Raw genomic sequence first — 113,038 nt, 5'->3', positions numbered from 1 at the left:
CTCGGGCGCCGCCGGGGCCGACGGGGACGCCGGGGCCGAGGGCGCGTCGAGGTCGAGCGCGGACGGCGTGGGCGGGGCGAGCGGGCTCGGCGGGGTGATCGGCCGCGGCATCGAGCCGGTCGTGAAGTCGTAGCCGCAGGCCTCGCAGAAGAGCGCGTTCGGCGGGTTAGCCGCCTGGCAGTTCGGGCACGCGGCCGTCGTCGGCTCGGCGGGCGCCGCCGGCGCCGCGGGAGCCTCCGGGGCCGCCGGGGCCGCGGCCGGCGCGGCGGAGCCCCCGCCGGCCGGGATCGGCAGGCCGCAGACGTCGCAGTAGTCGTCGGCGGCCGACTCGTGCCCGGACGGGCAGGTGCTCATGAGGTGGGCTCCTTGCGGATCCTCGTGGTCTTGGTGGAGGCGGTGTCGAGCGCCATCTCGTCGGCCTTGTCGACGGCACGCTTGAGCCGGACGGTGCCGGTCTCCTCGCTGTCGACGTCGACGACCTTGCGCAGCTTGGACGTCGCCTCGTCGTTGCCGGTCTCGGCCGCGAGCTGGACGGCACGGCCGAGCTTGGTGGTCGCCGTCGCCTCGTCGCCGGCGGCCTTGGCGGCCAGGCCCTCCTGGATCATCTGGGCGAGCTCGGCCTGGCCGGTGTAGTGGGCGACCTGCTGGTCGATCCGGGTGGTGAGCTCGGAGTTGCCCGACCAGGTCGCCTTGACCAGCGCCTGGGTGACGACGTCGCTGCCGAGGGCGAGCTGGACGCGCGCGGCGAGCTGCTCCTGGCCGATCGCCTTGGCCGGCACCCGGATCGCGACGTGGTAGTCGCGCGACTCGTCGGACCACGCCCCCGTGGGGTAGTCGCCGGTGAGCGGGTTGACCGGCGTCCGCCGGTTGGTGAGGTCCTCGACCGTGGGCGAGACCTGGCGCACGAAGAGCACCTCGGCGCCCTGCGGCGTCCACACCCGCAGCGAGGCGTCGGCGACGCCGCGGGACATGGCGTTGCGCATGATCTCCTCGAACTGCGCCTTCATCTCCGCGGGGCGCGGGATGATGTCGACGGTGCCGAGCAGGGCCTGGGCGATCCGGCGGATCTCGGCGACCTGCCAGTCGGTGCCGGCGCCGCGGCAGTCGGCCTGGAAGTAGCCGGTGGCGCGGTTGATCGCGTCGTCGAGGCGGCCCGGACGCTCCCGGTTCTCGCCGTCGGTGAGCAGCAGCACGTGCCGCTGGGTGACCTCGGCGACGGAGCCGAAGAGCTGGCCGGCCAGGTCGAGCCAGGTGCTGATCGCGGTGCCGCCGCTGCCGACGAAGCGGCCGATGGCGGCCGCGGCCTCCTGCCGGGTGCGGGCGTCCATCCGGACCATGCCCGGGCCGCTGGAGACCTGGGGGTAGGCCAGCATGGCGCGGTCGGCGCCGGCGATCACGGCGAAGTAGGTGCCGTCGACGATCTCGGCCAGGGCGGCCTGGGCGGCCTCCTTGGCGGCGGCCATCGTCGACGGGCCCATCGAGCCGGACGTGTCGACGATGATGATCTCGCCCGCGCTGCCCGCCCCGGACTGGCCGGCGGTGCCGGCGCCCTGGCAGGTGATCGTGACGATCGCGTTGACGTCGGTTCCGCCGTCGGGCAGGAACTCGTTCTGGTAGACGGCGGCGCTGAACTCAGCCATCGCTCGGCTCTCCTCCTGAGGTGCCCGCGGGCGCGGGCGTCGGGGTCTGGTCATTCTGCCCGAGATCGACCCGGGCGACGGCGGCGGTGATGTTGTCGTGGCCGCCGGCAGCATTGGCGAAGGCGACGAGGGCCAGCGCGAGCGCGGCCGGGTCGGCCGGGCCGGCCGGGTCCGCCGTCGCCGCGGCGCGGACCTGAGCGTGCATCTCCTCGGGCGTGGACGCGTAGTTCCACAGCCCGTCAGAGCAGGCGAGCAGCCAGCCGGGCTCGGTGACCTCGAGGCTGCCGACGGTCGGCGTGAGGTCCTCGGCGTCGCGGCCCAGCCACTTGGTGATGGCGTGCGCCTGCGGCCCGGACTCGGCCACCTCGCGGGCGATGCCGTCGGCGATCTGGGCCTGGGCGAGCGAGTCGTCGGTGGTCAGCTGGACCGGCCGGCCGGCGTCGGGCAGCCAGTACGAGCGGGAGTCGCCCACGTTGGCCCAGGTGATCCGGCGGCCCTCGAGAACGGCGGCGGTGAAGGTCGCCGACGCCGGGTTGGGCGAGTCGGGGTCGGTGACGGCGACGATCGCGGTGTTGGCCGCGGCCACGGCCGCCGTCAGCACCTTGCGGACGGCGGCGTCGCGGCTCTCGGGCGTCCCCATCCCCGACGGCAGCGGTACCCGCAGCACCTCGCGCGCCGCGCGGGCACCGGCCAGCGAGGCGACGTCGGAGTCGATGGAGTTCGAGACGCCGTCCATCACGATGAGGACCGCGCGCGAGCCCGGCTCGGCGCCCGCGAGGAGCGCCATGGCGTCCTCGTTGCGGTTCTTCCGGACCGCCTTGTCGCACACGCCGGCCACCCAGGACGCGGGGTGCTCCTCGAAGTGGTCGCGCTCGCTCGGTGCCTTGGTGCCGCACTCGAGGCAGTAGAGGTCGGCGCCGACCTCTCCCCCGCACTCGGTGCAGGGACGGCGGCCCGCGGGCGCCGGCGGGTCGGGCAGCGTGCCGGCCGGCTTGCGGGTCGGCGCACTGATCGGCGCGTCGCCGAGCGGGTGGTCCCCGGACGTCGCCGCGACCGGGGCCGGCCCGGGCGCCGTCGTCCCGACGGGGGCACCGCAGCTCTCGCAGAAGCGCGCGCCCGGCGCGAGCGCCGCTCCGCAGGAGGGACAGGTCACGTGAGGCTCCAGTTCCGGACGGCGTTGGCCTGGTTGACCAGGCTCACCCGCTCCTTGAGGTCGACGGCGTCGCGGGCGAGCAGCCGCAGGGCGTTCTCGAGCCCGTCGCGGACGCCGGCCTCGGTCGCGGTGACCGCGCCGATCGTCGTCCCGGCGGGGACGGGGGCGCCGGGCTGGCTGACCACGGGCAGCGCCTCGGTGAGGATCCGCACGGTGAACCGCTGCCGGGTCTGCTGGTCGACGCTCGACGCCTCGATGGTCCGCATCGCCTGGTCGAGCACGGTGATGTCGTGCGCGCCGCCGGTGAGCAGCACCTCGGCCCTCTGCTGCCGGCTCTCGGTGTAGCCGCGGCTCGTGGTCGGGACCAGGTCGAGCGCGGCGACCGCGCCCACCGTGTCCTGGCGCGCGGCGCGGACCCGGGCCATGCCGAAGGCCGCGGGCGGGACGTAGGCCGCGTCGGTCGAGGCGCACACCTGGTAGAGCCCCTCGGCGACCTCGGGCAGGCCGCCGCGCTCGCAGGCGAACGCCAGCGCCAGCTTGGGCGCGAGCTCGCCGGGGACCTGCTGGTAGACCGCGTTGAACGAGGCCTTCGCGGTCTCCCAGTCGTCGGCCTGGACGGCGGCGAGCCCCTCGACCCACAGCGCCCGCCACTCCCACGGGTCGTCGGTGAGCAGCCGCTGCGCGTGGCCCTTGGCGAGCACCGGGTCACCGAGGTCGAGCGCCGCGCGGGCCCGGGCCAGCCAGACCTCGGCGGTGTCCTCGGGCGCGGACTCGAGGTCGGCGAGGCGGCGCTTCGGGTCGTCGTCCCCGATGGTGCTCAGCCAGCTGTACTGCGCGTCGGTGGTGTCCTCGCGCAGGGCGGGCAGCTGGCTCCAGCCGGTGATCGGGCGCGCGGTGGCGGGCGACTCGAAGAGCACCGAGGCCGCCGACGTGCTCGCCGTCCCCTGGCGGCGGCGGGCGACGACCTCGCGCAGCACGCCCAGCACCTGGGTGCGCATCTCGTCGACGGACGCGAACCGGTCGGCCGGGTCGGGCGCGCAGCACTTGGCGATGAGCTGGTAGAGCGAGTCGTTCTGCTGGAACAGCGGCGTGCTGTCGACCGGCGGGAGGCTGTGCAGGTAGGTGCCCTGGTAGCCGCGGAACTCCATGCACAGCACGAGCAGCGTGCGGCCGATCGTGTAGATGTCGGAGGCGACCGACGGGCCGACCTCGGCGACCTCGGGCGCCTGGTAGCCGACGGTGCCGTAGATCGCCGACTCCTCGTCGTCGATGCGGCGCACGCCGCCGAGGTCGATCAGCTTCATCGCGTCGCCGACCTGGATCATGTTGTCGGGCTTGAAGTCGCAGTAGACCAGGCCGAGGTCGTGCAGGTACTGGAAGGCCGGCAGCAGCTCGAGGATGTAGGCGAGCGCCTGGTCGACCGGCAGCGGGTCGTAGGCGCCGCCGTTGGCGGTCATCCGCTCCTTGAGGATCTGCTTGAGCGACTTGCCGCCGACGTACTCCATGACGATGTAGCCGGCGCCGTCGTGGGTGACGAAGTTGTAGATCTCGACGATGAGCGGGTGCTCGACCTGGGCGAGGAACTGCTGCTCGGCGATCGCCGCCGCCAGCGCGTCGGGGTCACCGGAGTTGAGCAGGCCCTTGAGGACCACCCAGCGGTTGGAGACGTTGCGGTCGCGGCCGAGGTAGATCCAGCCGAGGCCGCCGTGCGCGAGCGCGCCCGCCACCTCGTACTGGCCGGCGACGAGGTCGCCCTGCTTCAGCTTGGGCGTGAACGAGAACGGCTGGCCGCAGTTGGGGCAGAAGCCCTCGCTGCGCCCGGGCGTCCCGTCGATGCCGCGGCCCACCGCGTTGCCGCACTTGGCGCAGCTGCGCTTCTCCTCGGGGACCTCGGGGTTCGCCATGATCGCCCGGGCCGCGTCGACCGGCGGGGCGGGCGGGACGACGGTCAGGCCGGCGCCCAGCCGCGCGGAGCGCATCCGCTGGGAGCCGGTGCGGGTGCGCCGCGTGGACGACGTCCCGCTCGCGCCGGCGCGCTTGGAGCCGATCGCCGCGGACTGGACCCGGCTGGCCGCCGTCGCCGACGTGCCCTCGCGGCCCGAGAGCGGCTGGGACTCGGCGATCGCCGCGGCCTCGGCGACCCGGGCGCCCGGCACGGCCGGCGTCCCGCACACGTCGCAGTAGCCGTCGAGGATCTTGCCGGTGCAGCCGGGCTGCTGGCAGGGGCTGCCGTTGGGCGCGGGGACCGCGCGCGGCGAGGTGCTCGCCGTGACGCCGGTCAGCGCGCTCGCGGGCGTGCTGGCGGGAGCGGCAGGAGTGGCGGCGGCGGCCGGGCTGGTCGTGCCGCCGGTGCCGGGCATGCCGCAGACGTCGCAGTAGCCGTCGACGATGCTGCCCGTGCAGCCGGGCTGGGTGCAGGCACCTGTGCTCATGGGGTGGTCTCCTTGATCAACCAGGTCTGGTACGTCGTGACGAGCTGCTGGGCGACGCTCATCGGTGCGGGCGAGCGGGCCAGGACCGCGCGGGCGGCCTGCTCGCTCGCGGCGAGGTCGGGGTGGTCGGCCACGCCCGCGGCGCGCGCCTTGGCGACGTACGCCTCGAGCAGGCCGACGAGCTGCTGGTGCTCCTCGAGCGCCGCGGCATAGGCGTGCTGGGCGATCTCGAGCGCCTGCGAGACCCGGTCGAGCCGCTGCAGGTAGGGGCCGATCGCGTCGGGCGTCACCGGCACCGGGCCGAGCGCGCCGACGTCCGGGACGGCGTAGCGCGGCGCCGGGTCGACGGTCGCCACGCAGGTCTCGGCGAGCTTCTGCAGCGCCGCCTCCCGCGCTTCGAGGTCGGCCCGCAGCTCGCGCGCCGAGATCACCTGGTCGCGCGCGTCGCGGCGGCGGGCGTTGCCGACGATGAGGTCGCGCTCGAACGTCGTCGCCTCGGTCTCGATCGGCCCGAGCATTCCCCCGACGTCGCCGCCGCGCTCGGCCTTGGCCGTGATCCCCTCGAGCCGCGACATCAGCTCGGCCAGCCGCTGGATCGCGCCGTCGCGGCTGATCGCCGGCTCGAGCCCGACCTGGTCGCGGATCCGCTCCAGCTGCGCCCGCAGCTCCCGGATCCGCGCCGCCTGGGCGTCGGCACCCGGCACCAGCGACAGCCGGCTCCGCAGCTGCCCGGTCAGCGCGTCGCACAGCCGCCCCGCCTCCGGCAGCGACACCGCCAGCCCACCCGGCAGCTCGGTCGCCCCGTCGAGCCGGCCCCAGATCAGCGCCGAGATCCGCTCCCGCTCCTGCTGCAGCACCCGGCCGCCGTCCCAGGTCGCGAAGACCAGCTGGTAGCGGTCCGAGATCGCCTTCCACAGCGCCAGCGCCAGCGACATGTCCCCCGCCAGCTCACCCCCGCGACCGGCCGCCAGCGCGGCCTGGTCGAGCTCGTCGAGCTCGGAGCGTCGTACCCGGAGCCAGGTGTCGAGCTCGCCGAGGTAGGCCTGGATCGCCGCAGGGTCCAGCGCGTCCCCGAGCTTGCCGGGAGCGGTGGGTGCGGTGGTGGTCATGGTGGCCAGGTCCACGGTCACCGGCCGTACGCGGGGGCAGGTGGCGCGGTGTCGACCTTGAGGTAGGGCTTCAGCCAGGTCGCGTAGGCGTCCTGCCACTCGCCGTCGGTGCGCATCTGCTGCAGCACCGAGTTGGCGAACCGGACCAGGTCGACGGCGTCCTCGTTGAAGGCCAGGCCGTAGGGCTCGTCGGAGAGCTTGGTCTGCTGGGGAGGCACGACCGCGTAGGGGTCCTGCGCGGCGAGACCGGCCAGCACGGTGTCGTCGCCGGTGATCGCGTCGACGTCGCCCTTCTGGAACAGGATCAGGCAGCCGGTGTGGTTGCTGGCACCGACCGGCTCGGCGCCTGGTGCGACCTCGGTGATGCGGGCGAGGCTGGTCGTGGCCGTGGGTGCACAGACCTTCTTGCCGGAGAGGCTCTCCGGGCCCTGGTAGCTCGCGGCCTGGTCCCTGCGGACCAGGACCTTCTGGGTCGCGTTGTAGTAGACCGACGAGAAGGCGACCTGCTCCCAGCGCTCGCAGTTGACTGTCATGTTGCGCGCCACCATGTCGATGGTGCCGTTCTTGAGGAGCTCCGTGCGATCGGCGGCCGAGATGACGCGCAGGTCGAGGGTCACCCCCAGCGCCTTGGCGATGGCCTTCGCGAACTCGATGTCGAAGCCCTTGAGCTCACCGTCGACCGGGTCGCTGAAGCCCATCTGGAACGTGTCGCCCGAGACGCCGACGACCAGCCGCCCCTTGTTCTTCAGCTCGGCGACAGCCTTGGCCCGGTCGTTGCTCGGTGCGTAGGACTGCGTGGGGTTGTCGCACTGGACCGGCTCCGAGGAGGACGCCGCCTTCGGCTCGGCGGGCTGGGCCTTCGGCACCGGCGTCGCGTCGTACCCGCAGGCGGCGAGCAGGACGGCTGCGGCAGCCAGGGTCGCGGCCAGGGTCCGGGACCGGCTCATGAGAACTCCCTCCGTCGCTCACCGATTCCTCGGGAGAGAAACACCGATGCGGCGATGCCGAGCAGGATCGTGAGCCCGCTCAGGATGAGCGCGAGCGACCGCCCGCTGCGCAGGTCCTCGGCCGCCGAGTCGCCGTTCTTCGTCGCGGCCGCCTTGGCTGCCTCGTCGAACTTGCCGAAGTCGGTGACGCTCTGCCCGAGGGCGAGCTTGCGCGCCTGCTCCCAGTTGCCGTCGTCGTCGAGCTTCTTGATGTCCGCGTGCGTCGCGGCGTAGGCCTTCCAGTCGCTGAGCGAGCTGGTTCCGGACGCGGCCACCTTGTCGGCGGAGGCCTGCCAGTTGTCCTCGTAGGTCGTGCCGGAGCCCCGCTTGATCAGCCGGAGGCTCTCGTTGGCCTTGGCGTCGTTGCCCTCGGTGCGCGCGTCGGCCTCGGCCACCGCCTTGGCGAACTCTCCCTCGCGCAGGCTGTCGTTGGAGCTGTCCCGGATCCAGGCGCCGACCACCGTCACCAGCGTCACGCCGAGGACGATGAGCGCGGCGATCGCGATGCCCTTGTTGATCCGCCGCCGGAACCGCTGGGCCAGCTCGCGGTTGAGCCAGAAGAGCACGCCGAGCGCGACGACGCCGAGGAGCAGCAGCCAGAACGGGTGCTGGCCTCCCATCGCGTCCTCCGCGCGCTGCTGGTTGGACTTCACCAGCGCATCGAGGATCGGGATCGCGTTGCCGTCGGCACGGAGCGCGACGCTGGCGCCGCTGAGGTACTCGGCACCGATCGGGAAGCCCTGCCGGTTGTTGTCGCGGGCCTGGGCGACGGCGGTGGTGTAGTCGGTGACCTTGACGTTGAGCTGTTCCAGCGCGGCGCGGTCGGCCGGCTGGGCGTCGGCCGCAGTGGCGATGCCTTTCAGCACGGACTCGATCGCCTCGTCGTACTTCGTGCGCTGCGCGGCGTCCTCGAGCCCGCCGCGGAGGAACGCGTTGGTCGCGGTGGCGTCGGCGCTGAGCAGGGAGGTCTTGATGCCCTGGACCCGCAGCAGCTGCTCGGTGTCGGCCGCCGCCCGCCCGTCGGCCTGCCAGCCCACGAACTGCACGAGCGCGCTGACCAGCCCGAAGACGATGGCGACGCTCATCCCGATGAGCTGCCAGCGGTTGAGCAGCGCCGGCGTGTCGACGTACGACGGCTCGGCCTGCGCGACCGCTGTGGTGGCCGGCACCGGGGCCGGTGCCGCGACGGCGGCGGACGGCGGTGGGGGCGGCGGGGCCGCCTGGGGGGTGGCGGTCTGGCTCACGACTCCTCCTCAGGGGCGGGGAACGGGTCGACCGGCTCGGTCGGGGGGACCTCGGCGGGCGGCTCGAGGTCGGTGTCGGAGGCGAGGTCCTCGGGCAGCAGGGTGCGCAGCTCGTCGAGGGTGGGCTCGGCGATGTCGCGCAGGCGCCAGGCGTGGTGGCCGATGGCGGCCTCCATGAGGTTGCGGACGAACCGCGCGTTGCCGAACGAGGGGCCGCGCTCGGTACCGGCGAGGATCTCGCGGAGCCGGGCCAGGACCGGCTCGCCGGCGTCGTAGTCGGCGGCGCCGACCATGGAGGCGAAGATGGCGGCGAGCTCGTCGTCGGTGTAGTCGGCGAAGTCGATGGTGGTGCGGAAGCGGCTCTCGAGGCCGGGGTTCTCGGATATGAAGATCGCCATCGGCAGCGGGTAGCCGGCGACGATGACGACGAGGTCGTCGCGCTTGTCCTCCATCTCCTTGACGAGGGTGTCGATCGCCTCCTTGCCGTACTGGTCGCCGGAGAGCGAGTAGGCCTCGTCGATGAAGAGGACGCCGCCCTCGGCGGACTTGACGACCTCGACGGTCTTCGCGGCGGTCTGGCCGAGGTAGCCGGCGACGAGCTCGGAGCGGTCGACCTCGACGAGCTGTCCCTTGGAGAGCAGCCCGAGGGCGCGGTAGATGCCGGCGACCAGGCGCGCGACCGTGGTCTTGCCGGTGCCGGGGTTGCCGTTGAAGACGAGGTGCCGGGTGATGGTCGGCGACTCGAGGCCGGCCTTCTTGCGCAGCCCCTCGATCCGCAGGACGGCGGCCTGGCGGTGGATCTCGGCCTTCACGTCGGCCAGGCCGATCAGCGCGTCGAGCTCGGCGAGGAGCTCCTCGACCGTCTTGACCGGCTCGTCGGGCTTCGCCTCCTCGGCGGGCGGGGTGGCCGGTTCGGCCGCCTGGGTCTGGACGCCGTCGGCGGCGGGCGGTGCGTCGCCCGCGCCCGCGGGCTCGTCGGTCACCGGCGACGAGCCGGGCGCGGCGCCGTTGAGGGCACCGAGCTGGCGGCGGACCTGGTCTCCGACCCGGCGCACCTGGTCGAGCACCTGGTCGCCGAGCCCCGGCACCGGCTGGCGCGGGGGCAGGTCGAACGCGCCCGGCGCGGCGGACGACGGCGTCAGCGAGGCGGACGCCGGCGAGCCCCCGAGCTGGGCGGTGGTCACCGTGGTGGCGGCGCCGACGGCGTCCGGGCCGGGCTCGCCGAGCGCCGAGCCGGCCAGCGCGACGTCGGCGAGTGCGCCGGCGTAGTCGGCGGACTCGGCCGACTTGGCGAGCAGCAGCGAGGCCATCAGCGGGGTCGGGCCGGCGCGGAACCGGTTGCCGCGCTTGGCGGCGAGCATGTGCTCCTCGGCCGAGCGCTCGCGCCCGGTCTGGGCGCACCAGTCGACGAAGGCGCCGCGGGAGCGCTCGGAGACGGTGGCCGCGACGGCCTCTCCCTCGGCACGCGCGGCGGCCTCGTCCAGCCCGGCCTTGCGGGCCGCGGCGACGAGCGCGTCGAGGGCGTCGGCGAGGGAGGTCATGGGGTTCCTAGCGTGAGGTCGGGGCCGCCCGAGGAGGAGTGGCCGAACTTGGCGTCGAGGAAGCGGGTGTGGGCGATGAGCGCCTGGGCGTCGGCACGGTTGGCCGCGTCGAGGATCTGGTCCATCGTCACGCCGAGCAGCTCGAGCGCCTCGATCAGGATGAGCAGTGCCGTCTTGGGGCCGTCGATCGGCCGGGTGTCGGCCCAGTCGCGCGGCAGCCGGAGGTAGGACTGCAGCGCCTCGGGGAGGTAGTCGGTCGCGGTCGCCACGACCGAGTAGCCCTCTTCGCTGCCGAGCCCGAGCTGGCTGATCCGCGGCAGGGTCTGGTTGATGGTGCGCGCGATGCGCTCCACCCGCGAGACGACCACCGGCGGCGCATTGGCCTCACGCAGCATCGCGTAGACCTGGTTGAGCGCAGCCCGGATGTCCTGCTCGGTCGGCGGCGCGGGTACGACGTACGCCGCCTCGTCCGGAGCGCCGCCCCCAGCGCGGCGGCGCCACCACGTCTTCAACCCCACCCGATGCCTCTGGTCAGCCGATGTCGAGCGTGCCGGCGGCGTTGCGGGCGTCGTGCTGCTGGACGCGCTCGAGGTAGGCCTTCGACTTCTGCACCTCGGTCTCGAGGACGCCGATGGTGGTCGACATGTTGTCGAGCGCCTTGAGCTTGAACTCGTCGATGGAGTCCATGGTCGCGTAGATGTTGGCGAACGCGGCCTGCAGCTGCTCCATGCCGATCGTGGACGACGCCGCCTGCTCCTGGATCGCCGCCGAGTTCTCCTTGAGCATCTCGGAGGTGCGCTGGATCATCGCCGACGTCGTGGTGTTGAGGGCGGTGATCTGGTCGAGCACGAGCTTCTGGTTGTTGAGCGCCTGGGCGACGATGACCGCGGTCCGCAGCGCGGAGATGGTGGTCGTGGTGGCCCGGTCGACGCCCTTGATGAGCTCGATGTTGTTCTTGATGATGATGTCGATCGCCAGGTAGGCCTGGATCGACACCGCGAGCTGGGTGAGCAGGTCCTGGTGCTTCTGGCGGACGTAGAAGAGCACGTCCTGCGAGAGCGTCTTGGCCGTCTCGGGGTCGCTCAGCTCGAGCTCGGCGATCTTGGCGGAGAGCTTGGCGTCGAGCTTCTCGGCGACGTAGATGTACTGGTTGAGCCGGCCCATCACGGACCAGAGGTTGGTCTTCTCGAGGTTGAGGGCGACGTTGTCGCGGGTCAGCTCGTCCTGGCCGCTGCGCAGCGAGTGCAGGATGCCGTTGAGCTGGCTCTGCGAGGACTGGTACTTGCGGAAGTAGTCCTCGACCTTGTCGTTGAAGGGCAGCTTGTCCCACCACTTCTTGACGCCGGTGGCCTGGCCCGGGTCGAGGTCCTCGACGGTGCGGCGCAGCGCGAGCAGCGTCTTGCCGACGTCGGAGCCCTGCGCGATGCCGCCCTGCTTGAGCGCCGAGACGGGCTTGTCGAGCATCCGGTTGGACGTCTCGGCGGCCTTGCGGATGTCGGCGGAGCCCATCGTGCGGACGTTCTCGGCCTGCGCGGCGAACTCCGGGCTGCCCGCCTTGGTCGAGGTGAGCGAGGTCAGGAAGCTGTCGACCTTCGCGTCGAGCTCGGGCACCATCGTCGCCTCGACCTGGGGCGCCATCTTGGGCGCCTGGGTCTCCACGACCGGGGCCGGAGCCTCGGGCGCGGTCAGCGTGATGACGGGCTCGGGGGGTGCGAGCGGGGTGGGCTCGGGGGCGGCAGCCTGGGAACCGTCGGTGGTCATGAGAGCGAGCCTATCCAGCCGACCCGACGTTCATGCAGGGTCAGCGAGGAAGTTCAGGGTCCGGCTCAGGGATCCCACCGACCCGCGCGGTACCCGGAAGCGTGACGAGGAACCACGGCATCATCCACTGGGCGATGGGTCCGATGGTGAGCGCGTACGCCACCGTGCCCAGTCCGAGCGTGCCGCCGAGCAGCAGGCCGAGCACCACGACGGTCACCTCGATGCCGGTCCGGACCAGCCGGATCGAGAGCCCGGTACGTCGGGCGAGGCCGGTCATCAGCCCGTCGCGCGGGCCGCGTCCGAGCTGGGCGCCGATGTAGAGGGCGGTGGCCAGCCCGCACAGCACGATGCCGCCCACCATGAGCGCGATCCGGGCCGCCATCGCGTCGGGTGCGTCGAACATCCCGAGCGTCACGTCGGCGGCGACGCCGACGACGAGCGCGTTGGAGATGGTGCCGAGGCCGGGCTTCTCGCGCAGCGGGATCCACAGCAGGAGCACGATGAAGCTGAACACCACGACCGCCTGGCCGAGCGTGATCGGGACGTGCCGGATCACGCCGGAGTGCAGCACGTCCCACGGCGCGAGGCCGATGTCGCCGAGCACCATGAGGGCCAGGCTGACGCCGTAGAGCCACAGGCCGACGTACAGCTGCACGAGGCGACGGGGCAGCTTCCCCGCGCGCAGCTGGGTGAGCGGTCCGAGGTCGACGAGCTGGACGGTGGTCATGAGATCCAGGGTGCGGCCGATTGGACTGTCGCAAAAGAGCCAATTCTGATTCACTGGCCTGCATGACGCAGGCCACTTCGCTCTCCGCCGCCCGGCTCGCTGGCCTGGTCGACGGCTTCGACCGCTCCCCCGCGTACGTCGGCCTGGCCGACGCGCTGCGCGAGCTGATCGGCGACGGGCGGATCGGCTACGGCACCCGGCTGCCCAGCGAGCGGGACCTGACCGAGGCGCTCGGCGTCTCGCGCACCACCGTCACCCGCGCCTACGCCGTGCTGCGCGACTCGGCCTACGCCGAGGCCCGGCAGGGGGCCGGCACGTTCACCCGGCTGCCCGGCGGCCGGACCCGGGCGCTCGACCGCGCGCTGTGGCCCAGCGACGTCGGCAACGGCGTCATCGACCTGGTCTGCGCCGCCGCGACCGCGCCCCCGGGCATCGCCGCCGTCTACGCCGAGGCCGCGGCCGACCTGCCGGCCCACCTCGGCGGGCACGGCTACTTCCCTGCCGGGATGCCGGACCTGCAGGCCGCCATCGCCGCGGCGTACGACGCCCGCGGGCTGCCCACCGCGCCCGAGCAGGTCATCGTCACCCCGGGCGCGCTCGCGGCCACCGCCGTGGTCGGCACGGCCCTGGCCGGGCCCCGCGACAAGGTGCTCGTCGAGTCGCCGACCTACCCCAACGCGGTGCGGGCACTGCGGGCCGGCGGCGGGCGGATCGCCGCGATCCCCCTCGACCCGTCCGGCTGGGACCTCGACGCGGTCGACGCCGCGCTGGCCCGGCACGCGCCCCGGCTCGTGCACGTGATGCCGGACTTCCACAACCCGACCGGGCTGGTGCTCAGCGAGCGCGAGCGGGCGTCGTACGGGCGGATGCTGGCGCGGCACGGCGCGACCGCCGTCGTCGACGAGGCGCACCACCTGCTGGGGCTCGACGACCTCGACAGCACCGCGGCGCCGACCCCGTTCGCGGCGCACGCCAAGGACGCGATCTGCGTCGGCAGCGCCAGCAAGTCGGTGTGGGGCGGCCTGCGGATGGGCTGGATCCGGGCCCCGCACGCCCTCGTCGACCGGCTCACCCGCGCTCGGGTCGGGCTCGACCTCGGCGTCCCGGTGCTGGAGCAGCTGGTGCTGACCCGGCTCCTCCAGGGCGACCTCGACGGCGTCGTGCGCGCCCAGCGCGAACGGCTGCGCGAGCAGCGCGACGCCCTGGCCGGCGCGCTCACCGAGCGGCTGCCCGACTGGACCTTCCGGATGCCGGCCGGCGGCATGGCGCTGTGGTGCCGGCTGCCCGTCGCCGCCGCGACGGCGCTCTCGGTCGAGGCGGAGCGGCACGGCGTCCTCCTGGCGCCCGGCCCGTCGTTCGCGCCCGAGGGCGGGCTCGACCGCTACGTCCGGCTCCCCTATGCCGTCGCCGCGCCGCTGCTCGTCGAGGCCGTCGACCGGATCGCCGACGCATGGGCCGTGGTCGGTGCGGGCGGCGCCCGCGCCACGGGAGGCACGGCGCCGGTGCTCGTCGCCTGAGCGCACGATTACGACGAATCCCCATCGCGGAGCCGGTCTCCGCCCGCCCACGATCGGGTCGTGGACCTCCTCCGTCGCGCCCTGGCGCTCCTGCTCCTCGTCGGCCTGACCGCGATCGCCGCGCCCGCGCACGCCGCGCCGCCGGGCAACGACGCCCGCGCGTCCGCGACGACCATGCAGTACGGCAACAGCTACGGGGTGACCACCACCGAGGCGACCACCGAGGCCGGGGAGGCGCAGCCGTGCGGCGTCACGTCGGGGCACTCGGTCTGGTACCGCTTCTCCCCTTCGGTGTCGGCGACCTACGTCCTCGACACCGTCGGCAGTCCGCTCGACACGGTGGTCTCCGTCGAGAGCTCCGCCGGCACGACCCTGGGCTGCAACGACGACGCGGAGCGCGGCGTCTCCGGGTCACGGCTCGCGATCGCGCTGACGAGCGGGGCGACCTACTACGTGCGGGTGGCCGGCTACGGCGGCGCCTCGGGCAGCTTCCTGATGTACCTGCTCGCCGAGGCACCGGCCAACGACGACCGTGCCGCGGCGGCGAACCTCTTCTTCAACGGCAGCCGCGAGGTCGGCCTGCTCCAGGCGAGCACCGAGCCGGACGAGCCGTCCGCGGACTGCGAGGCCGGCCTGCACCACACCGTCTGGTACCGCTACGTGCCCACCCAGGCGGGCCGGCTGACCATCGCCAACGGCAACGCCTGGGCCGCGCGGATGCGCCTGTACGACGCCACCGCGAGCACACCCCAGGCACTCGTGTGCGACAGCTACCACGACGGCGACACCGGTCAGTTCGGCAAGATCGACCAGTACGTCCGGCCCGGCCGGACCTACCTGCTCCAGATCGGCGCGCCACCCGGCGTCACCGCCGAGCGGACCACCATCGCGGCCGGGTTCACCCCGGGCGCCCAGCCGGCCAACGACTCCTTCGCGACCCCCGCCCGGCTCGGCGGGCTCCGCGGCTCCTTCACGGTTCCCGCGGGGCAGCTGACCACGGAGGCCTTCGAGTGGCCGCTCTACGGAGGCGCCCGGATCGGCCTCCACTCCGCCTGGTACCGCTGGACCGCGCCGGCGAGCGGCACGCTGCGCCTGACCGTGCCGGACTCACTCCAGACCATCAAGGTCTGGAAGGACGTCGCCAACCCCGGCCTGCTCGACCCGACCGGCCTCGGCACGCCGAGCAGCCCCGCCGGCGGCGGCAGCCTGCTGACCGTGCCGATCACCCGCGGGACGACGTACCGGGTCCTCGCCGACTGGCGCAGCCCGGCGACGTTCCCCGTGTCCTACGCCCTCGACACGACGGCGACCGCGCCCGCGGCCCCCACCCGGCCCGCGGTCAAGGTGCGCCCCCGGACGGCCGTCGTGACCTGGCGCGCGCCCGCCGACGGCGGAGCCTCGATCACCGGCTACACGGTGACGGTCCGCGGCACCGTCGCCGGGCGGAAGCGCACGATCGTGCGCCAGGCCGGGCCCGCGGCTCGTCGTACGGTGCTGCGCGGGCTGAAGCCCGGGCGCTACCGGGTCGTCGTCACCGCGACGAACGCGATCGGGACGTCGCCCGCGAGTCCGCGAGCCCGGTTCGGGATCCGCTGAGCCGGCGCTAGACGAGGTCGACCGCGCGGATCGACGTCGCCTCGATGGCGACCGCGATCTGGGCGAGCGAGTCGGCCGGGATCGCCGAGTCGACCGACAGCGCGACGAGCGCCTCGCCGCCCTTGGTCTCGCGGGAGACCTGCATGCCGGCGATGTTGACGTCGGCCTCGCCGAGGATCTGGCCGACGGTGCCGACCATGCCCGGGCGGTCGACGTAGGTGAAGAACGCGAGGTGCTCGGTCAGCTCGATGTCGACGCTGAAGCCGTTGACCTCGACCAGCCGCTCGTGCTGGGCGATGCCGACGAGCGTGCCGCTGACCGAGACCTGGCTGCCGTCGGCGAGCGTGCCGCGCAGGGTGATCAGGTTGCGGTGGTCGGCGCTGTCGCTGTCGGTGACGAGTCGGACCGCGATGCCGCGCTCGGCCGCCAGCAGCGGAGCGTTGACGTAGGAGACCTGGTCCTCGACGACGCCGCCGAAGACACCCTTGAGGGCGGCCAGCTCGAGCACCTTGACGTCGTGGTCGGCGATCTCGCCGCGCACCTCGACGTCGAGCTGCTGCGCGACCTCGCCGGCGACGGCGGTGAAGACCTGGCCGAGCTTCTCGGTGAGCGGGATGCCGGGCCGGACGTCCTCGGCGATCACCCCGCCCTGGACGTTGACCGCGTCGGGCACCAGCTCGCCGGAGAGCGCGAGCCGGACGGACTTGGCGACGGCGATGCCGGCCTTCTCCTGGGCCTCGTCGGTGGACGCACCGAGGTGCGGCGTCGCGACGACGTTCTCGAGCTCGAAGAGCGGGCTGTCGGTGCACGGCTCCTTGGCGAAGACGTCGAGGCCGGCAGCGGCGATCCGGCCGGTCTTGAGCGCGTCGTAGAGCGCGCCCTCATCGACGATCCCGCCGCGGGCGGCGTTGACCAGCACCAGCGACGGCTTCGCCTTGGCGAGCGCGTCGGCGTCGATGAGGCCGATCGTCTCGGGCGTCTTGGGCAGGTGGACGGACATGAAGTCCGCCTCGGCCATCAGGGTGTCGAGGTCGACCAGGCGGACACCGACCTGGGCCGCGCGGCCGGCCTGCACGTAGGGGTCGTAGGCGATCACGTTCATGCCGAACGCCGCGAGGCGCTGGGCGACGAGGACGCCGATCCGGCCGAGGCCGACGATGCCGACCGTCTTCTCGAACAGCTCGATGCCGGTGTAGCGCGAGCGCTTCCACTCGCCGTTGCGCAGCGCCGCGTGGGCGGGCGAGACGTGGCGGGCGGCAGCGAGCATCAGCGCCACGGCGAGCTCGGCGGCCGAGACGATGTTGGACGTCGGCGCGTTGACGACCATGACGCCGGACTGGGTCGCGGCCTTCACGTCGACGTTGTCGAGGCCCACGCCGGCCCGGGCGACGACCTTGAGCCGCTTGGCGACCGCGAGCGCCTCGGCGTCGACCTTCGTGGCGGAGCGGACGAGGACCGCGTCGACGTCCACGATGGCGGGGAGCAGCTCGGCCCGGTCGGCGCCATTGCAGTGGCGGATCTCGAAGTCCGGGCCCAGCGCCTCGACGGTCGCGGGGCTCAGCTCTTCGGCGATCAGGACGACGGGGCGATCGGTCACAGCGATGTCCTTGCAGGATCGTGCGGGTAAGGGTGCGGCACGGCGCTGTGCGTGCCCGCCACGATACTCGATCCCGCCCTCCGGGAGCAGGTTCCCGGCCCCCGGAGCCGCTTCGTACGGTCGCCGCCATGGCCGACGACCCCACCGCCCTCGCCGCCCGCCTCGCCCACCTGGAGGCCGTGGCCGCCATCGAGGCGGTCAAGCACCGCTACTTCCGCGCCTGCGACGCCAAGGACCCGGCCGCCTTCCGGTCGTGCTTCGTCGCCACCGGCTCGGTCCTCGACTACGGCGAGCTCGGCAGCACCGACGCCGACGGCATGGCCGCCGTCTTCGAGAGGATCGCGCTGGAGCGCGACCCCGGCGACGGTCGCCACGTCGTCCTCGACATGCACCACGGCGTGCACCCCGACATCCAGGTCGTCGACGACGACCACGCCACGGGCGCGTGGACCCTGCGCTTCCGGCAGGTCGACCTGGCCCAGGGCACCGAGCGGGTCCTCAGCGGCGAGTACGCCGACGAGTACCGCCGCGAGGACGGCGCCTGGAAGATCGCCTCCTGCGTCTTCCGCGCGCAGTGGTCGATCACCCGGCCGCTCGGCGCGGACGTCGTCGTGCACGAGGTGGCGGACGCTCAGCCGAAGAGCGCCTGACCGACGTACTCCCCCTTGCCGACCCCCGGCGGGACGGCGAACAGCGCCGAGCTGGTGAACCGCAGGTACTCCATGAGTGCGTCCGACTTCGCCATCGCCCTCTGCAGCGGGATGAAGTGGGTGCGCGGGTCGCGGACGTAGGCGATGAAGAACAGCCCGGCGTCGAGGCCGCCGACGTCGTTGCTGCCGTCGACGAAGTTGTAGCCGCGGCGCAGCATCCGGACGCCGTCGAACTGGTCGGGGTGCACGACCCGGACGTGCGCGTCGACCGGGATGAGCGGGCCGGCGCTGCCCTCGATCCCGAAGTCCGGGTCGGAGAACTCCTTACCGCCCGAGAGCGGCGCTCCGCTGCCCTTGGTGCGCCCCACGAACTGCTCCTGGGCGTCGAGCGACTGGCGGTCCCAGATCTCGATGTTCATGTTGATCCGGCGGGCGACCAGGTACGAGCCGCCGCTCAGCCAGACCGCCGCCGGGTCGTCGTCCCCGCCGACCCAGACGTGCTCGTCGAGGGCCGCGCCCTCCTCGGCCTTGATGTTGGCGGTGCCGTCCTTGAAGCCGAACAGGTTGCGCGGTGTGGACTGGCTCGTCGACGTGGTGGACGTGCGGCCGAAGCCGAGCTGGGACCAGCGCACCGCCGTCGTCCCGAAGCCCATGCGGACCAGGTTGCGGATCGCGTGGACGGCGACCTGCGGGTCGTCGGCGCAGGCCTGGATGCAGAGGTCGCCGCCGCTGCGGCCGGGATCGATCACGTCGGCCGAGAACAGCGGCAGCGGCTCGAGCGCGGCCGGACGCCGGTCGGCGATGCCGAAGCGGTCGTTGCCGTCGGCGTCGCGGAAGAGCGTGGGGCCGAAGCCGAAGGTGATCGTCAGGCCGCTGGGCGGCAGGCCGATCGCCTCGCCGGTGTCGTCGGGCGGCGCGTCGGCGGCGCCCTCGACGGGGCCGACCGGGCCGGCGGAGCCGCCCTGGGTCATCCGCTCGGCGGCCTCGGTCCAGGCCTGCAGCAGGCGGACCAGCTCGTCGCGGTCGTCGGTGGTGACGTCGAGGGCGACGAAGTGGAGCCGGTCCTGCGCGGGCGTGACGATGCCGGCCTGCCGCTCCCCCCGGAACGGGTACGACGTGGCGCCCGGCGCCGCGGCCGCCGTCCCCTCGCCGGGGGCGCTGGCCCGGCCCACCGCGAACGCGCCGGCGGCCCCGGCGGCGGCCACGCCGCCGCCGAGGAGACCGCGTCGGCTGACGCGGGACCCGCCGGTCAGGAAGTCACCGCCGCGGTCAGCCGCGAGAGCGGCTCGGAGAGGGCGTTGACGGCGTCGGACAGCTCGCGCACCTGCGGCTGGGTCAGCTCGGTGTAGAGCACGAAGCCGTCGCCGGCGCGGTGCTGGTCGAGCAGCTTCTGGAGCGCGGCGAACTTGGTGGTGAGCTCCTTCGCCAGCGCGGCGTCCTTGTTCTCCAGCAGCGGCTGGACGCCCTCGTAGGCGACGCGGGCGCCGTCGATGTTGGCCTGGAAGTCCCACAGGTCGGTGTGCGACCAGGCCTCCTCCTCACCGGTGATCTTGCCCTTCGCGACCTCCTCGAGCAGGCCGATCGAGCCGTTGGCGATCGCGTCGATCGGGTAGCTCAGCGCGTCGGCGCCGGTGGCCTGGATGCGGCGGTCGAGCTCGGTGACGTTCTTGAGCAGGTCGTCGCCGTAGGTCTTGCGCGCGGCGGGCTTCAGGGCCTGGTAGCCCTTGGCCGGCGGCCACAGGTCCTTCTCGATCCGGTGCCAGCCGGTCCACTTCTCGCCGGCGGCGAAGTCGACGTCGGCCTCGCGGGCGTCGGTCAGCGGGTCGAGGTCGCCGAACGACTCGGCGACCGTCTCGATCCGCTCCCAGTGCTCGCGCGCGACCGGGTAGAGCGCCCGCGCCTCGTCGTCCTTGCCGCCCTCGTAGAGCTCGACGAACTGCTTCGTCTTCTCGAGCAGCTGGCCGGACTGGTCCTGCACGTAGGCGCGGTAGTTGGCCTGCGCCTGGTCGATGAGCTCCTGGTCGGAGGCGCTCGTCTCCTGCTCGTCGTCGGACGGGCTGACCGTGAACGCCGCCCGGATGCCCTCGCCGACCATGCCCGGCTTGCACGCCGTGAAGTAGTCGCCGGCCGGCGCGTTCACGGTGAGCTTCTTGGTCAGGCTCGGCCCGATGTTCTCGACCTCACCGACGATCCGCAGCCCGTCGCTGCCCAGCAGGTAGAACTCCGTGACGTCGGAGCCGGTGTTGGTCACGTCGAACGTCAGCGTGCCGGCCGGCGCCTTCCCGGCCGAGAGCTCACAGCCGTCGGCACTGGACGTGACGGTGAGCGCGCGGGCGTCACCGCCCTTGCCGCCGTTCTTGTCCGAAGCGTTCTCGGTGCAGGCGGCGAGGGCCGGGACGACGGCGAGGGCCGCCACCGAGGCGAGCAGGGTCTTGCGCATGGATCAGTGCTCCTGAGGCTGAGGGGTGGGTCGAGGCGCCCGGGTGCGGGCCCGGGTGCGGAAGAGGAAGATCGCGCCGACCGGGACGACGTACAGCGTCCAGACGAGGGCCTCGAGCTTGGTCGTGGCCGGCGAGAAGTTGAAGATGCCCTTGAGCAGGGTGCCGTACCAGGAGGACGGCGGGATCGCCGACGACACGTCGAAGGCGAGGTCGTGCAGGCCGGGCAGGATCCCGGCCTCCTGGAGGTCGTGGACGCCGTACGCGAGGACGCCGCCGGCCACGATGATGAGGAAGGCGCCGGTCCAGGTGAAGAAGACGCTCAGGTTGAGCCGGATCGCCCCCCGGTAGATCAGGTAGCCCAGCGCGACCGCCACCAGCAGCCCCAGCAGTGCTCCCACCAGGGGCTCCCACGTCGGCGTCACCGTGCCCACGCTCTCGCGCGTGCCCGCCTTGGTCGCCGCCCACAGGAACAGCGCCGTCTCGAGCCCCTCGCGGCCCACCGCCAGCATCGCGACGAACGCCAGCGACCAGCGCCCGGCGTCGGCCGCCCGGTCGATCTGGCCCCGCAGCTCGGCACCGAGCCCGCGGGCCGCCGTCGCCATCCAGAAGATCATCCACGTCACGAAGACCACCGCGAGGATCGACAGTCCCCCGCCGATCGCCTCCTGCGCCTCGAACGTCAGCCCGCGCGGCCCGAACGTCAGCGTCGCGCCGAACGCGAGCGAGATCGCCACCGCCAGGCCCACCCCCGCCCAGATCCGGGGCAGCAGCTCGCGCCGGCCGGACTTGACCAGGTAGGCCACGAGGATGCTGACCACCAGCGCGGCCTCGAGGCCTTCGCGCAGTCCGATCAGGAAGTTGGCGAGCACAAACGGCGAGCGTACTCCGCATGGTTAGCCTTGCCTAATGCGGTCCGTCGCGGTGGGACGCGCTCGCCCCCAGTGAGCCCCCAGTCCCCTCCCAACCCCGACGACGAAGGTGGCGCGAAACACTCCCCCGAGAGAGGAACCTCCGTGCCCCTCCCCCTTCGACGACGAGCAGCCGGCCTGATCGCCGCGCTCGGTCTCACCGCGTCCGCCCTCGCCCTGACCCCGGGAGCCGTGCCGGCCGCGCACGCGGCGCCGACCGGCGGCGGGTCGATCGTCTACATCAAGGACTACAACGTCTGGATCACCGACGGCGACGGCAGCGTCCACCGTCAGGTGACGCGCGGAGGCACGGCCGCCGCGCCGTGGCGCTCGCCCACCCAGTCGGACGCCGGGGTGGTGGTCGCGCACCGCGCGGGCGCCATCTACCGGATGAACCAGCGCGGCGAGGTCTTCAACGCGTTCTACCCGCCGGCGCTGTTCGACGCGATCGGGACGACGCTGTCGGGGCGCGACCTGACCGAGACGGCGATCTCGCCGGACGGCTCCAAGATCGCCTACACGTACTACAAGTACTCGCTGTCGAAGAAGCGGTGGGCCACCGGCTTCACGGCCTCCGACCGGGCCACCGACCCCACGAAGTACGACATCGCGTTCTTCGACAAGCCCTCGTGGGTGACCAACAGCCGGGTGGTGCTCAGCCACTGGTACCGCAACAAGGCGCACCTGTTCGACCTCGGCGGGCGCGACATCCCGTGGTTCAACGAGAGCTACTACACGCCGAACGCCAAGGAGCTCACCGACCTCGAGGTGTCCCGGGACGGCGAGTGGACGGTCGGCGTGCGCGGCGACGTGGGTGACCAGTCGGTGGTCGTGATCCACAACGAGGGCGATGTGCGGACGAGCGCCGCACCGTGGACGCCGGTGTTCGGCGTGACCAACCCGTGCGGCATCGGACTGGCCGACGGGAACCTCACCTCGCCCACGATCGCGCCCGACGGTTCGGTGCTCGCGTGGGCCGAGCCGGCGGGGATCGTCCGGTCGAGCGGGATGACCTGCGACCCCGGGACCCGGGTCGACATCATGGTGGCGCCCGGTGGGTCGAGCCCGTCGTGGTCGCGCGCGGCTGTGGGGCAGACGCCCAGCGTGCGGCACTTCGTGGCGAAGAAGCGGCCGAAGGTCGTCGGTCCCGCACGGGCACGCAAGACGCTCCGCGCGTACGCCGGCGCGTGGTCGCCCGCGCCCGCCTCGGTGAGCTACCAGTGGCTGCGCGACGGGAAGCGGATCACGGGCGCGACGAAGGCGGCGTACAAGGTGAGGAAGAAGGACCGGCGGCACCGGATCGCCGTGTCCGTCACGGTCCGCGGCACCGGCTATTACGTGCCGGCCACCGTCACGAGCACCGCCGTGCGCGTGCGCTGAGCCGGAGGCGTGGGGCGCCCGACCCGGCTAAGGTCGAAGGCAAAGGCCGCCGCCGACGAAGGAGTCACTGCCATGCGGGTGTTCACGACGTTCGAGGAGGTCGCCGAGGCGGCCGGGACCGACCTGGGAGCCAGTGACTGGGTCACGATCGACCAGCGCCGGGTCAACCAGTTCGCCGATGCGACGGGCGACCACCAGTGGATCCACGTCGACCTCGAGCGGGCCAAGGAAGGTCCGTTCGGGGGGACGATCGCGCACGGCTACCTGACGCTGTCGCTGGTGCCGTGGCTCGGCAGCCAGGTCTTCACCCTGCGGACGCCGGGCGCCAAGCTCAACTACGGCGTCAACAAGGTCCGCTTCCCGAACCCCCTGCTGGTCGGGAAGCGGGTCCGGCTCCACGTCCAGATGGGCGAGGTCGTCGACATCCCGAGCGGCAAGCAGCTCACGGTGCGGCACACGGTCGAGATCGAGGGCGAGGACAAGCCCGCCTGCGTCGCCGAGACCGTGGTGCTGCTGCTGCCGTGAGGGCTCAGGCGTCGGCGCGGCTCTCCCAGGCCTGCTGCAGGGCCTGCGCGAACAGCTCGGTGGGCTGGGCGCCGGAGATGCCGTAGCGGCCGTCGACCACGAAGAACGGGACGCCGGTCGAGCCGTACGCCTGGGCCTGCGCGACGTCGGCCATGACGTCGTCGCGGTACTCGGTGCTGCTCAGCACCTCGTCCACCCGGGCCGCGTCGAGGCCGGCGGCCGCGCCCGCACGGCGCAGGACGTCGTGGTCGCCGAGCGACTCGGCCCGCGTGAAGTACGCCGCGAGGAGCTCCTCGAGCAGCGCCTCCTGCCGCCCGGCCGACTTCGCGAGGTGCAGGAGGCGGTGCGCGGTGAGGGTGCGGGCGTGGAGCGCGTCGGCGTGGGAGAAGTGGAGGCCCTCGGCCGCGGCGACCTCGTCGGCACGCGCCATCATCGCGCGGGTGCCGGCCTCGTCGGCGCCGAACTTGCGGCCGAGCACGGTCACGGTGGACTCGGTGCCGACCTCGGGGGCGAAGGGGTCCAGCTCGTAGGAGCGGTAGACGAGCTCGACGTCGTCGCGGTGCTCGAAGTCCGCCAGGGCGTTCTCCAGCCGGCGCTTGCCGATGTAGCACCACGGACACACGACGTCGGCCCAGATCTCGATACGCACGAGGGGTTCAACCCGCGCCTCCCCCGAATGCTTCCCGGAGCCGCCCCCTAGGGGACCCCACCCCCACCTCAGGGGCAGGTCAAGGGATCTGCCCGAAGCGGTGGCACCGGCGCCGCGGACAGGCTGAGGCCCATGATCACCGTCGAGTCCCTCTCCAAGTCCTACGGCAGCTTCGTCGCCGTCGACGACGTGTCGTTCACCGCACGGCCCGGCCGGGTCACCGGCTTCCTCGGGCCCAACGGTGCCGGCAAGTCCACCACCATGCGGGTCATGGTCGGCCTGACCGGTCCGGGCAGCGGCGAGGTCCGCGTGCTCGGCCGCCGGTTCGCCGACCTGCCCGACCCGGGCCGCGAGGTCGGCGTCCTGCTCGACGCCTCGGCGCAGCACGCGGGGCGCACCGGCCGGGAGATCCTGACCATCGCGGCGCTCACCATGGGTCTCCCCCGGACCCGGGTCGACGAGATGCTCGAGCGGGTCAGCCTGACGCCGGACGAGGCGAGCCGCCGGGTGCGCAACTACTCGCTCGGCATGCGCCAGCGGCTGGGCATCGGGACCGCGCTGATGGGTGACCCGGAGGTGCTCGTCCTCGACGAGCCGGCCAACGGCCTCGACCCGGCGGGCATCCGCTGGATGCGCGACCTGCTGCGCGACTTCGCCGACCAGGGCGGCACCGTGCTGCTCTCGTCGCACCTGCTCCACGAGATCGAGGTCATCGCCGACGACCTGGTCGTCATCGGCAACGGCCGGATCGTCGCGCAGGGCACCAAGGAGGAGCTCCTCGCCGGCGCCGGCACCCTCGTCCGGGCCGCGGACGGCGCCGGACTCGCCGCCGCGCTCACCACCGCGGGCATCACCGCCCGCCCCACGTCCGGCGGCGCCGTGCTCGCCGAGGCCGACCTCACCCGCGTCGGCCAGGCCGCCTTCGCCGCGGGCATCGCCGTCACCGAGCTGCGCGCCGCCGACGGCGCCGGCCTGGAGGAGATGTTCCTGGCGCTCACCGCCGAGAGCCAGCGCGACGTCGTCACCCACACCTCGAACCCCGAAGGAGCAGCGGCATGACCGCCACCACCGTCGACGCCGCCACCGACGTCGTCCCCGCCCGCACCGCCCGGAACCGCCCGGTGCCCGCCCCCACGCCGTACCGCCGGGTGCTGCGCGTCGAGCTGCGCAAGATGTTCGACACCCGCTCCGGCTACTGGCTGATGGCGAGCATCGTCATCACGTCGGTCATCGCCACCGCGCTCACCGTCATCCTCGGTGACCGCGGCACCCTCGACTTCGAGGACTTCGCCGCGGCGATCGGCTCGCCGATGTCGATCGTGCTGCCGATCATCGGCGTGCTCGCGGTGACCAGCGAGTGGAGCCAGCGGACCGCGCTGACGACGTTCACGCTCGTCCCCCACCGCAGCCGGGTGCTCAGCGCCAAGCTGGTCAACACGCTCGTCATCGGCCTGGTCTCGATGGTCGTCGCCCTCGGGGTCGGCGCGCTCGGCAACCTGCTGACCTCGGTCATCACCGGCAACGACGCGATCTGGAACGTCTCGGCCGGTGCCTTCGCCCAGATCGTCCTCGCCAACGAGCTCGGGATGCTGCTCGGCTTCGCGCTGGGCCTGCTGTTCCGCAACTCCCCCGCCGCGGTGGTCGGCTACTTCGTGGTGACGATGGTCCTCCCCGGGCTGTCCGGCGCCCTCGCCTCGGCCCAGCAGTGGTGGGCCGACAACGCCGCCTGGTTCGACCTCAACGAGAGCCGCTTCCTGCTCTTCGACGGCAGCCTGACCGGCCAGGAGTGGGCCCAGCTGGGCCTCACCTCCGTGCTCTGGATCGCGCTGCCGCTCCTCCTCGGCCTGCGGCTCGTGCTCCGCTCCGAGGTCAAGTAGCCCGAAGGCCGCACGCCCCCCACCGGCCGGCCGTCGGCGCACTTGCCCGAAATGGGTGAGTCGCCGGCGGCCGGTTCGGTGCCACCGTCGTTCCACCGGACCGACATCACCTGGGGGCACCATGCGCCGTGGACAGCGTCACGCTCGCATCGTCGTACTCGTCGCGGCCATGGTCGCCGCGATCCTGGCGACCGGAGCCTCGAGCCCGCCGGCCGACGCCCAGCCCGCGCACCACCGCCTGATCCCGTCGGCCGTGCCCGCGACGACGCCGAACATCCTCGACGGCAAGACGCTCGCCATCGCCGAGGTGGGACGCAAGGTGTTCGTGGGCGGCACGTTCACCACGACGCAGAACGCGGGGACGAGCGCACAGCTCGCGACGCCGTACCTCTTCGAGTACGACCGGGTGACCGGCGTCATCGACCAGACCTTCAAGCCCGCCCTGGACGGCAGCGTCGTCGCGCTCGCGCCGACCGCCGACGGCAGCGCGATCTACGTGGCCGGCACGTTCAAGCTGGCCGGGACCACGAAGGTCCGCAACATCATCAAGATCGACACGAGCACCGGTGCGCTCGTCAGCGCGTTCAAGAACCCCAGCCCCAACGGGAGCATCCTCGACATCGCCCTGGTCGGGAACCGGCTGCTGCTGGCCGGCAGCTTCACCACCGTCGCCACCCTGCCGCGCGCCGGCCTGGCCTCGCTCGACGCGACGACGGGCGCGGTCGACGAGTACCTCAAGGTCGCGGTCGACACGAACCACAACTGGCCCTCCGGGACGGCGAAGGCCCCGGTCGGCGTCGCCAAGCTGGCCGCCAGCCCGGACGGCACCCGGCTGGTCGCGATCGGCAACTTCAAGCACGCCGACGGCCTCGACCGCGACCAGGTCGCGATGATCCGCCTCGGCCCCGACAACGCGTACGTCGACCCGGCCTGGGCCACCCAGCGCTACACGCCGGCGTGCAGCAAGAACGCCTTCGACTCCTACGTCCGCGACGTCGACTTCTCCCCCGACAGCACCTACTTCGTGATCGCGGCGAGCGGCGCCGGCTACAACGGCACGCTGTGCGACTCCGCGGCGCGCTTCGACGTGGCCGCCACCGGGACGGCGGTGGAGCCCGCCTGGCAGGCCGCGACCGGCCAGGACTCGCTGCTCTCGGTGGCGGTCGCCGACAACGCCGTCTACGTCGGTGGCCACCAGAAGTGGATGAACGCCATCCAGAGCGGCGCCGACCAGCAGGCCGGCCAGGTGCCGCGGCCCGGCCTGGCCGCGCTCGACCCGGCGAACGGCATGCCGCTGACCTGGAACCCCGGCCGGCACCCGCGCGGCGACGGCGCCGAGGAGCTGCTCGCCACCGACAACGGCCTGTACGTCGGCAGCGACACCGAGTACGTCGGCAACCGGCAGTACTACCGCCCGCGGATCGCCTTCTTCCCCGAGGAGGGCGGCACCGCGCCCGTGGTCCAGGCCGACCCGCTGCTGCCGCGCAGCCTCTACCGGCTCTCCGGGAACACGGTCACCGCGCGCCAATTCACCGGCACCACGGCGACCGTGCCGAGCACGGTCGCGACCACGGGCGGGGTCAACTGGAACAGCGTCCGCGGAGCGTTCATGATCGGCACCAAGCTGGTCTACGGCGCCACCGACAACAAGCTGCACTACCGGACGTTCGACGGCACCGCGTTCGGCCCCGACAACGTCATCGACCCCTACAACGACCCCACGTGGAGCGACGTGGTCAGCAGCGGCGGGACGGCGACCTACCGCGGCCGGGTCCCCACGCTGTACCCGCAGATCTCGGGCGTGACCGGCATGGCGTACGCCAACCACCGGCTCTACTACACGCGCTCGGGCAACAGCAAGGTGTTCTGGCGGTGGTTCTCGCCCGACAGCCTGATCGTCGGCGCCGCGGAGTTCAGCGTCCCGTCGTCGGGCTTTCCCCTCCTGCGCGACGCCCGCAACCTCTTCTACGCCGACGGCAAGCTGTGGGCCGGCATGACCACGAACGACCTGTGGAGCATGCCCGTCACCGACGGCGTCGCCGGCGGCGGCTGGACCAAGATCACCGGCGGCGGCGTCGACACCAACCCGCAGTGGTCGAGCGGCACCGTCTTCCTCGGGCCGCTCGCCAACCAGGCGCCCAGCGCCGCGTTCTCGTCGGGCTGCACCGGGCAGACCTGCTCGTTCGACGGCCGCGCCTCGGCCGACGCGGACGGCACGGTCACCTCGTGGGCCTGGGCCTTCGGGGACGGCGGCACCGGCACGGGCAGCCAGCCCGACCACGTGTACGCCGGTCCCGGCACCTACCAGGTGACGCTCACCGTGACCGACGACGACGGTGCCACCTCCGCGCTGACCCAGCCGGTGACGATCGCCGCACCGGCCAGCACGATCGGCTTCCGCGACGCCACCGGCAAGGTCACCAACGCGACGAGCGTCGTCACGCCGGTGCCGGCCAGCACCCAGGCCGGGGACGGGCTGATCGCGGTCGTCTCGGCGAGCACGACCGTCGTCCCGGCCGCTCCGGCGGGCTGGACCCAGGTCGGCGCTCCCGCCACGACGGACGCGATGACCACGGTGGTCTGGCAGCGGGTCGCCGCCGCGGACGACGCGGGGCGCAATGTCACCGTCTCCTTCGGGGCGACGGCGGTCAAGGCGACGCTCACCGTCCTCGCCTACTCCGGCACCGATCCCGGCGGACCGGTCGCGGCCGCCGCGGCCGGCGGCGAGACGACCGCCACGACCGCGCACCACAGCCCGTCGGTGGTCTCCCCCGGCAACTGGGTGGTGACCGTGTGGGCCGACCGCTCCTCGGCGACGACCACCTTCACCGAGCCGGCCGGCGCGGTCGTGCGCCAGCGCCTGATCGGCACCGGCGGCGCGCACGCCGACCAGCTCGTGGCCGACACCGGCGGACCGGTCGCGTCCGGGCCGTACGGCGACCAGGTCGCCACCACCGACGCCGCCGCGAAGGGGACCGCCGTCACGTTGGCCCTGCACTGAGCGGATCGGGAGTAGGTTCGCCCCGACCCCTACGGAGCGGAGCGAGCATGGACCTGACGTCGGCCTGGTGGTTCTGGGCGCTGCTGTCGGCCGCCTTCGCCGCGCTGACCGCGATCTTCGCGAAGGTCGGGGTCAAGGACATCGACTCCGACGTGGCGACCTTCGTCCGCACCGTGGTGATCCTGGTGACGCTCGGCCTGATCCTGCTCGCGCTCGGCAAGCTGCACGCCGGCGGGCTCGGCGAGATCGGCGTGCGGACCTGGGTCTTCCTCGTGCTCTCCGGGCTGGCCACCGGCGCGTCCTGGATCTGCTACTTCCGCGCGCTCAAGCTCGGGGACGCCGCCCTGGTCGCGCCGGTCGACAAGCTCAGCGTCGTCCTGGTCGCGATCTTCGGCGTGACCCTGCTCGGCGAGCGCCTCTCGGGGCTGCAGTGGGTCGGGGTCGCGCTGGTCGGCGGCGGGGCGGTGCTGCTCGCCGTCAGCGGCTAGCCCCCGGCCGCACCTCCCGCCACGGCTGGGCGCCGGCTAGGCGCCGGCGCGCAGGTCCGGGCAGTCGGGCGGGAGCAGGTCCTCGAGCGACACCTCCAGCACCTGGCAGAGCGCGAGCAGCGCCCGCAGCTGCGGGTTCATCGGGGTGTCCGGGCGCGAGCGCCCCCGCTCGTACTTGTAGTAGGTGTAGCCGGAGATGCCGGCCTGGCGGGCGACCTCCTCCTGGCTCAGCCCCCGCTCGGCCCGGGCCCGCTGGAGGTTGATCCCGAGGGCGCGGGCATAGGGCCCCCAGACGAGGTCGACACGAGGATCCGGATCCGCCACGCCCACCATCATTCCCGGATGACCACCCACAGAGGACCATACTGATGTGGCCTTTCGGGAGCCGGACCGGCCGGCTGTGGACGACCGACGGGCTGCAAGGGGGTTCTGTCCGTGGTTCGTCGTAGGGTCCCAGCATGTGACGGCAATGGATGTGGGGGGCGGTGACGATGGCAGAAGGACGACCGAGCTGGCTCGACGAGAGCTGCCCGGCCTGGTGCACGCGCGAGCACCGGGAGGAGGACCATCCCGACGACCACTACCACCAGAGCGAGGCCACGGTCGTGCCCGCGGTCGCCGGCCCGGGCGACACGATCCCCCTCACCGCCTCGCTGACGGCCACGACGCTCGGGGTCCGGGTGGGACGCCACGTCGGCGACGACCTGACCTGGCTGGTCGTCGAGGCCCTCGAGGCGCCGCGCCCGCGCCTGGTGCTCACGGCCGAGTCGGCCGGCGCACTGCACCGGGCGCTCGAGGCACAGCTGGCGGCCGTGCACTGAGCCCGGCCCACCGACGCCGAGAACGCCGAACGGGCGGCCCGGTCGCGGTGCGACCGGGTCCGCCCGTCCGGGTGGATGTCTCCGAGACGACGTCAGGTCAGCGCGCGGCCGTGCCCTCGGTGTAGTCGTCGTCGACCTGCTTCCAGGAGAAGTGCGCCCGCAGCGCCTTGCCGGTCGCCTCGATCGAGTGACCCGCCTCCTCCTCGCGGAGCTTGAGGAACTCGGCGCCGCCGTTGTCCTGGTCGGCGATGAACCGCTCGGCGAAGGCGCCGTTCTGGATCTCGGCCAGGATGGTCTGCATCGACTCCTTGACGGCCGGGGTGACCACGCGGGGGCCCGAGACGTAGTCGCCGTACTCGGCGGTGTCGGAGACCGACCAGCGCTGCTTGGCGATGCCGCCCTCCCACATGAGGTCGACGATCAGCTTGAGCTCGTGGAGCACCTCGAAGTAGGCGATCTCGGGCTGGTAGCCCGCCTCGGTGAGGGTCTCGAAGCCGGCCTGGACCAGGTGCGAGACGCCACCGCAGAGGACGGCCTGCTCACCGAACAGGTCGGTCTCGGTCTCCTCGGTGAAGGTGGTCTTGATGACGCCGGCGCGGGTGCCGCCGATCGCCTTCGCGTACGACTTGGTGAGGTCCCAGGCCTGGCCCGAGGCGTCCTGCTCGACCGCGATGATGTCCGGGATGCCGCGGCCGGCGACGTACTCGCGGCGCACGGTGTGGCCCGGGGCCTTCGGGGCGACGAGGACGACGTCCACGCCGGCCGGGGGCTTGATGTAGCCGAAGCGGATGTTGAAGCCGTGGCCGAAGACCAGGGTGTCGCCCTCGGTGAGCGCGGGGGCGATGTCGTCGGCGTACAGGTGCCGCTGGACCTGGTCGGGGGCGAGGATGACGATGACGTCGGCCTCCTCCGCCGCCTCGCGCGGGGTGAGGACGCGCAGGCCCTCCTCCTCGGCCTTGGGACGGCTCTTGGAGCCCTCGGGCAGGCCGACGCGGACGTCGACGCCCGAGTCGCGGAGGTTGAGCGCGTGGGCGTGGCCCTGGCTGCCGTAACCGATGACCGCGACGTGCTTGCCCTGGATCAGGGACAGGTCAGCGTCGTCGTCGTAGTAGATCTCAGCCACTGGTGGCTACTCCTTGCTGGTTGGGGTGGTGGGGATTCAGTCGTTGGCGGCCGGCGGCACCGGGACGGCGACGGGCTTGCTGCGCTCGGAGATGGAGCGCGACCCGCGGCCGATGGCCACCATGCCGGACTGCACGAGCTCGCGGATCCCGAAGGGCTCGAGCACGCGCAGGAAGTCGGCGATCTTGCCGTCGTTGCCGACGATCTGCATGGTCACGGCGTCGGCGGCGACGTCGATGACCTTGGCCTTGAACAGCTGGACGACGTCGAGCACCTCACCGCGGTTCTCGGCGGTGGCGCCGACCTTGACCAGGACGAGCTCGCGCGCGACCGAGGCGGTCGGGTCGAGCTCGACGATCTTGATGACCTCGACCAGCTTGTTGAGCTGCTTGGTCACCTGCTCGAGGGGCGAGGAGTCCACGTTGACCACGATGGTCATCCGGGAGATCTCGTCGTGCTCGGTCGGGCCGACCGCGAGCGACTCGATGTTGAAGCCGCGGCGGCTGAACAGCGCCGAGATCCGGGCGAGGACGCCGGGCTTGTCCTCGACGAGGACGGAGAGGGTGTGCTGGGCCATCAGAGATCGTCCTCGTCGAACTGGGGGGCAAGGTCGCGCGCGTACTTGATGTCGTCGTTGCTGGTGCCGGCGGCGACCATCGGCCAGACCATGGCGTCGCGGTGCACGCGGAAGTCGACGACGACGGGGACGTCGTTGATCTCCATCGCCTTCTGGATGGTCGCGTCGACGTCGGCGGGCGAGTCGCACGCGAGGCCCACGCAGCCGTAGGCATCGGCGAGCTTGACGAAGTCCGGGATCCGCTTGGAGTGCAGGTCGGTGTTGGAGTACCGGCTGTCGTAGAACAGCGTCTGCCACTGCCGGACCATGCCGAGCGATTCGTTGTTGATGATCGCGACCTTGATCGGGATGTCGTTGATCGCGCAGGTCGCGAGCTCCTGGTTGGTCATCTGGAAGCAGCCGTCGCCGTCGACCGACCACACGGTGTGGTCGGGCATGGCGACCTTCGCGCCCATCGCGGCCGGGACCGAGAAGCCCATCGTGCCCAGGCCACCGGAGTTGATCCAGGTGTTGGGGGTCTCGTAGTCGACGTAGTGCGCGGCCCACATCTGGTGCTGGCCGACGCCGGCGGTGTAGATCGTGCCGGGCCCCGAGATCGCGCTGAGCCGCTCGAGGACGTACTGCGGCGCGAGGCCGCCGTCGGCGGGCGCGTCGTAGCCGACGGGGTACTTCTTCTTCACCCCGGCGCAGAACGCCACCCAGCCCTCGTAGTCGCCGGTCCGGCCGGCCTCCTGCTCGGTGCGCAGCGTGGTGATGAGGTCGACGAGGACCTCGCGGACGTCGCCCACGATCGGGACGTCGGCGTGGCGGTTCTTGCCGATCTCGGCCGGGTCGATGTCGGCGTGGATCACCTTGGCGCCGGGCGCGAAGGAGTCGAGGTTGCCGGTGACCCGGTCGTCGAAGCGGGCGCCGAGGCTGATGATCAGGTCGCTCTTCTGCAGCGCCGCGACGGCCGCGACGGTGCCGTGCATGCCCGGCATGCCGAGGTGCTGCGGGTGGCTGTCGGGGAACGCGCCGCGCGCCATCAGCGTGGTGACCACCGGGATGCCGGTGAGCTCGGCGAGGCTCGCCAGCTCCTTGGCCGCGCCGGAGCGGATGGTGCCGCCGCCGACGTACAGGACGGGCTTTCGCGACTCGAGGATGAGCCGGGCCGCCTCGCGGATCTGCTTGGCGTGGGGGCGGGTCACCGGCCGGTAGCCGGGCAGGTTGAGCTCGGTGGGCCACCGGAACGACGTCCCGGACTGCAGTGCCGACTTGGTGACGTCGACCAGGACCGGGCCGGGCCGGCCGGTGGAGGCGATGTGGAACGCCTCGGCGATCTTGGTCGGGATCTCCGCGGGGTCGGTGACCAGGAAGCTGTGCTTGGTGATCGGCATCGTGATGCCGCGGATGTCGGCCTCCTGGAAGGCGTCGGTGCCGATCAGCGAGGCGCCGACCTGACCGGTGATCGCGACCATCGGGAGCGAGTCCATGTGGGCGTCCGCGAGCGGGGTGACCAGGTTGGTCGCGCCCGGGCCCGAGGTCGCCATGCAGACGCCGACCCGGCCGGACGCCGCGGCGTAGCCCTGGGCAGCGTGCCCGGCGCCCTGCTCGTGGCGGACGAGGATGTGCCGGATGCTGCTGTCCATCAGCGGGTCGTAGGCCGGGAGGATCGCGCCGCCGGGGATGCCGAAGATGTCGGTCACCCCGGCCGCCTCCAGCGACCGGACCAGGCTCTGTGCTCCGGTGATGGTCTCGCCCGAGCCCTGCTGCTCACTCATCCGAGTCGTTCCTTGTCTGTGCGGGGGTGGTCCGTCGCGTCGTACTCAACAAAAAACCCCTCGGTTGCTGGGCAACGAGGGGTGGACGCGCTGGTGGGTCTGACGAGGGTCAGCCTCAGCCGGCGCGTCCGGAGCGTACGAGAAGCAGGTCATGCATGGGACCACCGTACGCCGTCGCACGGCGTGCCGTCGAAAACGTACCGTGGCGTCCCAGATGGCAAGACGGCGGTCTCAGATTTCAGGCGCCGCGGGGCCGCTACGACAGGTCGAGGCCCGGACCCGCGTCGGTCCAGTACCCGCCGACGCCGATGGTGTGTCCGCTCGCGATGCCCAGTGCGGCGCATCGGCCCCGCGGGGGCACCGACGATGCTCAGCCCGGTCGCTCCCGCGACGGGGGTGAAGCGCCGCGTGGTCTCGTCGAAGGTGCCGTTGACCGATCCGGCGACGGTGAACGAGCACCATCCGGGACGGTCGAGCGCCAGGGCCACGCCGGTCACCCGGGCCGGCCAGATCTGACCGGTGGCGTCGGGGGCACCGGTCGCCACCAGCGCCCATGCGCCCGACGGGGTGAGGGTGGCCGGTCCCGTGCATCCGCTCGCGGCGATGCTGGACAGGGTCGCGGCCGTCGTGCCGTAGGCGCGCGGAGCACCGCTGGCGTCCACGGTGCCGTCGAGGGTGAACGTGGGGCAGGTGGTCAGGTGCTGGTTGACCGGGAGGTCGTGCAGGCTCACGTTGGTCCCGGTCAGCGCGACGCTCGTGCCGGTGGCGGTGTACCCCGCCGCGGCCGTCAGCCCGGTGCTCCCGGACGGCGGGACGTCGGCCCAGGTACCCCCGACTGCGAAGGTGTCGCCCGGTTGGACGTCCAGCGTGGCGCAGAGCGCGCCGGTCGGCACGCCCGGCCCGCTGGCCGGGATCGACAGGCCGGAAGCCCCCGTGTTGGGCGTGAACCGCTGGGTGGCCGTGTTGAACCGGCCGTTGATCGCGCCCTCGATCCGGAAGGTGCAGCTCGGGTAGCTGAACGCGATGACCACGTCGCCGATGCGCGCCGGCCACGACGTCGAGCCCGCGGCCGGAGGACCGGTGAAGGCCAGGCTCCACGAGCCGACCGGTGTCAACGTGACCGCACCCCACCACGGGTTCGCGCAGCCGCCGTAGGTGGTCGCCGTCAGGACGGCGAGACTGGTTCCGTAGGCGCGGGGCACGCCGGGGTCGACGACGGTGCCGGCATGCCCGGCGCTTGCGCAGGTGAACGTCTGGTCGGCCTCGATCAGCCGGAAGGAGACCCCGGAGCCGACCAGGTTCACACCGGGCCCACCGGCCGGGGTGTAGCCCGCCGCGTGGGCCACGGGGAGCGGCCCGACCACCGCGAGAGCGGCCGCCGCCGCTGCCCCCGCGAGCGCGCCCGTCAGCAGCCTGCGGATCCTCCGGGCACCCATCACGACATCCCTCCTCGAACGACTCCAGCGAGCGTCCGACCCCCGCGCCGCCGGTGTCAACGAGCACAGGCGTCACTCACGCCGATGCCGTACGCCCGTCCGGTGACTCACGCTTCGTGCAGCGCGCGGAGCCGGCGGAGGGCGTCCGGGAGGTCCGCGAGCGCCCGGCCGGCGAGCACCTCTACGTGCGCGACGAGCACGGCCGGCCCCCCGGCGGACCACAGGTACCCGGCGAGCAGGACCGCGTCGCGGTGCTCGCCGAGGCACGACTGGATCTCCTTGCCGAGCGCGGCCGCCCGGTCGTCGCCGGCGACCTCGGCGACGTGGCGCAGCCGGCGGGCGGCCTTGCGGACGTCGTGGGAGGTCTCGCCCGCGGCGTCCGCGCGGTCGAGCACCCGCCCGGCCTCGCGTCGTACGACGTGACGGCCGGCGGAGCGCGCCGATCGGGCCGCGCGCTTGCGGCGCAGCGGCAGGCGGGCGGCCCAGCTGTCGAGGACGGCGTCGAGCGCGGCCGCCTCGTCGGTGGCGTTCCAGGCGACCAGGCGGGCGTGCTCGGCGGCGTGCCCGGCGAGGAGCGGCGCGACGAGGTCGTCGAGGAGGTCGCCGCGGTCGAGCTCGGCGAGCACCCGGCGGCAGTCGTCGGCGCGGACCTCGAGGTCGCGCCCCTCCCCCAGCAGCGCCCCGTACGACGCGAGGCGGGCCCGGAGGTCGTCGGCCGGCTTCCGGCGCAGGTAGCGCCGGTAGCCGGCCAGCAGGTTGCGCAGCCGGCGCACGGTGGTGCGGAGCTGGTGGACCGCGTCCGGCTCGTCGGCCAGGGCCGGGGCGCGCAGCCGGCGGAGGTCGGCGACGAGGTCGCCGACCGCTCCGGTGAGGAGCTCCGCGGCCGAGGCGTCCGTCACGCCTCCCACTGTGCCACCGTGACGGACACCCGGCCGGGGCCGGTCAGCGCAGCTGCGCGATCACGCCGGCGACCCGGCCGCGACCGGTGGTCCGGCCCCACTCGCCGTCCAGCGCGCTGATCGCGATCCGGTTCTGCGCCAGGGCGGTCGTGTCGGCGTTGCGGCGGGTCTCCGGCGCCGGGTCACCGGGGACCAGGCGGTAGGTGCCGCCGGTGCGCGGGACGTCGTCGAGGAAGGTGAGGCCGAGGTCGCTGCTGAGGCCGATGTCGGTGAGCACCGGGCGGCCGAGCTTCTCGCCGGCGCCGACGAACGGGTGGTTCACGTTGAGGACGAGGCCGTCGTCCAGGGCCCGGCGCTGGCGCAGCGCCGCGATCAGCCGGACGCCGAAGTCGGCGGTCGCCGCGAACGGCACGTTCGGGATCTGGGCCAGGTCGCGCGGCACCTCGGCACTGAACGCGATCGCCGGGACGTCGTACTCGTGGGCGGTGACGACGGCGCCGACCGTGCCGGAGTGGTTGACGGTGGCGCCGATGTTCTGGCCGAAGTTGGTGCCGGACACGACGAGGTCCGGGCCGCCGGACCAGTAGGTCGCGGCGAACCGGCTGAGCGCGACGTTGACGGTGTCCGCGGGCGAGGCCGTCGGGGTGCCCGAGCCGCACGGGCTCGCCGCGACGCAGACGCCGAAGACGGCGCCGCCGGTCGAGCCCGTGGCGCAGTCGCCGGCGTACGCCGCGGGCGGGGCGACCGCCTGCACCGTGAACGCGACGGGGCTGAACCCCGGCGGCGTCATCCGGGCCCCGGCGCCGCTCTGCTGGGCCCAGGGCGCGACGACGAGGACGTCGGCGCCGGCGGCGCACAGCGCGCGGCGCATCTCGTACAGACCCTTGCCGTCGGTGCCGAAGCCGGCATCGCGACCCTGCGCGCTGTCGTCGTTGGTCATCAGGACCTTGAGGCCGGCGAGCGGGGCGGCCGTGGGACCGGGCTTCGCGGACTGGGCGGGCTGGGTGGGCGCCGGCGCGGCGGACGAGCCGCTCACGGTGGCCGCGACGGCCGCTGCCAGGGCGGTGCCGACGACGGCGAGACGGGCGGCGAGAGGGACGGGACGCATGACTTCTCCTCGGAGGGTGTCGGGATGTCGTGCCCGAGCGGGAACAGGTTCTAGATTCAGAGCCCACCGGGAGCGGCGTCCAAGACCCGTTCGGCATGGGAGGGCGGATGAACATCCAGCAGCTGCGCTACGTCGTGGCCACGGCCGAGCACGGCAGCATGACCGCCGCGGCCGCCGCCCTGTTCGTGGCGCAGCCGGCGCTGAGCCGGGCCGTGCGCCAGCTGGAGCGCGAGCTCGACCTGACCCTCTTCGCCCGCGACGGGCGCGGCATCGCCCTCACCCCCGCCGGCGAGACGTTCGTGCGCCGGGCCCGGGCGGTGCTCCACAGCATCGCCACGCTGCGCACCACGGCCGCCGCCGCGCCGTCGTCCGCGCCCCTGGTGATCGCGGCGTCACCCACGCTCCAGGCCGCGCTCGCCATCCCGATCCTCGCCGGGCTGCGCGAGCACGGCGTCACCGTGCACACCCGCCTCCTCGGCGGCAGCGGCTCGCCCGAGGTCGCCGACCTCGTCGCCACCGGGCGCGCCGACCTCGGCCTGTGCGACAGCGCGGTGACCACCGACCTGGTCGCCGTCCCGATCGGGCGGGCGGAGGTCCGCCTCTACTCCCCCGCCGCCACCGACCTCCCCGACCGGGTCACCCTCGCCGACCTCGGCCGCGTCCCCCTGGTCCTCCCCACCGCCGGCAGTGCCCGCCGCGCCACCCTCGACACCTTCTTCGCCGAGTGCGCCATCACCCCCGAGGTCGCCGTCGAGACCGACGAGCGCCACGCCTGGCTCGCCGCCGTCACCCACGGCATCGCCTCGTGCCTGTGGCACAGCGTCGAGACCCCGCGGGTCCCCCTGCCCGGCGTGGTCGCCCGCGGCTTCGACCCGCCCATCCACCGCGAGCTCACCGCGCTGCACCGGGCCGACGACGAGACGCCGCTCCCGCGGCACCTGCTGGAGGTGCTGCGGCAGGTGGGCGGGCTGCTCTCGGGCTAGCGGCACGAACCGCGCCCCCTCAGCCCCGCGCGGCAAGCCCGACGGTGACGTAGCCCGACGCCGGCTCAGGCTAGCCTCCCTGGCCATGGGAATGCCTCGCGCCGAGCGGCGGCCGACGATGACGGCCGAAGCGCGCTTCACCAGCCCGGGCTACCTCCTGGCCCACATCGGGCGGATGGCGCACCGCCGGATCGCCGACTCGCTCGAGCCGCTCGACCTCCAGCCGCGGGAGGCCGCGGTGCTGCTGGTGCTGCGCGACCACGACGGCGAGCTGAGCCAGCAGCGGCTCGGCCAGGTGCTCGACATGGACCCCAACTACCTGGTCAAGGCGCTCGCCCGGCTCGAGGACGCCGGCCTGGTGGCCCGCCGTCCCGACCCGGACGACCGGCGCCGCCAGGTGGTCACCCTCTCGGCCGCCGGCCGGCGCCGCCGGGCCGCGGCCGACGAGTCGGTCACCCGGGCGGAGTCCGAGATCCTCGCCGGGCTCTCCCCCGAGGACGCCGCCCGCCTCCGCGAGCTGCTCCTGGTGCTGGACCGGAACTCCGGCTCGGCCGCGCACGACTGACCCTCCCCCAGGACCCGGGCGGCGTCCGACCCGTGAGCGGTGACACGTTCACGGGATTTGATCACGTGCTAATGTCTATCGAGTTGCTCTAGTTACACCAGTAATGGTCCTCGATCGGCTTGGAGCCCTCCCATGTCCCAGCACCCCCGCCGCACGACGGCCTTCGCCGCCGCTGCGCTTCTCGTCCTCGCCGCCCTCGGGCTGACCGCGTGCGACGCCGCGAACGGCGACGACGGCGGCACCACCGTCCTGCGCATCGGCGATCCCGGCAACGAGGGCGTGCTCGCGTACGCCAAGAAGACCGGCGTCCTGGAAGACCGTCTCGAGAAGGTCGGCGCCAAGGTCGAGTGGGGCGGCAGCTACGCCTCCTTCACCGCCACGATCGACGCCGTCCGCTCCGGCGACGTCAACGTCCTGCAGGGGGCGATCTCCCCCGCGATCGGCTACCTCTCGACCAGCGACGACCTCAAGATCTTCACGGTCGCCCCGCGCACGACCGATCCGGACGCCCCCGTCGCCGACGGACTCGTGGTGCCCGCCGACAGCTCGGTCACCTCGATCGACCAGCTCGTCGGCAAGAAGATCGCCGTCAACCGCGGCGGTCGCGGCGAGTACCTGCTCGATCTCGCGCTCGACAAAGCCGGCATCGAGCACGACGCGGTCGAGAAGGTCTACCTCAACCCGGCCGAGGCCGCCGGCGCGTTCGCGTCGGGCAAGGTCGACGCCTGGTGGGCGATCGTGCGCGGCTACCCGCTCGCGGTCGCCAACGGGGCCAAGACGATCGTGACCAACACCGACGTCGAGGACAACGACCTGACGATCTTCGCGGCGCGGTCCGAGGTCGTCGAGAAGAACCCCGAGGCGCTCGAGGTCTTCCAGGAGGTCGTCGCCGACCTCGTCAAGGAGGCCAACGCGGAGCCCGAGAAGTTCCAGAACGTGTTCACCGACTCCGGGCCGACCGCGACGAGCGGCGACCTCCTCGAGCACGACACCGAGTCGCTGCGTTACGAGCTGCCCCCGGCCCTGGCCACCGACGCCGACGTCGCCAAGGTGCAGCAGGTCGCCGACTACTTCCTCGAGAACGGCCTGATCAGCAAGCCGGTGGACGCCGACGCCGCGGTCGCCCGGCTGGGCCGATGACCACCGCCGACGTCCTCGTCACCCCGCGCTTCCTGGGGACGAGGCGCCGCAGCCGCTCGTGGTCGCTGCTCACCCGGGCCAGCGTGCCGGTCGCCCTACTGGTGGTCTGGCAGGCGGCGTCCGCCACCGGACTGCTCGACCCGCAGGTCCTCGCCTCGCCGGGCTCGGTCGTCGGCGCGCTCCGCGAGCTCGCCGAGAGCGGGCAGCTGGCCGACTTCCTGGCCGCGTCCGCGACCCGCGCGGCGATCGGGGTCAGCCTCGGTGTCGTCGCCGGCCTGGTGCTCGGCGTGCTCGCCGGCGCCAGCGCGCTCGGCGAGGAGCTGATCGACCCGAGCATGCAGATGTACCGCGCGGTGCCCTTCCTCGCGCTCGTCCCGCTGCTGCTGTCGTGGTTCGGCGTCGGCGAGACGTTCAAGATCGTCCTCATCGCGGTCTCGGCGGTGGCACCGATGTACGCCTACACCTACCTGGGCGTGCGCGGCGTCGACCGCAAGGTCGTCGAGGCCGCCCGCGGGTTCGGGCTGCGCGGGTTCCGGCTCGTGTGGGAGGTCATCCTCCCCTGCGCCCGCCCGAACCTGCTGATGGCGCTGCGGATCTGCCTCAGCGTCAGCCTCACCGGCCTGATCGCCGCCGAGCAGATCGGCACCACCGAGGGCATCGGCTACCTGGTCTCGCTCTCACAGCAGTACTTCCGCAGCGACTACATGGTCCTCTGCATCCTGCTCTACGCCCTCCTGGGCGTGCTGATCGACACCGCCATCCGGTTCCTCGAGCACGTGGCACTGCCCTGGCGGTCGGGGGTGGCGGCGCGATGACGGTCACCCTCGCCACCGCGACCGGCGGCAGCACGACGTCCCCCGCCCCGGCCGTGCGGATCCGCGGCCTCCGCAAGGTGTACGACGGCAAGGCGGTCCTCGACGGGATCGACCTCGACGTCGCCCCCGGTCAGCTCGTCGCGCTGCTCGGACCGAGCGGCACCGGCAAGACGACCCTGCTGCGGCTGCTCGCCGGGTTCGAGCGGCCCGACGCCGGCGAGCTCGGCGTCCCCCTGGCCCGGACCACGGTCTACCAGGAGCCGCGGCTGGTCCCGGCCCACCGGGTGCTGCGCAACGTCATGCTCGGCCAGCGCGGCACGGCCGCGAACCGGGCCGCGGCGCTGGCCTCCCTGGCCGAGGTCGGGCTCGCCGACAAGGCGCGGTCCTGGCCCGCCACCCTGTCCGGCGGCGAGGCGCAGCGGGTGGCGCTCGCCCGGGCCCTGGTGCGCGAGCCGCGCCTGCTCCTGCTCGACGAGCCGTTCGCCGCGCTGGACGCGCTGACCCGGCTCAAGATGCACGACCTGGTCGAGCGGCTCCGCCGCCGCCACGACCCCGCGATCGTGATGGTGACCCACGACGTCGACGAGGCGCTGCGCCTCGCCGACCGGGTCGTGATGCTGCGCGACGGGCACGTGTCCGTCGACCTGCTGGTCGACCTGCCCCACCCGCGCGCGATCACCGACCCCCACCTGCTCGCCCACCGCCGACGGCTGCTGGCCGAGCTCGGCGTCGACACCCCGGAGGCAACCCCATGACCACGACCCCGACCTCGCTCGACACGCTCTGGTACACCCGCTGCCCGGTGCCCACCGCGAGCGGCATCGCCCACCGGCTGGGCTGGCTCGCCGACGACTTCGCCCGCGACGACCTGGCCCTGCAGGTGCTCCAGGACGCGCCCCCGGAGATCGCGGAGCACCACTTCGACCACCTCCTCGTCGGGCTCTTCCGCGAGGGCGGCAACGTCCCGGCCCTCGTCGCCCGCGCCGAGGGCGCTCCGACGCGGCTGATCGGGCTGACCTGGATCGACGAGGGCCAGCGCGTCGTCGTCCGTCCCGACAGCGGCATCGCCTCGGCCGCCGACCTCGCCGGACGCCGGCTGGCGGTCCCCGGCTGGGCGGGCACCCGGACCCGGAGCTTCCCCCGCGCCATGGCGCTGCACGGCCTCACCTCGGCCCTGCGCACCGCCGGGCTCACCCTCGCCGACGCCGAGCTGGTCGAGGTGCCCGGCCGGGCCGACCGCCGTCCGGGCTGGGACCCGTCGGCCGCGGCCCACTGGCCGGGCCTCGACGAGCTCGCGGCCGGCACCGTCGACGCCGTCTACCTCAAGGGCGGCCGGTCGGCCGAGCAGGCCGCGGCGGCGGGCCTCGTGGTCGCCGTCGACCTCGACGCGACGCCATCGCTCGCCGACCGGGTCAACAACGGGACGCCGCGCCCGATCACCGTGCACGCCGCGCTGCTCGACGAGCGCCCCGAGCTCGTCGTCCGGTTCCTCGCGCAGACGCTGCGCGCCGCCCGCTGGGCGACCGAGCACCCCGACGAGGTGCGCGCCTTCCTCGGCAGCGAGGTCGGCTCCGGCGGCGACGGCGTGACGACGGCGTACGGCGCCGACGTGCACCTCGGCCTGACCCCGGACCTCTCCCCGGAGCGGCTCGCGCTGCTCGACCAGCAGCAGCGCTTCCTGCACGAGCACGCCTTCACCGACGCGCCCGTCGACGTGCAGGCCTGGGCCGACCCGGCCCCGCTCGCCGCCGCCCGGCGCCTGCTCGACGAGGAGGAGGGCCGATGAGCCACCCGGCGCCGCGCTTCCTGGTCCCGCTCGCCACCCGCGACGAGCGGTCCTGGCCGGGCTTCGACATCGCCGAGCAGCGCGCCCAGGCACTGCGCGCCGCCGAGCTCGGCGGCTTCGCCGGCGTGGTCGCCGCCGACGACCTCGGGGGCGACGAGGCCAGCGTCGTCGCGTACGACGCCCTGCGCGCGAGCCGCTGGCTCGAGGTCGTCCAGGAGCTGCCGATCAGTCGGGGGAACCCGGTCTACGCCGCGAAGCAGGCCGCGTCCGCGCAGCGCTTCTTCGACGGCCGGCTCGGCTGGCAGCTCGTCGTCGACGAGCCGGGCCCGTCCCAGACGACCCCGCCCGCCCGGACCCGTGCCGAGCGCTACGCCCGGGCCACCGAGTTCCTCACCGTCGCCCGCGGCGTGTGGCACGACACCGAGTTCACGTTCGAGGGCCGCTACCACCAGGTCGTCGGCGGGGGCTTCCGCGAGGCGCTCGCGGACCTGCCGTTCCCGCGCCTGCACCTGACCGGGAGCAGCGACGAGGCGCTCGCCCTGTCCGCCCGGTTCGCCGACGTCCACCTCTTCGACGACCTCGACACGGCGCTGGCCCACGGGCCGGCGCTGCGCGCGGCAGCCGGCGACCGGCCGCTCGAGATCGGCGTCGCGCTGCGGGTCGTGGCCCGCGAGCACCGGCCCGAGGTGCCGCGCACGATCGATCCGCGCACGGCGCTCGTCGGCACGTACGACGAGCTCGCCGAGCGCCTGGCCGAGCTCGTCGCGGCCGGCATCACGACGTACCTCCTCGACGCCCACCCCCGGATCGAGGAGACCTACCGGATCGCCGAGCACCTGCTCCCGCGCGTCCGTGACCTCACCCCTGCAGGAGGAGCACGCTGATGGTCGACATCTACTGGCGGATCGGCACCCACGGCGACCAGCCGTCGCTGCGGCAGCGGGTCGCCTCCCGCGGCGACTGGTCCCCGACCGGGCCGGGCAGCATCGCGCCCGGCCTGCGCGACGGCGGTCGGGACGGCTACACCTACCTCGACCACATGGCCGACGTCGCCCGCGCGGCCGAGGTGTCGGGCTTCGTCGGGGGCCTGCTCCCGTCGTTCCCGTTCACCGACGACCCCTGGGTCGCGGCCTCGGCGCTGGTCCGGGAGACCCGCTCGTTCCGGTTCATGGTGGCCTTCCAGCCCGGCTTCCTCGACCCGTTCCACGCGGCCCGGATCTCCGCGACCCTGCAGCGGGTCAGCGGCGGCCGTCTCGTCTACAACATCATCACCGGAGGCGGCGGCCCCGAGCAGACGTGGTGGGGCGACCCGGTCGCGCACGACGACCGCTACGCCCGCACCGGCGAGTTCCTCGAGGCGCTCCAGGGCACCTGGGGCACCGCGCCGTACGACCTGGCGGGACGCTTCTACGACGTCCGCGGCGCCAGCCTGCCGCCCGACCTCGCCGCGCAGGCCGTGCCGGAGATCTACTTCTCGGGCTCCTCCCCCGCCGCGATCGCCACCGCCGGCGGGTACGCCGACTACTACCTGTCGTGGCTCGAGCCGTTCGACGCCCTGCGCGAGAAGTTCGCCGAGGTGCGCGAGCGCAGCGCGACCCTGGGCCGTCGTCCCCGCTTCGCGCTGCGCGTCGAGGTCCTCGCCCGGGAGACCGAGGCCGAGGCCTGGGCCGAGCTGGAGCGCGGCTGGGCCCAGGTCGACCTCGCCGCGGTCAACGCGGCGACCGGCGGCGACTCCGTCGGCGCCGCGCGCTCCCGCGCGTTCGTCCGCGGACCCGTGCGCACCCCGCGCGACATGGAGGTCGAGCCCCAGGTCTGGGGCGGCTTCCACCTGCTGCGCGGCGGACCCGCCTTCGGCCTGGTCGGCAGCTACGCGCAGGTCGCGGCCCGGCTCGAGGAGCTCGTCGAGATCGGTGTCGACTCCTTCATCCTCGCCGCCGTCCCGCACCTCGAGGAGGCCTACCGGATCGGCTCCGAGGTACTCCCCCGCCTGTCCGTCCACAAGACCGGGTACGTCGGGCACCCCGGCCACCCCACCTCCCCCGCTGCGCCCGCAGCACCCGCCCCCATCGAGAGGAACGCCTCATGACCACCCGGATCGGCTACTTCCCCAGCAACAACTCGCTCTTCGTCCTGCGCCACCGCGGCATCGTCGAGCAGCGCCTGCCCGACGTCGAGTGGGTCGACTTCCGCGACCTCCCGCAGAGCCGGGTCGGCGTCCGTGAGGGCCTGCCCACCGCGCACGCCGACCACCTCTTCACCGACGGCGGCTACGACGTCATCGGCACCGGCTTCACGCCGCCGATCACCGGCCTCGGCCAGGGCCACGACCTCGTGTACGTCGGGGTCTCCGAGCCGCGGATCGCCAACGGCCGCCTGGTCGCGCGCGCCGACTCCGGGATCGCCACGGTCGCCGACCTGAAGGGCAAGCGGGTCGGGATCGGCCACGGCTCCTGGCAGACCACGCTGCTGCTCTTCGCGCTCGACCAGGTCGGCCTCGGCTGGGCGGACGTCGAGCCGGTCGACACCGCCGGGCTCGACGCCGGGCAGGCCCTGCTCGACGGCGAGCTCGACGCCTGGACCGGCTCCTACCCCGAGCTGACCGCGGTCGAGGCGGCCGCGCCGCTGACCACGCTCGTCGAGACCGACGGCCTCTTCAGCCACCCGTCGCTGTGGTTCACCCGGCGCGACTTCGCGACCGCCCACCCCGACGAGCTGCGCGCGATCGTCGAGAGCCTGCAGGAGTCGGACGCCTGGATCGCCGCCCACCCGCGCGAGGCGGCGCAGTACTTCGTCGACGACGCGGCCCGCCGCGGCCGGCGCGCCGACCTCGACGAGTGGACCCACGCCCTGGCGACCCGCCCGTTCGGCATCCACCCGCCGTCGGAGGAGTTCCTCGACGAGCAGCAGCGCGCCGCCGACCTGCTGCACCGCAACGGCCTGCTGCCGAAGCCGGTCACGGTCCGCGACGCCTACCTGCCCGAGCTGGCCGACGTCGTCACGCAGACGCGTCAGGTGGCCTGAGCGGCCCAGCCCGCCCGCAGCCGGGCGTCGTCCTCGGAGGAGACGGGGTCGGCGGTGTCGCGCACGAACACCGCCGTCACCCGGCCCCGGCCGCCCTGCTCGCGGAGCCGGTCGCGGAGCTCGCGCCACGACCAGAGGTTCGGGTGCTCGACGTCGGTGCAGGCCTCGGCCGGGGTGAGCGCCGTGATCGCCTCGTCGAGCTGCTGCGCGGTGACGTCGAGCGTGGCGGTCGCGCCGTCGTGCTTGAGCACCGTCGCCAGGACGACGGCGGGCAGGCCGTGCATCCCGCCCGGCCCGTTGACGTGGCCGAGCTCGCCGTCGAGGGCGAGGGCGTAGCCGGCCGGCTGCTGCCAGCCGTCGATTTGCTCACCGAGGCGCACCCGGATCCGGCCCAGGCCGTCGAGCGTCGCCCACTCGTCGAGCGGGTCGTCGTCGAAGGCGGGCAGGCCGTCGATGCTGGTGCGGTTCTTGCGGCGCCGGTAGTCGGCCGAGCCGGCCACCCCCTTGCGGCCGAAGTAGCGCGGCAGCAGGTCGCGCTCGCCGACGTAGTCCATCAGCGGGACGCCGTAGCCGCAGGCGTCAGAGATCCGGTCGATGTCGACCACGATCACCGCCCGGGCGCCGGGCACGTCGTCGAAGCGGCCGGCCAGGTCGGCGTACTCCTCGTCGTAGCGGCTCACGACCCGGCCGCGGCCGTGGAAGCGGACGATGTTGGGCGCGCCGTCGAAGGCGCAGAACATCACGACGATGCGGCCGTTCTCACGGACGTGCGCGATCGTCTCGCTGCCGCTGCCGGACGTGTCGACCCAGGCGAACGTGCGCTCGTCGAGCAGCCCGAACGTGCCCGGGATGCCGCGGGGCGACACGTTGACGTGGCCGTCGGCGGCGAGCGGCGACGTACCGACGAAGAAGACGTTCTGGCGCTCGACGAACGCCCGCAGCCGGCCGTCGACCGCCGCGTGGACCTTGCCCACGACTCAGTCCGGGACGCGGCGGTAGGCGCCGTCGGAGGCCGCGGTCGCCATCGACGCGTAGGCCCGCAGCGCCGCCGACACGGGACGCTGGCGGTCGAGCGGCGTGTAGGGCTTGTCGCGCTTCTCCTGCAGCACCCGGCGCTCGGCGAGGACGTGGTCGTCGACGTCGAGGTGGATGCTGCGGTTGGGGATGTCGATCGAGATCGGGTCGCCGTCCTCGATGAGCGCGATCAGACCGCCACCGGCCGCCTCGGGCGAGATGTGCCCGATGGACAGGCCGCTCGTGCCGCCGGAGAACCGGCCGTCGGTGATGAGCGCGCACTTCGCGCCCAGGCCGCGGCCCTTGAGGAACGCCGTGGGGTAGAGCATCTCCTGCATGCCGGGGCCCCCCTTGGGGCCCTCGTAGCGGATGACGACGACGTGCCCGGCCTCGACCTTCTTGCCGAGGATGCCCTCGACGGCGGCGTCCTGGGACTCGAACACGATGGCGGTGCCGTGGAAGACCAGCGCCTCCTCGGCCACGCCCGCGGTCTTGACCACGCACCCGTCGACGGCGACGTTGCCGCTGAGGATCGCCAGGCCGCCGTCGGCGGAGTAGGCGTGCTCGAAGTCGCGGATGCAGCCCTCGGCGGCGTCGGTGTCGAGCTCGCCCCAGCGGTTCTCGGTCGAGAACGGCTCGGTCGTGCGGACCCCGCCCGGCGCGGCCTGGAAGAGCTCGAGCGCCTCGGCCGACGGGCTCTCGGCGCGGATGTCCCAGGCGCCGAGCCAGCTGTCGAGGTCGGGCGAGTGGACCGAGTGGACGTTCTCGTGGAGCGCGCCGCCGCGGCGCAGCTCACCGAGCAGGGCGGGGATGCCGCCGGCGCGGTGCACGTCCTCCATGTGGAACTTCGGCGAGTTGGGCGCGACCTTCGACAGGCACGGCACCCGGCGCGAGATCGCGTCGATGTCGTGGACGCTGAAGTCGAGCTCGGCCTCGCGGGCCGCAGCCAGCAGGTGGAGCACCGTGTTGGTCGAGCCGCCCATCGCGACGTCGAGCGCGACGGCGTTCTCGAACGCCTCACGGGTGGCGATGTTGCGCGGCAGCGCCGACTCGTCGTCGTTCTCGTAGTAGGCGCGGCACAGGTCCATGACGACCTTGCCGGCCTCCTCGAACAGCGCCCGGCGCTTGGCGTGCGTGGCCAGCGTCGAGCCGTTGCCCGGCAGCGACAGCCCGATCGCCTCGGTCAGGCAGTTCATCGAGTTGGCCGTGAACATGCCCGAGCACGACCCGCAGGTCGGGCACGCCGACCGCTCGATCACGTCGAGCTGCTCGTCGCTCACCGCGTCGTTGGCCGATGCCGACATCGCGTCGACCAGGTCGAGCTTGGAGTGCACGATGCCCTCGATCGCCGTCGTCTTGCCGGCCTCCATCGGACCGCCGGAGACGAACACGACCGGGATGTTGAGCCGCAGCGCGGCCAGCAGCATGCCGGGGGTGATCTTGTCGCAGTTGGAGATGCAGACGATGGCGTCGGCGCAGTGCGCCTGGACCATGTACTCCACCGCGTCGGCGATCAGCTCGCGGCTGGGCAGCGAGTAGAGCATGCCGCCGTGACCCATCGCGATGCCGTCGTCGACCGCGATGGTGTTGAACTCCTTGGCGACACCACCGTTCGCCACCACCGACTCCGCGACGATCTTGCCGACGTCCCGGAGGTGGACGTGACCGGGGACGAACTCGGTGAACGAGTTGGCGATGGCGATGATCGGCTTGCCGAAGTCCGAGTCGGTCATGCCGGTCGCGCGCCAGAGGGCACGCGCACCGGCCATGTTGCGGCCCGAGGTGGACGTCGCGGAACGGAGGGTGGGCATGGGTCAAGGCTACGCCTGTGGTGGCGGGGACAGTTTCGCCGGTCGACCGGTGAAACTCACACTGGACCGACGGAACTTCATCGGTCAGGTGTGAGTTTCGCCGGTCGACCGGCGAAACTCCCGTCACCCCTCAGCCGCCGCCTTGAGCGAGGCGAGCCCCCTCCGGAAGTCCTTGGCGATCGCCTTGTCGAAGAACAGCCGCCCCAGGACGGCGAAGAGCAGGTTCCGCTCACCGCTCATCGTCCAGGCCACACGGGTGCCGGGGCCGTCGGGCGTGAGGTCGAAGGTGACCACGTTCTGCGCCTTGAACGGCTTGAGGAACACGAGGTCGACGACGACCTGCTCGGGCGTGATCGAGGTGAACGTCATCCGGCCCTCGCCGGCCTTCTTGTTCCCCTCCCACGCGTACGACGCCCCGACGCCCTCGCCCTCGTAGGTGCGGCGCAGGTCGGGGTCGAGGCCCTCCCAGGGGGACCACCGGGTCCACTCCGGGAAGGCGTCGATGAGTGCGTGAACGGTCGCGGGCGGTGCGGCGATCGTGGTCTCGTGGGTCTGCGCGAAGGCGGGCATGACGACAACCTAGGCCGAGACGCCGACCTTGACCGACATGACGTCGGGCAGGTCGGCGGCGATCTGGCGCCAGCTCTCGCCGTCGTCGGCCGAGGCCCAGACCGAGCCGTTGCGGGCGCCGAGGTAGAGGCCGGCGGGGTCGTGGGAGTCGACGCAGAGGGCGTCGCGCATGACGCCGACGTAGAAGGCGTCGGGCAGGCCGGAGCCGTAGGGGGTCCAGGACTCGCCGGCGTCGTCGGAGCGCCACACCCGGGCCTTGGCGTCGGGCGGGTAGCGGCGGTCGCCGCCGCCGAGCGGGAAGACCCAGATCGTGTCCGGGCGGTGCGGGTGGACGACGATCGGGAAGCCGAAGTCGCTGGGCAGGCTGTCGCCGATCGAGGTCCAGGAGCCGCCCTCGTCGTCGGAGCGGTAGACGCCGCCGTGGTTCTGCGCGTAGAGGCGCTCGGGCCGCGACGGGTGCCGGGTGACCTTGTGGACGCACTGGCCGAACTCGGGGTAGCGCTGGTCCTCGGGCAGGAAGTCGGCGCGAATGCCGTGGTTGCGCGGCTCCCAGCTCTCGCCGCCGTCACGGGTCTGGTAGACGCCGCCGGTGGAGAGCGCCGCGGTGAGCGAGCGCTCGTCGGTGGGGTGCGGGAGCACGGTGTGGAAGGCCTGGCCGCCGTAGCCGGCGTCCCACTGGGGGCGGTGGGGGTGGTTCCAGAGCCCCTCCTCGAGCCGGAACGACTCGCCGCCGTCGGTCGAGGTGAAGACGGCGCCCGGCTCGGTGCCCGCGTGGATCACGCCGTCGCCGACCCCGGGGACGAGCTGCCAGATCCGGGCCACGGTGGCACCGGCGCCCTCGGGGAACCGGATCGCGCCGTTGGGGGTCTCGTGCCAGGTCGCGCCGAGGTCGTCGGACCACCGCAGCTGCGGGCCGAGCCAGCTCGACGAGGCACCCGCGAACAGCCGCGGTGTCGGGCTCCGGGTGTCGACCAGGCAGGAGTAGACCTCCTCCATGTCGTGGTGAGGCCCGGTGAAGGTCCAGTCGGCCCGGTCGGGTGAGGTGCCCACCCACAGGCCCTTGCGGGTCCCCACCATCAGGATCGTGCTCATCGCTGCCTCCTCGTCGGGCGTGTCCTGACCACTGTGACCCCCGCTCCGCGCAAAAGTCATCGCCCGGACGTTGTATCCGTGGCGACCACGGATGTACGACGGGCGCGGCTCCCCCACGCTGTCCCCATGACGACGCTGCTGGTCACGCTGGTGCTGGTCCCCGACCGCAGCGACGAGGTGCTGGCCCGGCTGCGCAGCGAGGTCGCGCCGTGGCTGCGCCGGCTGCCGGGTTTCGTCACCAGCCGCTGGCTGCTGAGCCCCGAGCACGACCGCTGCACGCTCGTCGTCGAGCTCGCCGGCACCGAGGCGGTCCCGGTGATCGAGGCGGCGCTGCGGCCCGGCACCCGCGACCGGGCGCGCTCGTGGTGGTGCGAGCGGATGGAGGACGTCGAGGACCTCGGCCTGGCCGTGCGGCCGAGCGTCACTCCGTAGGGGGCGCCAGGTGCGCGGCCAGCTCGCCGCGCTCGGCACTGCCGGTGCGCTGGAGGAGCCGGGCCACGTGGGTCTCGACGGTGCGCACCGAGAGGTAGAGCCGGTCGGCGATCTGCTTGTTCTGCAGACCGGCGGCCACGAGCTCGAGGACGTCGCGCTCACGGGCGGTGACGCCGAGCCGCTGCAGGTGGGGCGGCACCCGCTCGGCGCCGGCCGCCTTGCGCGGTACGGCGAAGCCGGCCTCGCGCATCGCGACCCGGCAGGCCGACGCCGCCTCGGTGAGGCCGTAGCCGACCAGGCCGTCGAGGACGTGGCGGAACCACGGCTCCGGCGTCCCCCAGCCGTCCCGGGCGGCGGCCCTCGCGACGAGCATCCGGGCGTGGAGCTCGGGCCACGGCTCGCGGCCGGGCAGCCCCCACTCGGCGTCGGCGAAGACCCGCTCGGCCTCGGCCGTCTCGCCGGCCCGGCCGAGCGCGATCGCGTCGGCGTAGCGCAGTGCGAACCAGTTGTGCGGGCTGTTGGCCTGGGGCCCGGTCCGCACCTCCTCCCGCGCGGCGGCACCGTCGTCGCCCAGCGCCGTCTCCAGGAGCGCCCAGAAGCCGCGCAGCGAGAACGGCATGCTCGGCGAGCGCCGGTGGTGGGCCATGGCCAGGTCGAGCTGGGCGTGCGCGTCGTCGTACCGGGCGTGGGCGAGGGCGACGAACGAGCGGACGTGCCCGGGGACGCCGACCGCGCGCAGCCCCTCGTCCATGGGCAGGTCGAGCGCCGTGGCGATGTCGGCCTCCATGGCGTCCGCGCGCCCGGCCAACCCGTGCGTCGCCGCCCGCAGGAGGTACGCCGTCGCGAGGTCGGGCAGCCGCAGCCGGGTCATCATCGTGGTCGCGTTGTCGATCGCGGCCATCGCCTCGTCGAGGTCGAGGTAGCGGATCCGGACCAGGTTGAGCTCGATCTCGATCCGGGCGGCGGTGGCGATGGCGCCCACGTCGAGCGCGGCCCGGCGGGCCGCGACCAGCCGGTCCTCGGTCGGCCGGCGCGCCGCCAGGTCGAGCGAGCCGAGCGCGGCGAGGAGCCGGCAGCGCCACAGCGGCAGGTCGTGGGCGTCGGCGAGCCGGTAGCCGGCCTCGAAGGCGTCCTCGGCGGCCACGTAGTCGCGGGCCCGCGCCGCCCGGCCGAGCACCTCCCAGGCCTCGCACGCGATCTCGGGGCGGTCCTCCCCCACGGCGGCGAGCGCGGCCGCGGCCCGGTCGGCCGCCGTTGCGCCGTCCTCGCGGCCGAGGGCCAGCCGGGCGGCGAGCACCTCCTCCTGCGCGGGGTCGTGGCCCGCGGCGGCGGCGAGCATCGCGGCGGCCTCGTCCCAGCTGCCGCCCGCCAGCAGCGCCCGCGCCAGCCGCAGCCGGACGGCGGCCAGCCGCCCCGGCTCGTCGGCGAGCTCCGCGGTCAGCACCTCGCCCGCGGCCAGGGCCCGCGGGACGTCGCCGGCGAGCGCGTGCACCTCGACCTCGGCCTCGCGCACCTCGGTCTCCAGCGAGCTGCCCGGCGTGCAGCGGGCGAGCGCGCGGCCCAGCGCCTCGCCCGCGCTGACCAGCGCCCCGCGGCCGATCGCGTCGCGGGCGGTGGCCAGCCAGAGCGCGACCGCGCGCTCGTCGTCGCCGGCCGCCTCGTACAGCTCGGCGAGGCGCAGGTGGTCCTCGGCGCCGTCGGCGTCCCCGGCGAGCGCGGCGAGCGCGGCGGCGAGGAGGCCGGCGAGCCGGGCCCGCTCCGGCGCGAGCAGCCCGGTCAGCACGGCCTCGCGGGTGAGCGCGTGGCGGAAGGCGAACCGCTCCCCCGACACCGGGACGACGAGCCGCTGGCCCCGCAGGTCGTGCAGCGCCGCCGCCACCTCGGTCTCCGAGAGCTCCAGCGCCGCCGCGAGGAGCCGCCAGTCGAGCTCGGGGCCGAGCATGGCGGCGGCGGTGGCGACCTGGCGGGCCTGCGGGCCGACCTCGGCCAGCCGGCCCTCGACCGAGCGCACGAAGGGCCGCGGGACGAGCACCGGCAGCGGTCCGGCGAGCGTCCAGGCGCCGCCGTCGCCGGTGGGCTCGGCGAGCACCCCCGCGTCCCGGAGGTCGGCGAGCATCTCCTCGACGAGCAGGGGGTAGCCGGCGCTGTAGCGCTGCAGCCACGCGACGACCTCGGCCGGCGGCTCGCTGCCGAGGCACGCGAGCGCGACGGCCGCCACGTCGTCGTCGGCCATCGGCGCGACCTCGACGAGCTCGGCCGAGCGGCGCCACTCGAGCGCGGTGAGCAGCTCGTTGGCGGCCGGCGATTCGTGCAGCCGGCAGGTGGCGACCACGGCGAGCGGCACCTCGCGGGCGTTGTCGCCGAGGTACTCCACCAGGGCGAGGGTCTCGGGGTCGGCCCAGTGCAGGTCCTCGACGACCAGCACGATCCCGGGCGCCGGCACGGCGCGGGCCAGCCGGAGCAGCCCCTCGCCGAGGAGCATCACCGACGACGCGCCGTCGGGCGCGACCGGGCCGAGCTGCGGCGCCAGCCGCGCGAGCGTGGGCAGGTACGGCGCGAGCAGCCGGTCGTCGGGCACCTCGTGGGTGCGCAGCCAGGCGAGCAGCGCCTCGCCGATGGGGCGCAGCGGGGTCGGCGTCCCGGAGGGGACGGCGCGGCCGGACAGCACCTCGAGCCCCGCGTCCGCCGCCTCCGCGGCGAGCGCGCCGGCGAGCCGCGACTTCCCGACGCCGGGGTCGCCGCGCAGCACCCACAGACCGCCGCGCCCGTCCCGCACGCCGTCGACCGCCGCGTGCAGGCGCGCGCGCTCGGCAGTGCGGGACACGAGCCGGGGGGAGCGCACGTCGGCATGCTATGCGCGCTCGGCCCGTGCGCGGAGCGTCTTGGCTCCGTGCCCCCGTTCCTTGCTTCCGTGCCGGGCGCGGATGTGAGCGCACCCCCACCGGGACGAACGTGGTGCCACCGGCCCACCAGGGCCCCGAACATCGAAAGGCACCACGATGCGCACCCAGCTTCTCGGACTCACCACCGCGGCCCTCGCGGTCGGCACTCTCTCCCTCGGCCTGACCGGCTCGCCCGCCTCCGCGGTCGGCGGGATCGACGGCGGCAACATCAGCGGCAGCGGCGACGTCCCGGAGTCGGTCGACGTCGTCAGCACCGGCCCCGGCGACGCCGTCGCGGCCTGGGTGCGGCCCGTTCCCGGCGGCGACAAGGTGTACGCCGCGATCGCGACCAACGGCGTCTGGTCCTCCCCCAAGGCGGTCACCACGAACGCCGTCACCGCCGGCAACGACGTCCACGTCGCCGCCAACGGCAACGGCGACATCGCCGTGGTCTGGAGCGAGTCGCTCCTCGGCGACGAGCGGGTCCGCGGCGCGCGCTACCTCGGCAACGGCACCTGGGACGGCTCGACGCCGCTCAACGTGCAGAGCGACACCGTCCAGACCACCGACGTCGCCATGGACGGCGCCGGCCGGCTCCACGTCGCCGTGGGCACGACCACCCAGGGCGTCGACCGCGTGCAGACGGCGCTGTGGCCGAAGGGCGGCGCACCGACGTTCGCCACGCTCGGCGACCACGCGTACGCACCCTCGATCGACGTCAACCCGGCCGGTGCCGCGCTGCTGTCGTACTACAGCTCCAACAACGGCGGCGACGTCATGGTCACCCGCCGCACCGCGACCACGACCTGGTCGACGGCGGTCGCCGTCGCCTGGAGCGGCTCGGTGCAGAAGGAGACGCAGGTCGGCCTGGCCGACGACGGCCGCGGCGCGGTCGGCTTCGCCGGGCAGGACAACGGCGTCTACCGGGCCTCGGTCGCCAAGGTCGGCGCGACCGGCCTGCCCGGCGCCCCGAACATCCTGTCCGGCCCCGGCGACGTGACCGCCCACCGCTCGCTCTCGGTGAGCCCCAACGGCACCCTGTGGGCGACCTGGACCGCGTTCGACGGCAACGACTACCTGGTCCGCGGCGCGATCGCGAAGCCCGACGCCGGCTTCGGCTCGTCCGGCATCGTCGACCCCGACACGTTCACCCAGACCCCCCACGTCGCGCTCGTCTCGGACCGGGGCGCCCAGGTGCTCGCCCACAACGGCGCCGACGACCTCGTCCTGCGCCACCGGACCAACCCGCTCTTCCTCTTCGGCGAGTACGACGGCGGCGCGGCCGACGGCCCGATCGCGGCCGACATGGACCGTGAGGGCAACGTGGTCGCCGTCGGTGTGGTCGAGAACGGGCTGTCGTCGTACGTCCAGGCCGACTTCCTCGACGTGGCCGGCCCGACCGGCACCGTCACCGGCCCCGGGCCGCAGGTGCTCGCGCCGTCGTTCGCCGTGACCTGGTCCGCGACCGACGCCCTCTCCGGCGTCAAGAGCACCGACCTGCTGGTCCGCTCCGCGGCCTGGAACGCCAAGTCGCTCGGCGCCCCGCAGGTGACCGGCAACGACCTCACCGGCGCGGCCAAGGTGTTCGCCGGGACGCGCGGTGCGACGTACTGCTTCGCGGTGCAGTCGGTCGACAAGACGGCCAACCTGGGGCTGCGCTCGGCCGAGCGCTGCACGAGCGTCCCGCTCGACGACCGGGCGCTGGCCGGCAAGGGCTGGAAGCGGCAGGCCAAGGCGGGACACTTCGACAACACCGTCTCGTTCACCAAGCAGCGCGGCCGGGTGCTCAAGCTCAAGGGCGTGCAGGCCAAGCGGCTCGCGCTGGTCGCCACCAAGTCGGCCAAGGGCGGCAAGGTCGCGGTGATCTGGAACGGCAAGGTGGTCCGCACGATCAGCCTCAAGGGCAAGGGCGCCCGGCTCGTCCTCCCCGTCGCCACCTTCGGCAGCGTCCAGGGCGGCACCCTCAAGATCAAGGTGATCAGCAAGACCGGCCGCAAGGTCCTCATCGACGGACTGGTCGTCGCCAAGTAACACCTGGACCCGGGCTGCCCCTTAGCGTGAGCCCGTGCAGACCGACCGCCCCACCCACGGCCCGCCGCTGGGTGTGGCGGTCGGTCTCGTTCTCCTGGGCATCTGCTCGGTCCAGCTCGGCGCCGGCTTCGCGAAGCGCCTGTTCACCGACATCGAGCCCAACGGCGTGGTCTGGCTCCGGCTGGCGACCAGCGCCGTCGTCCTGCTGCTGTGGGCCCGGCCCCGGCTGCGCGGGCGCAGCCGTGACGACTGGCTCGTCGCCGCGCGGTACGGCGCCTGCCTGGGCGCGATGAACTGGGGCATCTACCAATCGTTCTCGCGGATCCCCATCGGCGTCGCGGTCACCATCGAGTTCATCGGCCCCCTGGTGCTCGCCGCGATCGGCTTCCGCCGGCCGCGCGACCTCGGCTGGGTGGGACTCGCCGCGCTCGGCGTCCTGCTCCTCGGCTTCGAGCGCGGGCACCTCGACCCCCTCGGCGTCCTGTACGCCGTCCTCGCGGGCGCCGCGTGGGCCGGCTACATCCTGTCCAGCGCCGCCACCGGACGCCGCTGGGAGGGCATCGACGGCCTCGCCGTGGCGAGCCTGGTCGCCGTCGTCCTGCTCTCCCCCTTGCTGCTCACCGTCGACGACAGCGCCCTGGCCGACCAGCGGGTGCTGCTGCTCGGCGCCGCGGTGGGCCTGCTCAGCTCGGTCATCCCCTACAGCGCCGAGCTCGCGGCCCTGCGGACCCTGCCCGCCGCCACCTTCGGCATCCTGATGAGCATGGAGCCGGCCGCCGCCGCGCTGGCCGGTCTGGCCGTCGTCGGCGAGGAGCTCGCAGCGGTCCAGTGGGTGGCGATCGCGTGCGTCGTGGTGGCGAGCATCGGCGCCACCCGCGCGACCCGCGCCAAGGTCCACCCCGACGCCGCCGCCGGCTGAGCACGCCGGCGGTCTACCTCAGCTCGGCCGGCAGGAGCGGTGCCAGGTCACCCGGCACCAGCGCAGTGAGGGGACGGTCGTAGCTCTGCCCCGAGACCGGGTACCAGATCCGACCCGGTCCGTCGGCCACCGCGACGTAGGGCGCGCCCGCGATGTACCGGGTCTTCCCCGCCGGCACGCCGGCGTACGGGTCGGCCAGGTGCTGGTCGTCCGCCGGGTCCACCGGCTGCGCGGCGACGAAGGCGAGCGTCCCGGGCGGGATCGCCTTCTCGAGGCCCTCGCGATCGGAGAGCGTCAGCCGGACGTGGATCGGGTCGCCGACGCGTTCCTCTCCCCGGAGCACGGCGACCGGCTCGACCTCCAGCACCACCCAGTCCGGCCCCGGCTCGGTGTCCCCCTCGTAGTCGACGAACCTCGGCCCGTCGGCGACGCCGAGCACCTTGCCGACGACGACCGCGCTGAACCGGGAGGCGTTGGTCATCGGGAGCTGCGGATCGATCGCGTTGACCTCGGGCGCGGTGACGGCGGCCTTGGCTGCGGGGTCCAATGCGCTGCGGTTGATCGGGACGCCGGCGGACTGTGGGGCCGAAGCAGCGTCGACCGCCTGCGGTTCGTCGGCCGCCGCTCCGCAGCCGCCGGCGACCATGGCGAGCGCTGCGAGGGACACGACGGCGGTTGCGCTCCGCGGGCGCGGGTGGATGCGTCGGACACGGTGCTGAGTGATCATGGTTCGTCCCCTCCTAGAGCCTGGACGCGACGTCGGACACGTGGTGCGCGTTGTACCGGAGCCAGTTGCTCGAGACCTCGACATGCCCACGCACCATGCAGTCGCGGGCCCGGTCTCCCTCGCCGTTGTAGTAGCTGAAGCGGTTGGCGAAGTTCACCGGGTGGTGCTCCAAGGTCACCGTGTGCCCGAGCTCGTGGCACCAGTTGGCCTTGAAGTTCAGCTCCCGCTCTCCGCTCTGCTCTGCGCCGTCGGAGTACATGTCGTCGGTCGAGCTGAGCGCCGCCACGATCTCGGCGCGATTCGCGTTGATCCGGTAGCGGCCGCAGACCGTCGAGCTCGACCAGACCTGGCACTCCGCAGAGCCGTACACACCGGCGCCGAGGTCGCGATCGGCGAACCGGTAGTCGACGCCGGGATTGACCGCCGGATCGCACGACGCCACCGGCGTCGCTGTCATGACGGTCGAGGACACGAGGTTGTTCAGCGCCCAGCGGGCGGTGTCGCGCATCAGGGGCTTTCCGTCCATCGACGCCGTGAAGCACCACGTCGCGTCGCGACCGTCCGTTCGGCTTCCGATGTTGCAGGCGTGGCCCGCGACGGGCAGTACGACCACGGTGACGATCGCCAGGATTCCGGCCTTGAGCAACCCGGTGGGGCGCAGGAGTCTTGTTGCTGACGGGCGCATCGGCGAGACCTCCTTCCCTGCACGGCGCGCTGTGATACGCATCACAGCACCCGATGGGCTGAGGACCAACCGGATCGGTCACCCCGTGCGCAAACCGGCGATTCGGCCCGCTCGAGCCGCCTCCACCCCCGCGTCGTGCAGAATCAACGCCATGTCGACCTCCGCTCCCCGGCCCGAGCAGCGCGTCCGGTCCGCGTCGATCGCGTTCCGCGACATCCTGTCCGACGACGGGACGCACGTGCGCGCCTGGACCAACGACCCCGACGGGGTGATCGACGGCCCCACCGTCGTCCTCTGCAACGGCCTCGGCACCAACCCCTACCTCTGGCCGTGGCTGCTCGACCCCGCGTGCGGGGTCCGGGTGGTGTCGTGGAACCACCGCGGGGTCGGGGGCTCGGAGCGGCCCGCCGACAAGAAGCACGTCGAGATCGAGCACTTCGTCCAGGACGGCCTGTCCGTGATGGACCACTTCGGCATCGACAGCGCCGTCCTCATGGGGTGGTCGATGGGCGTCAACACCGCCTTCGAGCTGACCTACCGCCACCCGGAGCGGGTGCGCGGGATCTTCGCGATGTGCGGTGTCCCCGGCGACACCTTCGCCACCATGCTCGGCCCGCTCCACCTGCCGCGGCTGCTCGCCCGCGCCGTCACCGTCAACGCGTGCCGGGTGGCCAAGCACGCCGGCTGGGCGGTCAACCCGATCGTGCGCAACCTGCCGATGACGCCGGCCGTCGTCCGGCTGCTGGGGCGGACCGGCTTCATGTTCCCGATGGCCGACCCCGAGGCCGCCTCGGTCGGCCTCCAGGAGTTCCTGACCACCCCGGTCGACTGGTACGCCCACCTCGCGATCAGCACCTCGCGGCACCCGCGGGTGCGGCTGAGCAAGATCCAGGTGCCGACGATGTTCGTCTCCGCGACGTACGACGTCCTGGCCGGCGCCCGCGACATGGCCAGCGCCGCACGCCGGCTGACCGACAACGGCCAGGACAGCGCCTACGTCGAGCTGCGCGGCTCCCACTTCGTCCAGCTCGAGCAGCCCGACCGGGTGCACCGCCTGCTGCTGGAGTTCCTGGAGCACGTCGCGTGACCGGCCGCCGCCGGGCCGGCGCGGCGATCGCCGCCACCGCCGTGCTCGCCCTCCTTGCTGCGGGCTGCAGCCAGGGCGGCAACGAGAGCAAGGTCGACGTGATCAGCACCGCGACGGCCGCGCCGACCGGCTCCGTGGTCGACGGCAAGGTGATCTTCACCGTCGACGGCGTCCCCGACGTCGTCGCCACCGTGGCCAGCGGCCTCGACACGCCCTGGGGCCTGGACTTCCTGCCCGACGGGCGCGCCGTCGTCACCGAGCGCACCGGCCGGGTCCTGCTCGTCACCGCGCCCGAGGTCAGCGACGGCAAGCCCACCGACGCCGAGGGCAAGGTCGTCGAGGCCGGCCGGGTCGCCGAGGCCCGGGCGTCGGGCGAGGCCGGCCTGCTCGGCGTCGCGGTCTCCCCTGGCTTCGCCGAGGACCGGCTCGTCTACCTCTACGTCTGCACCGACGACGACAACCGCGTCGTCCGGGCCACGCTCGACGGCGACCGGCTCGGCCCGCTCGAGCCCGTCCTCACCGGCATCCCGACCGGCACCCGCCACGACGGCGGCCGGCTCGCGTTCGGCACCGACGGCTACCTCTACGTGTCGACCGGCGAGACCGGCGACGCCCAGCTCGCGCGCGACAAGAAGTCCCTCGCCGGCAAGATCCTGCGGATCACGCCCGACGGCGAGCCCGCTCCCGACAACCCGTTCGGCGACGCGGTCTGGTCCTGGGGCCACCGCAACGTCGAGGGGCTGGCGTTCGACGACCAGGGCTCGCTGTGGGCCTCGGAGTTCGGCGACCAGACCTCCGACGAGCTCAACCGGATCCTCCCCGGCGAGGACTACGGCTGGCCGCTCGCCGAGGGCGACGCCGGCCCCGACCGGTTCACCCGCCCCGCGCTGACCTGGCCCACCGACGAGGCCTCGCCGTCCGGCCTGGCGTTCTCCGGCGGCTACCTCTGGATGGCAGCCCTGCGCGGCGAGCGGCTGTGGCGGGTGAAGGTCGCCGGCGGCGAGGCCAGCGACCCGACCGCCTACTTCACCGGCCAGGGCGAGCAGACGTCGTACGGGCGGCTGCGCACCGTCGCCCGGGCGCCGGACGGCCGGCTGTGGCTGACCACGAGCAACCGCGACGGACGCGGCGACCCGGGCGCCGACGACGACCGGATCCTGCTCATCGAGCCGTAGGGCCCACCTCGACCCGGGCCCGCCGCGCAGCGCGGCGCAGGGTGGTGAGCACCGCCGGGCCGAGCAGCGCGATGGCGAGCGCGTTGGTGATCGCGCGGCCGGTGTCCCAGCCGCCGGTCGAGGTCAGCAGCGTGTAGACGACGAAGTGGTGCAGGTTGTCGAGCAGCGGCGCCCCGGGGACGTACGACAGCTCGGTGGAGTCCTGGCCCGGCACCTGCACGCCGGCCATGAACGGCCAGCCCTGCAGGTTCATCAGCAGCCCGTAGAGGTAGGCGGCGACGATGCCGTAGACCACGAGCATCGCGATCTCGCGCCCTCCGCGGACCCGCTTCGGGAGCAGGCCGGCGCCCATCCCGACCCACGCCGCGACGAGCATCTGGAACGGCAGCCACGGGCCCACGCCCGCCGTCATCAGGGCCGACGCGAAGAGCGACGTGCAGCCCAGCACGAACCCGAAGCCGGCGCCGAACACCCGGCCGCCGAGGATCAGCAGGAAGAAGACGAGCTCGAGGCCCGCCGTGCCGGCGCTGACGAGCCGCAGGACGGCGTTGACCGCGCTGAGCACGCCGAGGATGGCGAGCACCCGGGCGTCCATGCCGCCCTCGCTGAGCTCGGCCAGGACGACGGCGAGGATCACCGGCAGCAGGCCGAGGAAGAGGAACGGCGGGTCGACCCGCTGGGCGCTCGGGTCGACGTCGAGGAGCAGCGGCCACGACAGCATCAGCAGGCCGATCACCGACGTGACGCCGAGGACCAGCGTCGAGCGCAGGCTGAGCGGGACCGCCGTGCTCGTCACGCTCACAGCGCGGCCGCCACGTCGTCGACGCTGAGCCAGCCGGGACCGAGCACCTTAGTCACCTGGGGCGCGAACGACGGCGACTCGGCGACGCCGCGCGCGACCGGGCCGGCCGAGACCACCTCGCCCTCGGCGAGAACGACCAGGTCGTCGGCGGCCTGGGCGACGAACTCGACGTCGTGGGTCGCGACCAGGACGGCGCGCTCGTGGCCGGGCTCGCGGGCCAGGTCGCGCAGCAGCGCGGCGAGCGCGTGCTTGGCCGGGTAGTCGAGACCGCGGGTCGGCTCGTCGAGCAGCAGCACCGGCGGCCGCGCGGTCAGCACGATCGACACCGCCAGCGCGAGCCGCTGGCCCTCGGACAGGTCGCGCGGGTGCTGCCCGGGGTCGATGCCGGGGGCGAGCCGCTCGAGCAGGCCCGCACAGGTGCCTGAGGGCTGCCGGGCGGAGCGGTCGGCCGCGGCGCACTCGTCGGCGACGGTCTCGAGGTAGAGCAGGTCGGCCGGGCTCTGCGGCACCAGCCCGGTCGTCGTCCGGCGCTGCTCGGGCTTGAGGCCGGCGGGGTCGGACCCGGCGACCTGGACGCTGCCGCCGGCCGGCTGGTGCCGGCCCTGCAGGGTCCACATCAGCGTGGACTTCCCGGCGCCGTTGCGGCCCATCAGCGCGGTGACCGTCCCGGGGCGCAGCGTCAGGTCGACGTCGCGGACGGCGGCGGTCCGTCCGTGCGCGACCACGAGACGCCGTACGTCGACGAGGGGCGCGGCGGTGTCGTTCGGCCGGGCTCGCTCCGGCGGCTCGCCGAGGCGCTCGCGCAGCGCGGGCGCCTTGCGGCGCGCGTCACGGACCGTGAGCGGCAGCGGGTCCCAGCCGGCCAGCCGGCCGAGCTCGACGATCGGCGGCGCGATCGGCGCCTCCCGCAGGACCTCGGCCGGGTCGCCGACCTCGAGCTTCCCGCCGCCGTGCAGCAGGCAGAGCCGGTCGGCGAACGGCACGACCCGCTCGAGCCGGTGCTCGGCGACGAGCACCGAGACCCCCAGGTCGTGGACCAGGCGGGTCAGCGTCGCCAGGACGTCCTCGGCCGCCGTGGGGTCCAGCGCCGACGTCGGCTCGTCGAGCACGAGCAGCCGCGGGTGCGCCGTCAGCACCGAGCCGATGGCGACCCGCTGCTGCTGGCCGCCCGAGAGCGTGCGCAGGTCGCGGTGGCGCAGGTCGGCGATGCCGAGCAGGTCGAGCGTCTCCTCGACCCGGCGGCGCATCGTCGGCGCCGGCAGGCCCAGCTGCTCCATGCCGAACGCGAGCTCCTCCTCGACCGTGTCGGTGACGAACCAGGCCGCGGGGTTCTGCCCGACGTACCCGATGGCGTGGGCACGCTCGCGGGCCGGGAGGTCGACGATGCTGACGCCGTCGAGCAGCACGTCGCCGCTCAGCGTCCCGCCCGTGTACGACGGCACGAGTCCCGCGACCGCCCCGAGCAGGGTCGACTTGCCGGCGCCCGTGGGGCCGGCCAGGACGACCAGCTCGCCGTTGTCGATCGTGAGGTCGACCGCGTCGAGGACCGCGGGGGCCGGCGGGTCGTCGTACCGGAAGGTGAGGGCGCGCAGCTCGATCATCCGGCGAGCACCGCCTCGCGCCGCGCGACCGTGAGCGGCAGCGGTGCCACCCACACCGGCAGCACCGCCACGAGCGCGGCCGCGACGGCCAGCAGCGAGAGCCCCGGCGTCGTCAGTACTCCGGGGTGCGCCACCTGCGGCTCCCAGCGCTGCACGGCCCACATCCCCGCACCTGCGGCGATCCCGGACGCGGCGACGAGCACCTCGGGCAGCCGCCAGCGGTCGGGCCGGTAGCGCGTGCGTCCCACCCGCCGTCCGGCCAGCGCGAAACCACCGAGCGCCACCACCATGCCCAGCACCAGCATCGGCACCGCCAGCACCCGCGGCGCGGAGCTGTCGAGGAAGGCGTAGACCCCCACGCACACCCCCAGCAGGCCGGCCAGGATCAACGCCCCGGTCGCCCGCCGCTGCCCCGGGGTGAGGTCACCGGTCCGGCCGTAGCCGCGCGCATCCATGCCCGCGGCCAGCGCCAGGGAGCGGTCGAAGGAGTCCTCGAGGATCGGCACCAGCAGCCGGCGTACGCCCCGGATGCGGCGGAACCGCCCCTCCGGCCCACCTCGGAGCTGCTGCGCGGCCCGGACCCGCCGGGCGCTGTCGGCCAGCTGCGGGACGACGCTGATCGCCACCGTCATCGCCGTACCGATCTCGTAGAGGGCCGGCGGCAGCGACTTCATCAGCCGCTTCGGGTTGGCCAGCGCGTTCGCCGCGCCGACCGCGATCAGGAGCGTCGCCAGCCGGAGCCCCTCGTAGGTCGCCGCCAGCAGCTCCTCGCGCGTGAACGGCCCCAGCAGCGAGATCCCCGCCGCCCAGTCCGGCAGCGGGATCGACGGCAGCGTGAAGAGCACGTGCCCCGGCACGTCACCGCCCAGCACGATCCGGAACACGATCCGCACCACCAGCGTGATCGCGCCGAGCCAGACGTACAGCCGGAACGAGCGCGCCCACGGCTGGTCGGAGCGGCAGGTGAGGACGACGAGGGTCATCGTGCCGAGGAGGCCGACGAGCAGCAGCGGGTTCGTCGTGCAGGACGACGCGACCGCGAGCCCCACCGCCCACGCCCACCACGCCACGGGATGCAGGTCCCGCGGCAGCCTCATCGCCCCACCGCCACGGGTCAGCCCCGGCGTCGGCGCAGGATCGGCACGGCCGCGGCGCCACCCAGCACGGCGACCGCGAGCGCGGCGCCGAGCCAGACGGGGAAGCCGCCGTCGTCGTTCGGGTCGGGGGCCACGGCGGAGGCGTCGTCCGGGCCCTCGGTGATGTCGTCGACCGACGGGACGCCGGCGGTGCTGCCCGGGTCGGTGGGCTCCGGGGCGGTCGACGGCGTGGCCGACGTCGCCGGCGCCGAGGACGAGGCGCTGGCCGACGGCGTGGGCGTGGCCGTCGGGCTCACGGTGGCGGAGGTCGCGCTCGCGCTCGGCGTCGCGGCCGGCTGGCGGGTCGGCTTCGCGCTCGGCTTCGGCTGCGGCTTGGGCTTGGTCGTGGCCTTCGGCGGAGGCGCCGCTGCGGTCCGCCTCGGGTTGGCGTCGGGCGGCGCGGCATTGCCCCCACCCTCGTGCCAGGAGAACGCGACCACGCCGCCGGCAGGCACCCGGAGGCCGCCGACCCCGCGGTTCGAGTAGGTCCAGGTGGACGACGTCCCGTCGGCCCACCACAGGCTCCAGTAGGCGTCGGTGCGCATGCAGTCACCGTCGGCCGGGCGGCCGTTGATCTTGCAGACGAAGCCGTTCATTCCCGGGGCCTGGCTGTACTCGAGCCGGTAGCCGGCGTCGGCGAAGTTGCTCGCCGCCGTACCGCCCCCGTCGCTGTCGCAGCCGGCGCTGATCCCGCCGCCCAGGCTGTTCGGGTCGACGACCACGCTGATCCCCGCCGTCCCCGAGCAGGCGGCGGCCGACGCGGGCGACGACGGGAGCAGCACGACGGCGGCCGCGACGAGGAGCGTCGCGACCACGGTGCGCAGAGAGGCGGTGAGCCGCATGTCAGACGACCCGGACCGTCGCCTTGCCCGTGCGGTTGGCGAACTGCCCGACCGCGACGATCTTGGTCTTGCCCTTCTTCTTGCCGACCTTGACCTTCACCTTGACCTTGCCGGCCGCGGTCGCCGTGCGGACGACCTTCTTGGTGCCGACCTTGACCGTGGCCCGCTCCCCCGGCGCGAGGCCGGCCACGGTGACGGTGAGGCTCTTGCGCGCCTTGACCCGAGCCGGGGTCTTGACCTTGAGCTTGGCCGCACCCAGCGCCTTGACGGTGACGGACTTGCTGCCGCCGGCGTAGCGGACGGTGGCGACGTTGTTGCGGGTGACGGCGGGGGTCGTGACGGTGATGCTGCTCGAGCTCACGACCCACTGGGTCGCGCCCACGCCGGTCACGCAGGCGGTCTCGCCGCCACGCAGTCCGGTGACCTTGAGGGAGACCGGCTTGCCTGCGGCGACGTACCCGGTGGGACCGGTGATCGTCGCCGTCGTGGCCGGACGGGTCGGCAGGTACTGGAGGCCCGCGAGCGCCTGGGCTCCCGCGATCACCCAGGTCTGCTGGTCGGTGTCGGCGATGCCGAACTTGATCGCGTCCTTGATGTTCTGGTCGTCGTAGGCGAGCGCACCTACCTCACCCGGAACCGGAACGCCGCAGCCCGCGACCTCGCTGATCTGGTGATCGGCGACCCAGGTCGCCGCGGCCTGGGCCCGCTGCGTCTCGCCGGCCTCGCCCAGCGCCCAGGCGACCAGGCCGGTGCCGTTGATCTCGCTGGTGGTGCCGGTGCTGTTGACGCCCCAGTCGCCGAACCCGCCGTCGGCGCGCTGCTGGCCCTCGAGCCAGGTGATCGCGTCGTCGATGGCCGTGGCGACGGCCGGGTCGGTCTTCTGCGGCAGGAGCGCGAGGACCGTGTAGGCCGTGGCGTCGGCGCTCGAGGTGCACACGCCGTTGTAGGTGTAGCCCCACGCCGCGCCCGGGCACTGCTGCCCGATCAGCTCGGTGGTGGCCTTGGCCGCCTCGGGGCTGGCGAGACCGTGGAGCACGGACACCGCCCAGGCCTGGCCGTAGGTGTCGTCGAACGCGCCGAGCTGGCCGGTCGTGTCGTCGACGCTGTCCGCGAGCCGCTGGGCCAGGTCGATGCCGGCGACGTCGTCGAGGTCGGCTCCGACGGCGTCGTAGAAGAACGCGGCCTTCGCCACCGCGCCGGCCTTGCTCGCGTCGAAGGACGCCCCGACGTACCCGGGCAGGGCGGCGTCGAGGTCGGTGCGGAGCTGGGCGAGGACCTCCGGAGCGGCGTCGGTCTCGACCAGGCTGAGCCCGAAGTCGATCGTGGTGCCGATGTCGGTGGTCGGCTGGCCGAGGTAGTTCAGGTAGCTGAACAGGCCGTCGGCGTCGAGCTGGTCGGCCAGCCACGACGCAGCAGCCGTCGCCTCCGGGTTGACCGGGGCCGCGTGCGCCTGCGGCGCCGGCCCCGGAGCGAGCAGACCGGTCGCGACGAGCGCGCCGCCTGTGACCGCCGCGGCCGCACGGCGAGCCAGGGATCGAGTGAGCATGGGATGCCTTCCCGCTGCACAGCGGGCAGGACCGGGAGGCCTGTGACCCCGCTGCTTTCCACGACAGCGTTGTGTGTCAGGACGCTCCGTGCCAGGTACTCCGGCTCGCCGCACCCCCGAGGGGCGGCCTACGGCTGCGGGTCAGCGCCGGACTCGGACCGGCTTCCCCCGCCACGGGCGTGTTCTTGATGTGTCGGGGGCAGCGTACCTCCGGACGACGCCCCCGGCCGCATCCGACCGTCAGGCTGCGAGGTTGACCAGGAGGTTCGCGAAGTGGGTGGGGGCCTGGTCCGGGACGCCGCTCTGGAGCACCCAGCTGGTGGTGACGCAGGCGGTCGCGGTGGCCTTGACGGAGATGGTGAGGTTCCGCTTGCCGAGCCGGGCGAGCGCCGGGGTCCGGTAGGTGCCGGCGAGGACGGCGGCGGTGACGTCGGTGCGCCCGTCCTTGACGGTCAGCGTGTAGCCGCAGGCGGCGTCGACGACGGTGAAGGCGACGGCGGCGGGGGTGGCCGTGTTGTTCTGGAGGGTGGCGGTGAAGGTGGCCGTGCCGTTGCGGGCGACGGTGGGGGCGGTGAGCACCTGGTACTCCTGGCCGTTGCCGAGCGCCGGCTGGCCGCCCTGCTTGACGAGGAGGTCGGCGGAGGTCGTGCCCACGGCGGGGGCGGCCTGCTCGGCGTCGAGGTAGACGTAGTCGAGGATCGCGCCGTCGGTGCTGTAGAGCAGCACCACCGAGTTGTGCCGGTACGCCGGGTCCCCGGTGGGGATGGTGATCTTCACGGTGAGCGTCTGGCTCGCCTTCGTGGCGAGGGCCTTGGTGACGTAGCCGCCCGTGGAGCCGGCGAGGGGCTGGACGTTGAGGCTGCCGTCGTAGGTCTGCGCCTTCGCGGCGGTCAGGTCCTTGACCAGGACCCGGTACTGCGCGAGGTCGACGCCGCTGTTGCGGACCTGGACGCTGAACGACAGGGTCGCGCCCTCCTTGCCGACCTGGCTGACCAGCGGCGCCCGGGTGTACGACGAGCTCGCCGGCCCGCGCACGAGCAGCTCACCGGCGTGGCTGGGCGCCGCCGCCGGGGCCGGGGCCGGCGCGATCAGGACCACGAGCCCGGAGAGCAGCAGCGCGGTGGTCGCGAGGACCGCCGGTCCGCGGCGGCGCAGCGTACGGAAAAGCCCCATGTGTCACTCCCCATGCACGCGGGCCGCCACGGCGGCGGACCCGTCGGGCGCGACCCTAGACCGGCGCGGTCCCGGCGCACATGGCCCGAAACGACCATTGCCGGACCGGGCTCCCGTGTGGGATGCCCGGCCCGGCAACGGAGGAGCGAGAACGTCAGGCGAGCTTCTCGAGGACCAGCTCGCGCACCCGGCCGGCGTCGGCCTGGCCGCGCATCTCCTTCATGACGGCGCCGATGAGCGCGCCGGCCGCGGCGACCTTGCCGTCGCGGATCTTGTCGGCGATGTCGGGGTTCTCGGCGATGGCCTTGTCGACGGCCGCCGACAGCGCGCCCTCGTCGGAGACGACGGCGAGCCCGCGGGCGGCGATGATCTCCTCGGGCGTGCCCTCGCCGGCGAGCAGGCCGTCGAAGACCTGGCGGGCCAGCTTGTCGTTGATCGTCTTGGCGTCGACGAGCGCCTGCACCGCGGCCACCTGGGCCGGGGTGACGGAGAGCTCGGTGAGCTCGACGCCGGCGTCGTTGGCACGCCGGGCGAGCTCGGTGAGCCACCACTTGCGCGCGGCCTGGGGCGCCGCGCCGGCCGCCACGGTCTGCTCGACGAGGTCGAGCGCGCCGGCACCGACGGTGTCGCGCATCTCGAGGTCGGTGAAGCCCCACTCGCCCTGCAGGCGGACCCGCTTGGTGGCGGGGTTCTCGGGCAGCGTCGCGCGCAGCTCCTCGACCCACTCGCGGCTCGGCGCGACCGGGACCAGGTCCGGCTCGGGGAAGTAGCGGTAGTCCTCGGCGTCGGACTTCTCGCGCCCCGACGACGTCGACCCGTCGTTCTCGTGGAAGTGCCGGGTCTCCTGGAGCACCGCGCCGCCGCCGAGCAGGATGCCCGCGTGGCGCGCCATCTCGAAGCGCACCGCCCGCTCGACCGAGCGCAGCGAGTTGACGTTCTTGGTCTCCGAGCGGGTGCCGAGCACGCCGGAGCCCTTGGGCGCCAGCGACAGGTTGACGTCGGCGCGGATCGAGCCCTGGTCCATCCGGGCGTCGGAGACGCCGAGCGCGACGATCAGGTCGCGGATCGCGGAGACGTAGGCCTTCGCGACCAGGGGGGCCTTGTCGCCCGTGCCGAGGATCGGCTTGGTGACGATCTCGATGAGGGGGATGCCGGCCCGGTTGTAGTCGACCAGCGAGTAGTCGGCGCCGTGGATCCGGCCGTCGGAGCCACCGACGTGGCTGGACTTGCCGGTGTCCTCCTCCATGTGGGCGCGCTCGATCTCGATCCGGAAGGTCTCGCCCTCGACGTCGACGTCGAGGTAGCCCTCGAAGGCGATCGGCTCGTCGTACTGCGAGGTCTGGAAGTTCTTCGGCATGTCCGGGTAGAAGTAGTTCTTCCGGGCGAAGCGGCACCACTCGGCGATCTCGCAGTTGAGCGCGAGGCCGATCCGGATGGCCGACTCGACGGCCTTGCCGTTGACCACGGGCATCGCGCCGGGGAGGCCCAGGCAGGTCGGGCAGACCTGCGTGTTGGGCTCGCCGCCGAAGACGGCCGGGCAGCCGCAGAACATCTTGGTGTTGGTGTTGAGCTCGACGTGGATCTCCAGGCCCAGGGCCGGGTCGAACTTCTCGACGACCTCGTCGAACGGAACGAGAACCTCGGTCATCGTGCACCTGCTTCCCGGAGGTCGAGCTTGTCGAGACTGAGGATCGGGCCACCCCAGCGGGTGGTCAGCGCGGCCTCGACGGCCGCCCCGACCCGGTAGAGCCGGTCGTCGGCGAGCGCCGGCGCCAGCACCTGCAGGCCGACCGGGAGGCCGTCCTCGTCCGCCAGGCCCGCCGGCACCGAGATGCCGGGGACGCCGGCCAGGTTGGCCGGGATCGTCGCGAGGTCCTGCAGGTACATCGCCAGCGGGTCGTCCAGCTTGTCGCCCAGCCGGAACGCCGTGGTCGGGGACGTCGGCGAGACCAGCACGTCGACGTTCTCGAAGGCCGCCGTGAAGTCGCGCGAGATGAGCGTGCGGACCTTCTGGGCCTGCCCGTAGTAGGCGTCGTAGTAGCCGCTCGACAGCGCGTAGGTGCCGATCATGATGCGGCGCTTCACCTCGTCGCCGAAGCCGGCGTCGCGGGTGGCCTTCATGACCGCCTCGGCGCTCGGGTCGCCGTCGGGGACGACGCGCAGGCCGTAGCGCATGGCGTCGAACTTGGCGAGGTTGGACGAGCACTCCGCCGGCAGGATCAGGTAGTAGGTCGCCATCGCGTGCACGAACGAGGGGCACGAGATCTCGGTGACCTCGGCGCCCATCTCCCTGAGGAGGTCGACGGACTCGGCGAACCGCTCCATCACGCCCGTCTGCCAGCCGTCTCCGGCCAGCTCCTTGATGACGCCGACGCGCAGTCCGGCGAGGTCGCCCTTCGCGCCCTCGCGCGCGGCCGCGACGTACGAGCCGACGGGCGCGTCGACCGACGTCGAGTCGCGCGGGTCGTGGCCGGCGATCAGCTCGTGCAGCAGCGCCGAGTCGAGGACGGTCCGGGTGACCGGGCCGACCTGGTCGAGGCTGTTGGCGAGCGCGACGAGGCCGTAGCGCGAGACGCCGCCGTAGGTCGGCTTGACGCCGACCGTGCCGGTGACCGCGCCGGGCTGGCGGATCGAGCCGCCGGTGTCGGTGCCGAGGGCCAGCGGCGCCTCGAAGGCCGCCACCGCCGCGGCGGAGCCGCCGCCGGAGCCGCCCGGGATGCGCGTCTGGTCCCACGGGTTGCGCGTCGGGCCGTACGCCGAGTGCTCGGTCGAGGAGCCCATCGCGAACTCGTCCATGTTGGTCTTGCCGAGGATCGGCAGACCGGCGTCCTTGATCTTGCGGACCACCGTCGCGTCGTACGGCGGCACCCAGCCCTCGAGGATCTTCGAGCCGCACGTCGTGGGCAGGCCCTGGGTCGCGAGGACGTCCTTGACCGCGATCGGGACGCCGTCGAGCAGGTGCCGGCTCTCGCCCGCGGCCCGCCGCGCGTCGGACTCGGCCGCCTGCGCCAGCGCGCCCTCGGCGTCGACGTGGAGGAAGGCGTGCACGCCCGACTCGGCCGTGCCGTCGACGGCGGCGATCCGGTCGAGGTGCACCTGGGTCAGCTCGACCGAGGTGGTCTCGCCCGCGGCCAGCGCGTCGGCCAGCTCGGCGGCGGTCTTGGTGATCAGCTCGCTCACTGCTCGTCCCCCAGGATCCGCGGGACCCGGAACCGCTGGTCCTCGGCCTCCGGCGCACCGGACAGCGCCTGCTCGGCGGTCAGGCCGGGCACGACGACGTCGTCGCGGAAGACGTTGGTCAGCGGGATCGGGTGCGAGGTCGGCGGCACGTCGTCGCCGGCCACACCGCTGATGGAAGCGACCGCCTCGAGGATCACGTTGAGCTGGGGCGCGAGGTGGTCCAGCTCGGCGTCGTCGAGGTCGATCCGGGCGAGATCGGCCAGGTGGGCCACCTCGTCGCGGGTGAGTTGAGACATGCCCGCGATTCTAGGCGCCGGAGGCATCCCTAGACTGCGCCGGGTGCACGCCTCTGTCCCCCACCCGCGCCCGCTCCCGCAGCGCGTGGTCGTGGCCGGTGGCCCGGACGAGCCGCTGAGCGCCTTCCTGGACCGGCTCGCCGCGCTCCTCGACCTGCCGGCCGTGCCGCTCGCGGACCTCTCCGGTCCCGGCGAGGTGGCCCGGCTCGCGGCGTTCGACGGCTGGGTCACCACGAGCGAGGACGAGTGGGCGCGCCCGGCGCTGCTCGAGCGCGCGGACCTCGTCGTGCTCGCCGACCTCAACGCCCCCGAGAGCTTCACCGGCCGGGTCCGGCGCACGCTGCGCCGGATCCGCCCCGACGCCCGCGAGCGGGACCGGGAGCGCGGGCCGGACCTGGCCTGGGCCGCGGGCCTCGCGCTCACCCACCCCGGGCTGGACGTCGTCCGGCTGGCCGACCCGGCGTCCGCCGAGGACTGGTTGCGCGCGCTCAGCGCGTGATGCCGACGAGCGTCGCGCTGCCGGCGCCCGGCACGGTGACGTCGCGACCGTCGGCGCGGACGACGGACCCGTCGTCGTCGAGCTGCCACAGCCGCGCCGTGCCGCTGTCCCGGTCGAGCGCGACGAGGTCGCTCGCGCGGTCGCCGGTCACGTCGGCGGCGACGATGGCCAGCCGGTCGAGCGGCCGCTCGATCCGGCCCGGTGTGCCGTCGGTCGCCCGGAACCCGTCGCCCGCGGAGAGGAGCGGGACGAGCTCGGTCCCGCCGTCGACCTTCCGTGCGACGAGCACGTCGGCCCGTCCGTCCCGGTCGAGGTCGCCCACCGTGTAGCGGCTCTCGGCGAAGGTCCAGCCCGGCTGGTCGGTCCACTTCTGCGGATCCGCGAAGGACTCGTCGCCGGCGAGGAACACCTGGATGTCGACGCCGCCGCGCGGCGGGGTCCCCATCTCGATGAGGTCGGCGCGCTCGTCGCCGTCGACGTCGCCGGCGCCGAGCCGCATCCGGTCGTAGGACCAGCCGGCGCGGCGCACCCAGGGGGTCGGCTCGGTGAACCCGGGCCCGCCGACCTCGGCGATCAGGACCTGCACCTCGATCCCGGAGTCGTCCCCGGTGAGCAGCGCGAGGTCGGTCCGCCGGTCGCCGTCGAAGTCACCCGCGGTGACGGTGAACCGCTCGGGCAGGTCCAGCCCGTCCCGCCAGCTCGTGGCCGGCGCGAAGCCGGTGCCGGTGGACAGGGCCACCCGGATCTCGCTGCCGTCGACCACCGCGAGGTCGGTCCGCCGGTCGCCGTCGAAGTCGCCGCGCACCACCTTCTCCCCCGCGTACGACGTGTCGGCCCACCGCCGCGCGGCCGCGAGCCCGCCGGAGCCCTTCGAGAGCAGCACGTCGGTCGTCCCGTCCCCCAGCACGACCAGGTCGTCGCCGTCCTTGCCGTCGACGTCGGAGCCGGTGACCGGGCTGCGCGGGGTGCCCGCGCTGGCGCTGTCGCCGGCGTCCCCGTCGCGGGCCGTGGGGTCGGCGCCGTCGCCACGGGTGCCCAGGTAGATCCCGGTCCCGGCCGCCGCGGCGACCAGCGCGAGCGCGGCGAGCCCGGCCAGCACCCGGCCACGCCGGCCGCGCGGGCGCGGCGGCTCCTCGCGGGTGATCGACGGCGTCGGCGCGGGGACGGCCGGCGGCGGAGGCGGGGGCGCAGGCGAAGGCGAAGGCGCGGGCGCGGCGTCCACCGGCGTGGTCGGCGGCGCGGCGACCGGGGTGGCCGCGGCGGCCAGCGCCCGCAGCTCGGTGGCCGCCCGGGCCGCGCTGGCCGGGCGCGCGCCGGGGTCCTTGGCCATCGCCCGCCGCAGGAAGTCGTTGACCCGCTCGGTGGTGCGGCCGCTGCCGGGCAGCTGCGGCACCGGTGCGTCCTCGTGCTGCTGGGCGAGCTGCACCAGCCCGCCCTCGTACGGCGCCCGCCCGGTCAGCAGGAACCACAGCAGGCAGCCGAGGGCGTAGATGTCGCTGGCCGGGGTGGCCGGCGCGCCCCGGAAGCGCTCCGGGGCGAGGTAGGCGTAGGTCCCGGCGACCACACCGCTGCTGGTGAGCGAGGAGTCGTCGTCGCGGGCGATGCCGAAGTCGCAGAGGTAGGCGTGCACCTGCCCCTGGCCGGGCCGGAGCAGGACGTTGTGCGGCTTCACGTCGCGGTGGACGACGCCGACGGCGTGCGCGTCGGCCAGCGCCGAGGCGACCTGCGCGACGACGTCGAGCGCCACCTCGGGCGCCGGGACGCCCTTCGCGGCGACCCGCGCGGCGAGGTCGCCGCCGGGCACGAACTGGGTGGCCAGGTAGAGGCAGCCGTCCTGCTCGCCGTGGCTGTAGACCTGGATGATGTGCGGGCTGTCGCTGCGCGCGAGCACAGTCGCCTCGCGGGCGAACCGGGCCCGGAACTCGGGCTCCTCGGCGAGCTGGATCGCCAGCACCTTGAGGGCGACCCGGCGGCCGAGTCCCTCCTCCAGCGCCTCGAAGACGATGCCCATCCCGCCCGCGCCGAGCTCGCGGGTGATCCGGTAGGGGCCGAGCCGGTCGCCGACCCCGGGGATACGTGGCACAGCAGAACTGTAGGCCCGACGCGGGGTCCGCGTAGTCCGTTCGGGCCGGGTGCTCGGGACGGAACGACCGATGCGGGACCCCGTCCCCGCGGGGGACCCTCGAAGCATGTCCGTGACCACCGACCCCGTCCGCTCCCTCGTCCGCCAGGAGCTGCTCCGGCTCGCCGACCTCGAGGAGGCCGCCGCGGCCCAGGAGGCGCGGGCGGTCCCCTACTGGGAGCCCTGCCCGGCGACGGTGCACGGACGCCGCGCGGCGGCCCACGTGCTGCGGGCGGACGCCGAGCGCTACTGAGCCGGCAGGCCCTCGGGCCCCTGCTCCAGCAGCACCTTGAAGCCGGCCTCGTCGAGCACCGGCACCCCGAGCTGCTCGGCCTTGTCGGCCTTGGACCCGGCGTTGTCGCCGACCACGACGTAGTCGGTCTTCTTCGACACCGAGCCTGCGGCCTTGCCGCCGCGCGACAGGATCGCCTCCTTGGCCGAGTCGCGGGAGAAGTCCTCGAGCGAGCCGGTGACGACGACGGTGAGCCCCTCGAGCGTGCGGGCCACGGACTCGTCGCGCTCGTCGGCCATCGCGACGCCGTCGGCGGCCCACTTGTCGACGATCGCGGTGTGCCAGTCGACGCCGAACCACTCGATCACCGCGGCGGCGATGGTCGGGCCGACCCCCTCGGCGGCGGCGAGCGCCTCTTCGGAGGCCTCGCGGATCGCCGTCATCGAGCCGAACTCGGTGGCCAGCGCCCGCGCCGCCGTCGGGCCGACGTGGCGGATGGACAGCGCGACCAGGACCCGCCACAGCGGGACCTTCGCCTTGCGCTCGCCGAGGTTGTCGAGCAGCTTGCGGCCGTTGGCCGAGAGCTGCGGCCCCTCCTCACCCTTCTTGGGCGCCCGGGTGAACAGCCCGGTGGTGAGCAGCTGCTCCTCGGTCAACGAGAAGATGTCGCCCTCGTTGACGATGGCGCCGGCGTCGAGCAGCGCGACCGCGGCCTCGTACCCGAGCCCCTCGATGTCGAAGGCACCGCGACCCGCGACGTGGAAGACCCGCTCGCGCACCTGGGCCGGGCAGTGCTCGTGGTTGGGGCAGCGGCGGTCCTTGTCGCCCTCCTTCTGCTCGACCAGCGTGGTGCCGCACGAGGGGCACTCGGTCGGCATCACCCAGGCGGGCAGGCCCTCGGGGCGCAGCGCGAGCACCGGCCCGACGATCTCGGGGATGACGTCGCCGGCCTTGCGCAGGATGACGGTGTCACCGGGCCGCACGTCCTTGCGCGCCACCTCGTAGCCGTTGTGCAGCGTCGCCATCTCGACGGTCGAGCCCGCCACCTTGACCGGCTCCATCACGCCGAAGGGGGTCACCCGGCCGGTGCGCCCGGTGTTGACCTCGATGCCGAGCAGCTTGGTGTTGACCTCCTCGGGCGGGTACTTGAACGCGATCGCCCACCGCGGCGCGCGGCTCGTCGACCCGAGCCGGCGCTGGAGCGCGACGTCGTCGACCTTCACCACGACGCCGTCGATCTCGTAGGGCACCAGGCTGTGCCGCTTCTCCCCCGCGTTGGCGATGTAGCCCTCGACGTCGGCCAGGCTCGGCAGCACCCGGACCTGCTCGGAGACCGGCAGCCCCCACGCGTCCAGCGCCCGGTAGGCCTCGGACTGCGCGCTCGGCTCGAATCCCTCGCGCGCGCCGATGCCGTGGCAGACCATGCCGAGCGCGCGGGTCGCGGTGACCCGCGGGTCCTTCTGGCGCAGCGAGCCGGCCGCGGCGTTGCGCGGGTTGGCGAAGGCCGGCTTGCCGGCCTCGGTCATCGCCACGTTGAGCGCCTCGAAGGCCTCGACCGGCAGGAAGACCTCGCCGCGCACCTCGACCAGGTCGGGCACCGGGAACTCGTCGGTCCCGCTCAGCCGGTGCGGCACCGACCCGATGGTCTTGACGTTGGGCGTGACGTCCTCGCCGGTCCGCCCGTCACCGCGCGTCAGCGCCCGGACCAGCCGGCCCTTCTCGTAGAGCAGGTTGATCGCCAGGCCGTCGACCTTGAGCTCGCACAGCAGCGCGGGCTCGGTGATGCCGTCGCGGCCGAGGCGCGCGTACCAGGCGCCGAGCTCGTCGTACGAGAAGGCGTTGTCGAGGCTCTCCATGCGCTGCAGGTGGTCGACCGCGGTGAAGTCGGTCGACACCGCGCCGCCGACCTTCTGGGTCGGCGAGTCGGGCGTGCGCAGCTCGGGGTACTGCTCCTCGAGCTCCTCGAGCCGCCGCATCCGCCGGTCGAAGTCGGCGTCGGAGAGGGTCGGGTCGTCGAGCACGTAGTAGCGCCACCGGGCCTCGTCGACCTCGTCGGAGATCGTGGCGTGCTCGTCCCGGGCCTCGGGCGGTACGACGGGGAGGTCGGCGGCGTCGCTCATGCCGGGCATTCTTCCGCGTGGGTCCGACACCGCGCGAGCGGACCGGCCGGACCACGTCGTACCGGACAAAATGGTCGTGATTCGGGCCTGCCGACGACCATTTTGTCCGGTACGACGATCCCACCGCGGCGCTGTCGCCCAGATCACAGTTGCCAGACTTGAAACGAAACCGTACCGTTTCATCCATGGTCCCTCGACTCAGCCGCCGTGAGGCGACGACCCGTCCCCGCGTCGAGGGCAACCGTGAGCAGGAGATCCTCGACGCGACCCTCGCGGTCCTCGTCGACGTGGGGTACGACCGGCTCACGATGGACGCCGTCGCCACCAAGGCCAAGGCGTCCAAGGCCACGCTCTACCGCCGCTGGGAGGGCAAGGCCGCCCTCGTGATCGACGCCCTCATGTCGCAGAAGACGCCGCTCGAGGTGCCCACCGACACCGGCAGCCTGCGGGGTGACCTGCTGGCCGTGTTCTGCGCGGCGGGCGGCCTCACCGACCAGGTCCAGACCGCGATCCTCGGGAGCGTGGTGACGGCGATCAGCCGCGACGCGGAGTTCGCGGCGGCCTTCCGGGCGCGGTTCATCGCCCCCAAGGTCGACGTGGCCCGCCAGATCTACGAGCGTGCGCACGACCGGGGCGAGCTGCGCGACGACCTCGACCTGGAGATCCTCTCCGCCGCCCTGCCGGGCATCGTCCTGCACCGCATGTTCCTGCTGGGCGAGCCCAGCACGCCCGAACTCATCGCCCGCGTCGTCGACCAGGTGATCCTCCCGGCCGCCACCCGCGGCTGACCCTCTCCTCACACCCGAAGGAAAACGCTCGTGACCGACATCAAGTCCTCGGACGTGCCTGACGACATGACGGCTTCGCAATCCGACGCCGTCGACGGCCCGTCCTCGCCCGGCCACCTCGGCTGGGCGCTGGTGCTGATCTGCATGGCGCAGCTGATGGTGGTGCTCGACAGCACCATCGCCAACATCGCCCTGCCCTACATCGGCAACGACCTGAAGATCGACCCGTCGAACCTGTCGTGGGTCGTCACCGGCTACGCCCTCGCGTTCGGTGGTCTGCTCCTGCTCGGCGGCCGCCTGGGTGACCTGTACGGCCGCCGCCGCGTGTTCATGATCGGCGTCGCGCTCTTCGCCGTCGCCTCCGCCCTCGGTGGTGTCGCCCAGAACGAGGCCATGCTGCTCGGCTCCCGGGGCCTGCAGGGCCTCGGTGCGGCGCTCGCCTCGCCGACCGCCCTCGCGCTGATCACCACGACGTTCCCGTCCGGCCCGCAGCGCAACCGCGCGTTCTCCGTCTTCGCCGCGATGTCCGGCATCGGTGCCGCGATCGGCCTGGTCCTCGGTGGGTGGCTGACCGACCTCGACCCCGCCTGGGGCTGGCGCCTGACGTTCCTCATCAACGTCCCGATCGGCCTGCTCGCGGCGTACTTCGCCCCGAAGTTGCTGCCCGACACCGACCACCACGCCGGCACGCTTGACCTGCCCGGCGCGATCCTCGGCACCGGCGGCCTGCTCGCCCTGGTCTACGGCATCACCCGCACCAGCAACGTCGACCCCGACTCGATCACCGCCACCAACCCGCACGGCACCAGCTACGGCTGGGGTGACCCGCTGGCCCTCACCGCCATGGTGCTCGGTGTCGTCGCCCTGATCGCGTTCGTCGTGATCGAGCGCCGGGTCAAGCACCCGCTGATGCCGCTGTCGATCTTCGCCAACCGCAACCGCGCGGTCGCCTTCGTCTCGATGATGATCACGCCGGCGGCGATGTTCGCGATGTTCTTCTTCCTGTCGCTGTACGTGCAGAACGTGATGGGCTACTCGCCGCTCAAGACGGGCTTCGCGTTCCTGCCCTTCGCGGTCGGCATGGTGTTCGGCGCGACCGCGTCGTCCAAGCTCGTCGCGAAGGTCGACCCGCGCTACCTCGCCGGCACCGGCACCCTGCTCGCCGGCCTCGCGCTGTTCTTCTTCTCGCGCATCGAGTTCGGCAGCGAGAACTACTGGACCGACATCGCGCCGTTCGTCGTCCTCATGTCGATCGGCATGGGCCTGACCTTCGTGCCGATGACGCTCGTCGCCGTCCACGGTGTCCGCACCCAGGACGCCGGCATCGGCTCCGGTGTCCTCAACACGATGCAGCAGGTCGGCGGCGCGCTCGGCCTCGCCACCCTGTCGGCGGTCGCCTCGCACTTCACCACCGAGAAGCTCAGCGACCTCGCCACGGCCAGCCCGACCAACCCGGCCAACGGGCTGATCGCCTTCGCCGACGGCGCCACGCACGCCTTCCTCGTCGGCGCGTTCATGATCTGGACCGCGTCGGTGATCGTCTGGCTGCTGCTGAGCGTCAAGCACACCGAGCTCGCCACCGACGTCCCCGAGGGCGTGCACGTCGGCTGATCCCGGCTACGCCTGACCGGCCAGCGAACGGGCCACCGAGCGAACCAGCTCGGTGGCCCTTCGTGCGTCCTGGGGCGTGCTCCCGGCCAGTCCGCACGCCGGCGTGACGACCAGGCCGCCGCCGACGACCTCGGGGTCGAGGCCGAGCATGTCGAGCCAGCGGAGCACGCGCTCGATGACGGCCTTGGCGCCGGGCAGCTCCCCCGTGGTCGGGACGACGCCCAGCGCGATTGTGTCGCCCGCCTCGAGCGCCTCGGCAGCGGCGTCGTGGCCGTCGGCGTCGAGCAGCCCGAGGTCGAGCATCACGCCGCTCGCCCCGGCGCCGCGCAGCAGCCCGATCGGCACGCCGGGCGCGCAGCAGTGCACCCAGGGCGTCGCGCCGGCGTCGCGGATCGCGCCGAGGACCCACTCCAGCGCCTCGCTCGCCTCGGGCGGGTGGACCGTGCGGTGCTTGCCGAAGCCCGAGGCCGTCGGGATCCCCGCGGCGAGGACCGCCGGGAGCGCCGGCTCGTCGAGCTGCACCACCAGGGACGACGCGGACGGCAGCCGGCGCCGCAGGTCGGCGACGTGGTCGGTGACGGCGACGGCGAGGGCCTGGGCGAGCTCGCGGCGGGCGCCGTGGTCGGCGAGGAGCTTGTCGCCGCGCGGACGCTCGGCCGTCGCGGCGAGCGTCCAGGGTCCGGTCAGCTGGGTCTTGAAGGCGCCGGCGTGGCCGACGGCCCCCTCCTCGACGGCGTCGAGGTCCTGGGCCAGCAGGCTGCGGGCCCGGCGCTGGTCGACGGGCGGCGCGCCGGCCGACCCGGTCAGCCGCCAGCCGCCGGGCTGGAGATCGGCGTCGAGCTCGCCGACGAGGCCGAGCGTGCGGCCGACCATGGCGGCGGCCGCGCCACGGCCGGGCACCTCGGGGACGTACGCGATCCCGCGCTCGTCGCCGGCCACCTCGCCCAGGACGACGGCCAGCGCCTCGTCGAGGTCACGCTGCTCCGTGCCGGGGAAGGAGCCGATCCCGGTCGCGCGGACGCCGCTCACCCGGCCGCCTCGACCCGGTGGGTCGCGGTGATGGTGGCCGAGCCGACCACCCGCGTGCCGTCGTACACGACGACGGCCTGGCCGGGGGCGATGCCGTCGGCCGGGTCGAGGAGGTCGACCACCAGTGCGTCGTCGCCGACCCGCACCACCGCGCGGTGCTCGGCGCCGTGGGCGCGCAGCTGGACGCTCACGCCGTCGCCGGCGAGCACCGTGCCGGCCGCCAGGGGGGCGCCGCACCAGCGCACCCGGTCGCCGCTCACCTGGTCGACCGCGAGCCGCTCGCGCGGGCCCACGGTGACGGTGCCGGAGACCGGCTCGATGTCGAGCACGTAGCGCGGCCTGCCGTCGGGCGCGGGCCGGCCGAGCCGGAGCCCCTTGCGCTGCCCGATCGTGAACGCGAACGTGCCCTCGTGCTCCCCCAGCACCTCGCCGGTTGCGTCGTCGCGGATCTCGCCGCCCTGGTTGGGCGCGCGGTCGCCGAGCTTCTCGCGCAGCCAGCCGGCGTTGTCGCCGTCGGCGACGAAGCAGATGTCGTGGCTGTCGGGCTTGTCGGCGACCAGGAGCCCGCGCGCGGCGGCCTCGGCCCGCACCTGCGGCTTCGGCGTGTCCCCCAGCGGGAACAGCGAGTGGCGCAGCTGCTGCTCGTCGAGGACGCCCAGCACGTAGGACTGGTCCTTGGCCGCGTCGATCGCGCGGTGCAGCTCGATCGCTCCGGACGACGACGTCCGCACGGTCGCGTAGTGCCCGGTCGCGACGGCGTCGAAGCCCAGCGCCAGCGCCTTGTCGAGGACGGCGGCGAACTTGATCTTCTCGTTGCAGCGCAGGCACGGGTTCGGCGTCTGCCCGGCGGCGTAGGTGTCCATGAAGTCCTCGACCACGTCGGTGTGGAAGCGGTCGGAGAGGTCCCAGACGTAGAACGGGATGCCGATCACGTCGGCGGCCCGGCGGGCGTCGTTGGCGTCCTCGATGGTGCAGCAGCCACGGGCGCCGCTGCGGTAGGACTTGGGGTTGCGCGAGAGCGCGAGGTGGATGCCGGTCACCTCGTGCCCGGCCTCGGCGGCCCGGGCGGCGGCGACGGCGGAGTCCACTCCCCCGGACATGGCGGCGACGACCTTCACCCGGTCACCTCAGACATGGGCCGCACGCGCGCGCTCGACGCACGGGCCGATCGCCTCGGCGACGGCCGCGACGTCGGCGGCCGTGCTGGTGTGGCCCAGGCTGAACCGCAGCGAGCTGCGTGCCTCGTCGCTGGAGCGGCCCATGCCGAGCAGCACGTGCGAGGGCTGGGGCACGCCCGCGGAGCAGGCCGAGCCGGTCGAGCACTCGATGCCGCGGGCGTCGAGGAGCATGAGCAGCGAGTCGCCCTCGCAGCCCGGGAAGCTCAGGTGGACGTTGCCGGGCAGCCGGTCGACGGGGTCGCCGTTGAGAACGGCGTCGGGCACCGCCCGGCGGACAGCGGCCACGAGCTCGTCGCGCAGCCCGGCGAGCCGCGCCGCGTGGTCGGCCTGCTGCTTGACCGCGAGCTCGACGGCGGCCGCGAAGCCGGCGATCGCCGGGACGTCGAGCGTGCCGCTGCGCACGTCGCGCTCCTGCCCGCCGCCGTGCAGCTGGGGCGTCAGCTCGACCTCGCGCCGGACGACGAGCGCGCCGACGCCCTGCGGACCGCCGACCTTGTGCCCCGACAGCGAGAGCGCGTCGACCCCCGAGGCCGCGAAGTCGACCGGGGTCGCACCGACCGCCTGCACCGCGTCGGTGTGCACCGGGATGCCGTGCTCGGCCGCGATCGCGACGACCTCGTCGATCGGCTGGAGCGTGCCGACCTCGTTGTTGGCCCACATCACCGTGATCAGCGCGACCGACGCGGGGTCGCGCTCGACGGCGGCGCGCAGCGCGTCGACGCGCAGCCGGCCGTCGTGGTCGACGGGGAGCATCTCGACCTCGGCCCCCTCGTGCTCGGCCAGCCACTCGAGCGGGTCGAGGACGGCGTGGTGCTCGACGGCCGTCGACAGCACCCGGGTGCGCCGCGGGTCGCCGTCTCGCCGGGACCAGAAGAGCCCCTTGACGGCCAGGTTGTCGGCCTCGGTGCCGCCGGAGGTGAAGACCACCTCGCCGGGCCGGCAGCCGAGCGCCTGGGCGACGGTCTCGCGGGACTCCTCGATCACCCGCCGCGCGCGGCGCCCGGAGGCGTGCAGCGAGCTGGCGTTGCCGACCTCACGCAGGTGGGCCGTCATCGCCTCGACGGCGACGTCGGTCATCGGCGTCGTCGCGGCGTGGTCGAGGTAGACCGTGCGAGCGTCGTTCATGGCGCCTCCAAGATTACGGCGCACCCGGGAGCGGCCACCAACCGCCGTTCCCTGACGGACACCGGGCGTTCATGCCGGCCCCCTAGCCTCCCCGCATGCTGCACGACGTCCGCGCCTACATCGACCGCCTCGGGATCGACGGCCACACCATCGGCGACGACCACGACGACGACCCGGTGCTCATCGACCCGCACGGCCGCGCGGTCGACACCTGGCGCGAGAACTACCCCTATGCCGAGCGCCTGGCGCGCGAGGAGTACGACGAGCAGAAGTACCTCCTGCAGGTCGAGCTCCTCAAGTTCCAGGCCTGGGCGAAGGCCACCGGCAGCCAGCACGTCCTCGTCTTCGAGGGGCGCGACGCGGCCGGCAAGGGCGGCACGATCAAGAGGTTCATGGAGCACCTCAACCCGCGCCACGCCCGCGTCGTCGCGCTCACCAAGCCCAGCGACCGCGAGCTCGGCCAGTGGTACTTCCAGCGCTACGTGCAGCACCTGCCCACCGCCGGCGAGATGGCCCTGTTCGACCGCAGCTGGTACAACCGCGCCGTCGTCGAGCGGGTGATGGGCTTCTGCTCGGACGACGAGTACGACACGTTCATCCGCCACGTCCCCTACTTCGAGGAGATGCTCGTCGAGTCGGGGATCACGCTCACGAAGTTCTGGTTCTCGGTGACCCGCTCCGAGCAGCGCACCCGGTTCATCATCCGCCAGGTCGACCCGGTCCGGCAGTGGAAGCTCTCCCCCATGGACCTCGAGTCCCTGGACCGCTGGTCCGCCTACACCGAGGCGAAGGAGGCGATGATCCGGCGCACCGACACCGACGTCGTCCCCTGGACGACCATCAAGTCCAACGACAAGAAGCGCGCCCGGATCAACGCCATGCGCCACTTCCTCGCCCGCTTCGAGTACGACGGCAAGGACCACGAGGTCGTCGGGCAGCCCGACCCGCTCATCGTGCAGCGCGGGATCGACGCGGTCGGCGACTGAGGCTTCGGCTGCGGCTGCGGCCGCTCAGAGCACGACGAGGTCGTCGCGGTGGATGACCTCGCGCTCGTAGGCCGCGCCGAGCTCGCGCTTGAGCTCGCGCGAGGAGCGGCCCAGCAGGTTCGGCACCTCGGCGGCGTCGAAGTTCACCAGGCCGCGGCCCACGACGGCGCCCTCGGGGTCGAGCAGGTCGACCGGGTCACCGGCCGAGAAGTCGCCCTGGACGCCGGTCACGCCCGCCGCGAGGAGCGAGGCGCGCCGCTCGACGACCGCCCGCACCGCGCCCGCGTCGAGCAGCAGCGCGCCCTTCGCCTCGGTGGCGTGGCGCAGCCACAGCAGCCGGGTGGGCCTGCGCTTGCCGGTGGCGTGGAAGAGCGTGCCGACCGGCTCGCCGGCCAGCGCCGCGCCGGCCCGGTCGGCCGAGGTGAGGACGACGGGGATGCCCGACCCGGTGGCGATCGAGGCCGCCTCGACCTTGGTCACCATGCCGCCGGTGCCGACGCCGGCCGACCCGACGGAGCCGACGACGACGTCGGCGAGGTCGGCGCCGGTGCGCACGTCGGCGATCAGCCGGGCACCGGGGCGGCTCGGCGGGCCGTCGTACAGGCCGTCGACGTCGGAGAGCAGCACCAGCAGGTCGGCATGGACCAGGTGCGCGACGAGCGCCGCGAGCCGGTCGTTGTCACCGAAGCGGATCTCGGTGGTGGCGACCGTGTCGTTCTCGTTGACGATCGGGATGACGCCGAGCTCGAGCAGCTGGGCGAACGTCTGGTGGGCATTGCGGTAGTGCGAGCGCCGGGTGACGTCGTCGAGGGTGAGCAGCACCTGCCCGGCGATGAGGCCGTGCCGGGCGAGCTCCTCGGTGTAGCGGTGGACGAGCAGGCCCTGGCCCACGCTGGCCGCGGCCTGCTGGGCCGCGAGCCCGCGCGGACGGCGCTTGAGGCCGAGCGGGGCCAGGCCGGCCGCGATCGCCCCCGACGAGACGAGCACGACCTCGGCGCCCCGGGCGCGGGCCGCGGCCAGGACGTCGACCAGGTCGCTCATCCGGGCGGGGTCGATCCCCCCGGTCGCCGTCGTCAGGGACGATGAGCCGACCTTGACGACGATCCGGCGGGCGGCCGTGACGGCCTCCCGCTCACTCACCGGGGTCGTCCTCGAGCCAGTCGTCGTCGGGGGTCGCCGGCTTGAGGTCGGGGTCCTGCTCGGAGCCGATCTCGTAGGACGTGGGCCCGTACACCTCGGGCTGGTCGATGCGGCGGGCGACGTCGGCGCGGGTCTCGTTCTCGCCCCGCTCGGGCAGGTGCTCCTGGATCTCGCGCCGGCGCGCCGCGGCCGGGCGCTCCGGGTGGAAGCGGTCGTCCTCGCCGCGGCGCGACAGGTTCTCGGCGCCCGCGTCGATGCCCGGCTTGAAGTCGAAGACCACCGAGTTGTCGGTGGGCCCGATCAGGACGGCGTCGCCCTCCTCGGCACCCAGGCTCAGCAGCTTGGCCTCGACGCCGAGCCGGTTGAGCCGGTCGGCGAGGTAGCCCACGGCCTCGTCGTTGCTGAAGTCGGTCTGGCGCACCCAGCGCTCGGGCTTGGTGCCCCGCACCCGCCAGCCGGCACCGGTCCGCTTGATGGTGAAGCCGTCGTCGTCGACGGCCTTGGGCCGCACGACGATCCGGGCCGGGATCTCGGCCGCCTGGGCGCGCCGGGCCTCGTTGACGATCTCGGCCATCGCGTAGATGAGCTCACGGGTGCCCTCGCCGGAGACCGCGGAGATCTCGAAGACCTGCAGGCCGCGCTCGCGCAGCTCCTCGACGACCAGCTCGGCGATGCCGCGACCGTCGGGGACGTCGACCTTGTTGAGGGCCACCAGGCGCGGACGGTCGTCGAGACCGCCGTACCGGCGCAGCTCGTCCTCGATCACGTCGAGGTCGTCGACCGGGTTGCGGCCCGGCTCGAGCGTGGCCGTGTCGAGGACGTGGACCAGCGCCGCGCAGCGCTCGATGTGGCGCAGGAAGTCGTGGCCCAGGCCGCGGCCCTCGGCCGCACCCTCGATAAGGCCGGGGACGTCGGCGACGGTGAAGACGGTCTCGCCGGCGGTGACCACGCCCAGGTTCGGGACCAGCGTGGTGAAGGGGTAGTCGGCGATCTTGGGCCGGGCCCGCGAGATCGACGCGATCAGGCTGGACTTGCCGGCGCTCGGGAAGCCGACCAGACCGACGTCCGCCACGACCTTGAGCTCGAGGACGACCTCGAGCTCGTCGCCCGGCTCGCCCAGCAGCGCGAAGCCCGGCGCCTTGCGCGACTTCGACGCCAGCGAGGCGTTGCCGAGCCCACCGCGCCCACCCTGGGCGACGACCAGCTCGGTGCCCGGACCCACCAGGTCCGCGATCACCTCGCCGTTGCGGTGCTTGACCACCGTGCCGGCCGGGACCGGCAGCACCAGGTCGGCGCCATGCGCGCCGTTGCGCCGGTCGCCGGCACCGTGGCCGCCGTGCTCGGCCTTGCGCTGGGGGCTGTGGTGGTACTCCAGCAGCGTCGTCACGTCGGGGTCGACCCGCAGCACGATCGACCCACCCGGCCCGCCGTTGCCGCCGTCGGGACCACCGAGCGGCTTGAACTTCTCGCGGTGGACCGACGCGACGCCGTTGCCGCCGCGACCGGCGGACACGGACAGGACCACGCGGTCGACGAAGGTGGGGACGGCCATGGGATTCAGTCTTTCAGTAGAAATGGACGAAGGGCGTCCCGGAACCGGGACGCCCTTCGAAGCCTCAGGTCAGAGTGAGCGTCGCTCACTCACCCGGGACGATGTTGACGACCTTGCGGCCGCGCTTCTTGCCGAACTCCACCGCACCGGGGATCAGCGCGAACAGCGTGTCGTCGCCGCCACGGCCGACGCCGGAGCCCGGGTGGAAGTGGGTGCCCCGCTGGCGGACGATGATCTCGCCGGCGTTGACGACCTGGCCGCCGAAGCGCTTCACGCCGAGGCGCTGGGCGTTGGAGTCGCGGCCGTTCTTGGTGGACGCCGCGCCCTTCTTGTGTGCCATGTTTCAGTCCTTCGGAGATGGTGCCGAGTCGGTCGGACTCAGAGCGAGATGTCGGTGACCTTGACCTGGGTGTACTTCTGGCGGTGACCCTGGCGCTTCTTGTAGCCGGTCTTGTTCTTGTACTTCTGGATGACGATCTTCGGGCCCTTGGTGGCGCCGAGGACCTCGACCGTCACGGCGGCCTTGTCCAGACCGGTGCTGGTCACCTGGTCGCCGTCGACAGCGAGGACGACCGGAAGGGTCAGGGTCTCACCGGCGGGCGTGGAGATCTTGTCGATCTCGATGACGTCGCCGACAGCGACCTTCTCCTGCTTCGATCCTGCGCGCACGATCGCGTACACCACCGGGCTCCTTCTGGTTCAACGTCTAGGTCTACGGCACACTGCGGATCCCTCGTCGCGAGCTCACGTCGCGAGATGCCGGGTGCCAGCAGAACGGAACGCCTCGGCGGCGCACCGACGAACAATGTTACGGGCCGGGCCGGGATCCGCCAAAACGCGGCTCCCGGCACCGGGCCCGGGCTGGGGCCCGGGCTAGCGCTTGCGGGCGCCCTTCTTCTTGATCGGGACGTGCTCGACGTGGGGCTCGGGCTGCTCCGGCTGCTCCGGCTCGGGCTCTGCGGGCTGCTCGGGCTCCGGGGCCGGCTCGGCGGCGACCGGCGGGCCGGCGGGACGCGAGGCGGCCCGGCGGCGGGTCCGGGTCACCACGGTGGTCGTGGCGACCGGCTCCGGGGCCGGCTCGGGCTCGGGCTCCGGCGTGGGCTCGGGCTCCGGCTCGGGCGTGGGCTCGGGCGTGGGCTCCGGGGTCGGCTCCGGCGCCGGGGCGGCCTCGACCTCGGGGGTCTCGACCTCGGGCGCCTCGTCGGCCGGCTGCTCGTCGGACGGCTTGGCCATCGCGGCGACGTCCTTCGGCGACGGGACGCTCGCCTTCGGCGCCTCCGCCGCGGCGCTGCCCTGGCCGCGGCCCTTGCGGCGCCGGCTGCTGCGCGACGAGGACTCCCCGTCGCCGCCGCCCTGGCCGCCGCCACCGTTGCCACCGCCGCCACCGTTGCCGCCGCCACCGCCGTTGCCGCCACCGCCGCCACGCTTCGGCTCGACCGGGAGGTCGTGCACGAGCAGGCCGCGGCCCTGGCAGTGCGAGCAGGTCTCGCTGAAGGCCTCCAGCAGGCCGGTGCCGATCCGCTTCCGGGTCATCTGGACCAGGCCAAGCGAGGTGACCTCGGCGACCTGGTGCCGGGTCCGGTCGCGGCCCAGGCACTCGACCAGGCGGCGGAGCACGAGGTCGCGGTTGGACTCGAGCACCATGTCGATGAAGTCGACGACGATGATGCCGCCGATGTCGCGCAGCCGGAGCTGGCGGACGATCTCCTCGGCGGCCTCGAGGTTGTTCTTGGTCACCGTCTCCTCGAGGTTGCCCCCGGATCCGGTGAACTTGCCCGTGTTGACGTCGACGACCGTCATCGCCTCGGTCCGGTCGATGATGAGCGAGCCACCCGACGGGAGCCAGACCTTGCGGTCGAGGCCCTTGGCGATCTGCTCGTCGATCCGGTACGTCGAGAAGAGGTCCGGCGCGCCGTCGCCGGCCTCGTGGCGCTCCAGGCGCTCGGCGAGGTCGGGGGCGACGTGGTCGACGTACTCCTTGACGGTGTCCCAGGCGTCGTCGCCCTGGACGACGAGCTTGGCGAAGTCCTCGGTGAAGAGGTCCCGGACGACCTTGAGGGTCAGGTCCGGCTCGCCGTAGAGGAGCTGCGGCGCGTTGCCCTTGGCGACGCGCGCCTCGATGTCCTCCCAGCGCGCCTTGAGCCGCTCGACGTCGCGGGTGAGCTCGTCCTCGGAGGCACCCTCGGCGGCGGTCCGGACGATGACGCCGGCCGTGTCCGGGACGATCTCCTTGAGCAGCGCCTTGAGTCGCGCGCGCTCGGTGTCGGGGAGCTTGCGGGAGATCCCGGACGTCGTCCCGTCCGGGACGTAGACCAGGAACCGGCCCGCGAGGCTGATCTGGCTGGTGAGCCGGGCGCCCTTGTGCCCGATCGGGTCCTTGCTGACCTGGACCAGGATCGTCTGGCCGGACTGCAGGACCGACTCGATCTTGCGCGGCTGGCCGTCCTTGTGGCCGAGCGCGGACCAGTTGACCTCACCGGCGTACAGGACGGCGTTGCGGCCCTTGCCGATGTCGATGAAGGCGGCCTCCATCGACGGCAGGACGTTCTGGACGCGGCCCAGGTAGACGTTCCCGATGAGCGAGGTCTGCGACTCGCGGGCGACGTAGTGCTCGACGAGGACCTTGTCCTCGAGGACGGCGATCTGGGTGAGGTCCTTGCGCTGGCGGATCGCCATCACGCGCTCCACCGACTCGCGCCGGGCGAGGAACTCCGCCTCGCTCACGATCGGCGCCCGGCGCCGGCCGGCCTCACGGCCCTCGCGGCGGCGCTGCTTCTTCGCCTCCAGGCGGGTGGAGCCGGAGATCGACGTGATCTCGTCGTCGGCCGAGCGCGGCTTGCGGACCCGGGTGACCGTGTTCTCCGGGTCGTCGCCACCCTCGCCGTCGGAGCCGGACTCCCCCGCACGACGGCGCCGGCGCCGGCGCCGCGACGACGTCGAGCCGCCGCCCTGGGCGCCGTTCTCGGAGTCGCCCTCGCCCTCGCCGTCGGTCTCAGCGTCGGTGTCGGTGTCGCTGTCGGTCTCGTTGTCGCTGTCGGACGACGAGGCGCGGCCCTTGCCCTGGTTCTGGCCCTGGCCCTGACCCTTGCCGCGGCCCTTGCCCTGACCCTGGCCCTGACCCTTGGCGCGGGCCGGGGCGTCGGTCTCAGCCTCGCCCTCGGCGTCGGCCTCGCCCTCGGCGTCGGTGTCGGCGTCGGTGGCGGCGCTGTCGGAGTCGTCGTCGGCGTTCGCGCCGGCCGGCTTCCGGCGGCGGCGACCGCCCCGGCGACGGCGGCGGCGGGGAGCTCCGGTGGCGGTGTCGTCCTCGTCGTCGTCACCGTCGGAGTCGGATTCGGAGTCCTCGGTGTCGTCGGACTCGTCGGTGCTCTCGGGCTCAGGCTCGGGCTCGGGCTCGGGCTCGACCGGTGCGGCCTCGGCCTCAGGCTCGGCCTCGGCCTCGGGCGCAACCTCGACCTCGACCTCGACCTCGGCCTCGGGCTCGGGCTCCTCGACGACCGCGACCTCCGGCTCCGGCTCCGGCGCGGGCGCGGGCGGGGTCGTGGGCGTCTCCTCCTCCGGCGTCAGCATCAGCTGCTCGGAGGTCGGCTCGGCGACGGCCTCGGCCGGGACCTCGGCCACCTTCTTCGCCCGGGACCGGGTGGTCGTCTTCTTCGCCGCGGTGCCGGTGGTCGCCTTCTTCGCGGCAGCGGTCTTCTTGGCCGCGGCGGTCGTGGTCTTCTTCGCGGCGGCCGTCTTCTTGGCCGCGGCGGTCGTGGTCTTCTTCGCGGCGGCCGTCTTCTTCGCTGCGGCGGTCGTGGTCTTCTTCGCGGCGGCCGTCTTCTTCGCCGCGGCGGTCGTCGTCTTCTTCGCGGCGGCCTTCTTGGCCGTCTTCGCTGCCTTCGCCGGCTTCTCAGCCGCGGGAGCGGGGCTGTCCGGGGTGTCCGGGCCGTCGGCGATCGGCGTGATCGGGGTGATCGGGGTGTCCGTGGGCGCGTCGGTCATTGCGCTACTCCTCCACCCGGCGCTTCCGCGTCCGGGGTGTCATCGGGCTCGCGCAACGCGCGGCACCGTAAGCCTTCGGGGGACGACACCCTCCGCGGAGCGTCACTGGAGGCGGGCCGCTCGCCTGCCGCGGTCGCGGGGTGCGTCGCGTCGGGCGGTCGTACCGTCTCCACCGTGCCGACCGGTCAGTTGCCTGCCGTCCGGCGAGAACGTCGTCAGATCGCACCGCGCGCTGTCCTGTGGGACGCGCACGGGGGTGGATCTGTGGCGAGTATCGCACACGGCCTTCAGGCCGCGGGCATCACCGGGCGGCCAGCGGGTCGCCGACGGTGCCGGCCTCCCGGTCCAGGACGCCCTGGGCGACCCGGGTCAGCAGCACCGTCCCCGGGACGGCGAGACCGCCGACCTCGCGCAGTCCGGTGAGCACGTCGTCCGGCCGGACGGCGGGCACGGTGTGCTCGAGCAGCAGGTCGAGCTGCCCGCTCTCGGCCACCGCCAGCCGGACGACGGCAGCGCGGCAGTCGAAGCTGCGCATGCCCTTCTTCGTCATCCGCTCGACGGTCACCGAGTCGGTCGCGAGGAAGGCGTCGACCGCGGCGCCGACCTCGTCCGCGGGAGCGGCGCCGAGGTCGAGGAGCCAGTGGCTGGCGGTGAGCAGATCGGAGAGCGAGCCCGCGGAAGAGCCCGCGGCGTCGACGATGGTGACCACGTCGAGCCCGTCGGGGAGGACGGCGTCGAGCGCGGTGCCGATCTCGGCGGGGTCGCGGACCTCGGCGAGGCCGAGCTCGACGTACTCCGACTCGCTGGCCGCGCCGGTCGGCGAGGCGCCGGCGTAGGAGATCCGCGGGTGCGGGTGGAAGCCCGACGAGTAGGCCATCGGGATCCGGGCCCGGACGACGGCGCGCTCGATGGCGCGGCTCACGTCGCGGTGGCTGGTGAAGCGCAGCCGGCCGCGCTTGGCGTACCGGATCCGCAGCTTCTGGACCGGCGGTGCCTGCTGCTCGGGCTGCTGACGACTCACGGGCGGAAATCCTAGGTCAGGGAAGGAGCGCGTTCCGCATCTGCGGTGACGCGTAGACGTTGGTGATCCGCACCCCGTCGAGCCACGCGGTCAGCCGGGCGGCCTCTGCGTCGAGCGCGGCGCTCGCCTCGGCACCGACGTCCTCGCGCAGGACGACCCGCACCTCGCCCGCGTCGTCCTGCAGCCAGCACCCGACCACCCGGCCGTTCCACCACGCGGTGTTGCCGGCGTTCCCGTTGCTGTCGAAGAGGTACGGCGTGTGCGCGGCGTCGAGGTAGAAGGACCGCTCCTTCCAGCCCATCACCGTCGGGTCCAGGGTCGGCAGCAGCGCGGCCCAGGGCGCGACCTCGGCCCCCTCCCTGTCCTCGGCGTCCTCGGCGTCGTCCGGCAGCACCCAGCCGGTCCCGCCGTCGTCCAGGGCGACGGCGACCGCGGCCACGTCCGCGAGCGCCCGGCGCACGATCGTCTTCGTGGCGCCGAGCCACCACACGATGTCGGCCTCGGTACCGGGGCCGAAGGTCCACAGCCAGCGGCGCACCAGCGCGGCGTACCCCTCCGCGGCCTCCAGCGGGGCCGGTGCGGGGTCGCCGAGCCAGTCGCCGGTGGCGGTCCAGGTGGGCTTGTTGAACCGCCAGTGCCCGGCGTTCTCGGCCCGGAGCACCCGCGCCTCGGCGCCGAGCACCGTCATCACCCGCGGCGCCAGCGGGACCTCCCCCGCCCACTTCGAGCCGGCCGCCCCGCGGAGCACCTTGGTCGCGAGCTGCGGCACCTCCTCACGCAATTGCGCGGTGGTACGGGGCTTCCCGTCGCCGAGGACGTCGAGGACGGCGTCCGCCGCGGCCACCAGCCACGCGTCGGGATCGTCGGCCAGCCCGTTCGCCCCCAGGTCCTTGGCCACCAGGGTGCGCTGCTGCTGGGCGACCCGGGCCGCCGCACTCCCCCACACCGCGGGCAGCAGGTCGCGCGGGAAGGCGAACAGCGTGCGCCTCATCGCGAGCTGCTTCACGATGCTGCGCTCGTCGTACAGCGCCCTCTCGACGTCGTCGACCGTGAGGTCCGCGACCCGTGCCCACAGCGCCAGGTGGACGGTCGCCGCCTCGGTCGCGTGGAGCGCCGTCATCGCCTCGGCGGCGGCCGTCACGCTCGGGTAGGGGCGGGCCAGACCGTGGCGCTGCGCGAGCCGGCGCCGGCGCCGTTCATCGGGGAACTTCAGCACGACCCCATGATTCCGCACTAGTCTGACCGCCGTGAGCGATCCGTACGGCAGCAACCCCCAGAGCCCCTACGGCGGCGGCCAGGGCAACCCGAACCCCTATGGCGCGCCCCAGGGCGGCGGCTACGGCCCGCCGTCGGGCAGCGGCTACCCGGGCGCCCCGGGTGGCTACGACGCCACGCCCCCGAAGAAGACCGACGGCGTCTCGGTGGCGTCGTTCGTCCTGAGCCTGCTGTGCTGCACGGGTCTGATCGGCCTGATCCTCGGCTTCATCGGCCTGTCCCGCACCAAGGGCGGCCAGCGCAAGGGCCGCGGCTTCGCGATCGCCGGCATCGCGCTCGGCCTCGTCTCCGTGCTCGTCGGGGTCGGCCTCGTGGTCGCGGTCTCGACCGGCCTGTTCGGCACGCCGATCAACGACCTCAAGGACGGGCAGTGCATCACCGGCAACGGCCTGGACAAGAGCGCCGACGAGGGCGTCAGCGGGATCAAGGTCGTCAAGTGCGACGAGGACCACGACGCGCAGGTGATCGCGACCAAGAAGCTCTCGTCGTCCGAGGCCAAGGCCTACGACTTCGGCGACCAGCAGCAGATCGTCGAGCACTGCTCGCCGATGCTCGACGCCGGTGAGGCCAGCCTGATCATCGACCCGAAGTACTTCGTGATCGCTCTGACCCAGGACAAGAAGCCCTCCTCGGGCGACAAGGTGGTCTGCGTGCTCACCCTCGCCGACGGCGGCAAGCTGGACAAGAAGCTCCCCTGACGCCATGAGCAACCCGTACGGCGGCGAGTACCCGCCGTACCAGCCCGCGCCGAACCCGTACGACAGTGGTGCGTACGGGTCGGCGCGGACGCCGTTCGACGGCGTCTCGCTGGCCGCCCTCATCTGCTCGGCGACGTGCTGCGCGGCGCCGGTCGGCATCGGGCTCGGCATCGCCGGCCTCGTCCGGACCCGTGCGGGCCGCCGGACCGGCCGCTGGGCGGCGATCACCGGACTGGTGCTCGGCATCGTCCTGACGCTCGCGATGGCCGGCTTCTTCGTCTTCGCGATCGTGCTGGGAGCGAAGTCGATCGAGGAGGCCGATGCGCGCGCGGGCCAGTGCGTCGACGTCAACACCCTCGACATCGTCGAGAAGGCCGACTGCGACGAGCCCCACGACGGCGAGATCGTCTGGGCCGGCCGGTTCGACGGCGCGCTCGTGAAGTCCTTCGAGAGCAGCTCGACCCAGGACTTCTGCGCCGGGCTGCCGGGGCTCTCCGCGTCGTACCGCGCGGCCGTGGAGGGCAACGAGTACGAGGCCGCGGTCTCGGTCGACGCCTTCGAGGAGGACGAGCCCGACACCGGCGACTGGTTCGTCTGCTACGTGACGCGCGGTGACGGCGAGAAGCTCGAGAAACCCGTAGGTGCGGGCGATTCCGGCGGAACGACGGGCGCATGAGCTACCCGCCGCCGCCACCGGGCCCCTCGTCGTACTACGACCCGCCCGGCCCGTACACCTCCCCGGCGGCACCGCCGAGCACCGACAAGGGACTGGGCTGGACCGGTCTCGGCCTCGCGCTCGTCGTCTGCGTGCCGTGCCTGCCGCTCGTCGGCTTCGTTCTCGCGATCATCGCGCTGGCCCGGCGCCGCTTCCAGCCGCGCTGGGTCGCCGCGCTCACCCTCGTCCTCGGGCTCGGCGCGACCGCCCTCCAGGTGGCGCTCGTGCCGAGCCTGCTCGACGCCGTCCGCGACGGCGTCAACGACAGCCTCGATGACTCCGCCGACCGCGCCCGGCGCTCCGGCGACCCGACCGAGATCCCGCCGCTCAAGCTGCGCGCCGGCGACTGCTTCAACGACCCCGCCGCACGCAGGGCCGGCACCGAGCAGATCGAGGCCAGCACCGTCACCCTCCTGCCCTGCACGAGCGACCACGACCTCGAGGTCTACGCCTCGCTGCGCATCCCGGGCGACAAGTTCCCCGGACAGGCCGCGATCGACAAGCGTGCGGGCGAGTGCCTCAAGCGGTTCCGCGGCTTCGTCGGCAAGCCGTACGGCAGGTCGCGGTTCGAGGTCATCTACTACTTCCCGTCGAAGCGGAGCTGGAAGCTGCTCGACGACCGCACGCTCACCTGCGCCATCGGGCATCCCGACCACCGGGTCACCGGGACGCTGCGCGACAAGCGGCGCTGACGGCGGCCACTCAGCCGAGCGCCGCGACGAGCGCGTCGTACGTGGCGGCGGGGCCGGCGCCCGCGTCGAGCAGGATGACGCCCGCGGCGCCCTCCGCCGACAGCGCGAGCCGGCGGTCGAGCTCGTCGACGGCCGCCGCTCCCCCGGCCGCGTCGATCTCCGCCCGCACCACCGCGTGGAGCGGATCGTCGGCCGAGCGTCCGTACAGCCGTTCCTGCGCCACCCCGCGCGGCGCGCGCAGGAGCACGTGCACGTAGTCGTGGCCCGCGTCGGCAGCGATCGCGCGGAAGCCTGCCCGCTCACCTTCGTCCGCCAGCATCTGTGGGAGGACGACGTCCCGGCCGCCGTCGAGGTGGGCCGCGATCATCGCCTGCGCGACCGGGCGGATCACCGCGCCGGCACCTGCGAAGTCGTCCTCCCAGCCGCCGACGAAGCAGCGGAGCCGGTCGATGTCGCAGGCGAGCACGCCGGGGTGCTCCGCGGCGTAGCGCTGCGCGAGCGTGCTCTTGCCGACGCCCGGGGCGCCGTTGAGGTGGAGTAGTCGGGCCACCTCGACGAGCCTAGGGCGCCGGCGAGCGCTACTGCCAGACGCGCACGTAGTCGATCTCGGTGGTGCCGACATCAGGAGTGTCGCCCGGCGTCAGCGTGTACTCGTTGAGCGTCTCGGCGTTGCCGAACGCCTGCATGAGGATCAGGTAGAACCCCTTGTTGAAGGGTCCGCCCGAGATGGCCACGTCGCTGCACGGCGTCGGGTTGTCGTTGACCCAGGTGGTGAGGCGGCTCGAGGACCAGAGGAACTTGTAGGTGTTGAAGCCGCCGACGGCGCCGCCGGTGGTGGGGTCGATATTGCAGCCCGGGCTCTTCCAGCCGCCGGTCGTCGTCCCGGAGAGCTGGTGCATGGCGGGCGCGTTGAGGTTGCCCGCCGCGCTGTAGAACTCGGCGAAGTCCATCTCGCCCGACAGCGGCCAGAAGCCGTACCTGTCGGTCGTCGGCCAGAGGTAGAAGGTCTCCTGCAGGCCCTTCGCCGTGTCGGTCGGGTACGTCGGCGTGGCGGGCGGCGTGACCGCACGGCCCTCGGTGCTGCCGTGCAGCGAGGGGAGCTTGGCGCGGACCTCGTAGTAGCCGTAGGTCTGCTGCAGCGTCGGCTGGGTGCCGTCCGGGACGTTGTGCCAGACCGTCGCGCCGAACTTGCGGGACGACTTCGTCGGGTTGGCGGGGCACGCGGTCGCGGTCGCCTTGACGCTGGCCGTCAGGTGCAGGCTGCCGCCGTCGACCTTGACGTTGCCGGTGCTCTCGTCGCCGAAGCACGCCTTCTCGACCTTCGGCTGCGTCATCAGGCCCTGCTTGGCGACGTGCCAGTACGTCGTGTCGAGCGCCGTGCCCGAGAACTCGTCGCTGAACGTGCACTGCCAGCTGCCCCCACCAGGACGCGCGACCGCCGGCGTGGCGCTCGCGCACCCGTACACGCCGGGGACGGCGACCGGCGTCGGGTCGACGACGACGTTGAGGGTCGTGACGGCCGACGTCCCGGCCGTGTGGTTGGCGTTCGCCGCGACCTTGACCCGGTACTGGTAGTTGCCGAGCAGGCCTTGCCTGACCGCGAACCTGGCCTGCAGGTCGCCGTCCAGCGTGGTGCTGTCGACGAGCGACCAGAGCAGGCCGAGGGCCTTGTGCTCGAGCTGCACCGTCTCGCCGACCAGACCGGGGTCGACGGTGACCGTGAAGGTGGACGTGTCGTTCTGGCCGACCGGGTTGGGCGCGGCGACGACGGTGAGGGTGGGAGCGGAAGGGGTCGCCTGGGCGACCATGGGAGCGACAACTGCCGCTGCGCCGAGAACCAGGGCAAGCGCGGCGAGGCTGATCAGCCTTCGGGGGTGCGTCGTCATGGGCTGAATGTGCACCCGCGCCGTCCCGGTTGTCATGACACGTCGGCACTATGGCGGTGAGGGTTCACCAACTGCTACGGGTGCTGGGTCGACCCGTCCGGCTCCGCCGCCGACGCCGGCGTCGGCACCGCGACCTCCCGCTCCCCCGTCCGCACCCAGTGCCGCCAGCCCGGCGACAGCAGCCGGCCCGCGTTGAGCACGAACAGCAGCGCCGCGAGGACCCGCAGCCAGTCCAGGTCCGAGGTGAGCGCACCGATGGCGAGCACGGTCAGCAGGACCAGCCGTGGGGCGGCCCGGACGGCGACCATCGCCGGCGCGGCAGCGTCGGCCATCAGAGGCCGCTCGTCAGGAGCACACGCAAGGAGACCAGTCGCACGCCGTCACCCTACGGGGCGCACGCCTGACCGAGGATGGCGGACTTCCCCAAAGCACTGCGTCGCGGCGGCCGACCCGACAGACTCGCCTGATGCTCCCCGTGCGGCTCGTCGCCGCGGTGTCGTCGTCCTTCCTCCTCCTCGGTTCGCTCTCCACCGGCACCCCGGCCGCCGCGTCCGCCGCCTCCGCCGCGTCCGCGGACGCGGGGCCCGGCCTGCACGGAAGGGCCGCGATCAGCCAGCTCGACGACGAGCTCGCCGCGATCGCCGGACGGTCCGGGCTGAGCGGGCGCGAGCTGCGCCGGATCCTGGCGACCGACGACTCCGCGCACGTGACGTCGGGAGGCCGGCTCGTGTACGCCGACACGTTCCCGGAGGCGCCCGCCGGCGCCCGCGCCCAGGCCGCCGACGCACCGCTGCCCGAGGCGTCGACCTTCACGCTGCACAGCCGGCCGGGCTCGAAGCACACGATCTTCCTGGACTTCGACGGCGCCGAGGTCAGCAACACCTACTGGAACCTCCAGGCCGGCATCCCGAACGGCCACTACGACGGGTTCTCGATCGACGAGGACCTGTCCACCTTCAGCAGCGCGGAGCACGCCTACATCCAGGAGAACTGGCGGATCCTCGCCGAGGTCTTCGCGGCGTTCGACGTCGACGTCACCACCGAGGACCCCGGTCCCGCGGCGTACGACCGCGACGGCGTCGCCGACGACACCTACGGCGACCACGTCCTCTACAGCGACGACCCGGACTCACGGCCGATCTGCGCGGGCTGTGCCGGGATCGCCGTCTTCGGCGCCTTCGCCGACCCCTCGGAGGAACGCACCAACACGCTGGAGCCGGTCTGGGTGCGCAAGCAGCCGAACGCCTTCCTCGCGGCGACCGTCGCCGCCCACGAGATCGGGCACACCCTCGGCCTGAACCATGACGGAGTCACCACCGCCCCGACCGAGCAGTCCCGGGAGTACTACGGCGGCCAGGGCGCGTGGACTCCCATCATGGGCTCGGGTCTCCACGGGATCGTCCAGTTCAGCAACGGCGACTACGCCAACGCGACCAACCGTCAGGACGACTTCGCCACTATGGTCGCCACCGGCCTCCCGCTGCTGCCGGACGACGCCGGGAACACCGCCGCCTCCGCGACCAGCCTGGGGGCCCGGACCGACTACACCGTCGACGGCGTCGTCACCAGCCGCGACGTCGACTACTACAAGGTGGGCCCGTGCACCGCGGCTCCTTCGGTGGAGGCCCTCGGGAACGGTGACGGCAGCGCGCTCGACCTGCGGGTCGACCTGCGCCGGGCAGACGACAGCCTGGTCGCCTACTCCGACCCTGCCTCGGCGGAGGTCGTCGTCGGCGGCTTCGCCCACCGGACGGCGACCGGCATGGACGCACCGCGGATCTCGCCGAGCGGCGGCGCGGGGACCTACTACGTCAAGGTCCGCGGCGTCGGCAACGGCGATCCGCTCACGACCGGCTACTCCGACTACGGGAGCGTCGGCACCTACACGCTGTCGGTCGACGGCTGCGCCGCCACGAACGGCACCACCCCGAACGCCCCTGCCTCGATCGACCTGACCACCAGCAAGGGCTCGGGCACGCTCACCTGGGCGGCCCCGGCGACCGGCCCGGCACCGACGGGCTACCGGATCAGCGGGATCGCCGGTGGACCGGTCGAGGTCCCTGCCGGCACCACCACGAGGGCGATCACCGTGCCGGGCGGGTACGACGTCAACGTGGCCGTCGCCGCGCTGAACGCCGCCGGCGCCGGAGCGCCCGCCACGCTCAACCGGCACGTCGCGTCCTGGGTGCCGTCCGCGCCACCCGCCGTCACCGTGGCGACCAGCGGGCTGCGGGCGACCATCACCTGGACGCCCGCCGCGAACCCGGGCAACGCCCACCTGAGCCACTGGCTGCTGACCGTCGACGGCCTGCTCGCCCCGCAGACCAGCCCCACCCGGAGCTTCACGGCGACGTTCTCGGCGTACGGCACCCACACCATCCGGCTGGTGCCCGAGATGGAGGCCGAGCTCCCCGGGACCGCGCCGGCTCGCACGATCCAGGTCCTGGTCGCCGTCAAGCCGTCGGCACCGCGGATCGGCACCGCGTCGTCAGGCACGGCCGGCGGGAAGGCCACCGCGACCGCGCGCTGGACGCCCCCCACGACCAGCGGCGGCGCGGCCATCACGTCGTACAAGGTCATCGCGTCGAAGATCGTGAAGGGCAGGGTGGTCGGGACGAGGGTCTCCGCCGCCCTGCCGGCCACCGCTCGCTCGTACGCGTTCCGGCTCGCCAAGGGCTCCTACCGGTTCCGCGTCGTCGCCACCAACGTCAAGGGCGCGTCGCCGGCGTCGGCGTACTCCCGGACCGTCGTCGCGCGGTAGCGCGCGACGGCGAGCGCAGGCAGGTCCGGGTGGCTCAGACGACGCTGAGCGGGAGCAGCTTCTGCCCCGTCGGGCCCACCTGGATCTCGGTGCCCATCTCGGGGCACACGCCGCAGTCGTAGCAGGGGGTCCAGCGGCAGTCCTCGACCTCGACGTCGGACTCGCCGGAGGCAACCGCGAGGGCGTCCTCCCAGTCGGCCCACAGCCAGTCCTTGTCGAGGCCGGAGTCGAGGTGGTCCCAGGGCAGGACCTCGTCGTAGGTGCGCTCGCGGGTGGTGAACCAGTCGAGGTCGACGCCGGTGCCCTCGAGCGCGGTGGCGGCCGAGGCGGCCCAGCGCTCGAACGAGAAGTGCTCGGACCAGCCGTCGAAGCGGCCGCCGTCGCGCCAGACCTGCTCGATGATGCGGCCGACGCGGCGGTCGCCGCGGGACAGCAGTCCCTCGATGATGCCGGGCTGGCCGTCGTGGTAGCGGAAGCCGATGGCCTTGCCGTAGCGGCGGTCGGCGCGGACGGTGTCGCGCAGCGCCTGCAGACGGGCGTCGGTGGTCTCGGAGTCGAGCTGGGCCGCCCACTGGAAGGGGGTGTGCGGCTTGGGCACGAAGCCGCCGATGGAGACGGTGCAGCGGATGTCGTTGCGGCCGGAGACCTCGCGACCGGTGGCGATGACGCGCTTGGCGAGCTCGGCGATCTGGAGCACGTCCTCGTCGGTCTCGGTGGGCAGGCCGCACATGAAGTAGAGCTTCACCTGCCGCCACCCGTGCGAGTACGCCGTCGCGACGGTGCGGATCAGGTCGTCCTCGGTGACCATCTTGTTGATCACCTTGCGCATCCGCTCGCTGCCGCCCTCGGGTGCGAACGTCAGGCCGGAGCGGCGCCCGTTGCGGGAGAACTCGTTGGCGAGCGTGATGTTGAAGGCGTCGACCCGGGTGGAGGGCAGCGACAGCGAGACGTTCGAGCCGTCGTAGCGGTCGGCGAGGCCGGAGGCGACGTCGCCGATCTCGGTGTGGTCGGCCGAGCTCAGGGAGAGCAGGCCGACCTCCTCGAAGCCGGTCTTGCGGATGCCGTTCTCGACCATCGCGCCGATGGTCTCGATCGAGCGCTCGCGGACCGGGCGGGTGATCATGCCGGCCTGGCAGAAGCGGCAGCCGCGGGTGCAGCCGCGGAAGATCTCGACCGAGAAGCGCTCGTGCACCGTCTCGGCCAGCGGCACGAGGGGGTTGCGCGGGTAGGGCCACTGGTCGAGGTCCATCAGCGTGTGCTTGCGGACCCGGTCGGGCGCCTCCGGGTGGTTCGGGACGACGGCCGCGATCTCGCCGCTGCCGGCGTCGTACGACACGTCGTAGAAGCGGGGCACGTAGACCGAGCCCGAGACGGCGAGGCGGCGCAGCAGCTCGAGCCGTCCCCCGGGCCGGCCCTCGTCCTTCCACTCGCGCACGAGCTCGGAGATCTTGAGGACGACCTCCTCGCCGTCACCGAGGACGGCGGCGTCGACGAAGTCGGCGATCGGCTCGGGGTTGAACGCCGCGTGCCCGCCGGCGATGACCACCGGGTGGTCGTCGGTCCGGTCGACGGCGTGGAGCGGGATGCCCGCCAGGTCGAGCGCGGTGAGCAGGTTGGTGTAGCCGAGCTCGGTGGAGAAGCTCACGCCGAACAGGTCGAACGCGCCCACGGGACGGTGGCTGTCGACGGTGAACTGCGGGATCTGCTGCTCGCGCAGCAGCTTCTCCATGTCGGGCCAGACGGCGTAGGTGCGCTCCGCGAGGATCCACTCGCGCTCGTTGAGCACCTCGTAGAGGATCTGGACGCCCTGGTTGGGCAGGCCGACCTCGTAGGCGTCCGGGTACATGAGCACCCAGCGGACCTCGGCGGCGTCCCACTCCTTGGTGACCATGTTGAGCTCGCCGCCGACGTACTGGATCGGCTTGGACACCGACAGCAGGTGCGGCTCCAGCCGGGGGAAGACAGACGCGACGGACTCGACGGACATGAGGTCGATTCTACGGTCCACGCCCTGTCCGCCCGTCATCGTCGCTGGGGGGCTTTTGTAGGATTCCGGCCATGAGCGCCTCCACCTCCGGAAGACTCGGGTGGACGGTCATCGCGCCGCCCGTGGCCGCGATCGTGCTGGCGATCAGCTGGGGCACCCACCCCGCACCCCTCGCGGCGAGCCTGATCGGGGTCGCGCTGATCGCCGCCGTGCTGGCCGCGGTCCACCACGCCGAGGTCGTCGCGCACAAGGTCGGCGAGCCCTTCGGATCGCTCCTCCTGGCCGTCGCGGTGACGGTCATCGAGGTCGGCCTGATCGTGATGCTCATGGTGTCCGGCAGCGGTGACACGTCCACGCTGGCGCGCGACACGGTGTTCGCCGCGGTGATGATCACCGTCAACGGCATCGTCGGCCTCGCGCTGGTCGTGGGTGCCGTGCGCCACCACCTGGCGACCTTCAACCCCGAGGGCACCGGCTCCGCGCTGGCGACGGTGATCACGCTCGCCGGCCTGACGCTCGTCGTCCCGGCGTTCACGACCAGCGAGTCCGGGCCGGTCCTCACCGGCGGGCAGCTGACCTTCGCGGCGCTCGCCTCGCTCGTGCTCTACGGCTCGTTCGTGTTCACCCAGACCGTGCGGCACCGCGACTTCTTCCTCCCCAACACGACGTCCACGCCCGGCGGCTGGACCGCCGACAACGACGCCGACGGCGACGACCACGCCGACCCGCCCACCAACCGCGAGGCCTGGACGTCGGTCGGCCTGCTCGTCCTCTCGCTCGTCACCGTGGTCGGCCTGGCGAAGGTCGAGTCGTACTCCATCGAGGACGCGGTCGACTGGCTCGGCTTCCCCCACGCCGTCGTCGGCGTGGTCATCGCCATGCTCGTCCTCGCCCCCGAGACGATCGCCGCGGTGCGGGCGGCCTCGCGCCAGCGCGTCCAGATCAGCCTCAACCTCGCCTACGGATCGGCGATGGCGTCGATCGGCCTCACCATCCCGGCCATCGCGATCGCCTCGATCTGGCTCGAGGGCGATCTCGCGCTCGGCCTCGAGCCGCTGCAGCTCGTGCTGCTCGTGCTGTCGTCGATGGTCGGCATCCTCACCGTCGTCCCGGGCCGCGCCAAGCCGCTCAACGGCGTCGTGCACCTGCTGCTGCTCGCCGCCTTCCTGCTGCTCACGGTCTCGCCGTGACCGCTCGCCGCTCACTCGTCGCGGCCGGGGTCGCCGCGCTCCTCGCGCTCGCCCCGGTCCTCGCCGGGTGCGGGTCCGACGACACCCCGAGCACCGACGGCGACCGGATCGTCCTCACCCCCGCCAAGGACGGCGGCAAGGGCGTCACCCCGATCGGCAACCCGGTCGGCGACGGCACGACCGCGCAGGTGCGGGGCTACCGGATGGCCGACGTCCGTCTTCCCGCGGCTGACGGGCCCGGCGAGGTGTCGTTCCGGGTCCTCGACCGGAGCGGCCGGCCGCTCACGACGTACACCGAGGAGCAGACCAAGCTCCTGCACCTCTACGTCGTGCGCGACGACCTCGCCGAGTTCCGCCACCTGCACCCGGTGCTGGGCGACGACGGCACCTGGCGCGGCCAGGTCGACCTCGGCGCGCCCGGCCGCTGGCGCGTGGTCGCCGAGCTCATCCCCCAGGGCTCCGACGTCCCGCTCGTGCTGGGCCAGACGCTCACCGTGCCGGGCGCCTGGGAGCCCGCCGAGGTGCCGCGCGGCGAGAGCGCCGAGACCGGCGACGACGGCGTGGTGAAGGTGCGCCTGGTCGCCCCGGGCGAGGTCGGCGACAACGGCCGGCTGCGCCTGGTCGTGACGACCGAGGGCGACGAGGCGGTGACCCTGGGCAGCTACCTCGGCGCGACCGCGCACCTGACCGGCTTCGCGATCGGCACCCGGGGCTTCGTTCACGTCCACCCCTATGGCGCACCCGAGACCGAGAAGGACGGCACCGTGCTGACCTTCCACACCGTCTTCACCCAGCCGGGCGACTACCGGATGTTCGTGCAGGTGCGGGTCGACGGCCTGCTGCACCAGCTGGCGGTCACGGTCCCGGTGACGGGCTAGGACCGTGCTTTAGGCTCCGTGAGCATGACCGGCCTCCGCACGAAGCTCGTCCGCACGTCCATCGCAGCCACGCTGTCCTCGGCGCTGCTGCTCTCCGGCTGCGGCGGGGGTGACGACGGCAAGGACGCCAGCGGCGACAAGACCTCCGCGAGCTCCAGCGAGTCGCCGTCCACCACGCCCGGTGGGGACGCGTCGAGCGAGGGCACCGGCACCGGCACCGGCTCCAGCACGGGCGGCGGCACCGGGACGGGCGCGCTCGACAAGAGCACGTTCTTCGCGACCATCGCCGACGCGCAGAAGCAGGCCGGCTCCTACAAGGCGACCGGGACGACGACCACCCAGGGCGCGTCGGTGACCACCAACAGCGAGGCCCGCTACGACGGCGACCAGCTGCTCGCCCACGCCAAGACCAGCCCCAAGGGCAGCCAGCAGTTCGAGTCGGTGCTCGCCGGCGGCGTGATCTACCTGCGGGGGGCCGGGCTCCCGGTGCCGGCGGGCAAGTGGCTGAAGTTCGACCCGAAGGACAAGTCCAACGCGTCCAGCCCGCTCGCGCCGCTCCTCGCGCTGGCCGACCCGCAGAAGCAGCTGGCCGTGTTCGGCGACCCGAAGGACCTCACCCTCGTGGGCGACGAGAACGTCGAGGGCGTCGACACCAGCCACTACCGGGTCACGGTCGACTCGGTGAAGTTCGCCAAGAACGCGGGTCTCCCCGCCGAGGCCGGCAAGCTGCTGCCGCCCGAGCTGACCATCGACCTGTGGCTCGACGCCGACAACCGGCCGGTCAAGATGAGCCAGGAGTTCGAGATCCAGGGCTCGAAGTCGACCACCGAGCAGGTCTACTCCGACTACGGCGCCGACGTGAAGATCGACGTCCCCGCCGACAAGGACACCGTCACGCCGAGCCAGGCCGGCTTCGGCGCCTGACGCCGGCCTACTTCACGTCGAGGTCGACGGTCGTCACCGGGCTGGTGAACTCGTCGACCCGGATGCTCACCTGGAGCTTCCAGGTGCCCGTCGTCGGGAACACCACGTCGGCGGCGTAGGTGCCGGAGCCGGTCGGCGTCAGCGGCACCTCCCCCAGGTCGACGGACGACGTGCGCAGGGCGACCGCCGGGGCGTCGTGCAGGTCGAGCGGGTCGCCGGCCAGGTTCTGCACCTGGACGATGAGCCGGCGCTGCAGGCCCGGCCCGGGATCGAGGACGGCGAGCACCTTGAGGTCGTCGCTCGCGACGCCCGTGACCACGCCGGTGTCGGCGGTCGGGGCGGCCGCGGGCGGCTCGCCCCCGGGCGGCTTCTGGGTCAGGAAGCCGGTCACGCCGAGGACCGCGACCAGCAGCGCCGCCTCCGCGACGACCGCGCGCCGGACCAGCGCGGCGCCCTGGCGTCGTACGTCGTGGCCGGTGTCGCCGGTGACCCGCGGGAGCAGCCGGTACCGGTTGACCGCGGCGATCGCGGCGACGACGAGCACCAGCGCGACCTTCACCAGCAGCAGCCGGCCGTAGGTCTCGCCGAACAGCCGCGACCACGAGCCGACGATGCGCCAGCCGAGCAGGACGCCCGACAGCGCGAGCGCCGCGAGCAGCCCGGCGGCCAGCGTGGAGAAGCGGGTGAGCAGCAGCGCGGCGTCCTTGGGCCGCCCCGCCACCGAGCGCAGGGTGAGCGCGAGCCCGGTGAGCCCGCCGAGCCAGACCGCCCCGGCGGTGAGGTGCAGCGCGTCGGTGACGACGAGCAGCGCGCTCGGCTCGTACGCGCGGGTGTGCCCGACCAGGGCCGGTGACCAGACCGCGAGCGCGGTGACGAGGTCGACGACCAGCGACGAGCGTCGCTGACCGGCCGCCCATGCGGCGACGGCGAGACCGAACGCCTGGAGCGCCAGCACCTGCAGGTCCTGCTGGACAAGTCCCGGGTCGAGCGCCGCCGGGTCGAGGACGCCGTCCAGCCCGGAGCCGAGCTGGTAGGCGCCTGCCAGCGGGACGGCGGCCGCGGCCGCGAGGACCGCCACCAGCGCACTGCCCCGCAGCACCCGGACCAGGCGGCGTCGTACGTCGTCGGCGAGGCGGACGCCGCGCACCGTCCACGACAGGAACACCGCGAGCCCGCCGGCCAGCAGCAGCGCGACGTAGTCGAGCCCGTGCACGATTGCCTGGACCGTCGGCAGCGCACCGGGCTCGGTGGTCACCGAGCCCGGCGGGACGACCTTGGGGCTCGGCGCCCCGACGTGGAAGGTCAGCGAGCCCGCGATCGGGTGGCCGTCGGCGGAGACCACCCGCCAGGTGATCACGTAGGTGCCGTTGGCGAGATCACCCGGCAGCTCGCCGGTCACCTCGACGCCCGAGGCCTTCGGGTCGAGGTCGACCCGCTTGCCCTCGGCGTCGAAGGCCAGCAGCCCGTCGGGGACGAGCTGGACGGGCTCGTCGAAGGTGAACGTCACCTCCGACGGCGCCTCCGGCAGCACCGCCCCCTCCGCCGGGTCGGTGGAGACGAGCGTGGCGTGTGCCGACGCCGACGTCGCCGTGCCGAGCACCGTCAGGACGGCGACCAGCACGGCCAGGATCAACGCCGGCACACGACGCATCGTCGTCCCTCAGGCCTTGCGGGTGCGCGCGAGCGCGATGCCGCCGACCGCGAGGCCCGCGACGCCGGCCACCAGACCGCCGATCGCCAGGCCGTTGCCGTCGCCGTCGTCGCCGTCGTCGCTGTCGGCCTTGGCGTCGGACTCCTTGTCGCCGTCGGACTCGGCCTCCGCACCGCCGTGGTGGTCACCCTCGGCGCTCGCCGCGGTGATCGTCACCGACGGCGCCGGGTGCGCGAGCTCCTCCTCGTCCTGGCCCTCGGCCGCGGTCTCGTTCCAGTTGGTCGAGCCCTTCACGCAGGTCTGGATGATCGGGAAGGTGAGCGTCTCGCCCTCCTTCTCGGGCAGCTGGAGCGAGAGCGCCAGCGTGTCGCGGTAGCCGTCGGGCAGCGGCGTCCGGGCCGTGTAGACGACCTGGCTCACCCGCTCGGTGACCTCGTTGCCGTGGGCGTCCTTGACCGGCGGGTCGAGCTTCTCCTGGACCTTCTCGACGGTCCAGCTGGGGTTGACCGTCGGCGTGACCTGCGGGACGTCCTCGGGCATCGCGATCGCGATCTTCGTGGTCGGCGACCCCTCGCAGCCGTGCGGGACGGCGAACGTCAGGACGGCGTACCCACCGGCGGAGGTGGTGTCGGGGGTGACCGTCACGTGCGCGCTGGCGGCGCCGGCGCTCAGCGCGACGAGGCCGAGCGCGGCGGTCGCGGCGCCGACGGCGGGCAGGGTGAAGCGGCGGATCTGCATGGATTTCTCTCTTCGTTCGACTCGGGTGTCAGGGGTGGGCAGCGCGCGCCGCCCGCCTCCGCGGAACCGGAGTCAGACGAGCGCGACGGTGACCGCCGCCGGCGGTCCCCGCGTGGGCGCCAGCGCCCGGTGCCCGCGCCGCGCCGGCGCCGGTGCGACCAGGACCACCCGCTGCGGACGCAGCCGCGGCGCGGGGAGCCGGCCCGGCTCCGTCCACGCCAGCAGCACCTCGACCGCACGTCGCCGCAGCGACCACATGGTCCCGGTGACGACGGCCGCGAGCAGGTGCGCGCCCAGCATCGCCGGCGTGAGCCCGAGGAACGCCGTCATCGCGTGCTCGTGCCCGTGCATCCCGGGCGAGAGCGCCACCAGCCACGCATGACCCAGCAGCTGCACCGCGACCAGCACCGGCAGCACCACCCGGATGCTCGCCCGCCGGTGCAGCACGAGGCTTCCGGCGCCGTACACGGCCACGGCGACGAGCCCCAGCCACCACAGCTCCGGGACTGCTCCGCCGGCCGCGACATGCGCCAGGACCAGCGCGGTCACGCTCTCGAGGCTGCCGAGCAGCGCCGGTACGGCCACGCGACGGCGCGGCGTACGGCGGACGGTCAGCACGGGCCCATCTTGCCGGAGATCCGGTGAGGGCTCTAAGTCGCGTGTGCCTGAGGTCGGCGCGGGGGTTGGCCGCGGGGTTGTGTCGGACCCTCCTGATCTAATACGGGTATGACTTCGACTGCGCTTCTCGCCGACCTCCGGGCTGGGGTGCGGGTGCGGGAGGAGTCGGTGGTTGCCGAGTGGGCCGGGATCGTGGAGTGGGCCGCGGGCAACACCGTGGCTGATCCGGGGGCGGGTGTAGCAACGATCCGGGACGGTTTCGTCGACACGGGCCTGCCGATCGCGGGCGAGGGCGCGCCGCTGGTCTCGGAGTTCGCACTCATGGAGCTGATCGCCGTGCTGGGCCGCTCCCCCGACGGTGGCCGGGTCTACGTCGGCCGGGTCCTGGAGTGCGCGTGGCGCCTCCCGCAGGTCTATGCGTCGGTGATGGCGGGGCGGTTGGCGCCGTGGCGGGCCGAGCGGATCGCCGAGGCCACGCGGCCCCTGTGTCGCGAGGCCGCCGCCTTCGTGGATCGCCAGTTGTTCAACGCCACCGGAGTCGGCTGGGCCCAACTGGAGCGGTTGATTGCGGAGGCGGTCATCCGCTTCGACCCCGAGCGCTACGAGGCCGAGCGGGCGGCCGCGACCGACCACCGCTATGTCGAGGTCGGCGCCGCCGACACCAACGGCCTGGTCTCGATCGACGGCCTCCTCGACGCCGCCGACGGTGCCGACCTCGACCAGGCGATCAGCCGCCGCGCCACGCTGCTGGGCCGGCTGGGCAACGAGGCGAGCCTGGATGTGCGCCGCTCCCAGGCCCTCGGCGACCTCGCCCGCAACGACCTGACGCTCGATCTTGAGGGCTCATCTGGCCGCCGTGCCGTGCTCAACGTGCACATCACCGACACGACCCTGCTCGGGACCGGGACCGGCGCCAACCCGGTCGGCCGCTGGGACCAGACCCCGATCAGCGCGGCGCAGATCCGCGAGTGGCTCGCCCAGCCGGGCATGTCGGTGACGGTCCGACCGGTGATCGACCTCGCCGACCATGTGCCGGTCACGGCCTACGAGATCCCCGACCGCCACCGCCAGCAAGTCGAGCTCCGCGACCACACCTGCCGCTTCCCGTACTGCACCCGAGCAGCCATGCGCTGCGACCTCGACCACGCCACACCCCACGGCCAAGGCGGGCCAACCTGCCCCTGCAACCTCGTCCCACTGTGCCGACGCCACCACCGCGCCAAGACCCACAGCACCTGGCGCTACCAAGTCACCACGACCGGCACGTACCTGTGGCGAAGCCCGTCCGGCTTCCACTTCGAGGTGAGCCACCGCGGAACACACCCACAAGAGCACTCCGATGATCGCGAGGACCCCGAGCCAGGGGTGTACCGGCAACAACCAGAAACCAACTGACGAACCGCAACCAGCTACCTAGACCCTTGCGGCGCGCCACCACGCCATCAGTAAAGAAGACCCCGACCCGAGGCAACCTCACGATCGATCGCCGCGACCAGCTCCGCACGGAGACCGTCGTGGGCCACCCCCAGCCCGTCCCGTACGACGTCCACCCGGCGCTCCCAGTGGTGCAGGGCGGCCGGCCAGCCGACGAGCTCGGGCGGCTCCCAGGTGTAGCGAGGCGTCACGTGGGCGTGGAGGAAGGCGTCGGTGTTGCCTTGGATCTCGAGGTTGATCCGGCGGAAGGCCGGGTCGCGGCGGGCGCAGACGGAGGCGACGGCTCGGCCGAGGAGGGCCAGGTCGGCGAGGAAGGCGTGCTGGCGCGCCACGGGGAGGTCGGTGAGCTGGTCGGCGGTGGGGTCGTCGGTGATGAGGACGCAGTAGCCGGGCAGGTGCTGCACGTCGCCGATGACGGCGAAGCCCGCGCCGAGCCGGCGCAGGACGGTGGGGTTGGTGCCGGCGAGGGCGGTACCGACCCGATCAGCCCGGAAGTCGGGCACGTCGGAAACGTCGGAACCGTCGGAACCGTCGGCTCCGGTCACGACCGGACGAGGACCCGCTGCTGCGGGGCGAGCCGCGAGGCCGGTGCCGAGAGCGTCCGCAGGTGGATGTTCTGGAGCAGGCCGACGGCGAGCATCCCGGCGAACATCGACGAGCCGCCGTACGACACGAAGGGCAGCGGGACGCCGGTGACGGGCATGATGCCGAGGCACATCCCGATGTTCTGGAAGGCCTGGAAGCCGAACCAGCAGGCGATGCCTGCGGCGGCGATCCGGCCGAAGACGTCGTCGGTGCGGGCAGCGATCCGGAGGGCGCGCCAGAGGATCACGCCGAGGAGCAGGACGATGAGGGCGGCCCCGGCGAGCCCGAGCTCCTCGCCGGCGACGGTGAAGACGAAGTCGGTGTGCTGCTCGGGGACGAAGCCGGACTGGGTCTGCGAGCCCTGGAAGAGGCCCTGGCCGAAGAGGCCGCCGTTGCCGACGGCGATCCGGGCCTGCTCGACGTTGTAGCCGGCGCCCTTGGGGTCGAGGGCGGGGTTGGTGAAGGCCAGGAAGCGGTCGACCTGGTACTCCTTCAACATCCCGCTGACGACGGCGAAGGCGGCCGCGCCGATGCCGCCGACGGCGAGGAGGCCGAGCCAGCGGCGGTCGGCGCCGGAGGCGGCGATGACGCCGAAGACGGTGGCGGTGAGGACGAGCATGGTGCCGAGGTCCGGCTGGGCCAGGATCAGGACGGCGGGCACGCCGGCCACGAGCAGCATCAGGACGACGTCCAGGGTGCCGACCCGGTCGCGCCAGCGGCGGTCGCTGCGCTCGGCGACGACGAGCGCCATGCCGACGATGACCGCGAGCTTGGCGAGCTCGGAGGGCTGGAACGACATCCCGCCGAGCATCAGCCACGAGCGCGAGCCGTTGACCGTCGAGCCCATCACGAGCACGAGGAGCAGGCCGCCGATGGCGATGAGGTAGCCGATGGGCGCGAGGATCCGGACCCACCGGTGGTCGGTGACGACGACGAGCGCCATCAGGCCGAGACCGATGACGACGTTGACCACCTGCTTGAGCAGGAAGGCGCGGGTGTCGCCGCCGGTGAGGTCGTTGCGCTCGAGGGTGGCCGACCAGACGAGCAGGCAGCCGAGCATCGAGAGCAGGAGGACGGCGGCGAGGAGCACCCGGTCGATCTCGGCCCAGCGCAGGAACGAGACCCGGCGCGAGGCGGTGGTGCGGTGCGGCCGGGAGCCGGCCTGGATCCGGTTGCTCACGAGTCGTCTCCCTTGCTCCGCCCGGGCGGCAGGATCGAGCCGTCCTCACCGAAGACGGGGAGGTTGCGCGGCGGGGTGGTGCCGGGGATGGCGGCCTTGCCGGGCTTCACCTGGTCGCCCTCGACGCCGTAGAGCGCCTCCCAGATGGCGCGGACGCCGTCACCGGTCGACCCGGAGCCGGTGCCGCCCTGGCTCATCATCATCACGACGACGTAGTCCTTGGTGTACGACGCGACCCAGCCCGTCGACTGCTTGCCGTAGACCTCGGCGGAGCCGGTCTTGGCGCGGATCTGCACCTTGTCGAGCGGGAACCCGCCGAGCTTCCACTGCATCGTGCCGACGGTCGCGACGCCCTTGAGCGCGTCGTCGAGGTAGCGCAGCACGGTGGCGGGGATCTTGACCTTGCGGTCCTTCTGGGGCTTGATCTCGCGGATCACCTGGCCCTCGGGCGAGACGATCGCCTTGCCCACGCGCGGCTCCCACAGCGTGCCGCCGTTGGAGATCGCGGCGTACGCCCGGGCCAGCTGCAGCGGCGTGACGATGGTGTCGCCCTGGCCGATGGCGAAGTTGGCGGCGTCGGGCAGGCGGTACTTCCAGCCCTCGATGCAGAACTCGCGGGAGAACTTGTAGACGAAGTCGGACGTCTTGTCGTCCTGCGGCTTCTTCGCGATGCCGCAGTAGTAGCCCTTCATCGACTCGTAGTAGTCGCGCTTCCACTTGCGGTCGGCGACCCGGCCGGACGCCTCGCCCGGCAGGTCGACGCCGGTGCGCTTGCCGAAGCCGAACTTCTCGGCCTGCTCGACCAGCGGGTCCTTGGCGTTGACGTCGTCGGGGTCGGAGCCGAGCGTCTGCCAGAAGTGCATGCCCACCTGGAAGAAGAAGGTGTTGCAGGAGACCTCGAGCGCCTTCGCGAACGAGATCGGGCCGTAGCCGGCCGACTCGTGGTTGTGGAAGGCGCGGTTGCCGATCTGCACCGACGACGAGCAGTTGAGGATCGTGGACGGCGTGTAGCCGTGGGTCATCGCGCCGACGGTCATGAACGGCTTCCACGTCGAGCCGGGCGCGAACTGGCCCTGGAAGGAGCGCGCGAGCAGCGGCGTCCCGGCTGCCTCGGAGTAGAGCCTCTTGAGCTGCTTGTCGGTGATGCCGCCCACCCAGACCGAGGGGTCGTACGTCGGCTGGCTGGCCATCGCGACGATCCGGCCGGTCTTGGCCTCCATCACGACGGCCGCGCCGGAGTCGGCCTCGAAGTTGCGGTTGGTCACCGGGTCGCGGGTGGCGCGCTGGGTGGCGATCATGTCGGCGAGCTGCTTCTCGACGACGCTCTGCACCTTGGCGTCGATCGACGTCACGAGCGTGTCGCCGGGCTGCGCCTCGAGGTCCGAGACGTCCTGGCGGACCCGGCCCTTGGAGTCGACGGCGACCTGCTGGTAGCCGGGCTGGCCGCGCAGCCACTCGTCGTACTCCTTCTCGACGCCGGCCCGGCCGACGACGGAGGCGCCGTTGACCGAGCTGTCGCCGGCCTCCTCGGCGGACTCGAGCTCGTCCTTGGTGATCGGGCTGAGGTAGCCGAGCAGGTGCGCCGCGTTGACGCCGTAGGGAGCGGGGTACTGGCGCACGCTCTGCCGGTCGACGACGACGCCCGGGAAGTCCTCGGGCTGCTCGAGGATCCGCAGCGCCGCGGCCTCCGGGACGTCGAGCGCGACGGGGACCGGCTGGTAGGGCGAGCCGTTCCAGCAGGTGCCGGCGACGGCGTCGGCGTCCCCGCAGAGGAGCAGCTTGGCCTCGATCTTGTGGGCCTTCATGCCGATCGCGCGACCGGTGCGGTGGAGCAGCTCGGTGCGGTCGGCCTCGGACATCCGGCCGAGCAGGGTGCGGTCGAGCGAGACCACCCAGATCAGCCGGTTGCTGACGAGGGGACGGCCCATCGCGTCGACGACGAGCCCGCGCTGGGGCTGGACGACGATGTCGCGCACGGACTGGGACGCGGCCTGGCCCTGGTACTGCTCCCCCGAGATGACCTGGAGGTAGTAGAGCCGGGCGCCGAGGGTGGCGAGCAGCGAGAAGACGAGGGTCTGCAGCACGACCAGGCGGAGCCGGCTGCGGTGGGATGCGGTGGTGGCCATGTCCTAGACCCGCACCCGCATCCGCTGCGAGGGGCTGTCGCTGGTCAGCCGGCGGAAGAGCCAGAAGGACGCGGGGATCACGAGCAGCGCGACGACCACGTCGAGCACGAGCGCGACGACGGCGACCGTGAGCAGGTCGCCGACCGCGGCACCCGAGTCGCCGAGGAGCAGGCCGGTCAGCGCGAACACCGACGTGCCGACGAAGGAGCCGCCCGCGGCCGCGCCCAGCAGCACCGGCAGCGGCGGACGCCGGACGCCCTCGCGGGCGAAGCGGCTGCCCGCACCGGCGTCGCCGGCGTTGTCGTGGACGAGCCGGCCCACGACGTACCCGACCGCCATGAGCGCGAGCGCCCAGCGGCCGGCGATGTGGTCGGCCGGCGGCGCGAGGTCGAGCATCAGCCCGGCGAAGAAGCCGGTGAGCGTGGCGAACCGGGTGTCGGTGGCGAGCGCGGTGGCGACCACGGCGAGCAGCACGAGGTCCGGGACGACGCCCAGGCCGCCGACCTGCCACGCGAACGGCGGCAGCACGGTGACCTGCAGCAGCAGCGCGGCCACGACGGCGAGCAGGACCGCGACCAGCCGCGCGGTGGAGCCGGTCCTCATCGCGTCACCAGGCTTCCGTCGGCCTCGATCACCCGGCCGGCGGTGCCCGAGGGCACCACCACACCGACCAGGTCGAGAGCAGTGAAGTCGACCGCCGGCGTGATCACCGCGCGGTAGGAGGTCTCGCGCAGAGACTCGTAGACCTTCTGCACGGTGCCGATCGGGACGCCCGCGACATAGGGGGAACCGCCCTCGCTCCCCCACGTGACGACCGTCTGGCCGGCCTTGGGGACGACCTTGCGGTCGGCGAGCTCGAGCTCGAGCCGGTCGTCGACGCCGAGCGTGCCGTGCCCGCGGACGAAGCCGAGCTCCATGTTGTCGCCGATCCGGCCGCCGACCGACGACGAGTCGTCGACGATGAGCAGCACCGTCGCGGTGTGCGCGGTCACCGACGTGATCCGCCCGACCAGGCCCTCGCCCGCCACCACGGTCATGTCGGGGTGCAGGCCCGCGTCGGAGCCGGCGTCGAGGACGACCGAGCTGCGCGCCGACTGGGCCGAGGACATCGAGATCACCCGCGCGGGCACGAGCGCGTAGCCGAGGTCGCCGGCCACGGCCTGCAGGTCCTTGAGGGACTTGGCCTGGTTGGCGTTGTAGGCCGCCTTGTCGGACCGGTTGCGGAGCTCCTGGTTCTCGGCGGCGAGCGTCGCGACCTCCTCGCGGAGCGCGCCGTTGGTGCGGAACCGGTCCGGGATCGACGTGACCGGGCGGACCGCCGAGGCCACCCCGGCCTGGGCCGGCCCGACCACCTCGCCGACCACGCGGCGGGCGGCGTCGAGCGGCGAGCCGTCGCCACCGGCCTTGTCGACCGCCATCAGCGCGGCGCTGGCGAGCACCAGCGCGACCACGAGCGAGCGGGAGGGGCGTCCGGCGTCGCGCTCGCCGTCGAGCGGACCGCCACGGGAGGCGCCGGTGCGGCGTACGGGTGCCATCAGAACCGCCGGGGGTTGGTGACGAGCACCTGCTGGAGAGCCTCGAACTCCTCGACGCAGCGGCCCGCGCCCATCGCGACCGAGACCAGCGGGTCGTCGGCGACGTGGACGGGCATGCCGGTCTCGTGGCGGATCCGCTCGTCGAGGCCGCGGAGCAGGGCGCCGCCGCCGGTGAGCACGATGCCGCGGTCCATGATGTCGCCGGCCAGCTCGGGCGGGGTCTGGTCGAGCGTGACCCGGACGGCGTCGACGATCGCGTGGAGCGGCTCCTCGAGCGCGTGCCGGACGTCGGCGCTGGTCACCTCGACCGTGCGCGGCAGGCCGGTCACCATGTCCCGGCCGCGGACCTCGCCCTCGGGCTCGCCCGGGCGAGGGAAGGCCGAGCCGAGCGTCATCTTCACGTCCTCGGCGGTGCGCTCGCCGAGCATGACGCCGTGCTCCTTCTTCATCCACGCGATGATCGCGGCGTCGAGGTCGTCGCCGGCGGTGCGGATCGAGAGCGACGTGACGATGCCCCCGAGGGAG

The 113,038-nt window shown here is 73.3% G+C and carries 101 protein-coding genes and 1 riboswitch (2 of these 102 cut by a window edge); of the genes, 37 read left to right on the top strand and 64 right to left on the bottom strand.

Annotated elements, in window-relative coordinates:
* The 11 genes in view from BM223_RS07295 to yczE are tightly spaced (at most 40 nt apart) and all read right to left on the bottom strand, a layout consistent with a single transcriptional unit that may run on beyond the window.
* Window positions 1-354, bottom strand: the beginning of a protein-coding gene (locus BM223_RS07295) for a double zinc ribbon and FHA domain-containing protein (protein WP_038680496.1). It extends 432 nt beyond the left edge of the window; the window shows 354 of its 786 coding nt (coding positions 1-354); the start codon lies at window positions 352-354; the stop codon falls past the left edge of the window.
* Window positions 351-1,640, bottom strand: coding sequence for a vWA domain-containing protein (locus BM223_RS07290; RefSeq protein WP_038680498.1), 1,290 nt, complete (start codon window positions 1,638-1,640; stop codon window positions 351-353). The genes BM223_RS07295 and BM223_RS07290 overlap by 4 nt, the downstream gene beginning before the upstream one ends.
* Complete coding sequence (locus BM223_RS27845) at window positions 1,633-2,793, bottom strand: PP2C family protein-serine/threonine phosphatase (RefSeq protein WP_082003724.1); 1,161 nt, start codon at window positions 2,791-2,793, stop codon at window positions 1,633-1,635. The genes BM223_RS07290 and BM223_RS27845 overlap by 8 nt, the downstream gene beginning before the upstream one ends.
* Entirely contained in the window at window positions 2,790-5,225 is a 2,436-nt protein-coding gene (locus BM223_RS07275; RefSeq protein ID WP_038680500.1) for a serine/threonine-protein kinase, read from the bottom strand. Before BM223_RS07275 ends, BM223_RS27845 begins: the two co-directional genes overlap by 4 nt.
* Window positions 5,222-6,334 (bottom strand): hypothetical protein, encoded by a 1,113-nt coding sequence (locus tag BM223_RS07270; RefSeq protein ID WP_038684920.1) that lies wholly within the window; start codon window positions 6,332-6,334, stop codon window positions 5,222-5,224. The genes BM223_RS07275 and BM223_RS07270 overlap by 4 nt, the downstream gene beginning before the upstream one ends.
* 17 nt (window positions 6,335-6,351) lie before the next feature.
* Window positions 6,352-7,281 (bottom strand): glutamate ABC transporter substrate-binding protein, encoded by a 930-nt coding sequence (locus BM223_RS07265; protein ID WP_038680503.1) that lies wholly within the window; start codon window positions 7,279-7,281, stop codon window positions 6,352-6,354.
* Entirely contained in the window at window positions 7,278-8,564 is a 1,287-nt protein-coding gene (locus BM223_RS07260; RefSeq protein ID WP_052138867.1) for a hypothetical protein, read from the bottom strand. Before BM223_RS07260 ends, BM223_RS07265 begins: the two co-directional genes overlap by 4 nt.
* Window positions 8,561-10,105 (bottom strand): AAA family ATPase, encoded by a 1,545-nt coding sequence (locus tag BM223_RS07255; protein WP_052138868.1) that lies wholly within the window; start codon window positions 10,103-10,105, stop codon window positions 8,561-8,563. Before BM223_RS07255 ends, BM223_RS07260 begins: the two co-directional genes overlap by 4 nt.
* A complete protein-coding gene (locus BM223_RS07250) occupies window positions 10,102-10,623 on the bottom strand; it encodes a hypothetical protein (protein WP_082003725.1) in 522 nt (173 codons plus the stop codon). Before BM223_RS07250 ends, BM223_RS07255 begins: the two co-directional genes overlap by 4 nt.
* Window positions 10,624-10,636: 13 nt before the next feature.
* Window positions 10,637-11,866: a toxic anion resistance protein gene (locus BM223_RS07245; protein ID WP_038680505.1), complete on the bottom strand. Its 1,230-nt coding sequence runs from the start codon at window positions 11,864-11,866 to the stop codon at window positions 10,637-10,639.
* Window positions 11,867-11,906: 40 nt separating this feature from the next.
* Window positions 11,907-12,593 (bottom strand): membrane protein YczE, encoded by a 687-nt coding sequence (gene yczE, locus BM223_RS07240; protein WP_052138869.1) that lies wholly within the window; start codon window positions 12,591-12,593, stop codon window positions 11,907-11,909.
* A 62-nt stretch (window positions 12,594-12,655) separates the two neighbouring features.
* Here yczE and yczR point away from each other — a divergent pair, with 62 nt between their 5' ends.
* A complete protein-coding gene (gene yczR / locus BM223_RS07235; RefSeq protein WP_038680507.1) occupies window positions 12,656-14,110 on the top strand; it encodes a MocR-like transcription factor YczR in 1,455 nt (484 codons plus the stop codon).
* A 60-nt stretch (window positions 14,111-14,170) separates the two neighbouring features.
* Window positions 14,171-15,706, top strand: coding sequence for a fibronectin type III domain-containing protein (locus BM223_RS07230; protein WP_038680509.1), 1,536 nt, complete (start codon window positions 14,171-14,173; stop codon window positions 15,704-15,706).
* A 7-nt stretch (window positions 15,707-15,713) separates the two neighbouring features.
* On the opposite strand, the gene serA is transcribed toward BM223_RS07230, so the two are convergent.
* Window positions 15,714-17,303: a phosphoglycerate dehydrogenase gene (gene serA, locus BM223_RS07225; protein ID WP_038680511.1), complete on the bottom strand. Its 1,590-nt coding sequence runs from the start codon at window positions 17,301-17,303 to the stop codon at window positions 15,714-15,716.
* Between the two features lie 128 nt (window positions 17,304-17,431).
* Between serA and BM223_RS07220 the strand changes: the two genes are divergently transcribed.
* Window positions 17,432-17,953, top strand: a complete 522-nt coding sequence (locus BM223_RS07220; protein WP_038680513.1) for a nuclear transport factor 2 family protein — start codon at window positions 17,432-17,434, stop codon at window positions 17,951-17,953.
* Here BM223_RS07220 and efeB read toward each other — a convergent pair.
* Genes efeB through efeU form a run of 3 tightly spaced genes read right to left on the bottom strand, consistent with a single transcriptional unit; the run spans window position 17,935 to window position 21,263 of the window.
* The gene (gene efeB, locus BM223_RS07215) at window positions 17,935-19,158 is read right to left on the bottom strand and encodes an iron uptake transporter deferrochelatase/peroxidase subunit (RefSeq protein WP_235318966.1); all 1,224 of its coding nucleotides are present in this window, start codon (window positions 19,156-19,158) and stop codon (window positions 17,935-17,937) included. The genes BM223_RS07220 and efeB overlap by 19 nt on opposite strands.
* Before the next feature lie 44 nt (window positions 19,159-19,202).
* Window positions 19,203-20,393 carry an iron uptake system protein EfeO gene (gene efeO / locus BM223_RS07210; protein ID WP_038680515.1) on the bottom strand — a complete coding sequence of 397 codons (1,191 nt, stop codon included), beginning with the start codon at window positions 20,391-20,393 and terminating at the stop codon, window positions 19,203-19,205.
* A 3-nt stretch (window positions 20,394-20,396) separates the two neighbouring features.
* Entirely contained in the window at window positions 20,397-21,263 is an 867-nt protein-coding gene (gene efeU, locus BM223_RS07205; protein WP_038680517.1) for an iron uptake transporter permease EfeU, read from the bottom strand.
* Between the two features lie 144 nt (window positions 21,264-21,407).
* Here efeU and BM223_RS07200 point away from each other — a divergent pair, with 144 nt between their 5' ends.
* Together BM223_RS07200 and BM223_RS07195 are read left to right on the top strand one after the other, a co-directional pair.
* Window positions 21,408-22,682 (top strand): PD40 domain-containing protein, encoded by a 1,275-nt coding sequence (locus tag BM223_RS07200; protein WP_075018491.1) that lies wholly within the window; start codon window positions 21,408-21,410, stop codon window positions 22,680-22,682.
* A gap of 72 nt (window positions 22,683-22,754) precedes the next feature.
* On the top strand, window positions 22,755-23,207 hold the full coding sequence (locus BM223_RS07195) for a MaoC family dehydratase (RefSeq protein ID WP_038680521.1): 453 nt from the start codon (window positions 22,755-22,757) through the stop codon (window positions 23,205-23,207).
* 4 nt (window positions 23,208-23,211) lie between these two features.
* Here BM223_RS07195 and BM223_RS07190 read toward each other — a convergent pair whose 3' ends face one another.
* Entirely contained in the window at window positions 23,212-23,856 is a 645-nt protein-coding gene (locus BM223_RS07190) for a DsbA family oxidoreductase (RefSeq protein ID WP_038680523.1), read from the bottom strand.
* A 132-nt stretch (window positions 23,857-23,988) separates the two neighbouring features.
* Here BM223_RS07190 and BM223_RS07185 point away from each other — a divergent pair, with 132 nt between their 5' ends.
* The 4 genes from BM223_RS07185 (at window position 23,989) to BM223_RS07170 (ending at window position 29,222) form a co-directional block, all read left to right on the top strand.
* Window positions 23,989-24,915, top strand: a complete 927-nt coding sequence (locus tag BM223_RS07185; RefSeq protein ID WP_038680525.1) for an ABC transporter ATP-binding protein — start codon at window positions 23,989-23,991, stop codon at window positions 24,913-24,915.
* Entirely contained in the window at window positions 24,912-25,733 is an 822-nt protein-coding gene (locus BM223_RS07180) for an ABC transporter permease subunit (protein WP_038680526.1), read from the top strand. The genes BM223_RS07185 and BM223_RS07180 overlap by 4 nt, the downstream gene beginning before the upstream one ends.
* 169 nt (window positions 25,734-25,902) lie before the next feature.
* On the top strand, window positions 25,903-28,734 hold the full coding sequence (locus tag BM223_RS07175; protein ID WP_052138870.1) for a PKD domain-containing protein: 2,832 nt from the start codon (window positions 25,903-25,905) through the stop codon (window positions 28,732-28,734).
* 47 nt (window positions 28,735-28,781) lie between these two features.
* Window positions 28,782-29,222 carry an EamA family transporter gene (locus BM223_RS07170; RefSeq protein ID WP_038680529.1) on the top strand — a complete coding sequence of 147 codons (441 nt, stop codon included), beginning with the start codon at window positions 28,782-28,784 and terminating at the stop codon, window positions 29,220-29,222.
* Between the two features lie 36 nt (window positions 29,223-29,258).
* Here the strand turns inward: BM223_RS07170 and BM223_RS07165 are convergent, their stop codons facing one another.
* Window positions 29,259-29,546, bottom strand: coding sequence for a helix-turn-helix transcriptional regulator (locus BM223_RS07165; RefSeq protein WP_235318967.1), 288 nt, complete (start codon window positions 29,544-29,546; stop codon window positions 29,259-29,261).
* 167 nt (window positions 29,547-29,713) lie between these two features.
* On the opposite strand from BM223_RS07165, the gene BM223_RS07160 reads away from it, so the two are divergent.
* The gene (locus BM223_RS07160; RefSeq protein WP_141267585.1) at window positions 29,714-30,043 is read left to right on the top strand and encodes a DUF6907 domain-containing protein; all 330 of its coding nucleotides are present in this window, start codon (window positions 29,714-29,716) and stop codon (window positions 30,041-30,043) included.
* A gap of 97 nt (window positions 30,044-30,140) precedes the next feature.
* Here BM223_RS07160 and ilvC read toward each other — a convergent pair whose 3' ends face one another.
* The 6 genes from ilvC to surE all read right to left on the bottom strand — a co-directional run bounded on the left by ilvC (window position 30,141) and on the right by surE (window position 36,945).
* Complete coding sequence (gene ilvC / locus BM223_RS07155) at window positions 30,141-31,166, bottom strand: ketol-acid reductoisomerase (protein WP_038680533.1); 1,026 nt, start codon at window positions 31,164-31,166, stop codon at window positions 30,141-30,143.
* A 36-nt stretch (window positions 31,167-31,202) separates the two neighbouring features.
* Complete coding sequence (ilvN, locus tag BM223_RS07150; protein WP_038680534.1) at window positions 31,203-31,742, bottom strand: acetolactate synthase small subunit; 540 nt, start codon at window positions 31,740-31,742, stop codon at window positions 31,203-31,205.
* Window positions 31,742-33,502, bottom strand: a complete 1,761-nt coding sequence (locus tag BM223_RS07145) for an acetolactate synthase large subunit (protein ID WP_038680536.1) — start codon at window positions 33,500-33,502, stop codon at window positions 31,742-31,744. Before BM223_RS07145 ends, ilvN begins: the two co-directional genes overlap by 1 nt.
* Window positions 33,503-33,651: 149 nt before the next feature.
* Window positions 33,652-34,938 carry a hypothetical protein gene (locus BM223_RS07140; protein WP_038680538.1) on the bottom strand — a complete coding sequence of 429 codons (1,287 nt, stop codon included), beginning with the start codon at window positions 34,936-34,938 and terminating at the stop codon, window positions 33,652-33,654.
* 107 nt (window positions 34,939-35,045) lie between these two features.
* On the bottom strand, window positions 35,046-35,837 hold the full coding sequence (locus tag BM223_RS07135) for a CHAD domain-containing protein (protein WP_075018490.1): 792 nt from the start codon (window positions 35,835-35,837) through the stop codon (window positions 35,046-35,048).
* 43 nt (window positions 35,838-35,880) lie between these two features.
* Window positions 35,881-36,945, bottom strand: coding sequence for a 5'/3'-nucleotidase SurE (gene surE / locus BM223_RS07130; protein ID WP_052138871.1), 1,065 nt, complete (start codon window positions 36,943-36,945; stop codon window positions 35,881-35,883).
* A gap of 107 nt (window positions 36,946-37,052) precedes the next feature.
* Here surE and BM223_RS07125 point away from each other — a divergent pair, with 107 nt between their 5' ends.
* The 9 genes from BM223_RS07125 (at window position 37,053) to BM223_RS07085 (ending at window position 45,255) form a co-directional block, all read left to right on the top strand.
* On the top strand, window positions 37,053-37,928 hold the full coding sequence (locus tag BM223_RS07125; protein WP_052138872.1) for a LysR family transcriptional regulator: 876 nt from the start codon (window positions 37,053-37,055) through the stop codon (window positions 37,926-37,928).
* 85 nt (window positions 37,929-38,013) lie between these two features.
* Window positions 38,014-38,493 (top strand): MarR family winged helix-turn-helix transcriptional regulator, encoded by a 480-nt coding sequence (locus BM223_RS07120; RefSeq protein WP_082003728.1) that lies wholly within the window; start codon window positions 38,014-38,016, stop codon window positions 38,491-38,493.
* Window positions 38,494-38,625: 132 nt separating this feature from the next.
* Window positions 38,626-39,633 (top strand): ABC transporter substrate-binding protein, encoded by a 1,008-nt coding sequence (locus BM223_RS07115; RefSeq protein ID WP_052138874.1) that lies wholly within the window; start codon window positions 38,626-38,628, stop codon window positions 39,631-39,633.
* On the top strand, window positions 39,630-40,448 hold the full coding sequence (locus BM223_RS07110) for an ABC transporter permease (RefSeq protein WP_038680542.1): 819 nt from the start codon (window positions 39,630-39,632) through the stop codon (window positions 40,446-40,448). The genes BM223_RS07115 and BM223_RS07110 overlap by 4 nt, the downstream gene beginning before the upstream one ends.
* Window positions 40,445-41,203 (top strand): ABC transporter ATP-binding protein, encoded by a 759-nt coding sequence (locus tag BM223_RS07105; protein WP_052138875.1) that lies wholly within the window; start codon window positions 40,445-40,447, stop codon window positions 41,201-41,203. The genes BM223_RS07110 and BM223_RS07105 overlap by 4 nt, the downstream gene beginning before the upstream one ends.
* Window positions 41,200-42,234 (top strand): ABC transporter substrate-binding protein, encoded by a 1,035-nt coding sequence (locus tag BM223_RS07100; RefSeq protein WP_038680544.1) that lies wholly within the window; start codon window positions 41,200-41,202, stop codon window positions 42,232-42,234. The genes BM223_RS07105 and BM223_RS07100 overlap by 4 nt, the downstream gene beginning before the upstream one ends.
* Complete coding sequence (locus BM223_RS07095) at window positions 42,231-43,118, top strand: LLM class flavin-dependent oxidoreductase (protein WP_052138876.1); 888 nt, start codon at window positions 42,231-42,233, stop codon at window positions 43,116-43,118. The genes BM223_RS07100 and BM223_RS07095 overlap by 4 nt, the downstream gene beginning before the upstream one ends.
* Window positions 43,118-44,320 carry an LLM class flavin-dependent oxidoreductase gene (locus tag BM223_RS07090; protein ID WP_075018489.1) on the top strand — a complete coding sequence of 401 codons (1,203 nt, stop codon included), beginning with the start codon at window positions 43,118-43,120 and terminating at the stop codon, window positions 44,318-44,320. Before BM223_RS07095 ends, BM223_RS07090 begins: the two co-directional genes overlap by 1 nt.
* Complete coding sequence (locus BM223_RS07085; RefSeq protein ID WP_038680546.1) at window positions 44,317-45,255, top strand: ABC transporter substrate-binding protein; 939 nt, start codon at window positions 44,317-44,319, stop codon at window positions 45,253-45,255. The genes BM223_RS07090 and BM223_RS07085 overlap by 4 nt, the downstream gene beginning before the upstream one ends.
* Here the strand turns inward: BM223_RS07085 and BM223_RS29695 are convergent.
* From BM223_RS29695 to BM223_RS07065, 4 genes are all read right to left on the bottom strand, one after another.
* Window positions 45,243-46,229 carry a pyridoxamine 5'-phosphate oxidase family protein gene (locus tag BM223_RS29695; protein ID WP_170222567.1) on the bottom strand — a complete coding sequence of 329 codons (987 nt, stop codon included), beginning with the start codon at window positions 46,227-46,229 and terminating at the stop codon, window positions 45,243-45,245. The genes BM223_RS07085 and BM223_RS29695 overlap by 13 nt on opposite strands.
* A 3-nt stretch (window positions 46,230-46,232) precedes the next feature.
* Entirely contained in the window at window positions 46,233-48,080 is a 1,848-nt protein-coding gene (gene ilvD, locus BM223_RS07075) for a dihydroxy-acid dehydratase (RefSeq protein ID WP_075018488.1), read from the bottom strand.
* Window positions 48,081-48,203: 123 nt separating this feature from the next.
* Window positions 48,204-48,650 (bottom strand): SRPBCC family protein, encoded by a 447-nt coding sequence (locus BM223_RS07070; RefSeq protein ID WP_038680548.1) that lies wholly within the window; start codon window positions 48,648-48,650, stop codon window positions 48,204-48,206.
* A 9-nt stretch (window positions 48,651-48,659) separates the two neighbouring features.
* Window positions 48,660-49,742, bottom strand: coding sequence for a WD40/YVTN/BNR-like repeat-containing protein (locus BM223_RS07065; RefSeq protein WP_038680549.1), 1,083 nt, complete (start codon window positions 49,740-49,742; stop codon window positions 48,660-48,662).
* Window positions 49,743-49,868: 126 nt separating this feature from the next.
* Here BM223_RS07065 and BM223_RS07060 point away from each other — a divergent pair, with 126 nt between their 5' ends.
* Complete coding sequence (locus BM223_RS07060) at window positions 49,869-50,174, top strand: hypothetical protein (protein ID WP_038680551.1); 306 nt, start codon at window positions 49,869-49,871, stop codon at window positions 50,172-50,174.
* Here BM223_RS07060 and BM223_RS07055 read toward each other — a convergent pair.
* Window positions 50,164-53,016 carry an ATP-binding protein gene (locus BM223_RS07055; protein ID WP_082003730.1) on the bottom strand — a complete coding sequence of 951 codons (2,853 nt, stop codon included), beginning with the start codon at window positions 53,014-53,016 and terminating at the stop codon, window positions 50,164-50,166. The two genes, BM223_RS07060 and BM223_RS07055, sit on opposite strands and share 11 nt — an antisense overlap.
* A gap of 157 nt (window positions 53,017-53,173) precedes the next feature.
* Between BM223_RS07055 and BM223_RS07050 the strand changes: the two genes are divergently transcribed.
* Both BM223_RS07050 and BM223_RS07045 read left to right on the top strand, forming a co-directional pair.
* Complete coding sequence (locus BM223_RS07050) at window positions 53,174-55,087, top strand: hypothetical protein (protein WP_038680554.1); 1,914 nt, start codon at window positions 53,174-53,176, stop codon at window positions 55,085-55,087.
* Between the two features lie 34 nt (window positions 55,088-55,121).
* Window positions 55,122-56,006, top strand: a complete 885-nt coding sequence (locus tag BM223_RS07045; protein WP_052138877.1) for an EamA family transporter — start codon at window positions 55,122-55,124, stop codon at window positions 56,004-56,006.
* Between the two features lie 13 nt (window positions 56,007-56,019).
* Here BM223_RS07045 and BM223_RS07040 read toward each other — a convergent pair whose 3' ends face one another.
* Together BM223_RS07040 and BM223_RS07035 are read right to left on the bottom strand one after the other, a co-directional pair.
* Window positions 56,020-56,673 (bottom strand): hypothetical protein, encoded by a 654-nt coding sequence (locus BM223_RS07040; RefSeq protein WP_141267583.1) that lies wholly within the window; start codon window positions 56,671-56,673, stop codon window positions 56,020-56,022.
* A gap of 73 nt (window positions 56,674-56,746) precedes the next feature.
* Window positions 56,747-57,460 carry a hypothetical protein gene (locus tag BM223_RS07035; protein ID WP_141267581.1) on the bottom strand — a complete coding sequence of 238 codons (714 nt, stop codon included), beginning with the start codon at window positions 57,458-57,460 and terminating at the stop codon, window positions 56,747-56,749.
* Window positions 57,461-57,569: 109 nt separating this feature from the next.
* Between BM223_RS07035 and BM223_RS07030 the strand changes: the two genes are divergently transcribed.
* Together BM223_RS07030 and BM223_RS07025 are read left to right on the top strand one after the other, a co-directional pair.
* Entirely contained in the window at window positions 57,570-58,505 is a 936-nt protein-coding gene (locus tag BM223_RS07030; RefSeq protein WP_038680561.1) for an alpha/beta fold hydrolase, read from the top strand.
* The gene (locus tag BM223_RS07025) at window positions 58,502-59,680 is read left to right on the top strand and encodes a PQQ-dependent sugar dehydrogenase (RefSeq protein WP_038680562.1); all 1,179 of its coding nucleotides are present in this window, start codon (window positions 58,502-58,504) and stop codon (window positions 59,678-59,680) included. The genes BM223_RS07030 and BM223_RS07025 overlap by 4 nt, the downstream gene beginning before the upstream one ends.
* On the opposite strand, the gene BM223_RS07020 is transcribed toward BM223_RS07025, so the two are convergent.
* From BM223_RS07020 to gatC, 9 genes are all read right to left on the bottom strand, one after another.
* On the bottom strand, window positions 59,667-60,476 hold the full coding sequence (locus BM223_RS07020) for an ECF transporter S component (protein ID WP_371861527.1): 810 nt from the start codon (window positions 60,474-60,476) through the stop codon (window positions 59,667-59,669). The two genes, BM223_RS07025 and BM223_RS07020, sit on opposite strands and share 14 nt — an antisense overlap.
* Window positions 60,477-60,478: 2 nt before the next feature.
* Window positions 60,479-62,083 (bottom strand): ABC transporter ATP-binding protein, encoded by a 1,605-nt coding sequence (locus tag BM223_RS07015; RefSeq protein WP_038680567.1) that lies wholly within the window; start codon window positions 62,081-62,083, stop codon window positions 60,479-60,481.
* Window positions 62,080-63,180 (bottom strand): energy-coupling factor transporter transmembrane component T, encoded by a 1,101-nt coding sequence (locus BM223_RS07010; protein WP_082003731.1) that lies wholly within the window; start codon window positions 63,178-63,180, stop codon window positions 62,080-62,082. Before BM223_RS07010 ends, BM223_RS07015 begins: the two co-directional genes overlap by 4 nt.
* A gap of 17 nt (window positions 63,181-63,197) precedes the next feature.
* A complete protein-coding gene (locus BM223_RS27840) occupies window positions 63,198-64,061 on the bottom strand; it encodes a hypothetical protein (protein WP_082003732.1) in 864 nt (287 codons plus the stop codon).
* Between the two features lies 1 nt (window position 64,062).
* Window positions 64,063-65,607 (bottom strand): prenyltransferase/squalene oxidase repeat-containing protein, encoded by a 1,545-nt coding sequence (locus BM223_RS07005; protein WP_038680570.1) that lies wholly within the window; start codon window positions 65,605-65,607, stop codon window positions 64,063-64,065.
* A 94-nt stretch (window positions 65,608-65,701) separates the two neighbouring features.
* Window positions 65,702-65,775, bottom strand: a riboswitch (cobalamin riboswitch).
* 72 nt (window positions 65,776-65,847) lie between these two features.
* Window positions 65,848-66,780 carry a hypothetical protein gene (locus tag BM223_RS07000; RefSeq protein WP_038680572.1) on the bottom strand — a complete coding sequence of 311 codons (933 nt, stop codon included), beginning with the start codon at window positions 66,778-66,780 and terminating at the stop codon, window positions 65,848-65,850.
* A 154-nt stretch (window positions 66,781-66,934) separates the two neighbouring features.
* Window positions 66,935-68,428, bottom strand: coding sequence for an Asp-tRNA(Asn)/Glu-tRNA(Gln) amidotransferase subunit GatB (gene gatB / locus BM223_RS06995; protein ID WP_038680574.1), 1,494 nt, complete (start codon window positions 68,426-68,428; stop codon window positions 66,935-66,937).
* Window positions 68,425-69,960 carry an Asp-tRNA(Asn)/Glu-tRNA(Gln) amidotransferase subunit GatA gene (gatA, locus tag BM223_RS06990; protein ID WP_038680576.1) on the bottom strand — a complete coding sequence of 512 codons (1,536 nt, stop codon included), beginning with the start codon at window positions 69,958-69,960 and terminating at the stop codon, window positions 68,425-68,427. The genes gatB and gatA overlap by 4 nt, the downstream gene beginning before the upstream one ends.
* Entirely contained in the window at window positions 69,957-70,256 is a 300-nt protein-coding gene (gene gatC, locus BM223_RS06985; protein WP_038680578.1) for an Asp-tRNA(Asn)/Glu-tRNA(Gln) amidotransferase subunit GatC, read from the bottom strand. Before gatC ends, gatA begins: the two co-directional genes overlap by 4 nt.
* Before the next feature lie 43 nt (window positions 70,257-70,299).
* Between gatC and BM223_RS06980 the strand changes: the two genes are divergently transcribed.
* Window positions 70,300-70,755 carry a hypothetical protein gene (locus BM223_RS06980; RefSeq protein WP_052138878.1) on the top strand — a complete coding sequence of 152 codons (456 nt, stop codon included), beginning with the start codon at window positions 70,300-70,302 and terminating at the stop codon, window positions 70,753-70,755.
* On the opposite strand, the gene BM223_RS06975 is transcribed toward BM223_RS06980, so the two are convergent.
* On the bottom strand, window positions 70,745-72,838 hold the full coding sequence (locus BM223_RS06975) for a protein kinase domain-containing protein (protein WP_052138879.1): 2,094 nt from the start codon (window positions 72,836-72,838) through the stop codon (window positions 70,745-70,747). The genes BM223_RS06980 and BM223_RS06975 overlap by 11 nt on opposite strands.
* 106 nt (window positions 72,839-72,944) lie before the next feature.
* Here BM223_RS06975 and BM223_RS06970 point away from each other — a divergent pair, with 106 nt between their 5' ends.
* The gene (locus BM223_RS06970) at window positions 72,945-73,130 is read left to right on the top strand and encodes a hypothetical protein (RefSeq protein WP_038680580.1); all 186 of its coding nucleotides are present in this window, start codon (window positions 72,945-72,947) and stop codon (window positions 73,128-73,130) included.
* Here the strand turns inward: BM223_RS06970 and ligA are convergent.
* Window positions 73,124-75,229, bottom strand: a complete 2,106-nt coding sequence (ligA, locus tag BM223_RS06965; RefSeq protein WP_038684962.1) for an NAD-dependent DNA ligase LigA — start codon at window positions 75,227-75,229, stop codon at window positions 73,124-73,126. The two genes, BM223_RS06970 and ligA, sit on opposite strands and share 7 nt — an antisense overlap.
* Window positions 75,230-75,414: 185 nt before the next feature.
* Here ligA and BM223_RS06960 point away from each other — a divergent pair, with 185 nt between their 5' ends.
* Both BM223_RS06960 and BM223_RS06955 read left to right on the top strand, forming a co-directional pair.
* Window positions 75,415-76,017 (top strand): TetR/AcrR family transcriptional regulator, encoded by a 603-nt coding sequence (locus BM223_RS06960; RefSeq protein WP_038680581.1) that lies wholly within the window; start codon window positions 75,415-75,417, stop codon window positions 76,015-76,017.
* 30 nt (window positions 76,018-76,047) lie between these two features.
* Window positions 76,048-77,628, top strand: a complete 1,581-nt coding sequence (locus BM223_RS06955) for an MFS transporter (protein WP_235318968.1) — start codon at window positions 76,048-76,050, stop codon at window positions 77,626-77,628.
* Window positions 77,629-77,634: 6 nt separating this feature from the next.
* On the opposite strand, the gene BM223_RS06950 is transcribed toward BM223_RS06955, so the two are convergent.
* The 3 genes from BM223_RS06950 to BM223_RS06940 are packed head-to-tail and all read right to left on the bottom strand — an operon-like array spanning window position 77,635 to window position 80,960.
* Window positions 77,635-78,657 (bottom strand): uroporphyrinogen decarboxylase/cobalamine-independent methonine synthase family protein, encoded by a 1,023-nt coding sequence (locus BM223_RS06950; RefSeq protein ID WP_038680582.1) that lies wholly within the window; start codon window positions 78,655-78,657, stop codon window positions 77,635-77,637.
* Window positions 78,654-79,775, bottom strand: coding sequence for a tRNA 2-thiouridine(34) synthase MnmA (mnmA, locus tag BM223_RS06945; RefSeq protein WP_200886997.1), 1,122 nt, complete (start codon window positions 79,773-79,775; stop codon window positions 78,654-78,656). Before mnmA ends, BM223_RS06950 begins: the two co-directional genes overlap by 4 nt.
* A gap of 9 nt (window positions 79,776-79,784) precedes the next feature.
* The gene (locus BM223_RS06940; RefSeq protein ID WP_038680584.1) at window positions 79,785-80,960 is read right to left on the bottom strand and encodes a cysteine desulfurase family protein; all 1,176 of its coding nucleotides are present in this window, start codon (window positions 80,958-80,960) and stop codon (window positions 79,785-79,787) included.
* 95 nt (window positions 80,961-81,055) lie between these two features.
* Between BM223_RS06940 and ppk2 the strand changes: the two genes are divergently transcribed.
* The gene (gene ppk2, locus BM223_RS06935; protein WP_038680586.1) at window positions 81,056-81,946 is read left to right on the top strand and encodes a polyphosphate kinase 2; all 891 of its coding nucleotides are present in this window, start codon (window positions 81,056-81,058) and stop codon (window positions 81,944-81,946) included.
* Between the two features lie 24 nt (window positions 81,947-81,970).
* On the opposite strand, the gene proB is transcribed toward ppk2, so the two are convergent.
* The 7 genes from proB to BM223_RS06900 form a co-directional block, all read right to left on the bottom strand.
* Window positions 81,971-83,086: a glutamate 5-kinase gene (gene proB / locus BM223_RS06930; protein WP_038680588.1), complete on the bottom strand. Its 1,116-nt coding sequence runs from the start codon at window positions 83,084-83,086 to the stop codon at window positions 81,971-81,973.
* Window positions 83,079-84,638 (bottom strand): GTPase ObgE, encoded by a 1,560-nt coding sequence (gene obgE, locus BM223_RS06925; protein WP_038680590.1) that lies wholly within the window; start codon window positions 84,636-84,638, stop codon window positions 83,079-83,081. Before obgE ends, proB begins: the two co-directional genes overlap by 8 nt.
* An 85-nt stretch (window positions 84,639-84,723) precedes the next feature.
* Window positions 84,724-84,978: a 50S ribosomal protein L27 gene (gene rpmA, locus BM223_RS06920; protein WP_038680592.1), complete on the bottom strand. Its 255-nt coding sequence runs from the start codon at window positions 84,976-84,978 to the stop codon at window positions 84,724-84,726.
* Window positions 84,979-85,016: 38 nt separating this feature from the next.
* The gene (gene rplU, locus BM223_RS06915; protein WP_038680594.1) at window positions 85,017-85,319 is read right to left on the bottom strand and encodes a 50S ribosomal protein L21; all 303 of its coding nucleotides are present in this window, start codon (window positions 85,317-85,319) and stop codon (window positions 85,017-85,019) included.
* Between the two features lie 192 nt (window positions 85,320-85,511).
* A complete protein-coding gene (locus BM223_RS06910) occupies window positions 85,512-88,619 on the bottom strand; it encodes an Rne/Rng family ribonuclease (RefSeq protein WP_082003734.1) in 3,108 nt (1,035 codons plus the stop codon).
* Between the two features lie 301 nt (window positions 88,620-88,920).
* Window positions 88,921-89,640, bottom strand: a complete 720-nt coding sequence (locus tag BM223_RS06905) for a TIGR03936 family radical SAM-associated protein (RefSeq protein ID WP_038680595.1) — start codon at window positions 89,638-89,640, stop codon at window positions 88,921-88,923.
* 16 nt (window positions 89,641-89,656) lie between these two features.
* Window positions 89,657-90,856, bottom strand: coding sequence for a winged helix DNA-binding domain-containing protein (locus BM223_RS06900; RefSeq protein ID WP_038680596.1), 1,200 nt, complete (start codon window positions 90,854-90,856; stop codon window positions 89,657-89,659).
* 31 nt (window positions 90,857-90,887) lie between these two features.
* Here BM223_RS06900 and BM223_RS06895 point away from each other — a divergent pair, with 31 nt between their 5' ends.
* The 3 genes from BM223_RS06895 to BM223_RS06885 are packed head-to-tail and all read left to right on the top strand — an operon-like array spanning window position 90,888 to window position 93,020.
* Window positions 90,888-91,613, top strand: coding sequence for a DUF4190 domain-containing protein (locus tag BM223_RS06895; RefSeq protein ID WP_038680597.1), 726 nt, complete (start codon window positions 90,888-90,890; stop codon window positions 91,611-91,613).
* A gap of 4 nt (window positions 91,614-91,617) precedes the next feature.
* Window positions 91,618-92,289 (top strand): hypothetical protein, encoded by a 672-nt coding sequence (locus BM223_RS06890; RefSeq protein WP_038680598.1) that lies wholly within the window; start codon window positions 91,618-91,620, stop codon window positions 92,287-92,289.
* Window positions 92,286-93,020, top strand: a complete 735-nt coding sequence (locus BM223_RS06885) for a hypothetical protein (protein ID WP_038680599.1) — start codon at window positions 92,286-92,288, stop codon at window positions 93,018-93,020. The genes BM223_RS06890 and BM223_RS06885 overlap by 4 nt, the downstream gene beginning before the upstream one ends.
* Window positions 93,021-93,030: 10 nt before the next feature.
* On the opposite strand, the gene BM223_RS06880 is transcribed toward BM223_RS06885, so the two are convergent.
* The 3 genes from BM223_RS06880 to BM223_RS06870 all read right to left on the bottom strand — a co-directional run bounded on the left by BM223_RS06880 (window position 93,031) and on the right by BM223_RS06870 (window position 95,238).
* The gene (locus BM223_RS06880; protein WP_052138881.1) at window positions 93,031-93,570 is read right to left on the bottom strand and encodes an ATP-binding protein; all 540 of its coding nucleotides are present in this window, start codon (window positions 93,568-93,570) and stop codon (window positions 93,031-93,033) included.
* A gap of 28 nt (window positions 93,571-93,598) precedes the next feature.
* The gene (locus tag BM223_RS06875; protein WP_141267577.1) at window positions 93,599-94,906 is read right to left on the bottom strand and encodes a glycoside hydrolase family 16 protein; all 1,308 of its coding nucleotides are present in this window, start codon (window positions 94,904-94,906) and stop codon (window positions 93,599-93,601) included.
* A gap of 74 nt (window positions 94,907-94,980) precedes the next feature.
* Window positions 94,981-95,238, bottom strand: a complete 258-nt coding sequence (locus BM223_RS06870; protein ID WP_038680602.1) for a hypothetical protein — start codon at window positions 95,236-95,238, stop codon at window positions 94,981-94,983.
* 134 nt (window positions 95,239-95,372) lie between these two features.
* Here BM223_RS06870 and BM223_RS06865 point away from each other — a divergent pair, with 134 nt between their 5' ends.
* Entirely contained in the window at window positions 95,373-97,667 is a 2,295-nt protein-coding gene (locus tag BM223_RS06865; RefSeq protein ID WP_038680604.1) for a zinc-dependent metalloprotease family protein, read from the top strand.
* Between the two features lie 34 nt (window positions 97,668-97,701).
* Here the strand turns inward: BM223_RS06865 and BM223_RS06860 are convergent, their stop codons facing one another.
* Entirely contained in the window at window positions 97,702-99,654 is a 1,953-nt protein-coding gene (locus BM223_RS06860; protein WP_038680607.1) for a TIGR03960 family B12-binding radical SAM protein, read from the bottom strand.
* 71 nt (window positions 99,655-99,725) lie between these two features.
* On the opposite strand from BM223_RS06860, the gene BM223_RS06855 reads away from it, so the two are divergent.
* Genes BM223_RS06855 through BM223_RS06845 form a run of 3 tightly spaced genes read left to right on the top strand, consistent with a single transcriptional unit; the run spans window position 99,726 to window position 102,646 of the window.
* Window positions 99,726-100,844 carry a calcium:cation antiporter gene (locus tag BM223_RS06855; protein WP_038680609.1) on the top strand — a complete coding sequence of 373 codons (1,119 nt, stop codon included), beginning with the start codon at window positions 99,726-99,728 and terminating at the stop codon, window positions 100,842-100,844.
* Complete coding sequence (locus tag BM223_RS06850; protein WP_052138882.1) at window positions 100,841-101,722, top strand: hypothetical protein; 882 nt, start codon at window positions 100,841-100,843, stop codon at window positions 101,720-101,722. Before BM223_RS06855 ends, BM223_RS06850 begins: the two co-directional genes overlap by 4 nt.
* A 24-nt stretch (window positions 101,723-101,746) precedes the next feature.
* The gene (locus tag BM223_RS06845; protein ID WP_038680610.1) at window positions 101,747-102,646 is read left to right on the top strand and encodes an SCO4651 family lipoprotein; all 900 of its coding nucleotides are present in this window, start codon (window positions 101,747-101,749) and stop codon (window positions 102,644-102,646) included.
* Window positions 102,647-102,653: 7 nt separating this feature from the next.
* Here the strand turns inward: BM223_RS06845 and BM223_RS06840 are convergent, their stop codons facing one another.
* From BM223_RS06840 to BM223_RS28285, 3 genes are all read right to left on the bottom strand, one after another.
* Window positions 102,654-104,288: a copper resistance CopC/CopD family protein gene (locus tag BM223_RS06840; RefSeq protein ID WP_052138883.1), complete on the bottom strand. Its 1,635-nt coding sequence runs from the start codon at window positions 104,286-104,288 to the stop codon at window positions 102,654-102,656.
* An 18-nt stretch (window positions 104,289-104,306) separates the two neighbouring features.
* Window positions 104,307-105,035, bottom strand: coding sequence for a YcnI family copper-binding membrane protein (locus BM223_RS06835; RefSeq protein ID WP_038680612.1), 729 nt, complete (start codon window positions 105,033-105,035; stop codon window positions 104,307-104,309).
* Window positions 105,036-105,107: 72 nt separating this feature from the next.
* A complete protein-coding gene (locus BM223_RS28285) occupies window positions 105,108-105,653 on the bottom strand; it encodes a hypothetical protein (protein ID WP_038680614.1) in 546 nt (181 codons plus the stop codon).
* Window positions 105,654-105,761: 108 nt separating this feature from the next.
* Here BM223_RS28285 and BM223_RS06825 point away from each other — a divergent pair, with 108 nt between their 5' ends.
* Window positions 105,762-107,048: an HNH endonuclease signature motif containing protein gene (locus BM223_RS06825; protein WP_038680616.1), complete on the top strand. Its 1,287-nt coding sequence runs from the start codon at window positions 105,762-105,764 to the stop codon at window positions 107,046-107,048.
* Between the two features lie 47 nt (window positions 107,049-107,095).
* Here the strand turns inward: BM223_RS06825 and BM223_RS06820 are convergent, their stop codons facing one another.
* The 6 genes in view from BM223_RS06820 to BM223_RS06795 are tightly spaced (at most 38 nt apart) and all read right to left on the bottom strand, a layout consistent with a single transcriptional unit that may run on beyond the window.
* Window positions 107,096-107,590: an HIT family protein gene (locus BM223_RS06820; RefSeq protein WP_038680618.1), complete on the bottom strand. Its 495-nt coding sequence runs from the start codon at window positions 107,588-107,590 to the stop codon at window positions 107,096-107,098.
* Between the two features lie 38 nt (window positions 107,591-107,628).
* A complete protein-coding gene (gene rodA, locus BM223_RS06815) occupies window positions 107,629-108,852 on the bottom strand; it encodes a rod shape-determining protein RodA (RefSeq protein WP_075018485.1) in 1,224 nt (407 codons plus the stop codon).
* Complete coding sequence (gene mrdA / locus BM223_RS06810) at window positions 108,849-110,978, bottom strand: penicillin-binding protein 2 (RefSeq protein WP_038680620.1); 2,130 nt, start codon at window positions 110,976-110,978, stop codon at window positions 108,849-108,851. Before mrdA ends, rodA begins: the two co-directional genes overlap by 4 nt.
* A gap of 3 nt (window positions 110,979-110,981) precedes the next feature.
* Window positions 110,982-111,581 (bottom strand): rod shape-determining protein MreD, encoded by a 600-nt coding sequence (gene mreD / locus BM223_RS06805; RefSeq protein ID WP_052138884.1) that lies wholly within the window; start codon window positions 111,579-111,581, stop codon window positions 110,982-110,984.
* Window positions 111,578-112,513 carry a rod shape-determining protein MreC gene (gene mreC / locus BM223_RS06800; RefSeq protein ID WP_038680621.1) on the bottom strand — a complete coding sequence of 312 codons (936 nt, stop codon included), beginning with the start codon at window positions 112,511-112,513 and terminating at the stop codon, window positions 111,578-111,580. Before mreC ends, mreD begins: the two co-directional genes overlap by 4 nt.
* Window positions 112,513-113,038 carry the 3' portion of a rod shape-determining protein gene (locus tag BM223_RS06795; protein WP_269465042.1) on the bottom strand. 506 nt of this gene lie beyond the right edge of the window, so the window shows 526 of its 1,032 coding nt (coding positions 507-1,032); the start codon falls outside the window, past its right edge; its stop codon occupies window positions 112,513-112,515. Before BM223_RS06795 ends, mreC begins: the two co-directional genes overlap by 1 nt.

Source organism: Pimelobacter simplex (assembly GCF_900114845.1).
GTDB classification, from domain to species: Bacteria; Actinomycetota; Actinomycetes; order Propionibacteriales; family Nocardioidaceae; genus Nocardioides; species Nocardioides simplex.
This window is presented reverse-complemented; position numbering and strand designations above follow the sequence as displayed.

Excerpts from the sequence above, each read along its gene's own strand:
- BM223_RS07290 (WP_038680498.1), bottom strand. The coding sequence starts at position 1,640 with ATGGCTGAGTTCAGCGCCGCCGTCTACCAGAACGAGTTCCTGCCCGAC.
- BM223_RS07275 (WP_038680500.1), bottom strand. The coding sequence starts at position 5,225 with ATGAGCACAGGTGCCTGCACCCAGCCCGGCTGCACGGGCAGCATCGTC.
- BM223_RS07270 (WP_038684920.1), bottom strand. The coding sequence starts at position 6,334 with ATGACCACCACCGCACCCACCGCTCCCGGCAAGCTCGGGGACGCGCTG.
- BM223_RS07265 (WP_038680503.1), bottom strand. The coding sequence starts at position 7,281 with ATGAGCCGGTCCCGGACCCTGGCCGCGACCCTGGCTGCCGCAGCCGTC.
- BM223_RS07255 (WP_052138868.1), bottom strand. The coding sequence starts at position 10,105 with ATGACCTCCCTCGCCGACGCCCTCGACGCGCTCGTCGCCGCGGCCCGC.
- BM223_RS07245 (WP_038680505.1), bottom strand. The coding sequence starts at position 11,866 with ATGACCACCGACGGTTCCCAGGCTGCCGCCCCCGAGCCCACCCCGCTC.
- yczE (WP_052138869.1), bottom strand. The coding sequence starts at position 12,593 with ATGACCACCGTCCAGCTCGTCGACCTCGGACCGCTCACCCAGCTGCGC.
- yczR (WP_038680507.1), top strand. The coding sequence starts at position 12,656 with ATGACGCAGGCCACTTCGCTCTCCGCCGCCCGGCTCGCTGGCCTGGTC.
- BM223_RS07220 (WP_038680513.1), top strand. The coding sequence starts at position 17,432 with ATGGCCGACGACCCCACCGCCCTCGCCGCCCGCCTCGCCCACCTGGAG.
- efeO (WP_038680515.1), bottom strand. The coding sequence starts at position 20,393 with ATGCGCAAGACCCTGCTCGCCTCGGTGGCGGCCCTCGCCGTCGTCCCG.
- BM223_RS07195 (WP_038680521.1), top strand. The coding sequence starts at position 22,755 with ATGCGGGTGTTCACGACGTTCGAGGAGGTCGCCGAGGCGGCCGGGACC.
- BM223_RS07185 (WP_038680525.1), top strand. The coding sequence starts at position 23,989 with ATGATCACCGTCGAGTCCCTCTCCAAGTCCTACGGCAGCTTCGTCGCC.
- BM223_RS07180 (WP_038680526.1), top strand. The coding sequence starts at position 24,912 with ATGACCGCCACCACCGTCGACGCCGCCACCGACGTCGTCCCCGCCCGC.
- BM223_RS07175 (WP_052138870.1), top strand. The coding sequence starts at position 25,903 with ATGGTCGCCGCGATCCTGGCGACCGGAGCCTCGAGCCCGCCGGCCGAC.
- BM223_RS07170 (WP_038680529.1), top strand. The coding sequence starts at position 28,782 with ATGGACCTGACGTCGGCCTGGTGGTTCTGGGCGCTGCTGTCGGCCGCC.
- BM223_RS07160 (WP_141267585.1), top strand. The coding sequence starts at position 29,714 with ATGGCAGAAGGACGACCGAGCTGGCTCGACGAGAGCTGCCCGGCCTGG.
- ilvN (WP_038680534.1), bottom strand. The coding sequence starts at position 31,742 with ATGGCCCAGCACACCCTCTCCGTCCTCGTCGAGGACAAGCCCGGCGTC.
- BM223_RS07145 (WP_038680536.1), bottom strand. The coding sequence starts at position 33,502 with ATGAGTGAGCAGCAGGGCTCGGGCGAGACCATCACCGGAGCACAGAGC.
- BM223_RS07140 (WP_038680538.1), bottom strand. The coding sequence starts at position 34,938 with ATGGGTGCCCGGAGGATCCGCAGGCTGCTGACGGGCGCGCTCGCGGGG.
- surE (WP_052138871.1), bottom strand. The coding sequence starts at position 36,945 with ATGCGTCCCGTCCCTCTCGCCGCCCGTCTCGCCGTCGTCGGCACCGCC.
- BM223_RS07125 (WP_052138872.1), top strand. The coding sequence starts at position 37,053 with ATGAACATCCAGCAGCTGCGCTACGTCGTGGCCACGGCCGAGCACGGC.
- BM223_RS07120 (WP_082003728.1), top strand. The coding sequence starts at position 38,014 with ATGGGAATGCCTCGCGCCGAGCGGCGGCCGACGATGACGGCCGAAGCG.
- BM223_RS07115 (WP_052138874.1), top strand. The coding sequence starts at position 38,626 with ATGTCCCAGCACCCCCGCCGCACGACGGCCTTCGCCGCCGCTGCGCTT.
- BM223_RS07110 (WP_038680542.1), top strand. The coding sequence starts at position 39,630 with ATGACCACCGCCGACGTCCTCGTCACCCCGCGCTTCCTGGGGACGAGG.
- BM223_RS07105 (WP_052138875.1), top strand. The coding sequence starts at position 40,445 with ATGACGGTCACCCTCGCCACCGCGACCGGCGGCAGCACGACGTCCCCC.
- BM223_RS07100 (WP_038680544.1), top strand. The coding sequence starts at position 41,200 with ATGACCACGACCCCGACCTCGCTCGACACGCTCTGGTACACCCGCTGC.
- BM223_RS07095 (WP_052138876.1), top strand. The coding sequence starts at position 42,231 with ATGAGCCACCCGGCGCCGCGCTTCCTGGTCCCGCTCGCCACCCGCGAC.
- BM223_RS07090 (WP_075018489.1), top strand. The coding sequence starts at position 43,118 with ATGGTCGACATCTACTGGCGGATCGGCACCCACGGCGACCAGCCGTCG.
- BM223_RS07085 (WP_038680546.1), top strand. The coding sequence starts at position 44,317 with ATGACCACCCGGATCGGCTACTTCCCCAGCAACAACTCGCTCTTCGTC.
- ilvD (WP_075018488.1), bottom strand. The coding sequence starts at position 48,080 with ATGCCCACCCTCCGTTCCGCGACGTCCACCTCGGGCCGCAACATGGCC.
- BM223_RS07070 (WP_038680548.1), bottom strand. The coding sequence starts at position 48,650 with ATGCCCGCCTTCGCGCAGACCCACGAGACCACGATCGCCGCACCGCCC.
- BM223_RS07065 (WP_038680549.1), bottom strand. The coding sequence starts at position 49,742 with ATGAGCACGATCCTGATGGTGGGGACCCGCAAGGGCCTGTGGGTGGGC.
- BM223_RS07060 (WP_038680551.1), top strand. The coding sequence starts at position 49,869 with ATGACGACGCTGCTGGTCACGCTGGTGCTGGTCCCCGACCGCAGCGAC.
- BM223_RS07050 (WP_038680554.1), top strand. The coding sequence starts at position 53,174 with ATGCGCACCCAGCTTCTCGGACTCACCACCGCGGCCCTCGCGGTCGGC.
- BM223_RS07035 (WP_141267581.1), bottom strand. The coding sequence starts at position 57,460 with ATGCGTATCACAGCGCGCCGTGCAGGGAAGGAGGTCTCGCCGATGCGC.
- BM223_RS07030 (WP_038680561.1), top strand. The coding sequence starts at position 57,570 with ATGTCGACCTCCGCTCCCCGGCCCGAGCAGCGCGTCCGGTCCGCGTCG.
- BM223_RS07015 (WP_038680567.1), bottom strand. The coding sequence starts at position 62,083 with ATGATCGAGCTGCGCGCCCTCACCTTCCGGTACGACGACCCGCCGGCC.
- BM223_RS07010 (WP_082003731.1), bottom strand. The coding sequence starts at position 63,180 with ATGAGGCTGCCGCGGGACCTGCATCCCGTGGCGTGGTGGGCGTGGGCG.
- BM223_RS27840 (WP_082003732.1), bottom strand. The coding sequence starts at position 64,061 with ATGCGGCTCACCGCCTCTCTGCGCACCGTGGTCGCGACGCTCCTCGTC.
- BM223_RS07005 (WP_038680570.1), bottom strand. The coding sequence starts at position 65,607 with ATGCTCACTCGATCCCTGGCTCGCCGTGCGGCCGCGGCGGTCACAGGC.
- BM223_RS07000 (WP_038680572.1), bottom strand. The coding sequence starts at position 66,780 with ATGGGGCTTTTCCGTACGCTGCGCCGCCGCGGACCGGCGGTCCTCGCG.
- gatB (WP_038680574.1), bottom strand. The coding sequence starts at position 68,428 with ATGACCGAGGTTCTCGTTCCGTTCGACGAGGTCGTCGAGAAGTTCGAC.
- gatC (WP_038680578.1), bottom strand. The coding sequence starts at position 70,256 with ATGTCTCAACTCACCCGCGACGAGGTGGCCCACCTGGCCGATCTCGCC.
- BM223_RS06970 (WP_038680580.1), top strand. The coding sequence starts at position 72,945 with ATGTCCGTGACCACCGACCCCGTCCGCTCCCTCGTCCGCCAGGAGCTG.
- ligA (WP_038684962.1), bottom strand. The coding sequence starts at position 75,229 with ATGAGCGACGCCGCCGACCTCCCCGTCGTACCGCCCGAGGCCCGGGAC.
- BM223_RS06960 (WP_038680581.1), top strand. The coding sequence starts at position 75,415 with ATGGTCCCTCGACTCAGCCGCCGTGAGGCGACGACCCGTCCCCGCGTC.
- BM223_RS06940 (WP_038680584.1), bottom strand. The coding sequence starts at position 80,960 with ATGAACGACGCTCGCACGGTCTACCTCGACCACGCCGCGACGACGCCG.
- ppk2 (WP_038680586.1), top strand. The coding sequence starts at position 81,056 with ATGCTGCACGACGTCCGCGCCTACATCGACCGCCTCGGGATCGACGGC.
- obgE (WP_038680590.1), bottom strand. The coding sequence starts at position 84,638 with ATGGCCGTCCCCACCTTCGTCGACCGCGTGGTCCTGTCCGTGTCCGCC.
- rpmA (WP_038680592.1), bottom strand. The coding sequence starts at position 84,978 with ATGGCACACAAGAAGGGCGCGGCGTCCACCAAGAACGGCCGCGACTCC.
- BM223_RS06910 (WP_082003734.1), bottom strand. The coding sequence starts at position 88,619 with ATGACCGACGCGCCCACGGACACCCCGATCACCCCGATCACGCCGATC.
- BM223_RS06890 (WP_038680598.1), top strand. The coding sequence starts at position 91,618 with ATGAGCAACCCGTACGGCGGCGAGTACCCGCCGTACCAGCCCGCGCCG.
- BM223_RS06885 (WP_038680599.1), top strand. The coding sequence starts at position 92,286 with ATGAGCTACCCGCCGCCGCCACCGGGCCCCTCGTCGTACTACGACCCG.
- BM223_RS06875 (WP_141267577.1), bottom strand. The coding sequence starts at position 94,906 with ATGACGACGCACCCCCGAAGGCTGATCAGCCTCGCCGCGCTTGCCCTG.
- BM223_RS06870 (WP_038680602.1), bottom strand. The coding sequence starts at position 95,238 with ATGGCCGACGCTGCCGCGCCGGCGATGGTCGCCGTCCGGGCCGCCCCA.
- BM223_RS06865 (WP_038680604.1), top strand. The coding sequence starts at position 95,373 with ATGCTCCCCGTGCGGCTCGTCGCCGCGGTGTCGTCGTCCTTCCTCCTC.
- BM223_RS06860 (WP_038680607.1), bottom strand. The coding sequence starts at position 99,654 with ATGTCCGTCGAGTCCGTCGCGTCTGTCTTCCCCCGGCTGGAGCCGCAC.
- BM223_RS06855 (WP_038680609.1), top strand. The coding sequence starts at position 99,726 with ATGAGCGCCTCCACCTCCGGAAGACTCGGGTGGACGGTCATCGCGCCG.
- BM223_RS06845 (WP_038680610.1), top strand. The coding sequence starts at position 101,747 with ATGACCGGCCTCCGCACGAAGCTCGTCCGCACGTCCATCGCAGCCACG.
- BM223_RS06835 (WP_038680612.1), bottom strand. The coding sequence starts at position 105,035 with ATGCAGATCCGCCGCTTCACCCTGCCCGCCGTCGGCGCCGCGACCGCC.
- BM223_RS06825 (WP_038680616.1), top strand. The coding sequence starts at position 105,762 with ATGACTTCGACTGCGCTTCTCGCCGACCTCCGGGCTGGGGTGCGGGTG.
- mrdA (WP_038680620.1), bottom strand. The coding sequence starts at position 110,978 with ATGGCCACCACCGCATCCCACCGCAGCCGGCTCCGCCTGGTCGTGCTG.
- mreD (WP_052138884.1), bottom strand. The coding sequence starts at position 111,581 with ATGAGGACCGGCTCCACCGCGCGGCTGGTCGCGGTCCTGCTCGCCGTC.
- mreC (WP_038680621.1), bottom strand. The coding sequence starts at position 112,513 with ATGGCACCCGTACGCCGCACCGGCGCCTCCCGTGGCGGTCCGCTCGAC.